The 114,014-nt window shown below is 69.4% G+C and carries 102 protein-coding genes, 3 tRNA genes, 3 pseudogenes and 1 riboswitch (2 of these 109 running past the window's edge); of the genes and pseudogenes, 66 read left to right on the top strand and 42 right to left on the bottom strand.

Going from position 1 to position 114,014, the window contains the following annotated elements; translation table 11 throughout:
• Positions 1–210 carry the start of a GntR family transcriptional regulator gene (locus ACYVL2_RS02705; protein ID WP_460539933.1) on the bottom strand. It extends 489 nt beyond the left edge of the window, so the window shows 210 of its 699 coding nt (coding positions 1–210); its start codon is at positions 208–210; the stop codon falls past the left edge of the window.
• Positions 211–300: 90 nt separating this feature from the next.
• On the opposite strand from ACYVL2_RS02705, the gene ACYVL2_RS02710 reads away from it, so the two are divergent.
• Together ACYVL2_RS02710 and ACYVL2_RS02715 are read left to right on the top strand one after the other, a co-directional pair.
• On the top strand, positions 301–1,290 hold the full coding sequence (locus ACYVL2_RS02710; RefSeq protein ID WP_460539936.1) for an aldo/keto reductase: 990 nt from the start codon (positions 301–303) through the stop codon (positions 1,288–1,290).
• On the top strand, positions 1,287–2,138 hold the full coding sequence (locus tag ACYVL2_RS02715) for an amidohydrolase family protein (protein WP_460539938.1): 852 nt from the start codon (positions 1,287–1,289) through the stop codon (positions 2,136–2,138). The genes ACYVL2_RS02710 and ACYVL2_RS02715 overlap by 4 nt, the downstream gene beginning before the upstream one ends.
• 86 nt (positions 2,139–2,224) lie before the next feature.
• Here the strand turns inward: ACYVL2_RS02715 and ACYVL2_RS02720 are convergent.
• A pseudogene (locus ACYVL2_RS02720) lies at positions 2,225–3,367 on the bottom strand (RNA-guided endonuclease InsQ/TnpB family protein).
• Between the two features lie 146 nt (positions 3,368–3,513).
• Between ACYVL2_RS02720 and ACYVL2_RS02725 the strand changes: the two are divergent.
• From ACYVL2_RS02725 to ACYVL2_RS02750, 6 genes are all read left to right on the top strand, one after another.
• Positions 3,514–4,344 carry a fumarylacetoacetate hydrolase family protein gene (locus ACYVL2_RS02725; RefSeq protein WP_460539941.1) on the top strand — a complete coding sequence of 277 codons (831 nt, stop codon included), beginning with the start codon at positions 3,514–3,516 and terminating at the stop codon, positions 4,342–4,344.
• Positions 4,341–5,621 carry an enolase-like domain-containing protein gene (locus ACYVL2_RS02730; RefSeq protein WP_460539943.1) on the top strand — a complete coding sequence of 427 codons (1,281 nt, stop codon included), beginning with the start codon at positions 4,341–4,343 and terminating at the stop codon, positions 5,619–5,621. Before ACYVL2_RS02725 ends, ACYVL2_RS02730 begins: the two co-directional genes overlap by 4 nt.
• Positions 5,618–6,376: an SDR family NAD(P)-dependent oxidoreductase gene (locus ACYVL2_RS02735; RefSeq protein ID WP_460539945.1), complete on the top strand. Its 759-nt coding sequence runs from the start codon at positions 5,618–5,620 to the stop codon at positions 6,374–6,376. Before ACYVL2_RS02730 ends, ACYVL2_RS02735 begins: the two co-directional genes overlap by 4 nt.
• Before the next feature lie 122 nt (positions 6,377–6,498).
• Positions 6,499–8,007: an Hsp70 family protein gene (locus tag ACYVL2_RS02740; RefSeq protein WP_460539948.1), complete on the top strand. Its 1,509-nt coding sequence runs from the start codon at positions 6,499–6,501 to the stop codon at positions 8,005–8,007.
• 89 nt (positions 8,008–8,096) lie between these two features.
• On the top strand, positions 8,097–9,344 hold the full coding sequence (locus ACYVL2_RS02745; RefSeq protein WP_460539950.1) for an Hsp70 family protein: 1,248 nt from the start codon (positions 8,097–8,099) through the stop codon (positions 9,342–9,344).
• 267 nt (positions 9,345–9,611) lie between these two features.
• On the top strand, positions 9,612–10,592 hold the full coding sequence (locus ACYVL2_RS02750; RefSeq protein WP_460539952.1) for a phosphatase PAP2 family protein: 981 nt from the start codon (positions 9,612–9,614) through the stop codon (positions 10,590–10,592).
• Here ACYVL2_RS02750 and purM read toward each other — a convergent pair.
• From purM to ACYVL2_RS02765, 3 genes are all read right to left on the bottom strand, one after another.
• Positions 10,564–11,706 carry a phosphoribosylformylglycinamidine cyclo-ligase gene (gene purM / locus ACYVL2_RS02755; RefSeq protein WP_460540201.1) on the bottom strand — a complete coding sequence of 381 codons (1,143 nt, stop codon included), beginning with the start codon at positions 11,704–11,706 and terminating at the stop codon, positions 10,564–10,566. The genes ACYVL2_RS02750 and purM overlap by 29 nt on opposite strands.
• Complete coding sequence (gene purF, locus ACYVL2_RS02760; RefSeq protein WP_460539954.1) at positions 11,640–13,145, bottom strand: amidophosphoribosyltransferase; 1,506 nt, start codon at positions 13,143–13,145, stop codon at positions 11,640–11,642. The genes purM and purF overlap by 67 nt, the downstream gene beginning before the upstream one ends.
• A gap of 248 nt (positions 13,146–13,393) precedes the next feature.
• Positions 13,394–15,355 carry a carboxypeptidase-like regulatory domain-containing protein gene (locus tag ACYVL2_RS02765; RefSeq protein WP_460539956.1) on the bottom strand — a complete coding sequence of 654 codons (1,962 nt, stop codon included), beginning with the start codon at positions 15,353–15,355 and terminating at the stop codon, positions 13,394–13,396.
• Positions 15,356–15,563: 208 nt separating this feature from the next.
• Between ACYVL2_RS02765 and ACYVL2_RS02770 the strand changes: the two genes are divergently transcribed.
• Positions 15,564–15,899 (top strand): sterol carrier family protein, encoded by a 336-nt coding sequence (locus ACYVL2_RS02770; RefSeq protein ID WP_460539958.1) that lies wholly within the window; start codon positions 15,564–15,566, stop codon positions 15,897–15,899.
• A gap of 101 nt (positions 15,900–16,000) precedes the next feature.
• Here ACYVL2_RS02770 and purL read toward each other — a convergent pair whose 3' ends face one another.
• The 4 genes from purL to purB all read right to left on the bottom strand — a co-directional run bounded on the left by purL (position 16,001) and on the right by purB (position 20,754).
• The gene (gene purL, locus ACYVL2_RS02775) at positions 16,001–18,286 is read right to left on the bottom strand and encodes a phosphoribosylformylglycinamidine synthase subunit PurL (RefSeq protein WP_460539960.1); all 2,286 of its coding nucleotides are present in this window, start codon (positions 18,284–18,286) and stop codon (positions 16,001–16,003) included.
• A complete protein-coding gene (gene purQ / locus ACYVL2_RS02780) occupies positions 18,283–18,966 on the bottom strand; it encodes a phosphoribosylformylglycinamidine synthase subunit PurQ (protein ID WP_460539963.1) in 684 nt (227 codons plus the stop codon). Before purQ ends, purL begins: the two co-directional genes overlap by 4 nt.
• Entirely contained in the window at positions 18,963–19,229 is a 267-nt protein-coding gene (gene purS, locus ACYVL2_RS02785) for a phosphoribosylformylglycinamidine synthase subunit PurS (RefSeq protein WP_460539965.1), read from the bottom strand. The genes purQ and purS overlap by 4 nt, the downstream gene beginning before the upstream one ends.
• Before the next feature lie 106 nt (positions 19,230–19,335).
• Entirely contained in the window at positions 19,336–20,754 is a 1,419-nt protein-coding gene (gene purB, locus ACYVL2_RS02790) for an adenylosuccinate lyase (RefSeq protein ID WP_460539967.1), read from the bottom strand.
• An 88-nt stretch (positions 20,755–20,842) separates the two neighbouring features.
• Between purB and purD the strand changes: the two genes are divergently transcribed.
• Positions 20,843–22,063 (top strand): phosphoribosylamine--glycine ligase, encoded by a 1,221-nt coding sequence (gene purD, locus ACYVL2_RS02795; RefSeq protein ID WP_460539969.1) that lies wholly within the window; start codon positions 20,843–20,845, stop codon positions 22,061–22,063.
• A gap of 45 nt (positions 22,064–22,108) precedes the next feature.
• On the opposite strand, the gene ACYVL2_RS02800 is transcribed toward purD, so the two are convergent.
• Entirely contained in the window at positions 22,109–23,314 is a 1,206-nt protein-coding gene (locus ACYVL2_RS02800) for an arginine deiminase (protein ID WP_460539971.1), read from the bottom strand.
• A 107-nt stretch (positions 23,315–23,421) separates the two neighbouring features.
• Here ACYVL2_RS02800 and ACYVL2_RS02805 point away from each other — a divergent pair, with 107 nt between their 5' ends.
• Positions 23,422–23,868: a PAS domain-containing protein gene (locus ACYVL2_RS02805; protein WP_460539973.1), complete on the top strand. Its 447-nt coding sequence runs from the start codon at positions 23,422–23,424 to the stop codon at positions 23,866–23,868.
• A gap of 3 nt (positions 23,869–23,871) precedes the next feature.
• Here ACYVL2_RS02805 and ACYVL2_RS02810 read toward each other — a convergent pair whose 3' ends face one another.
• Positions 23,872–25,884 carry a hypothetical protein gene (locus ACYVL2_RS02810; protein ID WP_460539975.1) on the bottom strand — a complete coding sequence of 671 codons (2,013 nt, stop codon included), beginning with the start codon at positions 25,882–25,884 and terminating at the stop codon, positions 23,872–23,874.
• A gap of 415 nt (positions 25,885–26,299) precedes the next feature.
• Between ACYVL2_RS02810 and ACYVL2_RS02815 the strand changes: the two genes are divergently transcribed.
• From ACYVL2_RS02815 to ACYVL2_RS02825, 3 genes are all read left to right on the top strand, one after another.
• Entirely contained in the window at positions 26,300–27,166 is an 867-nt protein-coding gene (locus ACYVL2_RS02815; protein ID WP_460539977.1) for a hypothetical protein, read from the top strand.
• Positions 27,167–27,502: 336 nt separating this feature from the next.
• Positions 27,503–28,468 carry a serine hydrolase gene (locus ACYVL2_RS02820; protein ID WP_460539979.1) on the top strand — a complete coding sequence of 322 codons (966 nt, stop codon included), beginning with the start codon at positions 27,503–27,505 and terminating at the stop codon, positions 28,466–28,468.
• A gap of 45 nt (positions 28,469–28,513) precedes the next feature.
• Positions 28,514–29,875: an FAD-binding oxidoreductase gene (locus ACYVL2_RS02825; protein ID WP_460539981.1), complete on the top strand. Its 1,362-nt coding sequence runs from the start codon at positions 28,514–28,516 to the stop codon at positions 29,873–29,875.
• A 304-nt stretch (positions 29,876–30,179) separates the two neighbouring features.
• On the opposite strand, the gene ACYVL2_RS02830 is transcribed toward ACYVL2_RS02825, so the two are convergent.
• Positions 30,180–31,034 (bottom strand): aminotransferase class IV, encoded by an 855-nt coding sequence (locus ACYVL2_RS02830; protein ID WP_460539983.1) that lies wholly within the window; start codon positions 31,032–31,034, stop codon positions 30,180–30,182.
• A 38-nt stretch (positions 31,035–31,072) separates the two neighbouring features.
• Here ACYVL2_RS02830 and ACYVL2_RS02835 point away from each other — a divergent pair, with 38 nt between their 5' ends.
• Positions 31,073–31,513: a Fur family transcriptional regulator gene (locus ACYVL2_RS02835; RefSeq protein WP_460539985.1), complete on the top strand. Its 441-nt coding sequence runs from the start codon at positions 31,073–31,075 to the stop codon at positions 31,511–31,513.
• On the top strand, positions 31,510–32,571 hold the full coding sequence (gene ygfZ, locus ACYVL2_RS02840; protein ID WP_460539987.1) for a YgfZ/GcvT domain-containing protein: 1,062 nt from the start codon (positions 31,510–31,512) through the stop codon (positions 32,569–32,571). The genes ACYVL2_RS02835 and ygfZ overlap by 4 nt, the downstream gene beginning before the upstream one ends.
• Before the next feature lie 72 nt (positions 32,572–32,643).
• On the opposite strand, the pseudogene ACYVL2_RS02845 reads toward ygfZ, so the two are convergent.
• Positions 32,644–32,991, bottom strand: a pseudogene (locus ACYVL2_RS02845) (DUF1877 family protein); the annotation flags it as partial.
• A 146-nt stretch (positions 32,992–33,137) separates the two neighbouring features.
• Here ACYVL2_RS02845 and ACYVL2_RS02850 point away from each other — a divergent pair.
• The 4 genes from ACYVL2_RS02850 (at position 33,138) to ACYVL2_RS02865 (ending at position 35,946) form a co-directional block, all read left to right on the top strand.
• Positions 33,138–34,115, top strand: a complete 978-nt coding sequence (locus ACYVL2_RS02850; protein ID WP_460539989.1) for an asparaginase — start codon at positions 33,138–33,140, stop codon at positions 34,113–34,115.
• Positions 34,116–34,203: 88 nt separating this feature from the next.
• Positions 34,204–34,286, top strand: a tRNA-Leu gene (locus ACYVL2_RS02855).
• Positions 34,287–34,483: 197 nt separating this feature from the next.
• Complete coding sequence (locus tag ACYVL2_RS02860) at positions 34,484–35,110, top strand: bacterial proteasome activator family protein (protein WP_460539991.1); 627 nt, start codon at positions 34,484–34,486, stop codon at positions 35,108–35,110.
• 119 nt (positions 35,111–35,229) lie between these two features.
• Positions 35,230–35,946, top strand: coding sequence for a lysophospholipid acyltransferase family protein (locus tag ACYVL2_RS02865; RefSeq protein ID WP_460539992.1), 717 nt, complete (start codon positions 35,230–35,232; stop codon positions 35,944–35,946).
• Here the strand turns inward: ACYVL2_RS02865 and ACYVL2_RS02870 are convergent.
• The 4 genes from ACYVL2_RS02870 to ACYVL2_RS02885 all read right to left on the bottom strand — a co-directional run bounded on the left by ACYVL2_RS02870 (position 35,943) and on the right by ACYVL2_RS02885 (position 39,968).
• A complete protein-coding gene (locus tag ACYVL2_RS02870; protein WP_460539994.1) occupies positions 35,943–36,860 on the bottom strand; it encodes a peptidylprolyl isomerase in 918 nt (305 codons plus the stop codon). The genes ACYVL2_RS02865 and ACYVL2_RS02870 overlap by 4 nt on opposite strands.
• The gene (locus ACYVL2_RS02875) at positions 36,815–38,164 is read right to left on the bottom strand and encodes an MFS transporter (RefSeq protein WP_460539996.1); all 1,350 of its coding nucleotides are present in this window, start codon (positions 38,162–38,164) and stop codon (positions 36,815–36,817) included. The genes ACYVL2_RS02870 and ACYVL2_RS02875 overlap by 46 nt, the downstream gene beginning before the upstream one ends.
• 84 nt (positions 38,165–38,248) lie before the next feature.
• Positions 38,249–39,319, bottom strand: a complete 1,071-nt coding sequence (locus ACYVL2_RS02880) for an inositol-3-phosphate synthase (protein WP_460539998.1) — start codon at positions 39,317–39,319, stop codon at positions 38,249–38,251.
• Positions 39,312–39,968, bottom strand: coding sequence for a PadR family transcriptional regulator (locus ACYVL2_RS02885; RefSeq protein WP_460540000.1), 657 nt, complete (start codon positions 39,966–39,968; stop codon positions 39,312–39,314). Before ACYVL2_RS02885 ends, ACYVL2_RS02880 begins: the two co-directional genes overlap by 8 nt.
• A gap of 404 nt (positions 39,969–40,372) precedes the next feature.
• On the opposite strand from ACYVL2_RS02885, the gene ACYVL2_RS02890 reads away from it, so the two are divergent.
• The gene (locus ACYVL2_RS02890) at positions 40,373–43,651 is read left to right on the top strand and encodes a transglycosylase domain-containing protein (RefSeq protein ID WP_460540002.1); all 3,279 of its coding nucleotides are present in this window, start codon (positions 40,373–40,375) and stop codon (positions 43,649–43,651) included.
• A 112-nt stretch (positions 43,652–43,763) separates the two neighbouring features.
• Complete coding sequence (locus ACYVL2_RS02895) at positions 43,764–45,197, top strand: glycosyltransferase family 87 protein (RefSeq protein ID WP_460540004.1); 1,434 nt, start codon at positions 43,764–43,766, stop codon at positions 45,195–45,197.
• On the opposite strand, the gene ACYVL2_RS02900 is transcribed toward ACYVL2_RS02895, so the two are convergent.
• Positions 45,088–46,512, bottom strand: coding sequence for a CCA tRNA nucleotidyltransferase (locus ACYVL2_RS02900; protein WP_460540006.1), 1,425 nt, complete (start codon positions 46,510–46,512; stop codon positions 45,088–45,090). The two genes, ACYVL2_RS02895 and ACYVL2_RS02900, sit on opposite strands and share 110 nt — an antisense overlap.
• Positions 46,513–46,542: 30 nt before the next feature.
• On the opposite strand from ACYVL2_RS02900, the gene murJ reads away from it, so the two are divergent.
• From murJ to trxA, 6 genes are all read left to right on the top strand, one after another.
• Complete coding sequence (murJ, locus tag ACYVL2_RS02905; protein WP_460540008.1) at positions 46,543–48,351, top strand: murein biosynthesis integral membrane protein MurJ; 1,809 nt, start codon at positions 46,543–46,545, stop codon at positions 48,349–48,351.
• A gap of 115 nt (positions 48,352–48,466) precedes the next feature.
• Complete coding sequence (locus tag ACYVL2_RS02910) at positions 48,467–49,945, top strand: protein kinase family protein (protein ID WP_460540010.1); 1,479 nt, start codon at positions 48,467–48,469, stop codon at positions 49,943–49,945.
• Positions 49,946–49,950: 5 nt separating this feature from the next.
• Positions 49,951–50,646: an RNA polymerase sigma factor SigM gene (sigM, locus tag ACYVL2_RS02915; RefSeq protein ID WP_460540012.1), complete on the top strand. Its 696-nt coding sequence runs from the start codon at positions 49,951–49,953 to the stop codon at positions 50,644–50,646.
• Entirely contained in the window at positions 50,643–51,395 is a 753-nt protein-coding gene (locus ACYVL2_RS02920; protein ID WP_460540014.1) for a hypothetical protein, read from the top strand. The genes sigM and ACYVL2_RS02920 overlap by 4 nt, the downstream gene beginning before the upstream one ends.
• Before the next feature lie 194 nt (positions 51,396–51,589).
• The gene (gene trxB, locus ACYVL2_RS02925) at positions 51,590–52,522 is read left to right on the top strand and encodes an NAD(P)/FAD-dependent oxidoreductase (protein ID WP_460540016.1); all 933 of its coding nucleotides are present in this window, start codon (positions 51,590–51,592) and stop codon (positions 52,520–52,522) included.
• A gap of 42 nt (positions 52,523–52,564) precedes the next feature.
• A complete protein-coding gene (trxA, locus tag ACYVL2_RS02930) occupies positions 52,565–52,879 on the top strand; it encodes a thioredoxin family protein (RefSeq protein ID WP_460540018.1) in 315 nt (104 codons plus the stop codon).
• Between the two features lie 58 nt (positions 52,880–52,937).
• Here trxA and ACYVL2_RS02935 read toward each other — a convergent pair whose 3' ends face one another.
• The gene (locus ACYVL2_RS02935) at positions 52,938–53,642 is read right to left on the bottom strand and encodes a GNAT family N-acetyltransferase (protein WP_460540020.1); all 705 of its coding nucleotides are present in this window, start codon (positions 53,640–53,642) and stop codon (positions 52,938–52,940) included.
• A 272-nt stretch (positions 53,643–53,914) separates the two neighbouring features.
• Between ACYVL2_RS02935 and ACYVL2_RS02940 the strand changes: the two genes are divergently transcribed.
• Together ACYVL2_RS02940 and ACYVL2_RS02945 are read left to right on the top strand one after the other, a co-directional pair.
• The gene (locus ACYVL2_RS02940) at positions 53,915–55,171 is read left to right on the top strand and encodes an aminotransferase-like domain-containing protein (protein ID WP_460540022.1); all 1,257 of its coding nucleotides are present in this window, start codon (positions 53,915–53,917) and stop codon (positions 55,169–55,171) included.
• Entirely contained in the window at positions 55,168–56,172 is a 1,005-nt protein-coding gene (locus ACYVL2_RS02945; RefSeq protein WP_460540024.1) for a D-alanine--D-alanine ligase family protein, read from the top strand. The genes ACYVL2_RS02940 and ACYVL2_RS02945 overlap by 4 nt, the downstream gene beginning before the upstream one ends.
• A 22-nt stretch (positions 56,173–56,194) precedes the next feature.
• Here the strand turns inward: ACYVL2_RS02945 and ACYVL2_RS02950 are convergent, their stop codons facing one another.
• Positions 56,195–56,668, bottom strand: a complete 474-nt coding sequence (locus ACYVL2_RS02950; protein ID WP_460540026.1) for a hypothetical protein — start codon at positions 56,666–56,668, stop codon at positions 56,195–56,197.
• 405 nt (positions 56,669–57,073) lie between these two features.
• On the opposite strand from ACYVL2_RS02950, the gene ACYVL2_RS02955 reads away from it, so the two are divergent.
• Positions 57,074–57,604, top strand: a complete 531-nt coding sequence (locus tag ACYVL2_RS02955; RefSeq protein WP_460540028.1) for a GNAT family N-acetyltransferase — start codon at positions 57,074–57,076, stop codon at positions 57,602–57,604.
• A gap of 113 nt (positions 57,605–57,717) precedes the next feature.
• On the opposite strand, the gene ACYVL2_RS02960 is transcribed toward ACYVL2_RS02955, so the two are convergent.
• The 8 genes from ACYVL2_RS02960 to rpmH form a co-directional block, all read right to left on the bottom strand.
• The gene (locus tag ACYVL2_RS02960; RefSeq protein WP_460540030.1) at positions 57,718–58,833 is read right to left on the bottom strand and encodes a ParB/RepB/Spo0J family partition protein; all 1,116 of its coding nucleotides are present in this window, start codon (positions 58,831–58,833) and stop codon (positions 57,718–57,720) included.
• Between the two features lie 3 nt (positions 58,834–58,836).
• Entirely contained in the window at positions 58,837–59,967 is a 1,131-nt protein-coding gene (locus ACYVL2_RS02965; RefSeq protein WP_460540203.1) for a ParA family protein, read from the bottom strand.
• 548 nt (positions 59,968–60,515) lie between these two features.
• Positions 60,516–61,199, bottom strand: a complete 684-nt coding sequence (rsmG, locus tag ACYVL2_RS02970) for a 16S rRNA (guanine(527)-N(7))-methyltransferase RsmG (RefSeq protein WP_460540032.1) — start codon at positions 61,197–61,199, stop codon at positions 60,516–60,518.
• 45 nt (positions 61,200–61,244) lie between these two features.
• Positions 61,245–61,739 carry a Jag family protein gene (locus ACYVL2_RS02975; protein WP_460540034.1) on the bottom strand — a complete coding sequence of 165 codons (495 nt, stop codon included), beginning with the start codon at positions 61,737–61,739 and terminating at the stop codon, positions 61,245–61,247.
• 68 nt (positions 61,740–61,807) lie between these two features.
• Positions 61,808–62,935 (bottom strand): membrane protein insertase YidC, encoded by a 1,128-nt coding sequence (yidC, locus tag ACYVL2_RS02980; protein ID WP_460540036.1) that lies wholly within the window; start codon positions 62,933–62,935, stop codon positions 61,808–61,810.
• Positions 62,932–63,234 (bottom strand): membrane protein insertion efficiency factor YidD, encoded by a 303-nt coding sequence (gene yidD, locus ACYVL2_RS02985; RefSeq protein ID WP_460540038.1) that lies wholly within the window; start codon positions 63,232–63,234, stop codon positions 62,932–62,934. The genes yidC and yidD overlap by 4 nt, the downstream gene beginning before the upstream one ends.
• The gene (gene rnpA / locus ACYVL2_RS02990) at positions 63,231–63,671 is read right to left on the bottom strand and encodes a ribonuclease P protein component (protein WP_460540205.1); all 441 of its coding nucleotides are present in this window, start codon (positions 63,669–63,671) and stop codon (positions 63,231–63,233) included. Before rnpA ends, yidD begins: the two co-directional genes overlap by 4 nt.
• Positions 63,672–63,745: 74 nt before the next feature.
• A complete protein-coding gene (gene rpmH / locus ACYVL2_RS02995; protein ID WP_100445192.1) occupies positions 63,746–63,883 on the bottom strand; it encodes a 50S ribosomal protein L34 in 138 nt (45 codons plus the stop codon).
• A 593-nt stretch (positions 63,884–64,476) separates the two neighbouring features.
• On the opposite strand from rpmH, the gene dnaA reads away from it, so the two are divergent.
• From dnaA to ACYVL2_RS03040, 9 genes and pseudogenes are all read left to right on the top strand, one after another.
• The gene (dnaA, locus tag ACYVL2_RS03000) at positions 64,477–66,249 is read left to right on the top strand and encodes a chromosomal replication initiator protein DnaA (protein ID WP_460540041.1); all 1,773 of its coding nucleotides are present in this window, start codon (positions 64,477–64,479) and stop codon (positions 66,247–66,249) included.
• 398 nt (positions 66,250–66,647) lie between these two features.
• Positions 66,648–67,796, top strand: coding sequence for a DNA polymerase III subunit beta (dnaN, locus tag ACYVL2_RS03005; RefSeq protein ID WP_460540042.1), 1,149 nt, complete (start codon positions 66,648–66,650; stop codon positions 67,794–67,796).
• A gap of 97 nt (positions 67,797–67,893) precedes the next feature.
• On the top strand, positions 67,894–68,769 hold the full coding sequence (gene gnd / locus ACYVL2_RS03010; protein WP_460540044.1) for an NADP(+)-dependent, decarboxylating phosphogluconate dehydrogenase: 876 nt from the start codon (positions 67,894–67,896) through the stop codon (positions 68,767–68,769).
• A gap of 78 nt (positions 68,770–68,847) precedes the next feature.
• Positions 68,848–69,984 (top strand): DNA replication/repair protein RecF, encoded by a 1,137-nt coding sequence (gene recF, locus ACYVL2_RS03015; protein ID WP_460540046.1) that lies wholly within the window; start codon positions 68,848–68,850, stop codon positions 69,982–69,984.
• Positions 69,974–70,414, top strand: a complete 441-nt coding sequence (locus ACYVL2_RS03020) for a DciA family protein (protein ID WP_460540048.1) — start codon at positions 69,974–69,976, stop codon at positions 70,412–70,414. Before recF ends, ACYVL2_RS03020 begins: the two co-directional genes overlap by 11 nt.
• A gap of 312 nt (positions 70,415–70,726) precedes the next feature.
• Positions 70,727–72,685, top strand: a complete 1,959-nt coding sequence (gene gyrB / locus ACYVL2_RS03025) for a DNA topoisomerase subunit B (protein ID WP_460540050.1) — start codon at positions 70,727–70,729, stop codon at positions 72,683–72,685.
• A 141-nt stretch (positions 72,686–72,826) separates the two neighbouring features.
• On the top strand, positions 72,827–75,247 hold the full coding sequence (gene gyrA, locus ACYVL2_RS03030; RefSeq protein WP_460540207.1) for a DNA gyrase subunit A: 2,421 nt from the start codon (positions 72,827–72,829) through the stop codon (positions 75,245–75,247).
• 216 nt (positions 75,248–75,463) lie between these two features.
• A pseudogene (locus ACYVL2_RS03035) lies at positions 75,464–75,934 on the top strand (DUF3566 domain-containing protein); the annotation flags it as partial.
• Between the two features lie 217 nt (positions 75,935–76,151).
• Positions 76,152–76,228 (top strand) — tRNA-Ile (locus tag ACYVL2_RS03040).
• 72 nt (positions 76,229–76,300) lie between these two features.
• On the opposite strand, the gene ACYVL2_RS03045 is transcribed toward ACYVL2_RS03040, so the two are convergent.
• Positions 76,301–76,990: an HAD family hydrolase gene (locus ACYVL2_RS03045; protein WP_460540209.1), complete on the bottom strand. Its 690-nt coding sequence runs from the start codon at positions 76,988–76,990 to the stop codon at positions 76,301–76,303.
• 82 nt (positions 76,991–77,072) lie between these two features.
• Between ACYVL2_RS03045 and ACYVL2_RS03050 the strand changes: the two genes are divergently transcribed.
• From ACYVL2_RS03050 to ACYVL2_RS03060, 3 genes are all read left to right on the top strand, one after another.
• Positions 77,073–77,669 (top strand): CGNR zinc finger domain-containing protein, encoded by a 597-nt coding sequence (locus ACYVL2_RS03050; RefSeq protein ID WP_460540052.1) that lies wholly within the window; start codon positions 77,073–77,075, stop codon positions 77,667–77,669.
• A 168-nt stretch (positions 77,670–77,837) separates the two neighbouring features.
• Complete coding sequence (locus tag ACYVL2_RS03055; protein ID WP_460540054.1) at positions 77,838–77,969, top strand: DLW-39 family protein; 132 nt, start codon at positions 77,838–77,840, stop codon at positions 77,967–77,969.
• Positions 77,970–78,070: 101 nt separating this feature from the next.
• A tRNA-Ala gene (locus ACYVL2_RS03060) sits at positions 78,071–78,143 on the top strand.
• A gap of 19 nt (positions 78,144–78,162) precedes the next feature.
• Here ACYVL2_RS03060 and ACYVL2_RS03065 read toward each other — a convergent pair.
• Entirely contained in the window at positions 78,163–80,451 is a 2,289-nt protein-coding gene (locus ACYVL2_RS03065) for an ATP-binding cassette domain-containing protein (RefSeq protein ID WP_460540056.1), read from the bottom strand.
• Between the two features lie 62 nt (positions 80,452–80,513).
• On the opposite strand from ACYVL2_RS03065, the gene ACYVL2_RS03070 reads away from it, so the two are divergent.
• Positions 80,514–81,467 carry a helix-turn-helix transcriptional regulator gene (locus tag ACYVL2_RS03070; protein ID WP_460540058.1) on the top strand — a complete coding sequence of 318 codons (954 nt, stop codon included), beginning with the start codon at positions 80,514–80,516 and terminating at the stop codon, positions 81,465–81,467.
• 87 nt (positions 81,468–81,554) lie between these two features.
• Here the strand turns inward: ACYVL2_RS03070 and ACYVL2_RS03075 are convergent, their stop codons facing one another.
• The 4 genes from ACYVL2_RS03075 to ACYVL2_RS03090 are packed head-to-tail and all read right to left on the bottom strand — an operon-like array spanning position 81,555 to position 84,653.
• Entirely contained in the window at positions 81,555–82,457 is a 903-nt protein-coding gene (locus ACYVL2_RS03075) for an ABC transporter substrate-binding protein (protein ID WP_460540060.1), read from the bottom strand.
• Positions 82,454–83,179 carry an ABC transporter permease gene (locus ACYVL2_RS03080; RefSeq protein ID WP_460540062.1) on the bottom strand — a complete coding sequence of 242 codons (726 nt, stop codon included), beginning with the start codon at positions 83,177–83,179 and terminating at the stop codon, positions 82,454–82,456. Before ACYVL2_RS03080 ends, ACYVL2_RS03075 begins: the two co-directional genes overlap by 4 nt.
• Positions 83,176–83,844 carry an ABC transporter permease gene (locus ACYVL2_RS03085; RefSeq protein ID WP_460540064.1) on the bottom strand — a complete coding sequence of 223 codons (669 nt, stop codon included), beginning with the start codon at positions 83,842–83,844 and terminating at the stop codon, positions 83,176–83,178. The genes ACYVL2_RS03080 and ACYVL2_RS03085 overlap by 4 nt, the downstream gene beginning before the upstream one ends.
• Positions 83,841–84,653: an ABC transporter ATP-binding protein gene (locus ACYVL2_RS03090; RefSeq protein WP_460540066.1), complete on the bottom strand. Its 813-nt coding sequence runs from the start codon at positions 84,651–84,653 to the stop codon at positions 83,841–83,843. Before ACYVL2_RS03090 ends, ACYVL2_RS03085 begins: the two co-directional genes overlap by 4 nt.
• A 699-nt stretch (positions 84,654–85,352) precedes the next feature.
• On the opposite strand from ACYVL2_RS03090, the gene ACYVL2_RS03095 reads away from it, so the two are divergent.
• The 3 genes from ACYVL2_RS03095 (at position 85,353) to ACYVL2_RS03105 (ending at position 88,715) form a co-directional block, all read left to right on the top strand.
• The gene (locus ACYVL2_RS03095; RefSeq protein WP_460540068.1) at positions 85,353–85,808 is read left to right on the top strand and encodes a fluoride efflux transporter FluC; all 456 of its coding nucleotides are present in this window, start codon (positions 85,353–85,355) and stop codon (positions 85,806–85,808) included.
• On the top strand, positions 85,805–86,167 hold the full coding sequence (locus ACYVL2_RS03100; protein ID WP_460540070.1) for a fluoride efflux transporter FluC: 363 nt from the start codon (positions 85,805–85,807) through the stop codon (positions 86,165–86,167). Before ACYVL2_RS03095 ends, ACYVL2_RS03100 begins: the two co-directional genes overlap by 4 nt.
• 97 nt (positions 86,168–86,264) lie before the next feature.
• Positions 86,265–88,715: a S8/S53 family peptidase gene (locus ACYVL2_RS03105; RefSeq protein WP_460540072.1), complete on the top strand. Its 2,451-nt coding sequence runs from the start codon at positions 86,265–86,267 to the stop codon at positions 88,713–88,715.
• A gap of 6 nt (positions 88,716–88,721) precedes the next feature.
• Here the strand turns inward: ACYVL2_RS03105 and ACYVL2_RS03110 are convergent, their stop codons facing one another.
• Positions 88,722–89,462, bottom strand: a complete 741-nt coding sequence (locus tag ACYVL2_RS03110; protein WP_460540074.1) for a Rossmann-fold NAD(P)-binding domain-containing protein — start codon at positions 89,460–89,462, stop codon at positions 88,722–88,724.
• A gap of 118 nt (positions 89,463–89,580) precedes the next feature.
• Positions 89,581–89,821, top strand: a riboswitch (cobalamin riboswitch).
• Positions 89,822–89,862: 41 nt separating this feature from the next.
• On the opposite strand from ACYVL2_RS03110, the gene metE reads away from it, so the two are divergent.
• From metE to ACYVL2_RS03160, 10 genes are all read left to right on the top strand, one after another.
• Entirely contained in the window at positions 89,863–92,103 is a 2,241-nt protein-coding gene (gene metE / locus ACYVL2_RS03115; RefSeq protein ID WP_460540076.1) for a 5-methyltetrahydropteroyltriglutamate--homocysteine S-methyltransferase, read from the top strand.
• A 74-nt stretch (positions 92,104–92,177) separates the two neighbouring features.
• Positions 92,178–93,350, top strand: a complete 1,173-nt coding sequence (gene alr / locus ACYVL2_RS03120) for an alanine racemase (RefSeq protein WP_460540078.1) — start codon at positions 92,178–92,180, stop codon at positions 93,348–93,350.
• A complete protein-coding gene (locus tag ACYVL2_RS03125) occupies positions 93,347–94,549 on the top strand; it encodes an alpha/beta fold hydrolase (protein WP_460540080.1) in 1,203 nt (400 codons plus the stop codon). The genes alr and ACYVL2_RS03125 overlap by 4 nt, the downstream gene beginning before the upstream one ends.
• Positions 94,483–95,022 (top strand): tRNA (adenosine(37)-N6)-threonylcarbamoyltransferase complex ATPase subunit type 1 TsaE, encoded by a 540-nt coding sequence (tsaE, locus tag ACYVL2_RS03130; RefSeq protein ID WP_460540082.1) that lies wholly within the window; start codon positions 94,483–94,485, stop codon positions 95,020–95,022. Before ACYVL2_RS03125 ends, tsaE begins: the two co-directional genes overlap by 67 nt.
• Positions 95,019–95,654: a tRNA threonylcarbamoyladenosine biosynthesis protein TsaB gene (tsaB, locus tag ACYVL2_RS03135; protein WP_460540084.1), complete on the top strand. Its 636-nt coding sequence runs from the start codon at positions 95,019–95,021 to the stop codon at positions 95,652–95,654. The genes tsaE and tsaB overlap by 4 nt, the downstream gene beginning before the upstream one ends.
• Before the next feature lie 19 nt (positions 95,655–95,673).
• Entirely contained in the window at positions 95,674–96,120 is a 447-nt protein-coding gene (gene rimI / locus ACYVL2_RS03140; RefSeq protein WP_460540086.1) for a GNAT family protein, read from the top strand.
• The gene (tsaD, locus tag ACYVL2_RS03145; RefSeq protein WP_460540088.1) at positions 96,121–97,179 is read left to right on the top strand and encodes a tRNA (adenosine(37)-N6)-threonylcarbamoyltransferase complex transferase subunit TsaD; all 1,059 of its coding nucleotides are present in this window, start codon (positions 96,121–96,123) and stop codon (positions 97,177–97,179) included.
• A 97-nt stretch (positions 97,180–97,276) separates the two neighbouring features.
• Complete coding sequence (locus ACYVL2_RS03150) at positions 97,277–97,813, top strand: NUDIX hydrolase (protein WP_460540090.1); 537 nt, start codon at positions 97,277–97,279, stop codon at positions 97,811–97,813.
• 41 nt (positions 97,814–97,854) lie between these two features.
• Entirely contained in the window at positions 97,855–98,427 is a 573-nt protein-coding gene (locus ACYVL2_RS03155) for an NUDIX hydrolase (RefSeq protein ID WP_460540092.1), read from the top strand.
• Entirely contained in the window at positions 98,424–98,936 is a 513-nt protein-coding gene (locus tag ACYVL2_RS03160) for an NUDIX hydrolase (RefSeq protein ID WP_460540094.1), read from the top strand. The genes ACYVL2_RS03155 and ACYVL2_RS03160 overlap by 4 nt, the downstream gene beginning before the upstream one ends.
• Before the next feature lies 1 nt (position 98,937).
• Here ACYVL2_RS03160 and ACYVL2_RS03165 read toward each other — a convergent pair whose 3' ends face one another.
• The 3 genes from ACYVL2_RS03165 to gndA form a co-directional block, all read right to left on the bottom strand.
• Positions 98,938–99,594, bottom strand: coding sequence for a TetR/AcrR family transcriptional regulator (locus ACYVL2_RS03165; protein WP_460540096.1), 657 nt, complete (start codon positions 99,592–99,594; stop codon positions 98,938–98,940).
• A gap of 77 nt (positions 99,595–99,671) precedes the next feature.
• Positions 99,672–100,448 carry an alpha/beta fold hydrolase gene (locus ACYVL2_RS03170; protein ID WP_460540098.1) on the bottom strand — a complete coding sequence of 259 codons (777 nt, stop codon included), beginning with the start codon at positions 100,446–100,448 and terminating at the stop codon, positions 99,672–99,674.
• Positions 100,449–100,609: 161 nt separating this feature from the next.
• On the bottom strand, positions 100,610–102,040 hold the full coding sequence (gene gndA, locus ACYVL2_RS03175; RefSeq protein ID WP_460540100.1) for an NADP(+)-dependent, decarboxylating phosphogluconate dehydrogenase: 1,431 nt from the start codon (positions 102,038–102,040) through the stop codon (positions 100,610–100,612).
• 175 nt (positions 102,041–102,215) lie between these two features.
• Between gndA and ACYVL2_RS03180 the strand changes: the two genes are divergently transcribed.
• The 4 genes from ACYVL2_RS03180 to ACYVL2_RS03195 all read left to right on the top strand — a co-directional run bounded on the left by ACYVL2_RS03180 (position 102,216) and on the right by ACYVL2_RS03195 (position 105,706).
• Positions 102,216–103,583, top strand: coding sequence for a cystathionine beta-synthase (locus ACYVL2_RS03180; RefSeq protein ID WP_460540102.1), 1,368 nt, complete (start codon positions 102,216–102,218; stop codon positions 103,581–103,583).
• A gap of 163 nt (positions 103,584–103,746) precedes the next feature.
• Positions 103,747–105,003 (top strand): glycosyl hydrolase family 18 protein, encoded by a 1,257-nt coding sequence (locus ACYVL2_RS03185; protein WP_460540104.1) that lies wholly within the window; start codon positions 103,747–103,749, stop codon positions 105,001–105,003.
• A gap of 320 nt (positions 105,004–105,323) precedes the next feature.
• Entirely contained in the window at positions 105,324–105,575 is a 252-nt protein-coding gene (locus tag ACYVL2_RS03190; RefSeq protein WP_460540106.1) for a hypothetical protein, read from the top strand.
• Positions 105,572–105,706: a hypothetical protein gene (locus ACYVL2_RS03195; protein WP_460540107.1), complete on the top strand. Its 135-nt coding sequence runs from the start codon at positions 105,572–105,574 to the stop codon at positions 105,704–105,706. The genes ACYVL2_RS03190 and ACYVL2_RS03195 overlap by 4 nt, the downstream gene beginning before the upstream one ends.
• A gap of 21 nt (positions 105,707–105,727) precedes the next feature.
• On the opposite strand, the gene ACYVL2_RS03200 is transcribed toward ACYVL2_RS03195, so the two are convergent.
• On the bottom strand, positions 105,728–107,392 hold the full coding sequence (locus tag ACYVL2_RS03200) for a fumarate hydratase (RefSeq protein ID WP_460540109.1): 1,665 nt from the start codon (positions 107,390–107,392) through the stop codon (positions 105,728–105,730).
• 254 nt (positions 107,393–107,646) lie between these two features.
• Here ACYVL2_RS03200 and rpsF point away from each other — a divergent pair, with 254 nt between their 5' ends.
• From rpsF to rplI, 4 genes are read left to right on the top strand one after another with little or no spacing between them, the layout of a single operon-like run.
• On the top strand, positions 107,647–107,937 hold the full coding sequence (gene rpsF / locus ACYVL2_RS03205) for a 30S ribosomal protein S6 (RefSeq protein WP_460540111.1): 291 nt from the start codon (positions 107,647–107,649) through the stop codon (positions 107,935–107,937).
• Positions 107,938–107,976: 39 nt separating this feature from the next.
• Positions 107,977–108,474 carry a single-stranded DNA-binding protein gene (locus tag ACYVL2_RS03210; protein ID WP_460540113.1) on the top strand — a complete coding sequence of 166 codons (498 nt, stop codon included), beginning with the start codon at positions 107,977–107,979 and terminating at the stop codon, positions 108,472–108,474.
• 45 nt (positions 108,475–108,519) lie between these two features.
• Positions 108,520–108,765 (top strand): small ribosomal subunit protein bS18, encoded by a 246-nt coding sequence (gene rpsR / locus ACYVL2_RS03215; protein WP_460540115.1) that lies wholly within the window; start codon positions 108,520–108,522, stop codon positions 108,763–108,765.
• A 13-nt stretch (positions 108,766–108,778) separates the two neighbouring features.
• Positions 108,779–109,240: a bL9 family ribosomal protein gene (gene rplI / locus ACYVL2_RS03220; protein ID WP_460540117.1), complete on the top strand. Its 462-nt coding sequence runs from the start codon at positions 108,779–108,781 to the stop codon at positions 109,238–109,240.
• Positions 109,241–109,327: 87 nt separating this feature from the next.
• Here rplI and ACYVL2_RS03225 read toward each other — a convergent pair whose 3' ends face one another.
• Positions 109,328–109,717, bottom strand: a complete 390-nt coding sequence (locus ACYVL2_RS03225) for a hypothetical protein (RefSeq protein ID WP_460540119.1) — start codon at positions 109,715–109,717, stop codon at positions 109,328–109,330.
• 314 nt (positions 109,718–110,031) lie between these two features.
• Here ACYVL2_RS03225 and dnaB point away from each other — a divergent pair, with 314 nt between their 5' ends.
• Entirely contained in the window at positions 110,032–111,468 is a 1,437-nt protein-coding gene (gene dnaB / locus ACYVL2_RS03230) for a replicative DNA helicase (RefSeq protein WP_460540121.1), read from the top strand.
• Between the two features lie 970 nt (positions 111,469–112,438).
• Here dnaB and ACYVL2_RS03235 read toward each other — a convergent pair.
• On the bottom strand, positions 112,439–112,726 hold the full coding sequence (locus ACYVL2_RS03235) for a TFIIB-type zinc ribbon-containing protein (RefSeq protein WP_460540123.1): 288 nt from the start codon (positions 112,724–112,726) through the stop codon (positions 112,439–112,441).
• An 86-nt stretch (positions 112,727–112,812) separates the two neighbouring features.
• Positions 112,813–114,014 carry the 3' portion of a glycosyltransferase 87 family protein gene (locus ACYVL2_RS03240; protein ID WP_460540125.1) on the bottom strand. It continues 82 nt past the right edge of the window, so only the last 1,202 of its 1,284 coding nucleotides appear in the window; its start codon lies off the right edge, out of view; it ends in the stop codon at positions 112,813–112,815.

Genomic DNA, 114,014 nt, shown 5'->3' on the forward strand with positions numbered 1-114,014 from the left:
CAGCGCCCTGCGCTCGACCAGGCCCTCGCTCTCCAAGCGCGCCAATGCCTCGCGGATCGGCGTCTGCGAGATCTCCAGTCGTTTGGCCAGCGCGTCGATGCTGAGCTTGACCCCGGGCTCGAGGACGCTCTGCAGAATGCGCGACTTCAATTCGGTGTACGCCTCGTCGGCGAGCGTCTGTCGTTCGGGCCACACCAGTGCTTCTCCCATAGGATATATCCTATAGGATATTGTCGACCCTGCCTCGACGCACACGCCGAGCTCCCGCGAACCGCCCGCACGTCCGCATTGGAGACCCCCGTGGCCACCACCAGCCCCGCCCTCGAGCGGCGCCGCCTCGGCGACACCGACGTCACGGTCACCGCGGTCGGACTCGGATGCGCGGCCATCGGCGGCCTGTTCAGCCCCGTCGAACCCGCCGTCGCCGCCGCGACCGTCGAAGCCGCCTGGAACGGCGGCATCCGGTACTTCGACACCGCCCCGCACTACGGCGCCGGCCTGTCCGAAACGCGCCTCGGGAGCGCTCTCAACGGCTTGCCGCGCGAAGAGTCGACCGTCTCGACCAAGATGGGACGCGTCCTGGTCGACCACGACGGCCCCTGGGACCTGTGGGCCGAACCCAACGGCAAGGCCTCGGCGTTCGACTTCTCGTACGAGGCGGCCTTCGAGACCCATGCCGGCAGCCTCGAGCGACTCGCCCTCGACCGCGTCGACATCGCCCTCGTCCACGACGCCGACGACCACCCCGACCAGGCCATGGCCGGCACCTACCGGGCGCTGGCCGAACTGCGGGAGTCCGGGCGCGTCGGCGCGATCGGCATCGGCATGAACTCCACCGACGCCGCCGCCGACATGGTCGAACGCGGCGACTTCGACCTCGCCCTCATCGCCGGCCGCTACACGCTGCTCGACCAGTCGGCCCTCCAGCGGCTCTACCCGCTGTGCCGCAGCCGCGGCGTCTCCGTCATCGCCGCCGGGGTCTTCAACTCCGGCATCCTCGCCGACCCGCGCCCCGGCGCGACGTTCAACTACACCGCCGCCGAACCACATCTGGTCGATCGCGCTCAAGCGATCGCCGACATCTGCTCGCGGCACGAGGTGCCCCTGCGCGCCGCCGCCCTGCAGTTCCCCGCCTTTCACCCCGCGGTCGCGTCGATCCTCGTCGGCGCCCGCAATCCGGCAGAGGTCGACGACGCCCTCGCGATGTTCGCCCACCCCATTCCCGCCGCTTTGTGGCAGGACCTGAAGCGGAACGGGCTGCTGGCCGAGGAGGCACCCACACCGTCATGAACACCCAACTCGTCATAGACGCCCACCACCACGTCTGGACCGCCGACTACCCCTGGCTGGCCTCCAAGCCGGAGTTCGCCAAGATCAAGCGCGACTACGGCATCGCCGAGCTGCGCGCCAACCTCGCCGAGGCGGGCGTCGACCGCACGGTGCTGGTCGAGGCGGGATGGGGCCACCCGTCCGAGACCGTCGAGTTCCTGCACCTGGCCGGCTCCGTCAAGGAGATCGCCGGCGTCGTCGGCCACATCGACCTGCTCGACCCCGACCTCCGCGGCATCCTGGCCCGCTACCAGGCCCACCCGCGCTCCCGCTTCCTGGTCGGCCTGCGCGACCAGGTCCAGAACCGCCCGGACGCCGACTTCCTCGCGCGCGGCGAAGTCATCGCCGCGCTGGGGGCCGTCGCGAAAGCGGTCCCCACCTTCGACCTCGTCGTCAGGGTCGACCAGCTTCCGGCCGCCGCGAAGGCCGCCCAGGCCGTCCCCGAGCTGACGTTCGTGCTCGACCACCTCGGCAAGCCGCAGATCCGCCACGGCTCCGACGGGCTGTGGGCATGGCGCGAGGCCGTCGCCCCGTTCGCCGGGCAGCCCAACGTCACCGCCAAGCTGTCCGGCCTGGTCACCGAGGCCGACTGGAAGACATGGACCCCCGAGGACCTGCGACCGTTCGTCCAGTCCGCCCTCGAACTGTTCGGCCCCGACCGGCTCATGTTCGGATCCGACTGGCCCGTCTGCGAACTGGCCGCCGGCTACACCCGCGTCAAGGACGCGCTCACCGAGATTCTCGGCCGCGAGGACCCCGACGTCTTCGCCGGCACGGCCGCCCGGACTTACAAGCTAGGAGTCCTTTGACTTCTTCTTCCCCATCAGGGGATTCCGGCCGGTCGCCCGGCCGGGTTTCCTGTTTCATCGACCGTCGCGCCAACGCCCATGGGGTGTCAGTGTCTTACACCGTCTCCGCAGGCTGCAACGGCCAGCCCGGCCGCCAGTATGTTCTTGGCCGCGTTGATGTCGCGGTCTTCGGTGTGCCCGCACGCGGTCTCGGGGCAGCGGAACGTCCGCTGCGGCAGCGGCATGCGCTCGACCAGCGTCCCGCAGGCCGAGCAGGTCTTCGACGACGGCAGGAACCGGTCGACCACGACCACGGTATGTCCGTACCATTCGGCCTTGTATTCGAGCATGCGGCGGAACTCGGCCCAGGCCGCGTCCGCGATCGCACGCGACAGGCGATGGTTCGCGAGCATCCCGCGCGCGCCCAGATCCTCCACGGCGATCACTTGGTTCTCGTTGACCAGCCGGGTGGTGAGCTTGTGCAGGAAGTCGCGACGCCGGTCGGCGATCCGGGCGTGGGCCCGGGCGAGCTTGACCTGGGCCTTGACCCAGTTCTTGGAGCCTTTGGTCTTGCGGGACAGCTCCTTCTGGCACCGTCTGGCGCGGTCGCGGTCGTTGCGTTCGTGGCGCGGGTTGGCGATCCGCTCACCCGTGGACAGGGTGAACAGGGCCGTCAGCCCGGCGTCGACGCCGATCGCCTCGGTCTGCTTCGGCAGGGCTGGAATGTCCTGCTCAACGAGCAGGGACACGAACCAGCGGCCCGCGCTGTCGCGGGAGACGGTCACCGTCGAGGGGACCGCACCGTGTGGGAGCTCGCGCGACCAGCGGATCTTGAGTGGCTCGGACTGCTTGGCGAGTGTGAGCTTTCCGGCGTCCCATTTGAACGCCGAGCGGGTGTACTCGGCCGAGCCGGCCACGGCCCGCTTCTTCTTGAATCGCGGGTAGGTGCAGTGGCCCTTCCAGAAGTTCGCATAGCCCTGCTGCAGGTGCCGGAGGGCCTGCTGGAGCGGGACACTGGAGACCTCGTTCAAGAACGCGTACCGGTCGGTTCGCTTCCAGCGGGTGAGCATGGCCGAGCTTTGGTTGTAGGTGACCTATTCCCTGCGGCGGGCGTAGGCCTTGTGTCGGTACTCGAGTGTCTTGTTGTAGACCAGGCGCACGCACCCGAACGTGCGGGCCAGCTGCTCGGCCTGCTCGCTGTTCGGGTAACACCGGAACCGGTGGGCCCGGTGATGTGTCTGGACACTCACGTCTCACAATATACGTGTATGTCTGGTAGGTCCGGCTCTGGGGCGGGCAGGCGACGAAGGCGACGCCTTCACCGATCCCTGACCTGCTCGACAGGAGTTCGTTTCCTCCGGGGCCTGAAGGCCCGGGTTTTCTCGAAGGAGATTTGATGAGGTACATGCGCATCGGCGCCCCCGGTCTCGAGACGCCCGTGGTCCGCCACGACGGCGAGCACTACGACCTCTCGGGACACTTCGGCGACATCGACGGCGACTTCCTCGCCCGCGGCGGCGTGTCCAGTGTGGCCGGATTCCCGAAGATCGACATCGCCGGCGAGCGGATCGCCGCCCCGATCGCCAAGCCCGGCGCCATCGTCTGCATCGGCATGAACTACGCCGCGCACTGCGCCGAATCCGGCGCCGAGCCCCCCAGCGAACCGGTGGTGTTCTTCAAGCACCCCAACACCGTCGTCGGGCCGAACGACGAAGTCGAGATCCCGCGCGGCTCGACCAAGACCGACTGGGAGGTCGAACTCGGGGTCGTCTTCGGCAAGCGCGCCTCGTACCTCGCCTCACCGGAGGCCGCGTTCGAGTGCATCGCCGGCTTCGTCGTCGCCAACGATCTGTCCGAGCGAGAGTTCCAGATCGAGCGCTCCGGCGGCCAGTTCTCCAAAGGCAAGGCCTGCCCGACGTTCTCGCCGCTGGGCCCCGCCCTCGTCTCTCCCGACGAGATCGTGGACGTGCAGCGACTGCGCATGTGGTCCAAGGTCAACGGCGCGATCCGCCAGGACTCCAGCACCGCCGACATGATCTTCCCGGTGGCCGAGACCGTCTGCCACATGTCGCAGTTCATGGCCTTCGACCCCGGCGACCTGCTGCTCACCGGCACGCCCGAAGGCGTCGCCCTGTCGGGCCGGTTCCCGTACCTCAAGGCCGACGACACCGTCGAGGTCGGCATCGACGGCCTCGGCGCGACGAAGAACCCGGTAGTGCAGGGATGATCACCTCGGTGGACGTCACCGACGTCCGGTTCCCGACCTCCATGAGCCTCGACGGCTCCGACGCGATGAACCCCGACCCGGACTACTCGGCCGCCTACGTCGTCCTCCGCGCCGACGACGGCCACGAGGGCCACGGGTTCACCTTCACCATCGGCCGCGGCAACGACATCTGCTGCGCCGCCATCGAAACGCTCGCCGAATACGTCGTCGGACGCGAGGCCGACGACCTCGGCGAGTTCTACCGCAGGCTCACCCACGACTCCCAGATCCGCTGGCTCGGGCCCGAGAAGGGCGTCATGCACCTCGCCGCGGCCGCACTGGTCAACGCCGCCTGGGACCTGGCCGCCCGCCGGGCCGGAATGCCGCTCTGGAAGTACCTTTCGAGCCTGACCCCCGAGCAGATCGTCGACTGCGTCGACTGGCGGTACCTCAGCGACGCGCTCACCCCCGAAGAGGCGCTCGAGCTCCTGCGCGCGGCCGAACCCGGCAAGGCCGGGCGCATCGCCGAGGTCGAACGCGACGGCTATCCGGCCTACACCACTTCGCCGGGCTGGCTCGGCTACTCCGACGAGAAGGTCGTGCGGCTCGCCAAGCAGGCCGTCGCCGACGGATACGGGCAGATCAAGCTCAAGGTCGGCGCCGACCCGGCCGACGACCGGCGGCGCCTGGCCGCCGCGCGCGCGGCCGTGGGCCCGGACGTGCGGATCGCGGTGGACGCCAACCAGCGCTGGGACGTGGACCGCGCGGTCGAGTGGATGCGCGAACTGGCCGAATTCGATCCATGGTGGATCGAGGAGCCGACCTGCCCCGACGACGTGCTCGGCCACGCGGCGATCCGCAGGCGCGTGGCGCCCATCAAGGTCGCGACCGGCGAGCACTGCCACAACCGCGTGATGTTCAAGCAGCTGCTGCAGGCCCAGGCCGTCGACTTCCTCCAGCTCGACGCCGCGCGCGTGGCCGGGGTCAACGAGAACCTCGCCATCCTGCTGCTGGCGGCCAAGTTCGGCGTCCCCGTCTGCCCGCACGCCGGCGGCGTCGGGCTGTGCGAGCTGGTCTGCCACCTGTCGATGTTCGACTACACCTCGGTGAGCGCGTCGATGGAGGACCGGGTGATCGAATACGTCGACCACCTGCACGAGCACTTCGTCGAGCCGACCGTGATCGACGACGGCCGCTACCGGGCTCCCCGGATGCCGGGCTTCTCCGCCGAGATGAAACCCGAGAGCCTGCGTCACTACGCCTTCCCAGATGGTCCAGAATGGAGAGATCGCCGATGAACGCTCCGCACAGCGCGACGACCGGATTCGAGGGCCTCACCGTCGTCATCTCCGGCGGTTCGTCGGGGATCGGCGCGGCCTGCGCCGACGCCTTCGCCGATCGCGGCGCGAATCCGGCCGTGCTCGACCTCGACGAGAGCGAGCGGCACTGGTCCACCCGCTGCGACGTCGCCGACGACCACCAGGTGCGCCAGGCCGTCGCGGCCGTCGTCGAACGCTTCGGCCGCATCGACGTGCTGGTCAACAACGCCGGCATCGGCGCGGTCGGCACGGTAGAGGAGAACTCCGACAAGCAGTGGATCCGGGTGCTCGACGTCAACCTGCTGGGCATGGTCCGGCTCGCCCGCGCCTGCCTGCCGCACCTGCGCGAGTCCGAGGCCCCCGCGATCGTGAACACCTCGTCGATCGCCGCCACCGCCGGCCTGGTCAAGCGGGCGCTGTACTCGGCCTCCAAAGGCGCCGTGCACTCCCTGACCATGGCCATGGCCGCCGACCATGTCGCCGAGGGCATCCGCGTCAACTGCGTCGCCCCGGGCACCGCCGACACCCCCTGGGTGGCGCGGCTGCTCGAACAGGCCGACGACCCCGAGGCCGAACGGGCCCGGCTCGAAGCCCGTCAGCCGACCGGCCGTCTCGTCGGCGCCGACGAGGTCGCCTCCGCCGTGGTCTACCTCGCCGACCCGGCCAACCGGGCACTGACCGGCACGAGCCTGGCCGTCGACGGCGGCATGTCCGGACTCCGCCTCGTGCGCTGAACCCCGATTGGCCGATTCCGTGCCGGAGGGAGCGGTCCCGAATCGAATCTCTTCTGCCCCATCGACCACGGTAGAGTGCATCAATTCGGGCCATAAGGACGGAATCGCATAGACTCACGTCTATGCAAACCGTCTCTGGGTCCGCAGCGGTCGGAATCGACCTCGGCACGACGACCGCCACGGTCATGGTCCGCCGCGGCGACGACCGACCGCACCTGCGACTGGTCGACGCCGGCACCGACCACATCGAGACCGACGGCACGGCGCCGACCGCGCTGGTCGTGCCGGCGTCCTGGGACGCCGCCCGCAGGCAGGCGCACCTCGAGGCCGCCGCTCACGCGGGTTTCGCGCAGGCCGAGCTCGTGCCCGAACCCGAGGCGGCCGCCCGCTACTACACCGAAGTCGCCGGTCGCGAGCTGGAACCGGGCACCTGGCTCGTCGTCTACAGTCTGGGCGCCGCCTCCTGCAACGTCGGCATCGTCGGCCGCGACGGCGACCGCTTCACCGTCCACGCCGCCGCCGACACCGACGCGGTCGGCGGACGCCGTTTCGACCGGGCCCTGCTGGACCACCTCTCGGCCAAGCAGCGCGCGACCGACCGCGGATTCTGGAACCGCGTCGACGACCCCGACGAGGTCGTGCTGCGGACCAGGGTGCTCGATCTGGTCCGGCGCGCCCGCGAGCAGCTTACCGACCGTCCTGCCGCGACGGTCTCCGAGTGCGGGATCGAACTGACGGTGACCCGCCTGGAGCTCGACCGGGTGCTCGCCGAGCTGATCGCCCGGACGATATCCCTGGTGGAGCAGACGCTCGACGCGGCGGGCGTCGGCCCGCGCGAACCGCTCGCGCTGCTCCTCATCGGCGGCGCGAGCCGTACCCCGCCGGTGGCCGCCATGCTGCGTGAGCGACTCGGCGTCGAGCCGCTGCTGCCGGACATGCCCGAGCTGGCCGCGGCCGAAGGCGCCGCCCTCGTCGCCGCCGAAGCACCGGGCCCGGCGGCGCCGCCCGGGGGCGGGTCCGATCTCAGGCCGGGCTCGCTGCGGCCGTTCGGACTCCTGGCGGCGATACTGGCGCTGCTGTTCGGGATCGCCACGGTGGTGACCGTCCAGCTGCTCTCGGAGGCCCCGTCCGGCATCGACGACGTCGGCGGCAACTCCACCGAGCTGCGCGAACTCGGTCCGCTCCCCGAAGCGACCTCCGAGGCCGAGGCCACCGTCGAAGCGACCGAATCGAGCCCGGCCGAGTCGGCCGCACCCGACGACGCCGCGGAGCCCGCGACTCCCGACGGCGCCGAGACGGCGACGACCGATCCACCGGCCCCCGAATCGGTCCCGAGCCCTTCCGGCGACAGCACGCCGACCGCGAGCACCCCGGACGAAGAACCCGAGGAGTCCTCCCCGACCGCCGCCGCCGTTCCCGACGTCACCGGCGAGCAGCTCGCGGACGCCGAGCGGATCCTCGCCGACGCCGGATTCATCAACGTCATCGAGCAGGGCTACCGGCGGACGACCGAGGGACCCGCCAGCGAGCACTGCGAGGTCACCGAGCAGGATCCGGCCGGCGGCGCGAGGGCCTCCCACAACGAACGGATCACCATCACCTACTCCTACATCGGCAACGACACCTGCTGAATCCCATGTTCCGTCCAGACTGGCCTGAACGGTCGAAACCTCACAAGGCGGGTCGAAGCATCCGGTCAGTGGTCAATAGACTCAGGCGCATGCGATCCGACCCCCACCCCCGCGCGGCCGGGATCGACCCCGAGGCCGCCGGCGCCCGCTACGCCGAGGCGGGCGGAAGCTCGCTTCCGCCCGGGGCGGCCCTCGTGGTCTACCGCCTCGGCGCCGGCTCGTGCGACATCACCGTCATCCGGTCGGAAGGCGGACGGCACGTCGTCGCGGCCGCCGGCGGCACCGACGCGGTCGGCGGCCTGGAATTCGACGAACTCCTCCTCGCCTACCTGTCCGGCCGCCACCGCGACGCCGACCCGGAGTTCTGGAGACGCGTCGACCGGCCCGCCGATCTGACCGACGTCGAATTGCGTGCGGCCTCCCTCCACGAGATCAAGCGCGTCCGCGAGTACCTCTCGAGCGAATCCCATGCCCGGCTCACCCTGCCGCACACCGAGATCGAATTGCTGCTCACGCGCGAGGAACTCCAGGAGCGCATAGCCGAGCCGGTCGAGCGGACCGTTGAGCTGCTCACCACGGTGCTGGACGATGCCGAAGCGGCCCCCGCCGACGTGGCCGGTGTCCTGCTGACCGGCGGCGCGAGCCGCACGCCGCTCATCTCCGCCGTGCTGCGCGAGCGGCTCGGCGTCGAGCCGATGCGCCTTGACTCTCCCGCGGCGGGCGGCGATCCGCGGCCGGTGTCCTCGGCCCCCGCCGGCGACTCGAATCCCGGCGACAGGCGCGTGCTCCGCAGGATCGGGCTCATCGCAGCGGCCTCGATACTGGCCGTCGTCGTCGCCACGGTCCTGAGCACCCGCCTCGGGAACCTCTATCCACCGGACACCGAAGCGGTGAGGGCCGAGGAGACCCCGACCGGCACCGACCGGGCCGAGTCGCCGACGCCGTCCGATCCGGCGACCGACGAGCCAGAGACCGGTAGCGGTGGCGACGGAGCGGTGCGAGGGGCCCCGTCGCCGGTGGTCACCGAGAACCGCGACTCCGAGCCCGAAGCGCCGACTCCCGGCGACGACGCCGAGCCGACACCGGAGAACGGAACGGCGGCGACGATGCCGGAGGTGACCGGACTCTCGACCGCCGAAGCGCGGGAAGCGCTCGCCGAGGCCGGATTCTCCAATGTGGCGATGGAAGGCGAACCCAGGGGCCTGTTCGACTGGACGCATTCGGACTGCGAGGTGATAGAGCAGGAGCCGGCGGCGGGCGCCCGCGGCGCTCCGGACGACCACGTCCTCATCACCTTCGTCTACACCGGAGGTGACACCGACGAATGCGAGAGTTGACCAATGATGCGGGCGTTGCGCAAGCGCAATGATCACATGAGAGCGACGCATGAGCGGTGTGAGCCGTCGAGCAGTGCCGCAACAGGTCGAAGCTCCCTATGTGATGCGTCGCAAACCACACCATATATACCGACCTGATAACAAATTCGGCCCAGTTCGGCTGTGAACACAACAGAATTCATCTTCACAAGCGAATATCCAGGTATGCCATCCGAATCGAACCGTACCGCGACCGTGCGGCGGAGCGCCCGAGTCAAAGACCGCGGGGTGACCGTCAGCGATGACGCCGTCGTCAAGCAGCTCGTCACCCCGCTGCGGCGCTACATCCCCGTCGGCTGGTTCGATTGGGAGCCCTACGGAGAGCGACCCAAGAGCTGGTGGCCGGACCTGACGCTGTTCGCCGTCTTCCTGGCCATGACCGCGCTGTTGACCTTCCCCTCGCCGCTGGTCACGCTCGACTTCGAGGTGCGGACCTGGGTCATCGACCACAAGGTCCAGTGGCTTTGGGACGCCGGCCGCACGGCGGCGCTGCTCGGGCAGGCCAAGTTCGTCGCACCCGTCACGCTCGCCTTCGCGGTCTGGTGCGCGCTCCGCTCCCGGAGCATCCGCCCGCTGCTGATGTACGTGCTCTCGTTCATCACGCTGGCGATCATCCTGGGCATGAAGCACCTGCTGGGCCGGCCGCTGTCGCAGCACCCCTACCGGCTCGCGGAGGTCTCCCCCGAAGGCGCGATGCTGTTCACCTATCACCCCGAAGGCGGCGGGGCCATCACCGACGCCACGGCGTACCCCTCGGGGCACGCGGTCAACACGGTGCTGCTGTTCGGCCTGATCGTGATGCTCGTCGGCGGGATCATGCCGCGGTGGCTGCGGCTGACGCTGCTGTTCGCGCCCCCGATCCTCGTCGCCACCGGCCAAGTCTATTCAGGACAGCACTGGTTGCTGGACGAGCCGGCCGGATTCATCCTCGGCATCATCATCGTCCGCGCCGCCAAACGCGTCGCCTGGCACGACATACCGTTGGGGCCGCTGCGCGTCTTCGACCCGGCTCGGCGCAAGACCATCCTGATCTCCACGCTCCTGATCGTCGGAGTGATGATCACGCCGACCCTGCCGCTGGTCCCGGCCCTGATCTCGGCCGCGGCCCTGCCGCTGATCGGCCTGATCTGGCTGCTGCTGAGCATCCGGGCCGCCAAACGGCTCGAGGCGGTGCCGCTGCCTACTCAGCCTTCCGATAGTTCCCGGTGAGCTTGACGCCGTCCTCGCCTTCGGCGACCTCGCCGATCGTCCAGGCCTCGACGTGGCGGGCGGTGAGCACGGCCAGCGAACGGTCGACCTGGTCGGGGGAGACGACGGCGACCATGCCGATCCCCATGTTGAAGGTCCGCTCCATCTCCTCGTCGCCGATCTCGCCGGTGCGCTGGACGACGTCGAACACGGGGTTCGGCGTCCAGGTGGAGCGGTCGACCGTCACCGTCATGCCTTCGGGGATCGAGCGGACGAGGTTCCCGGCGATGCCGCCGCCGGTGATGTGGGCGAAGGCGTGCACGTCGCACTCCTTGGCCAGCTCCAGGCAGTCCTTGGCGTAGATGTGCGTCGGAGTCAGCAGCTCCTCGCCGAGGGTGCGCTGCCGGCCGAACTCGGGCACCTCGGTGCCCAGATCCATCTTGCCGACGCCGAAGAGCGCCTCGCGCACCAGCGAGAAGCCGTTGGAGTGGAGCCCCGAGGCGCGCATCGCGATCGCGACGTCACCGGGCTTGACCCGCTCGGGGCCCAGCAGGGCGTCGGCCTCCACGACGCCCACGCCGGTGGCCGAGATGTCGTAGTCGTCGGCCTTCATCACGCCGGGGTGCTCGGCGATCTCACCGCCGATGAGCGAGCAGCCGGCGTAGCGGCAGCCGTCGGCGATGCCCGCACCGATGTCGGCGATCTTCTCGGGCACGACCTGCCCGGTGGCGATGTAGTCCAGCAGGAACAGCGGCTCGGCCCCGCACACGACCAGGTCGTCGACGACCATCGCGACCAGGTCGATGCCGACCGTGTCGTGGATGCCGAGCTTCTGGGCGATGACGAGCTTGGTGCCCACGCCGTCGGTCGAAGAGGCCAGCAGCGGCTTGGTGTACTTCTCGACGTCGAGGGCGAACAGCCCGGCGAAGCCGCCGATCCCGCCGACGACCTCGGGTCGGGCGGTCTTGCGGATCGACGGCTTGAGGGCCTCGACGGCCCGGTCGCCGGCGTTGATGTCGACGCCCGAGGAGGCGTACGAGATGGTCTTTCGAGTGGTGGTGCCGCGGCTCACGCTGTGGTCCCTTCCCGCACTGAAGTGCTGGCTGACTCGGCTTTCTGGGGCGGTTCCGGCGATTCGAGGAGGTGTTTGCCGATCAGGTCGGCTCCGGGGAGTTCGATCGGATACTCCCCGTCGAAGCAGGCCTTGCAGAGCCTGGAGGCGGGCTGCTCGGAGGCGAGGGTGAGCCCCTCGAGCGAGACGTAGCCGAGGCTGTCGGCCCCGATCTGCGCGCGGATGCCGTCGACCTCGAGCGACCCGGCGACGAGCTCGGCGCGGGTGGCGAAGTCGATGCCGTAGAAGCACGGCCACTTGACCGGCGGCGCCGAGATCCGGATGTGGACCTCCACCGCGCCGGCCTCGCGCAGCATCCGCACGATCGCGCGCTGCGTGTTGCCCCGCACGATGGTGTCGTCGACGACGACCAGGCGTTTGCCGCGGATCTGGTCGACCAGCGGATTGAGCTTGAGACGGATGCCGAGCTGCCGCAGCGACTGCGAAGGCTGGATGAAGGTGCGCCCCACATAGGAGTTCTTGGTGAAGCCCTGGCCGTAGGGAATGCCGGAGGCCTCGGCGAAGCCGACCGCGGCGGGGATGCCGGACTCGGGTACGCCGATCACCAGGTCGGCGTCGACCGGATGCTCCCCGGCGAGGGTCCGGCCGACCTCCACGCGCGTGGCGTAGACGTTGCGGCCGGCCAGATTGCTGTCGGGGCGGGCGAGGTAGACGTACTCGAACAGGCAGTTCTTCGGCTCGGGGTTCGCAAAGCGCGTCGAGCGCAGCCCGTATTCGTCGATGGCGATCATCTCGCCGGGCTCGACCTCGCGCACGAAGGTGGCGCCGATGGTGTCGAGCGCGGCGGTCTCGGAGGCCACGGCCCAGCCGCGGGCGAGGCGGCCGATGACCAGCGGGTGGACGCCCTGCGCGTCGCGGGCGGCGTAGAGGGTGTTCTCGTCCATGAACACCAGGCAGAAGGCGCCGCGCAGCTGCGGCAGCACGCGCTCGGCGGCGGCCGTGACCGACTCGTCGGGGCGGGCGGTCAGCAGCGCGGTGATCAGGTGCGTGTCGGAGGTGGTGCCGCCCATGTCGATGCCGAGGCGGTCGACCTCCTCGAGCAGATCGGCGGTGTTGACGAGATTGCCGTTGTGCGCCAAGGCGATCGCGGTTCCGGCCGACGTGGATCGGATGGTCGGCTGGGCGTTCTCCCAGGTGGAGGCCCCGGTCGTCGAATAGCGGGCGTGGCCGATGGCCAGATGCCCTTGGAGCGGGGCGAGCGTGGACTCGTCGAAGACCTGCGCGACCAGGCCGAGGTCCTTGTAGACGACGGTGCGGGAGCCGTCCGAGACGGCGATTCCGGCGGCCTCCTGGCCGCGGTGCTGCAGCGCGTACAGCCCGAAGTAGGTGAGTTTCGAAACCTCTTCTCCCGGAGCCCAGACGCCGACGACGCCGCAGGCGTCGCGAGGGCCGGGCTGGTCGGGATCGAGTTCCGTGGTGAGACGACCGTCACCTCGGGTCACTGCAACTCCTCGGTTGGCTGGGGCGAGACCATGGCTCGCAAGCTTCGCCATGCCCGTACAAATCTATGGCTCGCACGATTCGCCGTCACCGGGCGAAAATATGGCTCGCAGGCTGCACCTCGGCAGATCCGGCGGGACCTGCCTAGTCACAGTCTATCCGACGGCACGGCCGCGGCCACCATCCCGATCGAGCGACAGGGGCCACTGCGCCCGCCGGACCGGCGGAGTCCGCGCAGGCAGCGGGCCTGTCACCACGAACGCGGCCGGTCGTCCCATTCGCCCCAGCCCTTGCGCTCCTCGTCGTCGCGCCGGTAATGCGAACCCTGCGGGCTCTCGCCCTCGGGCTGCTGCGGCTGGTCCGCCGCGTACGGCGACGGAGGCGGCCCGCTCTGCGGCTGGGAGCCGTACATCGGCTCCGAGACGTAGCCGCCTTGCGGCATCGCCTGGGTCGGCTGCGGGGTGTACGGCCCGGCCGGCGGCGCGCTCGGCTGCGCCGGGGGAGCGTACGGGTCCCGGCTCGGCGCCTGGCCCGGGTACGGGTCCGCGGCCGGGTTCGGCTGCGACTGGTGCACCGGAGGCGCGTACGGGTCACGCGAGACCGGCGGCTGCGAGCCGGGGGCCAGGTCGGGATTGTGCGGCTCGAACATCGACGAGCCGACCGGCGGCGGCGTCGGCGAGGGCGACGGGTGCGGCTGGGTGTGCGCCGGGCTCGGCGCCGCCGGCGCGCCGTAGTTCGGCTCGGCGTACGGGCTCTGCGGTGGACGCGGCGGCGGCGCGGCCGGGCCTCCGGCCTGCGGCATCACCTGGGTGGCGTCGCCGCCGGGGCCGTGCGGGGCGCTCGGCACGCCGGGAGCGCTCGACGGATTGTCCAGGCCCTTGACCGTCGAGAGGATCTGGGTGTCGTTGGGGCCGACGGCGGGCGGCGGCGGGGCCGCCGGGCCTCCGGCCTGCGGCATGACCTGCGTCGAGTCGTCGTTGCCGTAGGCGGGCCCGAACCCGCCGGCCGGAGCCCCGTAGGCGCCGACCTCCTGGTCCTGGACCAGCGGTCCGTTGTGGATCATGGTGGGCGCCTCGGCGCCGGGGGCCGGACCGGCCTGGTAGACGCCGGGGCTGCCGACCTGGGCCGCGGTCGGCTGATGCTCGGGCGGACCGTCGGCGAAGCTCTCCTTGGGGTCGTCATCGTCGTCGTCCTTGCCGCCGCGCAGCAGGAAGACGATGCCGACGATGCCGCCGAGGACCAGCAGCGCGCCGATGATGATCAGCGTCAGCAAGGTGCCTGAGATGCCGCCGTCGTCCTCGTTCGCCGCGGCCGAGGGCGACGGCGCCGCGCTGGAGGGCTCCTCGCTGGCGGCCTCGGTGGTCTCCTCGGGCTCGCTCTCCACCTGGGCCAAGGTGACGTTCTGCTGGTAGCTGGTGCCCTCGATGACCTGGAACTCCTGCACGAGCTCCTCGAAGCCGTCCTTGGTCACGGTCAGCTTCATGTCGCCGGGAGCGATGTACTTGTCCTGGTCGTTGCCCTGGAAGACGTAGGCGCCGTCCCCGCCGGTCGTGGTCTCGTGGGTGGTGCCCTCGCCGTCGGTGAGGACGACCTTGGCGTCGGCGACCGGTTCGGCGTTGGAGGTGACGGTGCCGTTGATCTGCGTGACCGACTTGGGACCGGCCTGGTGGTGGCCGGCGACGGTGATCGTGGTCTTCTCGTTGCCCTTGGCGTCGCCGCCGTAATCGAGCTTGAGCTCGCCCTGCTTGGTCTCCCCTTCGGGGATGTCGGACTCGGTGGCCGGCGAGAGCGCGAACTGCACGTTCCGCTGGCCCTCGTTCGCGGTGATCGTCTCACAGGTGACGTGGTCGGGGCCGGTGCGAGTGCAGTCGCCGCCGTCGGTGTCGAGCATGACGTAGCCGTCGAGGCCCGAGAGCGAGGCTTTGATGGTGGCGTGCTTGGGGCCCTGGCCGGGCTGGAAGTTCGGCTGGACCGTGACCGTGACGACGGCGGGGGCGCCGCCGATGTCGATGTACGAGTTGTGGCCGGCGGAAATCCACGCCGACACGGCGTCCTGAGCCTGCGCCGTGGAGGGTAGGGCGAAGGCGCCGAGCAGCACGCCGAAGAGCGCTGCGAGCCCGGCGAGGCGCGCGCGCAGGCGACCCTGGGACCTCCGCTGGGACCCCGAGACGTTAGTCTTGGTCCAGCTCGGATCGGCCTCTGCGGCAGTCATCTACATCCCCTCCTGGGCATGCCTTCCAGCACTTACGTTCGGCTCGCGAGCTCACCTCGGCAAGGCACGACTCACCCACGGTCGCGGGTCGTCGACGCCACTATGCCTGGTCTCAATTCGATTACGGGACGCGGGTTCGAGCACAGCGGCGCGCGCCGATAGGCACGGCGCCGCCCTGCGAAGTCTAACCCGCCTGGAAGGGAACCCTATGGACGCTGTGGCAGACGCCATTGCCGCGCTCGACAACGACGAGCGGCCCGACCGCGAGACGCTGAAGGCGGCGGTCCGCGAACTGCTGCGGCGGCTGGCGGAGCGATCACCTGGGCATTCGGTCGAGGTACGGGTGCCGCCGTACGGGGCGGTGCAGTGCGTCGAGGGCCCCCGGCACCGCCGCGGCACTCCGCCGAACGTCGTGGAATGCGACCCGGTCGCCTTCCTCGAACTGGCCGCCGGGAGGAGGTCCTTCGCCGAAGCGGTGGCGAACGGCCAGGTCTCGGCTTCGGGCGTGCGGGCCGACCTGTCGGACCACCTGCCGTTGCTCTGATGCCTTATTAATAGAAGGTGAACGGCGGAAAAGTGAACGGCCCCGCCTCGAACGAGACGGGGCCGCAGTCCCTATAGGATATATCCTATATCATATAGGATTCACGCTTCGCCGAGCTTGGTGCCGATGCGGCCCTTCCAGGCCGCCTCGAGCTCGTCGCGCCCGATGTCGAAGTGGTCCCGCAGGTGCAGGCCGTCGGTGTTCGCGTCGGCCACGCCCAGCGGAGTGATCGGCAGGCCCCGCTGCTCGCAGGCGCCGCGCACCGCCAGCTCCTGACCGCGCGGGATCACGACCATGACGCGCCCCGACGATTCGCTGAACAAGTAGGTGAACGGGTCGGTCCCCTCCGGCAGGAGGATCTGCGCGCCCATCCCCGAGTGCACGATCGCCTCGACCAGCGCCTGCGCCAGCCCGCCCTCGGACAGGTCGTGCGCGGCCGACAGCTGCTCGGTGGACGCCAGCCGCACCAGCAGGTCCGCGAGCTTCATCTCGTGGTCCAAGTCGACCTCCGGCGGAACGCCGCCGAGGTGGCGGTGCGTCGCCCAGGCCCACTCCGAACCCGACAGCTCCTCGGCGGTGGTGCCGATGAGCGCGATCGTGTCACCGGTGCCGCCCAGCCCCAGCGGAATACGCCGCGAGACATCGTCGATCACGCCGAGCACGCCGACCACCGGCGTCGGGTGGATCGCCTCGCGGCCGGTCTGGTTGTAGAATGACACGTTGCCGCCGGTCACCGGAATCCCCAGGAACTGGCAGGCGTCGGCCAGCCCCGTCACGGCCCGCTCGAACTGCCACATCACGTGCGGGTCCTCCGGGGAGCCGAAGTTCAAGCAGTCGGTGACCGCGATCGGCGTCGCCCCGGTGACCGCGACGTTCCGGTAGGCCTCGGCCAGCGCCAGCTGCGCCCCCGTGTACGGGTCGAGCCGCGCGTAACGGCCGTTGCCGTCCAGGGAGATCGCGATGCCGGTGCCGGTGTTCTCGTCCAGCCGCAGCACGCCCGCGTCGTGCGGAGTCGCCAGGACCGTGTTGCCGAACACCGACGAGTCGTACTGCTCGGTGATCCAGGTGCGGTCGCACAGGTTCGGGCTGGCCGCCATGTCGAGGACGGTCTGGCGGATCTCCTCGTCGGTGCTCGGACGCGGCAGCGTCTCCGCCCGGTCGACCGCGATGAGCGCCAAGTCGTTCGGCTCGGCGACGGGCCGCTCGTACACCGGGCCCTCGTCGGCCAGGCTCGCCGGCGGCACGTCGACCACCGTCTTGCCGTGGTAGTCGATCACCAGCCGACCCGAGTCGGTGACCTCGCCGATCGCCGTGGCCAGCAGGCCCCAGCGCCGCGCGCGGGCCAGCACCGCCTCGGCCTCGGCCGGGTCGACGATGAGCAGCATGCGCTCCTGCGACTCCGAGGCGAGGATGTCGTGCGGCTCCATGCCCTCGGCGCGCAGCGGGACCAGTTCGAGGTCGACGTGCATGCCGCCGTCGCCGGCCGCCGCCGTCTCCGACAGCGCGCAGGTCAGGCCCGCCCCGCCGAGGTCCTGGATGCCGACCACCAGGCCGGCGTCGAACAGCTCCAGGCAGCACTCGATGAGCAGCTTCTCGGTGAAGGGGTCGCCGACCTGGACGCTGGGCCTCGAGTCGGAGTCGTCCTCCTCCTCGAAGGTGGCGCTGGCCAGCACCGAGACGCCGCCGATGCCGTCGCGTCCGGTCTTGGCGCCCAAGAGGATCACCACGTTGCCGACCCCGCTGGCCTGCATCGACTGCAGCCGCGAGCGCGGCATCACGCCGACGCTCAGCGCGTTCACCAGCGGGTTGCCCTGGTAGCTGGGGTCGAAGACGGTCTCGCCGCCGATGTTCGGCAGGCCCACGCAGTTGCCGTAGTGGCCCACGCCGTCGACCACGCCGGGCAGGACCCGCGCGGTGTCGGGGTGGTCGGCGTCGCCGAAGCGCAGGGAGTCCATGACCGCGATCGGCCTGGCGCCCATGGCGAGGATGTCGCGGATGATGCCGCCGACGCCGGTGGCCGCGCCCTGCTTCGGCTCGACGTAGGACGGGTGGTTGTGCGACTCGACCTTGAACGTCACCGCGATGTTCTCGTCGATCGCGACCACGCCGGCGTTCTCGCCGATCCCGGCCAGCAGGCGCGCGGTCTTCGGGTTCTTCTGCGCGAACTGGCGCAGGTGGACCCTGCTGGACTTGTACGAGCAGTGCTCGGACCACATGATCGAGTACATCGCCAGTTCCGACTGGGTGGGCCTGCGGCCCAACACTTCGCGGATGCGGTCGTACTCGTCGTCCTTGAGGCCGAGCTCGTGGTACGGCTGCTTCTCGTCGGGGGTCGCGGCGGCCACGCCGACCGTGTCGACGACGGCGTTGAGCAGATGTCTTGTCATCGGTCGGCTCCCTCGCTCAGACTGGCCAGCACCGAGGCGATCACGCCGAGCCCGTCGGTGGACGGGCCGGTGAGCGCCTCGACGGCGTGCTCGGGGTGCGGCATGAGGCCGACGACGTTCCCCGCCTCGTTCGACACCCCGGCGATGTCCCGCATCGATCCGTTCGGGTTGTCGAGGTACCGGAAGACGACGCGGCCGGCGGACTCGAGCTCGTCGAGCGTCGCCTCGTCGGCCACGAAGCGGCCCTCGCCGTGCTTGGCCGGGAAGACCACCTCGGCGCCGTCGTCGAACTCGGCGGTCCAGGCGGTCTTGTTCGTCTCGATCCGCAGCCGCGCGGGCCGGTTGCGGTAGCGCAGGTGGGCGTTGCGCACCAGCGCGCCGGGAAGCAGGTGCGATTCGCACAGCACCTGGAAGCCGTTGCAGGTGCCCAGCACCGGCATGCCGCCCTTGGCGGCGTCGGCGACCAGGCCCATGACCTCGCTGAAGCGGGCGATCGCGCCGCAGCGGAGGGCGTCACCGTAGGAGAACCCGCCCGGCAGGATCACCGCGTCGACGTTCTTGAGGACGGCCTCGTCGTGCCACAGCGACACCGGCTCGGCCCCGCCCAGGCGCACGGACCTGGCCGCGTCGCGGTCGTCGAGCGAGCCGGGGAAGGTCACGATGCCGATGCGGGCGCTCATGCGGCCTCTCCGGCGGGCGTCTGGTCTTCGACGGCGATGTGGAAGTTCTCGATCACCGGGTTCGCCAGAAGCTGGTCGGCGATCACCTGCGACTGCTCCTCGATATTGGTCGCGTCATCGGCGAACTCGATCTCGACGCGCTTGCCGATCCGAACCGATGCCACTTTGTCGACACCGAGGCGGGGCAGCGCCCCGAGCACGGCCTCGCCCTGGGGGTCGAGGATTTCGGGTTTCAGCATCACGTCGACCACTACACGGGCCACGGTCGCACTCCTGTCGGTCACATGGACGGGACACGACCAAGAATATTCACGGTGTCTGACCAGGGCCAGCGACGCGCTCAGAGCGTCGGTGCCACGTCACAGCTAATCATAGGATGTTTCCGGGCCGGTAGGCCGCGGCCTCAGGGTGGGCCTTCGCCGCGACCGCCACTCTTTCGGTGACACGTTCGACCTGATCCGCCGCTGCGCCAACGAATTCGCTCGTATCGGCCACCAGGGAGTCCAGCGCCGCCCGGTCCATCGGCAGCCGCTGGTCGGCGGCGAGCCGATCGAAAAGGTCGTTCTCACGGAGGCCCTCCTCACGCATGGCCCGCGCCACCGCGACGGCGTGCTCCTTGATCGCCTCGTGCGCGTCCTCGCGCCCGGCACCGCGCTTGACGGCCTCCATGAGGACCTTTGTCGAGGTCAGGAAGGGCAGGTACCGGTCGAGCTCGGCGCCGATGACAGCCGGGTAGGCGCCGAAGTTGTCCAGAACGGTGAGAAAAGTCTCATAAAGACCGTCGACGGCGTAGCAGAGGTCCGGCAGCGCGACCCGGCGCACCACCGAGCACGACACGTCGCCCTCGTTCCACTGGTCGCCGGCCAGCTCGCCGAGCATCGCCGCGTACCCGCGGGCCACCACCGCCAGACCGCCGACGCGCTCGGAGGAGCGGGTGTTCATCTTGTGCGGCATGGCCGAAGAGCCCACCTGACCCGCCACGAAACCCTCCGTCGCCAACTCGGCGCCGGCCATGAGGCGGATCGTCAGCGCCGCGCCGGCGGGCCCGGCGACGGCCTGGACGAGGGCCGAACCGACCTCGTAGTCGAGCGAGCGCGGGTAGACCTGGCCGACCGAGTCCATGACCCGCTCGAATCCGAGATGGTTCGCGACGCGCCGCTCCAGGTCGGCGAGCTTGGACGCGTCCCCGCCGAACAGGTCGAGCATGTCCTGGGAAGTGCCGACCGGGCCCTTGACGCCCCGCAGCGGATAGCGGCGAAGCAGGTCCTCGACCCGCTCGTAGGCGGCCAGCAGCTCCTCGGCCCACGAGGCGAAACGCTTCCCGAGCGTGGTGGCCTGGGCCGGAACATTGTGGCTGCGCCCGGCCATGACCAGGTCCCGGTGCTGCTCGGCGCGGGCGGCCAGGCGCACCAGCGCCGCGACCATGCGGTCGCGCACGACTTCGAGGGACCGGCGCACCTGCATCTGCTCGACGTTCTCGGTCAGGTCGCGGCTGGTCATGCCCTTGTGCACGTGCTGGTGGCCGGCGAGGTCGCTGAACTCCTCGATGCGGGCCTTGACGTCGTGCTTGGTGACGCGCTCGCGTCCGGTGATCGAGTCCAGGTCGACCTGGTCGACCACTCGCTCGTAGTCGGCGATCACCCCCTCGGGGACGGTCACGCCCAGCTCGTGCTGCGCTTTCAGCACCGCCAGCCACAGGCGGCGCTCGGCCTTGATCTTGCCGACCGGGTCCCAGATGTCGCGCATCTGCTGCGAGGCGTACCGCTCGGCGAGCACATTCGGAGTCACGCGGCCATCATGACATCGTGCGCGCGCGAGCGCCCGCTGTGTCGGCGCGCCTGTTAACCAGCACGTGGCGACCCCGTAAACTGTGCGTGTGCGAGTACTCCTGATCGGTTCCGGCGGCCGCGAGCACGCCTTGGCGGTGGCCCTGGCCGCCGACGAATCCGTAGACACCCTCATCTTCGCCCCCGGGAACCCGGGCCTGGCCTCGCTCGGCGAGTGCGTGCGGCTGAACATCGGCGACCCCGCCGCGGTCGCCTCCCTCGCGGTGACCACCGCCGCGGACCTCGTGATCGTCGGCCCGGAGGCCCCGCTGGTGGCCGGTGTCGCCGACGCGGTGCGCGCCAAAGGCATCCCCGTCTACGGGCCCGGCCGCGAAGCGGCCCGCATCGAGGGCTCCAAGGCCTTCGCGAAGGAGATCATGGCCGCCGCCGGCGTGCCGACCGCCGAGGCGCGGACGTGCACGACCCGCCAGGAGGCCGAGGCCGCGCTCGACGAGTTCGGCGCCCCCTACGTGGTCAAGGACGACGGACTGGCCGCCGGCAAGGGCGTCATCGTCACCGAGGACCGCGAGACCGCTCTGGCCCACGCCCTCGAATGCGAACGGGTCGTCATCGAGGAGTACCTCGACGGCCCGGAGGTGTCGCTGTTCGTCGTCACCGACGGCAAGACGGCACGCCCGATGCTTCCGGCGCAGGACTACAAGCGCGTCGGCGACGGCGGGACCGGGCCCAACACCGGCGGCATGGGCGCCTACACGCCGCTGCCGTGGGCGCCCGACGACCTGGTCACCGAGGTCATGTCCAAGGTCGCCGAGCCGACCCTCGACGAACTCGCCCGCCGCGGCACCCCGTTCGTCGGCACCCTCTACTGCGGACTCGCGCTGACCGCGGGGGGCCTCAAGGTCGTGGAGTTCAACGCCCGCTTCGGCGACCCGGAGATCCAGGCGGTGCTCGCGCTCCTGGAGTCACCGCTCGGCGAACTCCTCCACGCCGCCGCGACCGGCAGGCTCGACGACTTCGGGCCGCTGTGGTGGCGCGAAGGCGCCGCGGTGTGCCTGGTGGTCGCCAACGAGGGCTACCCGGAGCAGACCGTCACCGGCAGGCCGGTCTACGGCGCCGACGAGGACGGCGTGCTCCACGCGGGAACGGCCCTCGACTCCTCAGGGCAGCTGATCGCCACCGGCGGTCGCGTCGTCAACTGCGTGGGCACGGGCGCCTCGGTCGCGCAGGCCCGCACCGCGGCCTACTCCCTGGCCGACGGCGTCAAACTCGAAGGCGCCCACTACCGCACCGACATCGCCTCCGGCATCTGACCGGCTCGGTCGCTCCATCGGCGGTCACGCCCTATCGGTCACCCGCTACACCCGGTCGCGCCCTATCGGGCACGACATGCACCTGGGGCCGCCGCGGCCGCTGCCGAGTTCCGAACCGGGGATCGTCATCGTCTTGATGCCGGCGCGTTCCAAGCGGGCGTTGGTGACCGCGTTGCGCTCGTAGGCGACCGCGATCCCGGGAGCCAGCGCCAGGGTGTTGTTGCCGTCGTCCCACTGCTCGCGTTCGGCGGTGACCACGTCGCGCTCTCCGGTGTGGATGATCTCGATGCCCTCGACGCCTATCGCGTCGGCCGCCGCGTCGATGAAGCGGCGCGGACCCTCGATCGACACCTCCTCGCCGTCGGGCCGCAGCGTGTACGCCTCCAGTCGCCGCTCCGCCGGGGCGTACATGACCATGCGGTCCACATCGACCATCGTGCAGACCGTGTCCAGGTGCATGGTCGCCCGCCGCTGCGCGATCGGCACCGCGAGCACGGTGTGGACGGTGCCGCGCTCGAAGACCCGTCCGGCCAGCCGCTCGACCCCGGCCGGGGTGGTCCGCTCGCCGACGCCGACCGCCAGCACCCCCGGCGCCAGCACCAGGACGTCGCCGCCCTCGAGATGCTCGAGCGACGGGTCGTAGATCTTCGGCACCTCGGCGAAGCGCTGGTGGTGGCGGTAGATGACGCCCGTCAGAGCCGTCTCCCGCCGCCGGGCCGGCATCGCCAGACTCGTGACGGCGACCGCGTCGCCGATCCACACTGACGAGTCCCTGGTGAACATCATGTTCGGCAGCGGATCGACCACGAAGTCGGTGCCCCGCATCAGCCGGTGGCGCAGACTGTGCGACGAGCCGAACTCCTCCTTGGTCAGACCCTCGATCAAGACCGCGGCGAGCCGCTCGGGGTCGAGGTCGGCGAGGTACGCCTGCAGCTCGCGCCCGAGGATCTGCCCCAGACGCGGATCGGACGCGACCGAGGAGATCACCTCCTCGCGGGCCCGGGGCAGGTAGAGGCACTCGGTGAGCAGCGCCCCCACGTAGAGGACCTCGACACCGTGGTCCAGCAGCGTGCGCGCGAACCGGTCGTGCTCGGCCTGCGCGCGCTCGACCCACGGGATGCCGTCGAACAGGAGCGCGCCGTTGTTGCGAGGGGTCAGACGGCGAAGCTCGCCGCCGGGCCGATGCAGGATCACGCTCCGCAGACGACCCACCTCAGAATCGACGCCGAACGATCGTTCAGTCGAACTCATGATCCAGACAATAGAGGCACTGCCACCAAAGATCAACTTTTCTCTGTTAACGTGAATCGACTGAGCGTGACGACTAGCCCTCGGGATACCCATTGACACCACTCGAATTGGTCATCCCACTCCGCGCCACCGCACCCGGCACCGATGGCGGACACCTCCATCCCGGTCTCGTGCCATGGCGCGCCGCGGTGTGCGCGAGTACCGACGCGTGCCTGCTGCTGGCCGCCGACACCAGGATCATGGCGGTCTCCCCGGCCGGCCGGGAACTGCTCGGACTCCCCGACGACGTCCACGCCAGGCAGCCGCGGTTCCTCACCTGCGGGGTCAGGTTCCTCGACTTCACCGCCGGAGCCGAGCCCCTCAACGACGCCGAACTGGCGCGGCTGGCGCCGGTGCAGGCGCTGCAGACCGACGCGCTCGAGCGGAGCCTCATGCGCATCGAAATCGGCGGCGTCCACCGCACCTTCGACGTCGTCGCCTCGCCGCTGCACTCACCGCCCGGACTCGACGCCGTCGGGGCACTCGCCTTCGTCACCCCGGTCGGCCCCGCCTGACGGTCAGGACCTGGAGTCCCCGCCCAAGTGGTAGACGACCGCGTCGTCCTCGCGCTCCACGTCCACACCGAACGGATCGGTCTCGTAATCGAGCCCGTCCCACTCGCTGCCCGGCAGCCACGACGGGACCACCACCACCGTCTCGATGCCCGCCTCCTGCAGCGACCCGATCGACTCGGCGCTCGGGAAGTCCTTCGACAACTCCTTGATCGCGGCCTGCTCGTCCGGAGTAAACGCCGAGACGCCGTTGGCCATGTCCACGAACCCGTCGACGCTCCAGTACTGGACCCTGGTGTCCCGCCCGTCCGACGGCAGGAACAGCACCGGCCCGTCGAGCTGCGACATCGCCACCGGCGCCTCCGGCGGCACATGGCGCTCGGCGACCGTCAAGCCCTCGGCCAGGACCAGAGCGATCGGCAGGAACAGCAGGGCGTGCACCCGGCGCGGCGCCCGCACCACCAGGCGCTTGTCGACCCGCGCCTCGTGCGCCACCGCGTCCGCGGCATCGGCGATGCGCGTCAGCGTCCCCGCTGCCAGAATCGCCAGCAGCAGCGTCATGTAGATGACCAGCCGGCCCGGCGTCCGGATCGCGTCGAACCCGGGAACGTAGTCGTACAGCAGCGCCCACGCCCACGCGCCGTCGTCGAGGAAGTTCGGGCCCATGCCGAGCGCCACCGTGACGCCCACGCCCAGCGCCAGCCAGAACCGCTGCCACCGGCTCCAGGCCGACCACACCATCCCCGCCAGCGCCAGCGACAGCAGCGTGAAACCGACCAGCAGCGCCTGCTCCGGCGGCCAGGTCAGGTCCTCCCGCGCCGCCGCGTGCGCCGCGCCCCACAGGCGCGACTCCGGCGGGGCGATGACGAAGCTCTGCCAGGTCGGACTGAACCATCCGATGTAGTCGAGGTCGCGGATCGCCTCGGGGTGGGCGCGCGCGACCACGGCGTGCTTGTCGGCGATCCACAGCACGCCCAGGCTGAACACGACGCCGCCGAAGCCGTCGGCCGCCAGTGTCCGCCAGCGCAGTTTCGGACGCTTCGCCAGCCAGAAGAAGCCGGTGACCACGCCGATGCCGAGCAGGAGGTAGACGAACGGGATGCCCAGCCCCGCGCCGATGCTGAACTGCCAGAGGGCGACCAGCCATCCGGCGACGATCCAGCCGGGGCGCTGGCGTTCGGGCCTGAGGCCGCCGCGCAGCGACCACCCGTGGCCGCGGGCCAGCATCGCCAAAGCCAGGGCGATGCCGCCGCAGGAGAGCACCTGGAGGTGCCCGGCCTGGCCGAGTTTCCAGGGGGCGTAAGCGAAGGCGGCCGCGCCGACGGCCGAACCGGCGATGCGGGCGCCGAGCTGGCGCAGCAGCGCGTAGGCGCCGAGGAACGCCAGCGCGAACGTCCCCATGTAGAGGACGTTGTAGACGATGAGCGCGCTGGTGGTGTCGGTGGCGAACAGTGCGGCCGGCGCGTATCCGAGCAGCGTGTCGGTGAAGAGGTAGGAGTCGCGTGACGGCCAGAAGCCGTTGGCGTCCCAGATCCCGCCGGGGTCTTCGCGGAGGGAGTGGCCGACCCAGCCGAGGGTGTAGGTCAGCAGCAGCGGGTCGCCGAGGTCGTGGGGGATGACCTTGTTGACGTCGCGGGCCAGCGGCCAGGTCATGGCCACCGACAGGAGCGCGCTGAAGAGCGCGGCGGCGGTCCATTCGCCGGTGGCGGCCCGGAAGGCGAGACGGGCGAGGCGGCGGAGCGGCCCTGGGCGGTGCGGACCGGTCGCCGGTGCGGTGTCGACGAGGGTGTCGCCGCCGGCGGCGAATCGCCGCCACCGGTCGGTGTCGGGCTCGGTGTGCGGCTCGGTCCGGTCTTCGGTCTCGGCCGTTTCGGCGTGCCCGAGGTCGGCCGGCGCGGCGTGTTCGGGCGCTTGGGCCACGGCAGGGTCCGCTGCCGGTTCGGGAGGCTCGTCGAGACCGGTCCCGGACTCGGGCTCGGATCCGTCACCTGGTGCGGGTGCTTTGTCGGTGATCGCCATGAGAGAGGAATCTCGCCGTCTCGAGGTGGTCGTGTCACGCACATCCTACGGACAGAGCAAAGTCGCGGCTCGGAAGCATCGCCGAGCGTCGCGGGTCCGGTGCGGGGGGACGATTCGGGATTCGCCGGGGTCGGTTCGCGCCGCCGTCCGGTCCCGTCGGCTCGCGAATCGGCGGCCGAGGGGGCCGTCACTTTTCGATCCTCCGCTCGTTGAACGAGGTTGAGACGTGAAACCCGCAATCGAGCAGACCGGTTCGCGCACGGACCGCGGTTGGAGAGTCGCAGGCATGGGAAGACACGCCATGAAGTTCGGGGAGTCGGCCACGGCGAAGCTTGAGAGTCGCAGGCAGGCTCGACGGGCTGAGTCGCGCCCGCCGCTGCCCTACCCGGTGAACGACGGGCGGGTGGCTCCGCCGGTGCGAGAGGCTCGGGAGCGCCGTGCGCAGCGGCGCAAGTCGCGGTTGGCGGCGCTGTCGGCCGCCTCCATGCTCGCCGTCGGAGGCGCGGCCGGCATGAGCATCGCCTTCGCCGACGAGCCCGAGGCCGGCGGTTCGGGCTCGATCGCCTTCAGCGGCGGCTGCGGCACGCTCGGCGTGCTCGCGCCCAGTTCCGATCCGGACGCCGACGAGGTGACGGTGGCCGAGGGGTCGCGGGTGAGCTTCACGAACAATCTCGGCACCGACGCCGATCTGCATGTCGGCGGGGACGTCTACGACGTCTCCGAAGGCTCGACGCAGGTCCTCGCGATGAACGAGTCGGCCGAGGTCGCCATGGTCCCGAACTGCCGGGGCCTGTTCGCCGACTACAGCTCCGCGCAGGTCATCGTGGTCGACGCTCCCGATACGGACGACGATTCCGACGATGCGAGCGTCGATCCGAGTCCGTCGGCGGCCGAGCTGCCGAGCACCGGTTCGTCCTCAAGCGACGATTCCGGTTCCGAGGCCGGTTCGAGCGGCGGCGGTTCGGACGAGGGCGACGCCGCCGGGGCGGACTCGAATCCCGACTTCCAGGGAACGCGGTCGGACGACTCGGAGAACGGCACGGAGATCGACCGGGAGGCCGAAGTCTCCGATGAGGAGACGGTGAGCTCCTTCGGCTCGTCCGACGACGGGGCCGCCGGAGGCACCGAGTTCGCCCCGGCCGGCGAGGAGGTCGCCGCGGTCGACCCGAAGGCGGTCTCCGACGGCGCGAGCGGCCTCTTGGCCCTGGTCGCGATCGTCTGCCTGGTGGGAGTCAGCGCCGCGGTGATGCGCACCATCCTGCGGCAGCGGGCGACCGCATGAGCGACCGCGAGACACGATGTGAGCGCCGTCGCCGTTCCGGCGGCATCGCTCCCTGGACCGGGGACCGGCCCGGGCCCTGCATGATGGAGTCTCCGTGAGGCACTGAGCTCGGTAATCGCAGTGGTCATTTCCTCCCCAGGTCCCACAACGAGCGCCTTGTCCAGTGCCTCACGGCCCATCATGCCGTGTATGCGAGCGTTCCGGGGTTCGCAGCGTTACTCAAGTGTTACCCATCTCGCCTTCTACCCGGCTTGTCGCGACTTGGGCGCCTGCTTTAGCGTGGGCCGAAGTCCTATTGTCAACGCTCCCCCAGCCTTAGAGTCAGGTACCCCAGCTGTGACCTCAAAGTCAAAAAACTCACGGCGGCTCTGGCCCTACCTAGCCGTTCCGGCGGTCGCCGTCATCGCCGCCACGATCTTCCACTTGGGCGACTTCGCCTCGGAAGCGGGCGGCTCCGGCGGTTCCGCCGACGCGCGGCTGCCCGGATCGCAGGTCGACCAATCGGAATTGGCCGACGCCAGCGTGCGTCCCGATCCGGCCGAACTGCACGCCGCCGCCGAGGAGCAGCTGCAGGACCAACTCGAGACGGCCGTCGAGGACTACCTGGCCGACATCGACGACGAGAACCTCTACGTGTCGATCGCCGTGGCCGACGAGGAGTTCAGTCTGGACTACAACGGCGCGGAGCTGCACGACACCGCTTCGATCGTCAAGGTCGAGATCCTCATCATGCTGCTGCTGGAGTACGAGACGGTCGAGGACATCCCCGGCTGGGTCATCGGCGATGCGGAGCGGATGATCAAGGAATCCGACAACGACGCGACCAACAGCATCCTGTTCGGACTGCTCGACGGGCATGCGACGATGCGCGAGGCGCACGAGTTGCTGGCGCTGGAGCACACCGTCCCGCACGAGACCGAGCGCTGGGGCCTGACGCAGACCAGCGCGATCGACCAGCTCGCGATCCTCGACCACGCCCTCGACAAGGGCGTGCTCACCGAGGAGAAGGCCGCGCTGGCGCGCGAGCTCATGGGCGACCTGGCGGACTTCCAGTACTGGGGCGTCGCCGCGGCGGCCGAGGAGGGCGAGACGGTCTGGATGAAGAACGGCTGGGACACGCGCGACCGGCTCGGCGGCGATTGGGTGGTCAACTCCATCGGCGTCATCGGCGGCGACACCGACTCGCCGATCGGCATCGCGATCCTCACCGGCGGCTCGTACTCCCAAGCGGCCGGGGTCACGCTGGCCGAGGACCTCGCCAAGATCGCCCGAGAGGTCATCGACACCGACCCGTACGCCTGAGCGCGAAGCCTATACTATATATCCTATAGGATATAGGATGGCCGTATGAGAGATCTGTTCTCCGCTTTGGACGACGCGGGCCTCACCGCCATCACCGACGCCGATGTGATCGCCTCCCATTCGGTCGACCATGCGACGCTCGTCAAGCCCGGGCGGGCCGTCGCGCTGGTGCGGGTCCGTTCGACCGAGGAAGTCGCCGCGGTCATGGGCGTCGCCAGCGAGCTGTCGGTCCCGGTGGTCGCTCAAGGGGCGCGAACCGGACTGGCCGGCTCGGCCACCGCCGTCGACGGAGCGATCCTGCTCGACGTCTCCTCGATGGACACGATCCTCTCGCTCGACCCGGTCAACCGGATCGCCGTGTGTCAGCCGGGCGTCCGCAACGCCGACATCTCCAAGGCCGCCGCCGATCACGGGCTGCGCTACGCACCCGATCCCGGTTCGTGGCAGATTTCGACCATCGGCGGCAACATCGCCACCGCCGCCGGCGGCATGTGCTGCGTCAAATACGGCGTCACCGCCGAATACGTGCTCGGCCTCGAGGTCGTCCTGTCCTCAGGGGAGGTCATGCGCTGCGGGCGGCAGACCGCCAAAGGCGTGGCCGGGTACGACCTGGTGCGGCTGTTCTGCGGCTCGGAGGGCACCCTCGGGATCATCACCGAGGCGACCGTCAAGCTCAGTCCCGTCCCCGCGGACCGGTTGACCTTGGCGGCCGTCTTCGACACCACCGCCGCCGCGGGGCGGGCGGTCACCTCGATCATGGCCGCGGGCACGCAGCCGAGCCTGCTCGAACTGATCGACAACGTGCACCTGCGGGCGCTGGAGGACCTGCGGCCGATGGGCCTGCCGACCGACGCCGCGGCACTGCTGCTGGTGGCGGCCGACACCGATCCCGTCGCCGAGCTGGCCGAGATCGAGCGGCTGTGCGAGGGCGCCGGCGCGACCGAGGTCTACCGGGCCACCGACGCCGCCGAGGCTGACGCGCTCCTGGAGTCGCGGCGCGCCGCCTACCACGCGATGGAGCGGCTGGGAACGGTCCTGGTCGACGACGTGGCCGTGCCGCGGTCGCGTCTGGCCGAGGCACTCGACGGCGTCCAGGCCGCCGCGGAGCGGCACGGCGTCGTCATCGGGGTGATCGCGCACGCCGGTGACGGAAATCTCCACCCCAACATCGTCGTCGATCCGGCCGATGAGCGGTCGATGGCGGCCGGCGGTGCGGCCTTCGACGAGATCCTCGAAATGGCGCTGAAGATGGGCGGGACCATCACCGGCGAGCACGGCGTGGGCATGCTCAAACGCGATTGGCTTGCGCGCGAATTGGATCCGGTGAACCTCGCCGTGCAGCGCCGCATCAAGGACGCCCTCGATCCACAGGGGATCCTCAATCCCGGGAAGGTGCTGGCCCGGTAGCGGTCGCCCGCTCGTATACGGATTCGTGTCCGTTCCGCGACAGAGTAATGGGGCCGCAGCGCTTGCCCATTCGCTGCGGCCCCGATAAAGTGGAGGAGCTCCACTTTTCATTGGCACCGGTCGAGCTGTGCCCGATTGCCCTGACCGGTTATGTGCCCCCGGATTGTTCCGTGCCTCCCAGAAGACTGCCCATGTCCCTCTGTTCGGCGTGTCGGCGTGACCGGAACGATTCTTACTATGAGGGGCGTCTCTGAGCGCGGCCTGTGGCAAGGCTGGGAAAAGCCTGTGAATCGATGCTAAACCGTTACGAAGGAACCTCAAATCCGGCGAGTTTGTGCAGCTCAGCGGTGACATCCGAGCGTTGAGCAACTTGTACTCCATCGATTTGTGTGATAAAGGCCACACCTCGGACCGAGGATGACAGCCAGACCGCGGCCATCCCCTTGAGCGCCTCCGCCGACACCAGCCGCTCGGCCGTCTTCAGCCCCGCCTTCGGGGCCTTCTCCAGCAGGAACGCGCTCGTGGTCCCCGGCAGGATCCCGGTCGAGACCGGCGTCGTGCACAGTGTCTCGCCGTCGAGCCAGAGCAGCGACGAGGTCGGCCCCTCCAGCGCGTAGCCGTCGGCAGAGACCCACAGCGCGTCGTCGGCGCCCTGGGCCTTCGCCCAGCGCGTCACCGCCATCTGCGTCGCGTACGACAGCGCCTTGACCCCTCCTAGAAGCCACGGGGCTTCCCCCCGCGCATCGGCATTCACCCCCAGCGAAGCCGTCGCCACCTTCAACCCGTCCCGCCGCGGCAGGATCCGCTCCCGCGGCACCGGGTCGATCGTGGCGAACACCGTCGGGGGACCGCCGTGCTCGCGGCCGCGCGTGGCGATCAAGCGGAGCGCGCCCTCGCCGGCGCCGGTCGCCCGCCACGCCTCCAAGGCCTGCTCGGCCAGACCGGCCATCGCCTCGGCCGGCGGCAGATCGAACTCCATGCGCCGCGCCGAGTTCGCCATCCGCGCCAGGTGCTCGTCGAGCAGGAACGCCTTGCCGTCACGGACGTTGATGGTCTCGAACACGCCGTCGCCGCGGAGCACGCCCAGATCGTCGGCGCACAGGATCGGCTCGTCGGAGTCGACGACTCCTCGGTGCAGTACTGCTGTAACTGTTGCCATGAAGTCATTCTCCTCCTGATGGGAAGTACGATTCAGGCATGCCCACCGAAGCCGAGTCAGACACGGAACTGTCGGCGGTGCTGCGCTCCAAAGGCATGCGCATGACCGCGCAGCGGCAACTCGTGCACGAAGCGGTGCACGCCCTCGGGCACGCCACGCCAGAGCAGATCCACGAACGCATCCGTGACCAGGTCGACGGGGTGAACATCACCACCGTCTACCGCACGCTGGACCTGCTCGAAGAGCTCCAGCTCGTCTCGCACACCCACCTCTCGCACGGCGCCCCCACCTACCATCCGGCCGGCGACCGGGGGCACGCCCACCTGGTGTGCCACCGTTGCGGACGGATCACCGAAGTCGAACCAGCGGTGTTCTCGGACGCGCGCAGAGCAGTGGCCGACAGGACGGGATTCGTCCTCGACGTCGGCCACGTCGCCGTGTTCGGGACCTGCGCCGAATGCTTGGAGAAGCGCCAATGACCGAGACCACGCCGTCCCCGCTGCTCAATCTCCCCGGCGCCGTCGCCAATGAGGCCGGCCGCATCGCCTGGCACTACGGCAGCCCGCTCGTCGAACAGCGCAAAGCCGCCGAGACCGGGGCGATCTTCGACCGCTCCGACCGGGAGATCATCGCCGTCAGCGGCGAACCGCGACTCGAATGGCTGCACTCGCTCTCCACGCAGCACCTCACCAGCCTGCGGCCGCACCAGGGCACCGAGACGCTGTTCCTGTCGCCGACCGGCCGGATCGAACACCACGCGAACGTCTACGACGACGGCGAGACCGCCTGGCTCGACACCGAGCCCGGCCGCGGCGAGGCCCTGCTGAAATTCCTCGAACTCATGAAGTTCCGCACTGAAGTCGACGTCCGCGAGGTCAGCGCCGAATGGGCGATGCTCACCCTGATCCTGGGGTCGGGCGACGACACCCGCCCCGCGCCCACGCATCAACCGGTGCCGGTCGCGAAGTTCGCCGCCAAGGATCTCCAAGCGGTGCCCACCGCGGTCAACCCCGGCGAGGCGCTTCCGGACGCGGGATGGGTCCGCCGCACCGACGCGCTCGGGGACCACACCGTCGACTGGCTGGTCCCGCGCGACGACTCGCTCCCGGACATGGTCGAGCAAATGGAGCAGACCCCGGCCGGCTCCTGGGCCTTCGACGCATTGCGCGTGGCCGCCGGACATCCCCGCTTCGGCGTCGACACCGACGAGCGCACCGTCCCGCACGAGGTCCCGGCCTGGCTGGCCGGCGCCGTCCACCTCGACAAGGGCTGCTACCGCGGACAGGAGACCGTCGCCAAGGTCCACCACCTCGGGCAGCCGCCCCGCAGGCTCACGCGCCTGCACCTCGACGGCAGCGACGAGCACCCGCCCGCACCGCGAACGCCGGTCACCTTGAACGGCAAGGAAGTCGGATTCGTCGGCACGGCCGTGCAGCACTACGAGGAGGGACAGATCGCCTTGGCGATGCTCCGGCGTGGCGCGGCCGCCGATCCCGACGCCCGATTCGACGTGGCCGGGCAGGCGGCGGCGCAATAACACGGCATACATCATGATCGCCGCCGACTTGGACGCCGCCGCATCTTCGAAGAACGCCACTAGCCTGCCGTAGTACTCCCGCACATACCGCTTCTTGCCGTAGTCCGCGTCGAGATGCGACTCCAGGCGCTCGAACGGCATCGAGCGGAGCCGCTCGGCGGTCGAAGCGACCAGCTGCTGCGACCACGAGAAGAAGACGGCTTCCTCACCCATGATGTCGCCGTCCTCGCGCAGGTCCACCTCCAAACCGGCGACTTCGAAGAGCGGCTGAAGGTACCTACCGGCCTTGTCGAGATTGCCGCTGACCTCACCGTCCTCGTCCTTCGACCAGAGGAACTCATCGATCGCGTCGTCGTCCAGCTGCTGGGCCCAGGCGAGCTCCTCGGGCGTCACCTTGGTGAAAGAAATGGTCGTGACCACCGGATCGTTCCTACTTTCTCTTCGACCGCCGCAGTCCCGCAACCGAAGCTAATGCATCGATGCGACGGTTCGCCCGATTCCGAGCCGGGTCTCATCGCGGGCCGTCAGGAGATGAACGAGGCAGCGGCGGCGATAGTCTCCGCAGTATGAATACCGCCTACCGCGGCGGCGAACCCGTCGCCGAGCTCGTCCGATCCGGCTTCACCGAGAGCCTCCACCGGGGCAGCGTCGCCGTGACCGACCCGTCCGGGAACCTCATCGGCTCCGTCGGCGACGTGACCTCGCCCGTCTTCCCCCGCTCGTCCAACAAACCGATGCAGGCCCTGGCGATGCTCCGCGCCGGCTGGAAACCCGAGAGTGAAGCCGACCTCGCGATCGGCGCGGCCAGCCACCGCGGCGAACCGGTGCACATCGATCGCGTCGATTCGGTGCTCTCCCACGCCGGCCTCGACGAGGACGACCTCCAGTGCCCGCCGGACCTGCCCGGCGACCCGACCGCGCGCCGCCGGGCCCTGGCCGACGGCGCCGAACCGCGGCGGGTGTACATGAACTGCTCCGGCAAGCACGCGGCCATGCTGGCGACCTGCGTCGCGGGCGGCTGGGACGTCGCGGCCTACCGCGATCCGGACCACCCCCTCCAGCAGCGGATCATCGCCGCCGTCGAGGAGCGCTGCGAAGAGCCGGTGTCGGCCGTCGGTGTCGACGGATGCGGCGCGCCGGTCCTGGCCGTGTCCCTGACCGGGCTCGCCCGCGCCTACGCCAAGTTCGTCGAGAGCCCCGAGCGGACACCGGAGCGCCGGGTGGCCGACGCGATGCGCGCCCACCCGCGCCTGATCGACGGCACCGAAGGCTCCGACCACCGGTCGATGTCGGCCGTGCCGGGACTCTTGGCCAAGGGCGGCGCCGAAGGCGTGCACGCGGTCGCGGTGCCCGGAGTCGGAGCCGTGGCGGTGAAGATCGACGACGGCGCCGGGCGTGCCTCGATGCCGGTGGCGCTGCGGGCGCTGGCGACCATGGCGGGATTCGAGTTCTCCGAGGACTCCAAGCCGGTGGTCGAGGCCTTGACCTGGCCGGAGGTGTACGGCGGCGGACAGCCGGTCGGCAGGCTCCGCACGCTGCTGTAGTGGCGTAGGGCTCAAACCGCGCACTACCCAGTGGCCTCCTGAAGACCCGACAGGGTACTATCATCGCGTTGCGTTTTCAGCACCGCTCGCGCGAGTGGCGGAATGGCAGACGCGCTGGCTTCAGGTGCCAGTGTCCGAAAGGACGTGTGGGTTCAACTCCCACCTCGCGCACAGCTGAGACCCGGTGGTTCTGCCACCGGGTCTTCTGTCGTCTTCAGGGGAACAGTGCTCGGGATTTTTCATATGTTCGTCCCCTCCGTTGCGGATTTGTCGGTCGCGGCTGGAACGATGCCTCCTTCGATCCGCGTTAGGCTCGGTGTTGAGGGAGCAGAAGTACCACCGAGAAGACTTTGGGGACACGTCAGACGATGAGCGAAGACAACGCCAAGCGGGACCGAGACGAGCGCGACGAACACGAGTCCGACGACGAGTTGCTCATCGTCGACGCCGAGGGCAATCCGATTTCCGCCGCCGAGGCCCGAAAGCAGCTCGAGGCCGCCGCCGAGGAAGGGACCGAGTCGGACCCGTCGAAACTGGTCGCGGAGCCGGCCAAGGTCATGCGCGTCGGCTCCATGATCAAGCAGCTGCTGGAGGAAGTCCGCGCCGCCGATCTCGACGACAAGGGCCGCCAGCGTCTGCGCGACATCCACGCTCGTTCCATCGCCGAGCTCGAGTCCGGTCTGGCGCCTGAGCTGCGCGACGAGCTCGAGCGCCTCTCGCTGCCGTTCGGGCAGGACGAGGTGCCGTCGGAGGCCGAGCTTCGGATAGCGCAGGCTCAGCTCGTCGGCTGGCTCGAGGGGCTCTTCCACGGAATCCAGGCCGCGCTGGTGGCCCAGCAGATGGCCGCGCGGCTGCAGTTGGACCAGATGCGACAGGGCGACATGCGCGCGCTGCCGGCCGGTGGAAAGGATCTCCCGCCGCAGCTGAGGGCGATCATGGCCGAGCGGGCCGCGCGCGGTGACGACGGCGACCACCATCCCGGTCAATACCTGTAGTCACCGCAGATGCCATAGACTCGGCCTGCCTCACTCGGCGGAGTCACGGTCCGGCTCGCGAGCTTCACCGAGTGGGGGCCGCGAGCCATAGATTGGCCCCGACCCTTCCCGCCGCCGGGGTGAGAACCACTGGAGAGCTGAACACGGTGCTGTACAAGACGCTGCAATGGACGGCCGCCCCGACGATCAAACTCATCTGGCGGCCGTGGATCGACGGCAAGGAGAACATCCCCGAGACCGGTCCCGTCATCCTGGCGTCGAACCACCTGTCGGTCGCCGACCACTACTTCCTCGGGCTCACCACCAAGCGGCACATCGCGACCATGGCGAAGATCGAATACTTCACCGGCGCGGGAGTCAAGGGCAAGCTGATCTCCAAGACGGTCAAGGCTCTCGGCCAGGTGGCCGTGGACCGGTCCGGCGGTCGCCGGAGCGCGGCCTCGCTGGAGCCTTCGATGAAGGTGTTGGAGGACGGCCGGGTGTTCGCGATCTTCCCCGAGGGCACCCGTTCGCCCGACGGCCGCCTGTACCGGGGCAAGCCCGGGGTGGCGCGGTTGGCGCTGACGTCCGGGGCTCCGGTGGTGCCGGTCGGGATGATCGGCACCGAGAAGGTCCTGCCCATCGGCGAGTCGCGGCCGCGAGTCGCTCCGGTCGGAGTGCGGATCGGCAAGCCGCTGGACTTCACCCGCTACGCGGGTCTCGAGAACGACCGGGTGATCATCCGCGCCGTGACCGACGAGATCATGGACGCGATCCGGCAGCTGACCGGCCAGGAGTACGTCGACAAGTACGCGAAGCGGCAGTCCTCCGGCAAGGACGAGGCCGACTCCGATTAGCGCCCGCCCGGAGACGGCGTGGTCGTCTCCTCGGTCGACGGCGCGGTGGTCTCCTCGATAGCGGGCGTGGTCTCGTCCTCCCCTGGCCGGTCCGGGTCGTGTGGCGGACCGTTGTCACCGCCGTCGACCTCGAATTCGTCGATGACGGTGATGCTGTAGACGGTCACCGGCTGCGGCGGTTCGCCGTCGTACTCGACCGAGTCGGGCAGCACCGCGATCGCGTCGAGCACTTCGAAGCCGTCGACGATGCCGCCGATGATGCTGACGCCCTCGGTCGGGACGGCTTCGCCGCGGATGAGGGTGAAGGCGCCGCCGGCGTTGCCCTTGTCGTCGGTGACCAGGGCGAGGACGTCGGCGACGTCGACGCCGGCCATGCCGACTTCGGTCTGGTAGCGCCATCCCGGGCCGAACGACTCGGTCGCCTCGGGGTCGAATCCGGGTCTGCCGCAGTGGAGGATCGCGTAAGGGCTGGCCTGCTGGGTGGTGAGCCGGTCGCAGTCGTGGGTGTCGTAGAACCCGCTCTCGGCCAAGTGCAGGAACGCTTCGACGCCGCACGGGGCCAGGTCGCCCCAGAGCATGACTTCGAGCGTGCCGTGGCTGGTCTCGATGGTGACGACGGTGCGGTCGGCGGCGGTGCCGAGACGGGGGGCCGGCACGGTCGGTTCGGCGTCGGCGGCTTCGGTGACGCGGCACCGCTCGTAGATGATTTCGCCTGCGGCCGGCTCGGCGGCGCCGTCGTCGCGGAAGGCCAGCCAGGAGACGCCGACGATCGCTCCCGCGGTGAGGACGAGAGCGCCGAGGCCGGCGAGGGTCTGCTTCCAGTTGCCGCGTCGCTGCCACGGCGGGGTGCCGCCGTAGGGATTGGCGGCTACTGGCTCGTGCTCGGTCTCGGCTGGGGTGCCGCTGGGCTCCATGCCTGTGAATCGTACGGGGCGTCATCTCGCGCCAGGTACGCATATCCGACACATATCAGACCGTAAGCGACCGCCACACCGACGAGGGTCTTGGGCGAGTAGCCGTCGGGCGGGACGAGCATGGCCGCGGTGAACAGTCCGGCGAGGTACCCGACGTTGTAGACGGTGTCGTTGAGGCTGAAGACCCGGCCGCGGTAGTCGTCCTCGATGCCGCGCTGGATGCTGGTGTCCACGGTGATCTTCATGCCCTGGGAGGCGATGTTCACCAGCAGCACGCCGATGGCGAACATCGCCGGGATCATCGTGCCGGCCAGGGCCGCGACCACGACCGCGCACAGGGCCATGAGGACCACGGCCCAGTTCTTCGGGCCCCACACGCGCGTCGCGCGCGGGGTGAAGACGGCCGCGGCGAGGACGCCGATGTTCCCGAGGATCGCGAGGGTCAGCAGCCAGCTGATCGTGGTCGTCCGGCTCGGATCGGATTCTACGTCCCAGAAGAAGCCCATGAACAGCGCGATCGCGACGATGAAGACGATCCCGTACAGGAACCGGTGGCAGCCCTGGAGCGCGAGGATGAGGGCCGGCCCGCGGCGGCGGGTCAGGTGGCCGAGGCCCTCGACCATGCCGGCGGTGGTCGAGACGATGCCTTTCCACAGGCCCGGAGGCTGGGTGAACTCATGGTCGGGCCCCAGGTCGGCGGGCTGGAACACGGCCGAGGCGATGGCGGCCGAGACGAGGTAGCCGATGCCGGCGGCCAGGGCCAGCATCGAATAGGAGACGCCGGAGTTGACGAGTTCGGACACGCCGGTGGTGGCCAGGCCGAGGCCGTAGGCCATGGCGCCGAGTGTCGAGGCCAGCGAGTTGGCGGTGACCAGTTGGGGCGGCTCGACCACGTGCGGGTGGGAGGCGCCGAGGCCGGCGAGGACGAACCGGTTGGCGGCCAGGACGACCATCGCGCAGAAGACCCACGTCCAGTCCAGGCCGGTCTGGATGGTGATCGCGATGATGAAGACGAGCGCGGCGCGCAGCAGGTTGGCCGCGCCGATGAGGTTGCGGCGGCTGAACCGGTCGAGGACCACGCCGACGTACGGTCCCAGCAGCGAATAGGGGCCGAGCAGGATGGCGACGGCGGCGGCGTAGCGGAACGGGTCGGAGTCCTCGTTGAGCGCGGGGTTGAAGAACACGCTCAGTGCCAGGGAAGCCTGGAACATGCCGTCGGCCGCCTGGGAGGTGAGCCTGACGGCCAGCAGCTTCCGGAATCTGCCGCTCGTGGCGAGCGTCCGAACGTGTCCTGCCGTGCGCATTGTCCGAGGGTAGCTCCCGATACGTCGTCGGGAGGCCTACTCGTTCGCGTGCAGGCCTCCCCTTGATCCGTTCGTGTGCGCGGATCAGGATCCGGCGATGAAGTCCTCGACCGAGACGCGGGCCTCCTCGTCGGAGTACTGCTCCGGCGGGGACTTCATGAAGTAGCTGGAGGCGCTCAGCACGGGGCCGCCGTGCCCGCGGTCCTTGGCGATCTTCGCCGCGCGGACCGCGTCGATGATGACGCCGGCCGAGTTCGGCGAGTCCCATACCTCGAGCTTGAGCTCGGCGTTGAGCGGCACGTCGCCGAAGGTGGTGCCCTCCATGCGGATGTAGGCCCACTTGCGGTCGGTCAGCCACGGCACGTGGTCCGAGGGCCCGATGTGGACGTCGGCTCCTTGCATCTCGTGCGGAATCTGCGAGGTCACCGACTGGGTCTTCGAGATCTTCTTGGAGACCAGCCGGTTGCGCTCGAGCATGTTCATGAAGTCCATGTTGCCGCCGAAGTTCAGCTGGTAGGTGCGGTCCAGGCGCACCCCGCGGTCTTCGAACAGCTTGGCGAGGACTCGGTGGACGATCGTGGCGCCGACCTGGGACTTGATGTCGTCGCCGACGATCGGGAGACCGGCGTCGACGAACTTCTGGGCCCACTCGGGGTCGGAGGCGATGAAGACGGGCAGAGCGTTGACGAAGGCGCAGCCGGCGTCGATGGCGGCCTGGGCGTAGAACTTCGCGGCGTCCTCGGAACCGACCGGCAGGTAGCAGACGACGACGTCGGCACGGGCCTCGCGCAGCGCGGCGGCCACGTCGACCGGCTCCTCGGACGACTCGGTCACCATCTCGTCGTAGTACTGTCCCAGGCCGTCCAGGGTCGGGCCGCGGAGGACCGACACGCTCGTCGGCGGCACCTCGGCGAACTGGATCGTGTTGTTCTCCGAGGCGTTGATCGCGCTGGAGAGGTCCTGGCCAACCTTCTTGGCGTCGACGTCGAACGCGGCTACGAACTCGATGTCGCGGATGTGGTAGTCGCCGAACTGCACATGCATGAGTCCGGGGACGCGGTCGTCGACAGCGGCGTCGCGGTAGTACTCGACGCCCTGCACGAGCGACGAGGCGCAGTTGCCCACGCCGACAATGGCCACGCGTAGCTTACCCATCGCGCATGCCTCCTTTGTCTTGTTTACTTGGTTCTTCATCATCCGCGGCGGCCCTCGTCGGCCGCTGCGGGCCGGCGATCCGGTCGCCGAAGTCGCTTCGCCCGGGGACGTGTCCCTGCTCGGTGGCGATGAGCTCGTTGAGCCATCGCACCTCCCGCTCGGCCGTCTCCAGTCCGTGCCGCTGAAGCTCGAGGCCGTAGGCGTCGAGCCGCTCAGCGGTGCGGGCGAGTGCCTCGCGGATGCGTTCACGGCGCTCTTCGACCCTGCGGCGGCGGGCCTCGAGGATGCGAAGCCTGGTCGCCGGGTCGGTGCGGGAGAAGAACGCGAAGTGCACCCCGAAGAGGGCCTCGTCCGCGGTCTCAGGACCGGCGTCGGCCATGAGCTGGGCGAACTGCTCCTTGCCCTCCGGCGTCAGCCGGTAGACCTTGCGAGCGCGACGACCGGTGAGCAGCGGCTTCTCGGCGTTCCCCTCGCCCGGCACCTCTTCGGCGATGAGTCCGCGCTGACGCATCCGCTTGAGGGTCGGGTACAGGGAGCCGTAGCTGAAGGCGGCCCTGACCGCCCCCAGCAGGGACAGCAGGCGTTTCCGCAGCTCGTAACCATGCATGGGGGACTCATGCAGGAGTCCCAGAATGGCCAGCTCGAGCATGTGGATCCCCCTCTCCGCCCGTCGTCGTGACGACGCCGCTGGCGCTGTGCCCTGGCATCGCGGTCCGATCTGACGTCTCGATGTATCGGTTCGATACATCAGCGACTACCATATCCGGCGGGTGCAGATCACGTCAAGCCGGACCCGGATGCCCTGGTCAGGCTGGCCGGTATCCGATAGGCTCGGCAGGATTAAGCGATCTGGCAGCCTTCTCCCAGATTCAATGTGCGAGACTGCGGAACGACCTAGGTCGCCGTCGCACGGCGACTGCCGATCGACAAATGCCGCCGCGTTCGGGCACCCCCACTCCGGGCCCGGACCTGGGGCGAAGCCGATCCGTGACACCGAAGCGCCAATCCGGGCGCACGGCCGCGGGCCGGCGGATATCACGTGGATGGTTGAGCATGAGCGACTACGGTTATCGTCCGACTCCACCCCCAGAGGACGGACGGTCCTATGGTGGCGCCGAGCACCGGGGCGGCTCCTACGGGAGCGGCTCGGGCCGCGGCGACGCCGCCTGGGGCGATTCCTCGAACCAGTCACCGAACCACGGCCGTCAAGGCTGGGGCTCCCAGCAAGGATCCCCGAATCCGGGCAACGGCTCCTACAGCGGCAGCGCCCGACCCGGGTCGTACCGGGGCTCCACCTCCGGCAGCGCCCCGGTGGGCAGAGGCAGCGCTTCGGTGGGCAGCGCCTCGGTCGGCGGCAACACCGGCCGCTCCGGGCGCGCCTCAGTCGGCAGCGCATCCGTCGGCAGCGCCTCGGTCGGCTCGGCCTCCGTAGGCGGCAGCCGGCCGATCGACCTCGACGCCGCCGACGACCGACCGGTCAGCCCCGCCGGCCGCGCGGGAGTCCCCGGCAGGCGCCGCGCCGGCGGCAGAACCGGTCCACCGACCGCCGGAGACCTCGAAGAGAACAAGAAGGCCAAGAAGAAGCGGCGCCGCCGCAAGATCTACGCCGGACTGATCGCCGTGGGCGTCGTCTTCGTCGGCGCGATCACCGTGGTCGGCACTTGGTTCTTCGAGACCGTTCCTCCGCTCACCGACCTGCGCCGCGACGGCGAGCCCTCCACCTTCTACTACGTCGACGGCGAGACCGAGGCCGCCGCCTACGGCGAGGCCTACCGCAAGCAGATCTCCGACCCGGCCAAGGTGCCCCCGACCGTGAAGGAAGCGCTCACCGCGCTGGAGGACCGCAACTTCTACGATCACGGCGGCGTCGACTACAAGGGCACCGCCCGCGCGCTGATCAACAACGTCACCGGCGGCGACACCCAGGGCGCCTCCACCATCACCCAGCAGCTCGCCGGCATGGTCGAAGACATCCGCGACGAGATCTCCTACGGCCGCAAGGCCAAGGAGGCGGTCATGGCGATGAAGCTGGAGCAGGACTACTCCAAAGACGAGATCATCACCTACTACCTGGACATGGCCTACTTCGGTCGCGGCGCCTACGGCGTCGCCGCCGCCTCCGAGCTGTACTTCGACAAGCCCGTCGAAGAGCTCGACCACGCGGAGGCCGCCTACATCGTCATGCAGGTGAAGTCGCCCAACGGCGTCTACGACCCGCAGTACCCGGACGTCTACGACGCGGGGGCCGCCGAAGGTCGCTGGAAGCACGCCATGGACTCGATGGTCGAGGTCGGCCACCTCACGCAGTCCGAGCGCGACGAGTTCGCGGAGATGCCCCAGCCGATCGAAGAGTTCGAGAGCCGCGGTTCCTGGGGCGGCGACACCCCGGTCGGCTTCCTCACCAACGAGGTCGACGGCTACGTCTACGACGAGCTCGAGGACCGCTACGGCCTCACGAAGGAGAAGCTGTACGGCGCCGAGGAAGGCACCGGCGGCTACAAGATCGTCCTGACCCTGGACAAGGACATCCAGAAGTCGCTGGAGCGGACCGCCTACCGCGGCGAACTCGTGGTCAAGAAGGACGACGAGGGCAACTACATCAGCCCGGAAGGCGAAGTCGTCGACTCCGCCGACAAAGCCGAGAAGGTCCTCACCGAGGACGGCTATTGGCAGTTCGCCAATTCGAACGAAGAGGCCGCACTGGCCGAATACGACGAGTCGATGATGACCGCGATGGTCGCGGTCGAACCGGGCACCGGACGCGTGCTCGGCTACTACGGCGGCCACGACGGCTTCGGCATCGACAAGGCGGGCAACGAGTCCCCGCACCCGCCCTCGTCGACGTTCAAGATAATCACCGCCGCGACCGCCATCGAGGAGGGCGCCTCCATCGAATCCTGGTGGGACGCCAGTTCCCCGCGGCAGTTCGACTCCCTCACGCTCGACAGCAGCGAGTCCTGCATCGGTTCGGGCACCTATCCGGACTGCACGCTGCGCAACGGCAGCCAGAACGAGAAGATGTACCTGACGCTCACCGACGCGGTGCGACAGTCCAAGAACACCCCGATGTACGCGATCGCCGAGGACTACGGGGTCGACACGATCCTCAAGAACGCCGTGGAGATGGGTCTGACCCAGATGACCCAGACCGTGCAGCTCTACGACGAGAACGGCGACCCGCACAGCGTGCCGGTCACCTACCGGCTCTATGACGACTTCACCTACTCGGTGCACGGCGAGACCGTCGGCGCCGACGGCGAGTGGATCGTCGACGAGGCGACCGGCGGCATCGACAGGGACGCTCCCGCCGCCGTCGACGGGAACACCCCGAAGGTCAACAGCGACGGCGCCCTGATCGCCGACGAGGACGGCGAACCCGACCGCCTCCCGATCGGCGGCGAGGGCGAGACCGACCCGTTCTACTACCACATGTCCTTCGGCCAGTACCCGACCAGCGTTCGCGACATGGCCGCGATGTACGCGACCATCGCCAACGACGGCGTGGCCGTCGAGACCCACTACGTCGAGAAGGTCATCGGGCCCGACGGCGAAGAGGTGCTGCCGAAGCGAGAGCTCGCCAGCGGCGAGGCGATGGACTCCGGCGTCGCCCGCGACCTGCAGTGGGTCGGCTCCGAGATCGACGGCGGTTCGAGCGCGCCCAGTCTCGACCGGGACTTCTTCGGCAAGACCGGAACGTGGGAGGCCTCCGGCAAGGACAAGGACGGGAACGACTACCCGTCCTCGTACAACGCACACGCCTGGTACGTCGGCGCCATTCCGCAGATCTCGATCGCCGCGTGGGTCGGCAACGTGACCTCCGAGTCGGCTCCCATCTCCGATCCGTACGGCAACTACGACAGCGTCTACGGCGGCAACACCAGTTATCCGGTCTGGTACAACGCGATCAACAAGGTCCTGGAGACCAAGGACGGCAGCGAGGGCTGGGAGCCGCGCGAGTGGAAGGAGAAGGTCGTCGTCGGCGCCCCCATCACCACCGACATCGAGACCGTCGACAACCAGTACTGCGGCAAGAACCCCGAGGACCCACGCTGCAAGGAGCTCGAGGAAGAGGAAGAAGACGAGGGCGACACCTGCGAAGGGCCGGGCAACGGCAACAACCAGGAGTGCGACGGCGAAGGCGGCGGTGAGGACGGCGGCGGTGACGGCGGCGGCGACACCACCGACCCGATCGATCCCGGCGACGGCGACGAGGAATGCGGCGGATGGCTGCAACCGCCGTGCACCGAGGAACCGCCCGACGAGGAGACCAGTCCCTCCGATCCGACGACCAGTCCAACCGGCGACACGACGCCACCCGGTCAGAGAGACTAGCCGCGACCGACCGTAACGATCGCTGACGACGGCATGGGACATACTGTGTCCCATGCCGTCGTCGCGTTCTCAAGACTCAGCGCCAGCAGCGCCCTCCCACCAGGATCGCCTCGTGCGCTTCACCTCGGGGTTCATCGGCGGACCGCTCGGCGGACACGCCGTCAACCCGCCGCGCCGGCGGTTCTGGAGCCCGCTGCGGGTCATCCTCTTCACCGGCCTGGTCTTCTTCGCCATCTCCTGGCTGCAGAAGTACCCTTGCGCCGGCGGCGGCTGGACGGACTGGACCCAGTACACGAACGCCTGCTACACCGACATCCGCGCGCTGTGGGGCGCCGAACGCCTCCACGAAGGGGCGATCCCCTACCGCGACCACCCGGTCGAATACCCGGTGCTCACCGGCTGGTTCATGGGAGTGCTCGGCCAGATCGCCTACCGCGTCGGCAACATCACCGGCGCCGACGGCGGCACGATCTTCTACCACCTCAACGCGGTCACCCTCTTCGCCTGCGGCATCGCCGCCATCGCCGTGCTGTACGCGATCCGCGACAAGGGCACCCGCACCGACCTGCGCGGCCTCGACCCGGCCCTCGCCGAATCCGCCTCCACGCGACCGCGACGGCCCTGGGACGCGATGATGCTCGCCGCCGCCCCGATCGTCCTGGTGACCGCGACGGTCAACTGGGACCTGTTCGCCGTCGCCCTGGCGATGCCGTTCTTCCTCTACTGGCAGCGGGACCGGCCGGTCATGGCCGGACTCTTCCTCGGCCTGGCCGTCGCCGCGAAGTTCTACGCCCTCCTGTTCGCCGGACCCCTGCTCGTCCTCGCCCTGCGTCAACGCCGATTGATGCCGGCCATCGCATCGGTCGCCACCGCCGCGGTCACCTGGGCGGTCATCAACGCGCCGGTCGCTGCGCTGTGGCCCCAGTCGTGGCTGCGGTTCTTCGAGCTCAACTCCGAGCGGCCCGTCGACTGGGGAACCGGCTGGTACGTCGTGCGCGGCCTCACCGGCTGGGACCGGCTCTGGGACCACGAATTCGTCAACGACGCCTACCTGGTGCTGTTCGCACTGTCCTGCGTGGGCATCGCCGCCGTCGGCTACTTCGCGCACCGGAACGCCCCCGAAGGCGAGGACGTGGTGCCGCGGCTGGCGCAGCTGTGCTTCCTGGTGGTCGCGGCGTTCCTGCTGTTCGGGAAGGTCTGGTCGCAGCAGTACGTGCTGTGGCTGGTGCCGCTGGCGGTCCTCGCCCGCCCCAAGTGGGGCATGTTCCTCGTCTGGCAGATCGCCGAGATCGGCTACTTCCTCGCGTTCTACGGGAAGATGCTGCAGGTCTCGGCCGAAGACGGGCGCGGCATTCCCGAATGGCTGTTCCTCACCGCCGCGTCCGCACGGTGGCTCGCCGTCGCGGGCATGTGCGCGCTGGTCGTCTTCGAGATCTTCAATCCCCGTCAGGACGTGGTGAGATCCCTTCGGAGCGCGCCCACGCCAACAGTTCGACCTCGGCCTCCTCACGAGACAGCGGACCCCGCTCCAGCCTCAGCTCCTTGAGGTGCTTCCAGGCCCGCCCGACCTCGGGGCCCGGCGGCAGACCGAGCAGCTCCATGATCGCGTTGCCGTCCAAGTCCGGTCGGACCGCCCGCAGGTCCTCCTCGGCCCGAATGCGGGCGATGCGGGACTCGAACTCGTCGTAGTCGCGCTGCAGCCGCTCGGCCTTGCGACGGTTGCGGGTCGTGCAGTCGCTGCGGACGAGCTTGTGGAGGCGCTCGAGCTCGGGCCCGGCATCGGTGACGTAGCGGCGCACCGCCGAATCGGTCCAGCCCGCGTCGCCGTAGCCGTAGAAGCGCAGATGCAGTGAGATCAGCAGCGAGACCGCCTGCACGTCGGTCTTGGCGAACCGCAGCCGCCGCATGCGCTGACGCGCGAGCCGGGCGCCGACCACGTCGTGGTGATGGAAGGTCACGTTGCCGGTGTCGGTGACGCCCTTGGTCTCGGGCTTGCCGATGTCGTGCAGCAGCGCCGCCAGGCGGAGGATCAGGTCAGGGCCGTCCTCCTCGTGCGAGATCGCATTGCGCAGCACCTGGAGCGAATGCTCATAGACGTCCTTGTGCTGGGCGTGCTCGTCGATCTCCATGCGCAGCGCCCCTACCTCCGGCAGGAACTGCTCTGCCAGGCCCGTGTCGACCAGTACCCGGATGCCGACGACCGGGTCCGGGGCGGCCATGAGCTTGACGAACTCGTCGCGGATCCGCTCGGCGGTGATCCGCGACAGCTCCGGGGCCATGTCCTTCATGGCCGCCAGCGCGCCGGGAGCGATCGCGAAGTCCAGCTGCGCGGCGAAGCGGGCGGCGCGGAGCATCCGCAGCGGGTCGTCGGCGAAGGACGACTCGGGGCTCGCCGGAGTCCGCACCGTCCGCTGTGCCAGGTCGCCTATGCCGCCGAACGGGTCGCAGAACTCGTGCCCCGGCAGGCTCACGGCCATCGCGTTGATGGTGAAGTCGCGGCGTTCGAGGTCGTCGACGAGATTGTCGCCGTAGCGAACGATGGGGTTGCGACTCACCCGGTCGTAGGCGTCGGCGCGGAAGGTCGTGACTTCGACCTGGACGCCCTTGAACATCCCGCCGATGGTCCCGAAGTCGGCCCCGGTGGTCCACACCGTCGAGCACACGCCGCGCAGCAGCCGCTCGGTGTCCTCCGGGCGCGCGTCGGTCGTGAAGTCGAGGTCGTTGGTCTGCCGGCGCAGGATCGCGTCCCGCACCGAACCGCCGACCAGATGCAGCTCGAAACCGGCGTCGGCGAAGACCCGACCCAAGTCGTCGGCTACGGGCGGGACTGTGATTTGGTTACCGCTACTGTTGTCTGACATCGCCGGGCAAGCTTAGCGGAGAGAGCAGGAATGGCCGAAAGTAGCGCGCGACCGGGTCGCGGTCCGCAGGCCTCGCCGTCCACCGGCAACGGCTTCGACCACAGCGGCCGGGCCTCCGATCACGGCACTGAATACGGTCAATCCTACGGGCCGCCCCCGGCGGCCCCGAACGGCACGAGACCCGGCGGCGCGAACCGCGGCGTGGCCCGCTCCAGCCTCCTCATGGCCACCGGCTCGCTCGTCAGCCGCGTCACCGGATTCGGCCGCACCGTCGTCATCAGCGCCGCCATCGGCGCGGGGCTGCTGGGCAACTCGTACACGACCGCGCAGTACTTCCCGCAGATGATCTACGAACTCGTCCTCGGCGGCGTGTTCGCGAGCATCATCCTGCCGCTGTTCGTCAAGGCCCACAAGAACGACCCCGACGGCGGCGACGCGTTCGCCCACCGGCTGCTCACCCTCGCGACGCTCGTCCTCGGCGGCGCCGCGCTCGTCGTCACCCTCGCCGCCCCGCTCATCGCCCGGGCGATGGCCGAACCGGTCCAGTACGACCTGGTCACGCAGCTGTCGTATCTGATGCTGCCGGCGCTGATGTTCTACGGACTGTTCGCGGTCCTGTCGGGAGTGCTCAATTCGCGGGAGCGGTTCGGCGCGCCGATGTGGGTGCCGATCATCAACAACCTGGTGGTCATCGGAGTCGGCGCGGCCTTCTACTTCGTCTACACCCGCGACGCCGCACCCGATGCCGACGGCCGGCTGTTCATGAACGCCGACCAGGTCACCACCGGGATGCTGCTGCTGCTCGGCGGCGGCACCACCGCCGGCGTGGTCATCCAGGTCGCTTCGCTCTGGCCGGCGCTGCGCCGGGCCGGGTTCGCCTGGCGGTTCCGCTTCGACTTCAAGGCACTGCCGCTGCGGGATATCCGCCGCATGGCCTCGTGGACGCTCCTGTTCGTCGCGGCCAACCAGATCGCGGTCATGGCCGTGATCAAGATCGCCAACGCCGCCTCCGGCAGGGCCCCCGACGGCGGACCGTTCGTTCCCGGCACGACCGTCTACAACAACGCCTACCTCATGATGATGATGGCGCACGGCATCGTGGCCGTCTCGGTCATCACCGCGCTCATGCCGCGCATGACGCGCGCCGCCGACGACAAGCGCTGGCCGGACCTGGCCGATCACCTCTCCGGAGGCATCCGCCTCGCTTCGTTCATGCTGGTGCCGATCGCGGCGGCTTTCATCGCCCTCCACGAGCCGTTCGCCCGCGCGATCTTCCAGTGGGGGGCCTACGAGCCCAGGCAGGCCTACGCCACCGGTACGGTCCTGGCCGTGGTCGGGCTCGTGCTGCTGCCGTTCTCGGTCAGCCAGCTGCAGATCTACGCGTTCTTCGCGCAGACCGACACCCGGTCGGTCGCTCTGCTGAACCTGCCGGTCATCGCGATCCGCATCGGCGGGTACCTGCTGGCCTTCGCGCTGCTTCCCTTGCAGTGGGTGGTGGTCGGGCTCTTCGCCGCCAACGGCGTCTCCTACCTGGTCAGTCTGCTGCTGTCGGTGGCGCTGCTGCGCAAGCGCGTCGGCCTGCTCGGCATGAAGAAGGTCGCCTTCGGCCTGATGCGCACCGCCGCGGCGGCCCTGATCGCCGGCGTGGTCGCCTGGCTCGGCTGGCAAGCATGGCCCGACGTCTCCGACGACGGCGGCGCGGCCAAGGCCGGGCAGCTCGCGGCCGCGGCGGTCCTGGGTACGGGCCTGATCGGCGTCTACATCGCCGTCTGCCTGGTCCTGCGAGTCGAGGAGATGCGATCCCTTCGGGAGACGGTGCGCGCAAAGCTGCGGCGGTGAGCCAAGTACCATCCATACGTGTGCCACCCGCCCTGGTCTTGAGCTCCGGCTCGTAGCATGGCGAGGCAATGATCGGCCCTGACCCGGTCGCATTAAGAGGGGAGGACCCCGCACCATGAGTTCTGTCGACGTGCCGTCCGTGGGAGACCTGCTCGCGGAACGGTACCGCCTCGAAGAGCACCTCGGAGGGGCGAACGGCCACCGCCAACTGTGGCGGGGAACCGACGTGCTGCTGCACCGCAGCGTCGCCGTGGTCCTGCGCTCCCCCGGCGGCGACGACGCCGCACCGACCATGACCGCCGCCGTGGCGGCCTCCCGGACGCAGTCCGACTCGATGGTCGACGTCTACGACGCGGTCGACGAAGGGCGCTTCGCCTACGTCGTCCGCGAGTGGGTCAGCGGCTCATCGCTCCGTCACGTGCTGGAACGCCAACCGCTGGCGTCCGCTCACGCCCTCGAACTGGTCGCCTCCGTCGCCGACGCCGTGGCCGCGCTGCACGAAGGCGGGGTCGCGCACGGCGACCTGCAGCCCGGGTCGGTGCTGCTGTCCGAGGACGACCGCGTCATGGTCACCGAACCGCGCAACGAGCCCGGTCAGACTCAGGTCGGCGACGTCCGCGCCCTGGGCGCGACGCTGTACGCGTGCCTCACCGGGACCTGGCCGCAGATCGTCCCGGCCGAGGACGTCGGCCTCCCGGCGGCGCGCGTCGACGACTGGGGCCGCCCCCTCGACGCCGGAGCGGTCGTCCACGGCGTCCCCGAGCCCATCAGCCGGCTCACCAGCGACCTGCTCGACGCCGACCAGACCCCGCCGTCGGCGGCCGAACTCGCCGTCGAACTGCGCCGTCTGGCCGCCACCGGCGGCGCCGTCTCGCTCGACAGCATCGGCGAAGGCTCCGCCGACCAGGCCGACGCGCCGCCTCTGGGCATGAAGCGGATGGCCGTGATCGCCGCCGTGGCCGCCCTCGTGGTGTTCACCGGCGTGGTCACCAGCGCCCTCGTCTGGGGCGGCGGCGACAGCTCCGAGGCGAGCGACGAGACGTCGCTGGGCCTCACCGGCGAGGACGGCGAGCCCGCCGAATCCGACACCACCGAGACCGACACCGAGGTCGCCGCTCCCACGGAGGTCGAGCTCGAACCCGGTGACGTGCGCGTGGTCGATCCCCCGCCCGGCGACCGGACCGAGCTCGAAGGCGTCGAGAACGTCATCGACGGCAACGCCTCGACCGGCTGGTCGACCAACACCTACTACAACCAGTCGAACTTCGGGAACCTCAAATCCGGTATGGGCATCCTCATCGACCTGGGCGAGGAGCAAGAGGTCGCCTCGGTGCGCGTGCAGATGACCAGCGCCGGAGCGACCGTCGGGCTGCTCGCCGGCGACGAGGACCCCGGTGACGGCAGCGACGGCGACGAGCGGATCGTCGAGGACTTCGCGACCCTCGCCGAGCCGGTCGAGGACGCCGACACCAACCTCGAGCTCCAGGCCGGCAACCAGGCCACTCGCTATGTGGTGGTATGGATCACTGAGCTGCCGCCGGTCTCGGACGGCTACAAGATCACCGTCAGCGACATCAAAGTGTTCGTACGGTAGGAACCATGCCCGCCCCGCGCCCGCCCGAACGCGGAACTCAGCCAGCGGCCCACACCGCCCCCGGTGACGGCCCCGCCCTCAGCGACGCCGAACTGCTGTCCCGGCACGTCGCCGGCGACCGCGACGCCTTCGGCGAACTCTTCCGACGCCACCGCGGCCGCCTGTGGGCCGTGGCGGTGCGGACCCTCGCCAATCCCGACGACGCGGCCGAAGCGCTGCAGGACGCCATGATCAAGGCATACCAGGCCGCCGGGTCCTTCAAGGGGAACGCTGCGGTCACCACCTGGCTGCACCGCATCGTCGTCAACGCCTGCCTGGACCGCATCCGCGCGGCCGGGCGGCGCCCCACCGTGCCGCTGCCCGAAGTCGACCGGACGATTTCCCGCGACGGCGACCCCGGCGACTCGGCGCTCAAGCTCAGCGTCAGGCGCGCGCTGGCCGACCTCCCGTTCGACCAGCGCGCCGTGCTGGTCTACGTCGACATGCTCGGCTACCCGGTCGGCGAGGTGGCCGCGATCCTGAAGGTCCGGCCCGGCACCGTCAAATCCCGCGCGTCGCGCGCCCGCAGGCGCCTGGCCGAGCGCCTGCCGGAGTTCGATCCGGCCAGGCCGACCGGTGGGAACCCGGTGAGGCAGCGCGGCGTCGAAGCCGATGGGACACGGGATTCAGGACAGGTGCGAGAGGAGGGGGGTCGCCCATGAGCATGCGACGTGACTTCGAGACCGAAGCCGCCAGGGCTCTGCGCGAGGCTTCGGCCGAATACGGCGACCTCCCGCTCGACGTGGCCGACCGGCTCGACCGCGTCCTCGAACAGCTCCCGACCGCCGACACCCTCCACGCCAGGGCCGAGACCGCGCCGAGCTGGGGCGAGCGGATCCGCAGCAAGCGCGTCAGGTACGCGCTCGTCAGCGCCGCCGCGGCGATCCTGGTGACCATCGGCGGCGTGGGCGTCGCCGTCCAGTACTTCGCCGCCACCGGCGCCGTCGACTCCGCGACGACGGCCCAAGACGGCGCGGGCGACGCGGGCGCGGGACTGGCCGATGACGAGGCCGGTGCGGCCCGGTCCGAGGAGATCCAGTCGACCGACGAGGAGCTTGCCGCGCCGGAGGGCGCCGAGGAGACCACCGGCGTCGAGACGTTCTCCACCGGCGGCGACTACGCGGACGAACCGGATCTGCTCGCGGCGCTGCGCGGGCTCGGCGACGCCAGCGCCGACGGCGAGGTGCCCGAGGAACTCCAGTTCCTCGCCCGCGGCGGTCCGGCGTGGGAGAACTGCCGCGAGGCCATCGCCGAACGCTACGACAGCCTGATGGTCGCGGTCGACTTCGCCTGGTACGACGACGAGCCGGCCGTGGTCGTGCTCCTGGTGTCGGATTCGGGAGAGATCGCCGTGGCGGTGACGGCCGAGTGCGCGCAGGGCCGGATCGTGGAGCTCACCTCCCAGCGCTGAGCCGACCCGAGCCGTGAGATCGGCCACGTCGCGCATCATCGCCTGTCACAAGGCCGCCACAGGCCGGTGGCGCGGAATTTCCTGTCAATAGGATGACGTTGAAGCTGTCAGCCTCGATACGGTCCGACCGCGGCGTCCGCCGCGCCGCGCGCGGCCGCGAGGACCGCCGCAACACCGCATAGGAGCACATTCCGGTGAGCGAAATACGCAACGTCATCATCATCGGCTCGGGTCCGGCCGGATACACGGCCGCGCTCTACACCGCTCGCGCCAACATGCGCCCACTGGTCTTCGAGGGCTCCCAGTTCGGCGGCGCGCTCATGCAGACCACCGATGTCGAGAACTACCCCGGTTTCCCCGACGGCATCATGGGCCCGGACCTCATGGACAACTGGCGCAAGCAGGCCGAGCGCTTCGGCGCCGAACTCGTCGCCGACGACGTCACCAAGGTCGAACTCACCGGCGAGGTCAAGAAGGTGTGGGTCGGCGACCAGGAGTACCGCGCCCGCGCGGTCATCCTCGCGATGGGATCGGCCTACCGCTCCCTGAACATCCCCGGCGAGACCGAGCTGATGGGCCGCGGCGTGTCCGCCTGCGCCACCTGCGACGGGTTCTTCTTCCGCGAGCAGCACATCGCCGTGGTCGGCGGCGGCGACTCCGCGATGGAAGAGGCCACCTTCCTCACCAAGTTCGCCTCGAAGGTCACCATCATCCACCGCCGCGACGCCTTCCGCGCCTCGAAGATCATGGCCGAGCGGGCCCTGAAGAACCCCAAGATCGAGGTCGAGTGGAACACGGTGGTCGACCGGATCGTCGGCACCGACGGGAAGGTCAGCGGCGTCGAGGTCTCCGACGCCGAGACCGGCGACAAGCGCCAGCTGCCGGTCACCGGCCTGTTCATCGCCATCGGCCACGACCCGCGCTCCGAACTGGTCAAGGGCCAGGTCGAACTCGACGACACCGGCTACGTGAAGGTGGCCGCCCCGACCACGCGGACGAGCCTCGAGGGCGTCTTCGCCGCCGGGGACCTCGTCGACCACACCTACCAGCAGGCCGTCACCGCCGCCGGAACCGGCTGCGCCGCCGCGCTCGACGCCGAGCGCTACGTGACCGGCCTGAGCGACTAGCGCTTCCGCACCACGCAACATCAGACAAACAGGAGGATGCCCATGGGCGCCATCAAAGCAGTCAGCGACGCCGACTTCCAGACCGAGGTGCTCGAGTCGGACAAGCCGGTCCTGGTCGACTTCTGGGCCGAATGGTGCGGTCCTTGCAAGAAGGTCGCCCCGGTCCTGGAGGAGATCGCCACCGAGTCCGACGCGGTCGAGATCCGCAAGCTCGACACCGACGCGAACCCGGAGACGACCCGCAAGTTCCAGGTGATGAGCGTTCCGACCATGATCCTGTTCAAGAACGGTCAACCGGCCGACCAGCTCATCGGCGCCCAGCCCAAGGCCGCCATCCGGAAGTTCCTGGAGAAGTAGCCCGCGAGGATACGAGCGAGGGGCCGAGCAGATGCTCGGCCCCTCGCTCATGTCCTGGCTAGTAGCGGCGGCGGACGCCGTGCCGCTCATCGGTCCGGGGCCGGACGATGCTGGGCTCGTCGAGCCCCGGCCCGTCCAGGAACTGCTCCAGCTCCAGGTCGTCGAGCCCGAACCACTCCACCGTCTCGGGCGGTTCGACCGACTCGGCCGACTCCGGCTCGCGCCGCGACGGCGCCCGCCGCTCGAGACGCAGCCGCGGGTAGCGCGGATCGGAGCGGACCGTCTTGAACCCGACCGACCGGTAGAAGTCCGCCGGCACCAGGCAGGCTCCCGGCTCGCCGCGGACGTCGCCGAACGCCTCGATGGCGTACACCCCGCGCCGCGTCACGTCGGAGGCGACCGCCTGCACCAACTGGCGGCCCAGTCCCGTCCCGGCGTACTGCGGCTTGACGAACACGGTCATCAGCAGGGCCGCGTCCGGGGACACCGGCCCGGACGGGAACTCCACCGAGCGCGGCACGAACTTGGGCGACGCGTACGTCACGTACCCGGCCACTATCTCGCCGTCGTAGGCGATGCGCCCGCACCCGCCCCACTCCAGGAGCGTCTGCGACAGCCAGGCCTCCTTCTCGAGTGCGGGGTCGCCGAGATCCCCGGCGGCCTCCGAGCACAGCGGGGACAGCTCCCAGAAGACGCAGGTGCGACACCGCCTCGGTAGAGCATCCAGGGTGTCGAGCGTGAGGTTGACCAGACGCCGATGCACCTCATCAGGTTACGTCGTGCGGGTGTTCAGATGATGGAAAACACGCATCAGGGGTGGTCAATGTGCTAGTAGGGTGGGCCGATGGGCGTCGCGCACCCGTAAGCTGGTGTCCGGTGCGCCGGCGACGCCGACAGCGGGCTCGCGGGCCCCACCGGACCGGGAGTGTCGGCACAGCGCCCGGCCCCCCGTACAACTCGATCCATGAGAAACTCAGGCTCCAAGCTCCGCGGCCTCTGACGCGAGCAGTGCAGACCCTTGAAGGAGGTCTCCGCGTGTCCGGTACAACACTCGACGATTACACCGGTCGGTACGCATCCCGGGTTCACGGGATGGCACAGTCGGAGATCCGGGCACTGTTCTCGGTCGCCTCGCGCCCCGAAGTCGTCTCCCTCGCCGGAGGCAATCCCTACACCGCCGCGCTCCCGATGGACGAGCTCGGCGAGATGTTCACCCGACTGCTCGCTCAATCCGGCGCCCAAGCGCTCGGCTACTGCCCCGGCCAGGGCAGCACCGCCCTGCGGGAGGCCCTGTGCGGCGTCATGGAGCTGTCGGGCATCACCGCCTCGGCCGACGACCTCGTCCTCACCAACGGCGCCCAGCAGGGACTCGACCTGCTCGCCCGCACCTTCCTCGATCCCGGCGACATCGTCCTGGCCGAAGGACCCACCTATGTCGGCGCGCTCGGCGTCTTCCAGGCCGCCCAAGCCGACGTCCGCCACCTCCCCATGGACGACGACGGACTCGTGCCCGCCGGACTCGAGGAGTCCCTGGCCTCCCTCGAGCGCGAAGGCCGCAGCGCCAAGTTCCTCTACACCGTGCCGACCTACCAGAACCCGGCCGGCGTCACCCTCACCGACGAGCGCCGCGAGGAGATCCTGTCGATCGCCGAGCGGCACGGTCTGCTCATCATCGAGGACGACCCGTACAGCATGATCTCGTTCGAAGGGGCGCCGCCGGCGCCGCTGCGCTCGCGCGTGGAGCGCGGCGTCATCTATCTCGGCACGGTCTCCAAGATCTTCGCCGCCGGGCTCCGGCTCGGTTGGGTGCTCGCGCCGCCTGCCGTCCGCGACAAGCTGCTGCTGGCCGTTGAGGCCTCGATCCTGTGCCCCTCCTCGCTGATCCAGGAGGCCGCGCTGCGGTTCTTCACCGAGATGGAGTGGCGCCAGCAGGTCAAGGTCTTCGTGACCCTCTACCGCGACCGCCGTGACGCGCTCATGGCCGCGCTGACCGACTACATGCCCGACGACATGAGCTGGACTCGACCGGGCGGGGGCCTGTTCGTGTGGGCGACGCTGCCGGAGGGCCTCGACTCCAAGGCGATGCTGCCGCGCGCGCTCCAGGAGCGGGTCGCCTACGTGCCTGGCACCGGCTTCTACGCCGACGGCAACGGCAGGCGCCAGATGCGGTTGAACTTCTCGACCCAATCGTCGGAGACGATCCGCGAAGGGGTGCGGCGCCTCGGCGGCGTCGTCGCGGCCGATATCGAGCTGCGCGACACCTTCCGTCCGACGGGCGGTGGTGCAGCGTGAAGGAGAGTGCCGCAACCGCCGACGTCCGCGTGTTGATCCTGGCCGGAGGCATGTCCTACGAGCACGAGATCTCCCTGAAGTCCGGGCGCCGGGCCGCCGCGGCCCTGCAGCGGCAGGGCATGGTCTGCGAGATCCGCGATCTCGACGGCCGACTGCTGCCGAACCTCCAGGAGTTCCCGCCGGACGTCGTGCTGCCGCTGGTGCACGGCGCGCCCGGTGAGGACGGCTCGCTGCGCGGCGTCCTGGAGCTGGCGAACATTCCGTTCGTGGGCACCGACGCCGTGGGCGCCCGCCGCGCCTGGAACAAGGCCACGGCCAAGGACCTGCTGCGGTCGGCTGGCCTGCCCACCGCGGACTGGACCGTCATGCCCCGGCAGGCGTTCTCGGACTTCGGGGCCGGGAAGCTCCTCGACCGGATCGCCGCGAAGATGGGCCTGCCGCTGGTCGTCAAGCCCAACTCGGGAGGCTCCGGGCTGGGCGTGCACGCCGTCCGCAAGGAGGACGACTTCCCGTCGGCGATGATGGGCTGCTTCTCCTACAGCGACGAGGCGCTGGTCGAGACCTTCGTGGAGGGCCGCGACATCGCCGTGGGCGTCGTCGACCTCGGTGACGGTCCTCGGGCGCTGCCGCCGGTGGAGATCACGCCGCTGCACGGCGACTACGACTACGCCGCCCGCTACAACCCGGGGGCGACCCGCTGGACGGTGCCGGCCGATGTCGACGAGGTAACCGCCGAGCGCGTCTCCGAGATCGCGGTCGCCGTCCACGAGGCATTGGGGCTGCGCGACATGTCCCGCGTCGACCTGATGGTCGACGACGCCGGGAGCGTCCAGGTGCTCGAGGCGAACGTGGCGCCCGGGACCACCGAGACCTCGCTCATGCCGATGGCGATCGAGGCCGCCGGCATGGACTTCGGGGAGACGCTCGCCGACATGGTGCGCCTGGCGCTGCGGCGCTTATCCTCGCCCACGACGCACAGCGGCCGCCGATGTTTCACGTGAAACATCGGCGGCCGCGTCGCTTTCAGTCGTCGCCGAGCCAGGCGATGATGTACTCGAGGTTCATCTTCCACTCGTGCTCGTCGACGGGTGGGAGGATCTCGTCCCACATCGTCATGAACGGCCCGCGCAGCTGAAGGTAGCCGTGGGGCCTGGCGAGGAACCACATCTGCAGATGCGCGGTGCCGTCGCCCCAGCGGTTCACGTGAACCTGCGCCACCGTCTCCAGCGACCGGATCGCCCGCTCGAGCCGCACCGTGAGGACCCCGAGCTCGGCTGCGTGCATCGTCGACAGGTCGCCGAGATCGAGATGGGCGCGCGGCTCCAGGATCACCACCACCGGCAGCCCGCTCGGGGCCGGCGGACTCTTGAGCCGCCAACGCTCGTCGGTCCACAGATACGCGCTGTCGGGTGTATGGCAGGCCGTGCACTGCTCCTGGCGGTCGCCTCTTCGGGGCGGCTCGGTGGCCACCGGTTCTTGGACGGGCTTAAGGCGCATGGCGCCTTCGAACGGAAAGGCGGGCCAATTCACGAAGGCGGGCAGTGACGACCCCGCTCCACCGGCGCGCTGAGGTCTCGGCTGTCGATGCTGATTCGCTTGACTCGGATGGGGACTCTGGCCGGGGGTACTCGCTGATGCCACCCCCGAAAGGTACCGTATCGCCGCGAGCCTGGAAAGCACCGGAATCCACCTCTTTGAAGACGCTTGCGAAGCCTGCCCGGACCGCGAATCGCCCGCATAGTCGTCAAGCGGTGTGTTTGCTGCTCAGACCGGGCGATAGCCGTCCGATAGTGACGTGCGCCCATATGGCGGGAAGGCACTGTCGGAGCAAGGCGGTCATGGTGCAAGCTGGTAGGCGTGCATGCAACAGTGACTGACAATTCCCCGCCAGAGGCGTCGCCGGTGAACGGCGACCACATCTCGGTATTGGTGGATCCGCCGGTCACCGCCGCGCTCGTCGATGAACTCAGCCACCTCTGGGTACGGGTTACGAACGCCGGCGGTTCCGTCGGGTTCGTCCCGCCGGTCAACCTCAACGAGGTCCGTCCTCACACCGTTTCCATTCTCGCGCGAGTGATCGACCAGACTGACACGCTGGTCGCTCTAAAGGAAGGAGCCGCCATTGTCGCTTGGTGTGTTCTCACATCAAACGACAGCCCGCCGAGGCAGGGATGGCGCACCATCCGCCACGTCCAGGTCGATCCGGAACGCCAAGGCAGCGGCCTCGGCGGGAGGCTTCTCGCCGCGGTCGACCAAGTGGCACGCGAGGAGCTGAAGCTGGAAGCCCTGAGCCTCAAGGTCCGCTCGGGCACCGGCGCCGACGCCTTCTACCGCCGCCACGGCTTCACCGAAGTCGGGCGGCTGCCGCGCGCCGTGCGCGTGGCCGATGACGACTACCGCGACGACATCATCATGTGGCGCGAACTGTCATAGCGAGTCAGGCCAGACCGATACAGCGATCGGGGCGATGTTTCACGTGAAACATCGCCCCGATCGCTTTTCACTGCGTGAGGGGCGGGCCCGGTCGGCCGGGCCCGCCCCTGCGACTATTCGACGCCGATCTGCTCGACGATCCGGTCGAGGTCGGCCAGGGAGCCGAACTCGATGACGATCTTGCCCTTCTTCTTGCCCCACGAGACGTTCACTTTCGTCTCGAAGTGATCGGACAGGCGCTCCCGCAGCTCCTCGAGTCCGGGCGCCTTGATGCGGTCCTTGGTGGCCGTTCGCGACGGGCTCGCCTTCGGATCGTCGAGTTCGGGAGTCTCCTCCTGGCGGCAGGCGGAGACGAGCTCCTCGGTGCTGCGCACCGAGAGCCCTTCGCTGATGATCCGCTGAGCAATGTGCTCTTGCGTGTCGGCGTTGTCGAGACCCAGCAGCGCCCGCGCGTGGCCGGCCGTCAGCACTCCGGCGGCCACCTTCGTCTGCACAGTCGGCGGGAGGCTCAGCAGCCGCATCGTGTTCGAGATCTGCGGGCGGCTGCGACCGATCCGCTTGGCGAGCTCCTCCTGCGTCACGTTGAACTCCTCGAGAAGCTGCTGGTACGCCGCACCCTCCTCGAGCGGGTTCAACTCGACGCGGTGGATGTTCTCCAGCAGCGCTTCCCGGAGCAGCTCCTCATCGGAGGTCCGCCGGATGATCGCCGGCACGGACTCCCAGCCGAGTGCCATGGCCGCGCGCAGGCGTCGCTCGCCCATGACGAGTTCGTACCGCTTGCCGTCGGACTCCTCGCCGAGTTCGCCATCGGCCTTCTCGCGAACGGCGATCGGCTGCAGCATCCCGACTTCGGTGAGCGAGACCTGGAGTTCGCCGAGGTGCTCCTCGTCGAAGATGTGACGCGGCTGCTTCGGGTTGGTGGCGATCTCTGCCACGGGGATCAACCGGAAGCTCGCTCCGGGGACCGGCACCAGCTCCGGCAGCTCCGGTGCCTCGACGTCCGGTTCCTCAGGCGCGGCTGTTTCACGTGAAACATCGACCGGCGCCACCGCGACCGCCGTTTCACGTGAAACATCGCGATCGCTGGGCACCGCCTGGCGCGGGGCGCCGTTCGCCTTGGGCGTCTCGTCGTCGACTTCCTCGACTTCAGTGGTCGTGCTCTCGGCCAGACCGGTCGGGATCAACGCCCCGAGCCCGCGACCGAGCCCTCCACGTTTCGTCGCTGCCATCGACTAGTTCCCGCCCTTCTCGCTCTGGTGACTCTGCCGTTTCGAACTCGTCTTCGCGCCCCGCAAGGCGATCTCCTCGGCCGCCTCGAAGTAACTCGCCGCGCCGCGCGAACCGGGATCGTACGTCATGATCGACTGCCCGTAGCCGGGAGCCTCGGAGACGCGGACGCTGCGCGGCACCACCGCGTCGAGCACGATCTCGGCGAAGTGTCCGCGCACCTCCTGCTCCACCTGATCGGCGAGCTTGGTCCGCTTGTCGTACATCGTCAGCAGGATCGTGGAGACGCGCAGCCGAGAATTCAGGTGCGCCTTCACCAGCTCGATGTTCCGCAGCAGCTGGCCCAGTCCCTCGAGCGCGTAGTACTCGCACTGAATCGGGATCAGCACCTCCTCGGCGGCGACGAGCGCGTTCACGGTCAGCAGGCCGAGCGAGGGCGGGCAGTCGATGAGGATGTAGTCGAGCTCGTCCCCGTAGGCGGCGATGCTCTTCTCCAGCCGTGCTTCACGTGCAACGACATTGACCAGCTCGACCTCGGCCCCGGCGAGGTCGATGGTCGCCGGAATGCAGGAGAGCCCCGGAATGCCGTCGACGCGCTGTGCGATCTCCTCCAGCGGCATGCTGTCGACGAGCGCCTCGTAGACGCTCGGCGTGCCGGCGCCGTGCTCGACGCCGAGACCGGTCGAGGCGTTCCCCTGCGGGTCGAGGTCGACGACCATCACGCGATTGCCGTGCAGCGCGAGCGCGACCGCCAAGTTGACCGCGCTCGTGGTCTTGCCGACGCCGCCTTTCTGATTGGCCACCGCGATGACCCGCCGGCGCGGCGGCCGCGGCATCAAGACCGAGCCCGCGGGATTCAGAATCCGAACCGCGCGCTGCGCCTCTCGGGCCAGTGGTAGATCGTCCTCGATCGGATTCGTCTGCTGCGGGACCTCCCCGCGCTCGTCGAGCGCGGTGGACTCCTCGCCGCCGTCGTATCCGGCCGAAGCGGCACCAGGTTCCGCTGCGAACACGGGGGTTCCCGCCGCTTCGGCTACCGGGTCGGCGGCGGCCGAGCTCAGTCCCGCGCCGGAGGCGGCCGCCTCCGGCGCGGTGTGACGTCCGGACCTGCTTCGTTTCGATGTGGACCTGCGCATCCCGTCCCGTTCCCCGCCGTCGTTCGACAGATCGTTTTGGCTGCGGAAGACCGGATCGGTATCGCCGGTCTTCCTAGAGACCGATTCTGAACCAACTGTCCCGTACGGCAGGGCTTCGCCACCCGGCGACTGTGAAGTTTCTCGGTAGCGATACCGCCGGGGGGTCGCCTGCTCTTCGCTCACAGCGGCGTCGAGGACGTCCTTGATACGGCGCTCAGCCGGAGTGTCGCCGCCGAGAGAGGTCTGGTGTTCACGATCTTCTGGAGGAAGGGGGTCGCGCACATTCACCGCCACAGATTACGGGCCGGATGTTTCACGTGAAACATCGACCCCGTTCTTGGAGAAGCTTACGAGCCATACACTAGCCCAAGACACCGAACAACGTCGCCGTCACGATTCAGGATTCCGTTCGATACACATCGGCTTGCTTATGCCCCAAGGAAGTCGGTCGTTCAGACAGTTTGACACCGGCGACCGCACAGCGAGATGCCGTCCGCGCGTGGGGTGTTCTCGGGAGTGGGCAGCGTCCGTCGGATCGCGCGGCGAGGCTATCGGACTCGGGGAACGCGCACTACCGTTGTGGGGACGGTGAAGACCGGATCGGCGAGCTTCGAGGCGCCGCACACCTCGACCGTCGCGCCACCACCGCCTGCGGTCGCGATCTGCCGGTCGTCGCGCTCGATTTCCTCGGCGGCGCTCTGTCCCTTGATCGCCAGCATCAGCCCGCCGGGCCGCGCCAGCGGCAGGCACCATCGGGCCAGTTTCCCGAGCGGCGCAACGGCTCTCGAGACCACGGTGTCGGCGCGTCCCCGCGGCGACACCTCCTCGGCCCTGGCGCGCAGCACTTCGACGTTGTCGAGGCCGAGCGCATCGACGACCTCCTCGAGGAAGTGCACCCGGCGCTGCATCGGCTCGACGAGCGTCACCCACAGATCGGGTCTGGCCAGCGCCAACGGGATGCCTGGCAGGCCCGCACCCGAGCCGACGTCGACCACATCGGCGTCGGCGTCGATGAGCTCGCCGATCACCGCGCTGTTGAGCACGTGGCGGCCCCAGAGTCGCGGCACCTCCCGCGGTCCGATGAGACCGCGCTCGATGCCCACGGTCCGCAGCAGGCCGACGTAATCGCGGGCCTGCTGGATCCGGTCTGCGTCGTCACCGAAAACAGAGGCCAATGTTTCACGTGAAACATTGGCCTCCAGGTCTTCAGAGCTCAGTGGCTCCCGACTCATGCGCTTCCTCTTGGCGACGTCGGCGAGTCATCGATCTGCACGGCGCTACTCCGGCTTGACCACGACCCGACGGCGCGGCTCGGCGCCCTCGGACTCGCTCTCGACGCCGGCGGTGGCGTTGATGACGTCGTGGACGCACTTGCGTTCGAAGGCGCTCATCGGGTCGAGCTTGACCACTTCGCCGGTCTCGATGACCTTCTTCGCCGTACGCTCGGCCAGATCGGCCAGCTTCTTCCGGCGACCCGCGCGGTAACCGCCGATGTCGAGCATCAGCCGGGAATGGTCACCGGTCTTGCGGTACACCGCCAGTCGGCACAGCTCCTGCAGCGCCTCGAGGGTCTGCCCCTTCGCCCCCACCAGGTCGCCGAGGTCGGCCCCGACGATCTCGACCTGCGGGCGATCGCCGACCACGAGCTCGTCGATGTCACCATCGAGGTCGAGGATGTCCAACAGGCCTTCCATGTAGTCGGCCGCCACTTCGCTCTGCTCGAACAGTTCGTCTTCGGAGGCCACCTCGTCCTCCCGCACCGTTGCTCCCATAATCGTTAACTATGTCCCATCACTAGTTGCAAGCCTAGTTTGCCCCATCGCGGCTGGCCCGCACCCGCTTATGCGGCGCGCGAGCCGCCCCCCTTGCCTTTTTTCTTCTTCCCAGCCTGCTGAGCGCCGCTGACCTTCTTGGCCCTGGCGATGCGCTCGGAGCGGGAGAGGTTCTTGCCCGAACCGGGCCCGGTCGGCTTGCCGTTCGGTTTGCCCGAGTCACCGGTCTTGTTCTGCGGACCGTGGTTCGGCGACTTGGACTGCTTCGGCTTCTGCCCCGGCTTGGGAGCCAGGGACTTGCGGCGCTGTTCGGCCTCGCGCTCTTCCTGGAGCATCTTCTCGTGCGCCTTCGAGCCGGGCTTCGGCGGCTTGGTCGCGGAGTTCTGCTGCGGCGGCGGGTACTTGCGCAGCACGTACTGCTGCTGTCCCAGCGAGAAGAGGTTGTTCACGGTCCAGTAGATGACCACGCCGATGGAGAAGATGGCGCCCGAGAAGACGAGGATCGCCGGGATGCCGTACAGCATGACCTTCTGGATCATCCGCTGGTTCGGGTCCTCGGACCAACCGGTCTTGAGGATCATCTGACGCGTGGTCAGGAATGTGGTGACGATCATGGCGGCGATGAGCACGACCGCCACGATCCGCACGACGAGCGGATCGGCGCCGACCGCTTCGATCTCGCTGCCGGAGGTGCCCAGCGACGACCAGAAGGGCGCGCCGAACAGCTTCGCCTCGATGTAGGTGTTCCAGTGCGAGTCCGGACCATCGTTGTAGCCGGACCAGCCGTAGAGGTCGGTGTTGAGCGTCTGCTCAGGATCGGGACGGCGCAGCACCCAGAACAGTCCCAGGAAGACCGGAGCCTGGAGCAGGATCGGAAGGCAGCCCATGAGCGGGTTGGCCTTCTCCTTGCGGTAGAGCTCCATCATCTCCCGCTGGAGCGTCTCCCGGTCGCCCTTGTAGCGCTCCTGCAGCGCCTTGATCTCGGGAGCCAGTTTCTGCATCGCCCGTTGGGACCGGATCTGCTTCACGAACAGCGGGAACATCACCACGCGGAGCGTGATGACCAGGCACACGATCGCCAGGACCCACGCCCAGTCGGTGGCCAGCGCCTCGGCGCCGTTGAACAGGCTGCTCCAAAGGTCGTGCCACCGCAGCAGCAGCCACGATACGCCGATGTAGATCCAGTGCAAGCTCACTGACGGACTCCAGTCGTCTCAATACCAACAGGCGGCTCGTCCGCGGGTCGCGGGCTTCGCCGCGGAGGAGGCACCGGGTCGTAGCCTCCCGGGTGGAAGGGGTGGCACCGTCCCAGTCGCCGCAGGCTCAACCATATGCCACGGACCGGGCCGTGACGGGACAGCGCCTCAAGGGTATATGCGCTGCAACTGGGGTAGAAGCGGCACCGGTTGGGTATCGCCGGGCTTACCCACCGACGGTACGCGACAATCGGCAGACTCAGCGCTCGGGTGGTGATGCCCGAGGCCCGGGCGATCATGATCCGCCCCGGTGGGAACCGGTATCGGGCGCCTTCGCGCCGGAGCCTCGGCTCCGCTTCGCCTTGCCCCGCCGGGCCGATGACACCGCGTCGGCCAGATCGGCGTTCAGTTGCGAGAAGTCGCGCTCGGCGGCCTTCGGCGTGGCCCGCACCACCACGTCCGTTCCCGGCGGCCAAGAGCGCATCTGGTCGGCGACCGCGTGTCGCAGCCGACGCTTCACCCGGTTGCGGACCACGGCGTTGCCGACGGCCTTGGAGACGACAAAACCCGCCCGTGCCGAGGATGGTTCGGCATCGGACGGTGTCGTCTGCTCCGCGTCGGCGTCCGGGCCGGGGGCCCAGTGGACGACGACGCCGCCTCGGGCGGCTCGGCGGCCCCGCCTCAGCACCGTGCTGAAGTCCCGGCTGCGGCGAATGCGCGCCTCGGCTGGCAGCAACTGGATCACGTCACTTTCGGCGAAGCTAGCCGTGGACCTGCCGAGCGTCGAGCGCTCGGCGAGCGCTCGACCGCTCAGACCGTCAGGCTCTTGCGGCCCTTGCGGCGGCGGGCGTTGATGATGGCGCGCCCGGCACGGGTGCGCATGCGCAGCCGGAAGCCGTGGGTGCGCTTGCGCCGGCGGTTGTTCGGCTGGTAGGTGCGCTTGCTCACGTCGGAACACTCCCAATACGTCTCTGATTGCGATTGCGTCGCCACCGCGCTGGACGCGGGCCACGCGATTCGCGGCATCCGGGACGCAACGTTCAGCCTAGCAGGGCTTTCACGTGACGCCGCGGTCGCGGACAGCGGGTGTGGCACGCCCCTCTGCTCAGGAGGGCAACTCGATCATGTTACTCGCGGCCGGGCGGGTCGCTCCGGCGGATGGCCTCGAGGTGACCGGGCCTGTGCACAGGCACTTTCCACAGCCGTGAACAGCTCGATCACCAGCCTGTGGATAACTTCCCCCGATCGGTGGACGCGATCGGCGCTCCCGCAATGCGATCACTCGTCAGAGCATGCAAAACAGCAGCTCAAAGCCATGTTCGAAGCGGGTTCGTCACACGCGGCCGACATGCACAGGCCAGGTGCGTGCCTGTGGATAACCTGTGGAAAACTGCTAAGACGCACTGCGGGTGACCGCGTGAACGAAGTGTGGATCGACGGCCTCGTGGACACCGGGTTCGGGCCGATTGAGTTCAGAAGTCTATCGCACGTCGCGTCGACGCATGCGGGGACGACGACGAGCAGAGTGAGGGATCGCGAAGGTGACCGACCAAGATCTGTCGGCAGTCTGGTCGGCGGTGACGGCCGAGCTGACGGAGGCGTCGGTGCTGACCCGCCAGCAGCAGGCGTGGATGCGGCTGACGTTGCCGGTGGTGGCGGTGAACGGCACGTTCATCATCGCCGCGCCGAACAAGTTCGCACGGGCCGCCTACGAGTCCAAGCTCCGCGACCCCATCAGCGAGTCGCTCTCCCGCCGACTCGGCCAGCCGACGCAGATCGCCGTCACGATGCAGGACAACAGCGGGGACGCGCCGTCCGAGCCCGAGCCGGAGCCGACCCGCCCGCAGCCGTCCGACGACACGCTCATCTTCCACATGCCGAAGACCGACCCGGTCGCCCAGCCGGGCCACGGAGACGAGGGCGACGGGCCCGGCCCGCCGAGCCTGTTCGACACCGACGCCTTCCGCGCCGGGGAGCACACGCCGCAGCAGCGGCGGCGCCCCGCGGAAGCACCGGCCGACGCCGAGTCGCCGACCGAGCGCCGCGAAACGGCCCCGCGCCCTCGCGCCGAGGAGACCTCCGGGAACGAGACGCCGTCCATTCCGCAGCAGCAGCCGCACCACGAGGAGACCGAGGCTCACGCGCAGGCCCGGGCGGCCGAGTCGAACACCGCCGGACCGCCGGTGGCCCCGCCGCCCAACGCCGATCCCGACCCCGAGCGCCGCGGCGGCGTATCGAAGACCTCGAAGGCCGCCCCGTCGGCCGATCCGGTGGACGGCATCGGCCGGCTCAATCCGCGCTACAACTTCGACACCTTCGTGATCGGCTCCTCCAACCGGTTCGCGCACGCGGCCGCCTTCGCCGTGGCCGAGGCGCCCGCGAAGGCCTACAACCCGCTGTTCATCTACGGCGGCTCCGGGCTGGGCAAGACCCACCTGCTCCACGCGGTCGGCCACTACGCGCACGACTTGGGCACCGCCTCCTCGGTGCGCTACGTGACCACCGAGGAGTTCACCAACGACTTCATCAACTCGCTGTCGGACCGTCGCCAGCAGGCCTTCCAACGCCGGTACCGGGACGTCGACATCCTGCTCATCGACGACATCCAGTTCCTGATGGACCGCGAACGCACGCAGGAGGAGTTCTTCCACACCTTCAACGCGCTGCACAACGCCAACAAGCAGCTGGTGATCTCCTCGGACCGCTCGCCCAAGCAGCTCCAGACCCTCGAGGACCGGCTGCGCACCCGCTTCGAGTGGGGACTGCTGGCCGACATCCAGCCGCCGGACCTCGAGACGCGCATCGCGATCCTCCGCAAGAAGGCCGTTCAGGACGGGCTCAACGTGCCCACCGACGCGGTGGAGTTCATCGCCTCGCAGATCCACCACTCGATCCGCGAGCTCGAGGGCGCGCTGATCCGGGTGACCGCCTACGCGAGCCTCAACCGCAAGCCGGTCGACCTCGGGCTGGCCGAGGAGGTCCTGCACGATTTCATCCCCGAGGGCGGCCAGACCCCGGAGGTCACCGTCGACCAGATCATGCAGGCCACCGCGGACTACTTCGGCGTCCAGGCGGCCGACCTCAAGGGCAACTCGCGCTCGCGGGTGCTCGTCAACGCCCGGCAGGTCGCGATGTACCTGTGCCGGGAGCTGACCGACCTGTCGCTGCCGCGGATCGGGCAGGCATTCGGCGGCCGGGACCACACCACGGTGATGCACGCCAATAAGAAGATCCGCAAGCAGATGGCCGAGCGCAGGGCCCTCTACAACCAGATCGCCGAATTGACCAATCGTTTGAAACACACCGACGAATGAACGCCCCTGTGGACAAAGTTGTGGAAAAGCTGTGGAAAAACTCGATTTTCTGTGGACAAGCTGTGGACGACATGTGGAAAGCGCCGCGTAATGCAAAATGAGCTCGCGTTTTCCCTGTGTACAACCCTGTGGAGAACCTGTGGAAAAGCTGTGGAAACGGCTGTGGACGAGATGTGGAAAACTCCCCGGTTCTCCGAACCTGTGGATAAACTGCCGATTCGTCCACAGGTTCTCCACAGCTCGTCCACAGGCCCATATCGATGTCTAGCAGGGAAAAGCCGGGTTTTCCACAGTATCCACAGCACCGACGACTACGACGACAGTTATATCTATAGAGAGTTCATTAGTAATAGCGCTGTGAACAACCAGGCATCAGCCAGATGAGGAGCGAGATCGCCATGAAGTTCCAAGTTGATCGAGACACCTTCGCCGACGCGGTCTCCTGGACCGCCAAGAGCCTCCCGGCCCGGCCGTCCGTCCCCGTGCTCGCCGGCGCCCGTCTGTCGGTCGACGATGGCAAGCTGACCATCTCCGGTTTCGACTACGAGATCTCCACCCGCGTCAGCGTCGAGGTCACCGGAGAGTCCCCCGGCACCGCCCTGGTCTCGGGCAAGCTCCTCGCCGAGATCGTCAAAGCCTTGCCGCACAAGCCGGTCGACTTCACCGTCGACGGCCCCCACGCCGAACTCACCTGCGGCTCGGCGCGATTCACGCTGCCGACCATGCCGCTGGAGGACTACCCGAGCCTGCCGCAGATGCCCGAGGCCATCGGCACCATCGACGCCGAGCAGTTCGCCCGGGCCGTCTCGCAGACCGCCATCGCCGCGGGCAAGGACGAGACCCTCCCGACCATGACCGGCGTCCAGATCGAGATGACCGGCGGCGGCATCGGCTTCCTCGCCACCGACCGCTACCGCATGGCGATCCGCGACTCCGCCTGGGAGCCGGGCCGAACCGACCTCGACGTCACCGTCCTGGTCCCGGCCAAGGCCCTCGCCGACACCGCCCGCACCTTCGGTTCCATGTCGGGACCGGTCACCATCGCGGTCCCGACGGGAACCGACGGCGCGCCCGGCATGGTCGGCTTCACCGCCGGAGGCCGCCACACCACCTCCCGCGTCCTCGACGGCCAACTGCCGCCTCTGCGCAGCCTCCTGGCGACCTCGTACACCACCACGCTGCGGGTCAAGACCTCCGACCTGATCGAGGTCGCCCGCCGCGTCGCACTCGTCGGCGACCGCAACTCCCCGATCCGGCTCTCGTTCGACGAGGACGGCCTCATCGTCGAAGCCGGCGGCGCCGAGGACGCCAAGGCCAGCGAGGCGATGGACTGCACCTTCACCGGCGAGTCCGGCAAGATCGCCTTCAACCCCGCCTACCTGCTCGACGGGCTCTCGGTCGTCGACGCGCCCTACACGGCGTTCAAGATGAACGAACTCGGCAAGCCGGTCGTGATGACCGGGGAGCCCGCGCCCGAAGATGAGGAATCTGACACAAACTACGACGGTTACCTCTACATGCTGCAACCATTGCGTTGGGACGCCTAAGGGGCACAGCACCGAAGCGGAGCCGCGGGCTCCGCCGAGGACGACGCGCTCCAATGTGGCGCTCTGACGACGCTGAGCATGTGGAAGGGGGCACGACGTGCAACTGGGCATGATCGGGCTCGGCAGGATGGGCGGCAACATGAAGTCGCGGCTCGAAGAAGTCGGGCACCAGGTCGTCGGCTACGACCGCGACCCCGGCAAAACCGACGTCGGCTCGCCGGCCGAACTCGTCGAGGCGCTCGACGCGCCCCGTGCGATCTGGGTCATGGTCCCCGCCGGCGAGCCCACCCGCTCCACCATCGCCGAACTCGCCGGACTGCTCACCAGCGGCGACGTCGTCGTCGACGGCGGCAACTCCCGGTTCACCGACGACGCCGAGCACGCCCGGCTCCTCTCCGAGCACGGCATCGGCTACGTCGACGTCGGCGTCTCCGGCGGCGTCTGGGGCTTCACCGAGGGCTACGCCCTCATGGTCGGCGGATCCAAAGCCGACGTCCAGCACCTGACGCCGATCTTCGAAGCGCTCAAACCCGAAGGCGAGTACGGCCTCGTCCACGCCGGCGGCGTCGGCGCCGGCCACTACGCCAAGATGGTCCACAACGGCATCGAGTACGCGATGATGGAGGCCTACGCCGAGGGCTACGAACTGCTCGAGGCCTCCGAACACGTCGACGACGTGCCAGCCGTGATCAAATCCTGGCGCTCGGGCACCGTCATCCGCTCCTGGCTGCTCGACCTGCTCGACCGCGCCCTCGACGAGGACCCCGAGCTCGCCGACATCCGCGGCTGGGTCGAGGACTCCGGCGAAGGACGCTGGACGGTCGAAGAGGCCATCCGCCTCCGGGTGCCGCTCCCGGCCATCGCCGACTCCCTGTTCGCCCGCTACGCCTCCCGGCAGGACGACTCCCCGGCCATGAAGGCCGTCGCGGCCCTCCGCAACCAGTTCGGCGGCCACGCCGTCCGGCCCGAATAGCGACCCGCGAACGTGCGGAGCCCGACCGAGTCGAGGCCACCGCGACCGTGCGAGGCGGCGAGGCGGCACAATAGGGGCGTGCGTGTACGACAGCTGCAACTCAACGACTTCAGGTCCTACGCGCACGCCCAGATCGCGCTCGACGAGGGCCCATCGATCCTGGTGGGCCCCAACGGCCACGGCAAGACCAACCTCGTCGAGGCCCTGATCTACCTCGCCAACCTCCGCTCGCACCGCGTCTCCAGCGACGCCCCGCTGGTGCGCTCCGGCGCCGAGCAGGCCGTCATCCGCGCCGAGATCGTCGCCGACTCCCGCCGACTGGTCGCCGAACTGGCGATCGTGCCCGGCAGATCCAACCGGGCGCGGCTCAACAAGAGCCCGCTGACCCGGCCGCGCGACCTCATCGGCGCCCTCAAGGCCGTCGCCTTCGCCCCCGAGGACCTCGCGCTCGTGCGCGGCGAACCGTCGGTGCGGCGGCGGTACCTCGACGAGCTGCTGTGCTCCCGCTACCCGCGATTCGCCGGCGTCCGCGCCGACTACGAGCGCGTCCTCAAACAGCGCAACACCCTCCTGCGCACCGCCTACCTCGCCAAGAAGACCGGAGGCCGCGGACCCGGCTCGGCCGAACTGGCGACCCTCGACGCCTGGGACGCGCACCTGTCCGAACACGGCGCCGAACTCCTGGCCGGACGGCTCGCGCTGCTGGCCGACCTCGTCGAACCGGTCGCCAAGGCCCATACCCGCATCGCCGACGGCCGCTCCGAAGTCACACTCGAATACACCTCCGAGCTCGGCGACGACCTCACCGCCGACCGGGAGGTCCTCACCGCGCGGCTCTCGGCCGCGCTGGCCGGGGCCCGGGCCAAGGAGGTCGAGCGGGGCACCACCCTCGTCGGCCCGCACCGCGACGACATCGAGTTGACCCTCGGGTCCCTGCCGGTCAAGGGCTACGCCTCGCACGGCGAGACCTGGTCGGTGGCGCTGGCGATGCGCCTGGGCGCGTTCGAGCTCCTGCGGGGCGACGGCGCGGCGCCCATCCTGATCCTCGACGACGTGTTCGCCGAACTCGACACCACCCGCCGCGAACGCCTGGCCGAGTACGCCGAGGCCGCCGAGCAGACCGTCATCACCTGCGCGGTCGCCGACGACGTTCCCGAACGCCTCACCGGCGCGCGCTTCGACGTGTGGGAAGGGGAGATCCGACGTGTCCTTTGACTCAAGGCCCAGGCCCCGCAGGGGCCGCTCCGACAACCCCCGGTTTCGCAAGGAGTGGTCGGGGCCGGGACCGGACAAGCGCGACCCCGAGTCGATCGGCGCGCTCCTCGGGCAGGTCGTCCGCAAGCGTGGCTGGACCGGGAAGGTGTCGAACGCCTCGGTGTTCGGCCGCTGGAGCGAGATCGTCGGTCCCGACATCGCCGCCCACTGCCGTCCCGAGCAGCTGGTCGACGGGGAGCTGCTGGTGGTGGCCGAATCGACCGCCTGGGCCACGCAGCTGCGCCTGCTCTCGCGGCAGATCTACGGCAAGATCACCGCCGCGCTCGGTCCGGGCGTGGTCAAGCGCTTGAAGATCGTAGGGCCCAAACAGCCGACTCGTTCCTATGGACCCAGGCGAGTACGGTTTAATGGCTCCCGTGACACGTTCTGAAGCCGGACGCCCCTAGGTCCGTAGGGGGGTTCATGTCCTCGCCTCTCGATGCGACTGTGACGACATCACGCCGCAGAGGAGGCGGTTTCGGGGCCCGGGCGCAGTAGACTTGACGGGTGATGCCAGGCCCGTTCACGAGCTGTGCGGGCCTCGATGCGGGCGGTCGGTGCGGACAGTGCGCGCGGGCCGCCCCCTTGGTGAGAACGGGCCGGAACGCACGCACAGGGTCATAGAACGGCCATACGGCTGAAAGTGTCACACCCGTGGACTACCTTTCTCACCGACCGTGAACGACGACAGAAGGAGTTGCCGGTGGCGGCGAAGAAGAAGGACGAGTACAGCGCCAGTTCGCTGACAGTCCTCGAAGGCCTCGAGGCGGTCAGGAAGCGCCCGGGCATGTACATCGGCTCGACCGGTGAGCGGGGCCTGCACCACCTCCTGCAAGAGGTCGTCGACAACTCCGTCGATGAAGCGCTCGCCGGGTACTGCACCGACATCGACGTCACCCTCCTCTCCGACGGCGGGATCCGCGTCACCGACAACGGCCGCGGCTTCCCGGTCGACCTTCACCCGAAGCTCAAGAAGCCGGGCGTCGAGGTCGCGCTGACCGTCCTCCACGCCGGCGGCAAGTTCGACTCCCAGACCTACGCCGTCTCCGGCGGTCTCCACGGCGTCGGCGTCTCGGTGGTCAACGCCCTCTCCACTCGTCTCTCGGTCGAGATCCGCCGCGACGGCCACGTGTGGCGCCAGGAGTACAAGAACGCGCAGCCGGGGCCGCTGGAGAAGGGAGAGCCGACCGACGCGACCGGGACCATCGTCTGCTTCTGGCCCGACGGCGACATCTTCGAGACCCTCGAGTTCGACTACAAGACGATCTACCGTCGCCTCCAGGAGATGGCCTTCCTCAACAAGGGCCTGGCGATCACCTTCCGCGACGAGCGCCCCGACCACACCGACGAAGAGGGCCGGATCAAGGAGGTCCGCTTCAAGTACGACGAGGGCATCGCCGACTTCGTGCGGCACCTGAACGTCTCGAAGAACGCGATCCACCCGACCGTCGTGTCCTTCTCCGCCGAGGAGGACCAGCAGTCCCTCGAAGTGGCCATGCAGTGGAACGAGTCGTACGGCGAATCGGTCTACACCTTCGCCAACACGATCAACACCCACGAGGGCGGCACCCACGAGGAGGGCTTCCGGGCGGCGCTGACGAACGCGGTCAACAAGTACGGCCTGGAGAAGAAGATCCTCAAGAGCGAGAAGGACCGGCTCTCCGGCGACGACATCCGCGAAGGACTGGCCGCGATCATCTCGGTCAAGCTCCGCGAGCCGCAGTTCGAGGGCCAGACCAAGACCAAACTCGGCAACACCGAGATCCGCGGCTTCGTGCAGCGGATCTGCAACGAGTGGCTTCCCGACTGGCTCGACCGCCACCCCAAGGAGGCCAAGCAGATCGTCCAGAAGGCCTCCAGCGCGGCCCAGGCTCGCAAGGCCGCCGCGCAGGCCCGCAAGCTCGCGCGGCGCAAGAGCCTGCTGGAGACCTCCTCGATGCCCGGCAAACTGGCCGACTGCCAGTCGACCAACCCCGAAGAGTGCGAGATGTTCGTCGTCGAGGGCGACTCGGCCGGCGGCTCGGCCAAGCAGGGACGCAACCCGCGCACCCAGGCGATCATGCCCATCCGCGGCAAGATCCTCAACGTGGAGAAGGCCCGCCTCGACAAGATCCTCAAGAACAACGAGGTCCAGGGCATGATCACCGCGCTGGGCACCGGCATCCACGAGGAGTTCGACATCGAGCGGCTCAGGTACCACAAGATCATCCTGATGTCCGACGCCGACGTCGACGGCCACCACATCAACACGCTGCTGCTGACGCTCCTGTTCCGCTTCATGCGCCCGCTCATCGAGCTCGGCCACGTCTACATGAGCCAGCCGCCGCTGTACAAGATCAAGTGGAACAAGAAGGGCGACCTGGTCTCCTACGCCTACTCCGACGCCGAACGCAACCGGATCATCGAAGAGGGCGTCGCCCAGGGCAAGCCCGATCCGCGCCGGTCCGACGGCGTGCAGCGCTACAAGGGTCTGGGCGAGATGAACTACACCGAGCTGTGGGAGACGACGATGGACCCCGTCCGCCGCAACCTGCTGCAGGTTCAGCTCGACGACGCGGCAACCGCGGACGAGCTGTTCAGCGTCCTGATGGGTGAGGACGTGGAGAGTCGCCGCCGCTTCATCCAGGAGAACGCCAAGGACGTCCGCTTCTTGGACATCTAGCCGTGGGGCCCGACATCAGCGGGCGGAGCCCGCACACGATCCGTCTTACAGAGCGAGGAAGCACTGGTGCCTGAGAACAACCAAGACCTGGAGCAACTGGAGAGCCACGGCCGCATCGACCCGGTCGGCATCGAGGTGGAGATGCAGCGCTCCTACCTCGACTACGCCATGAGCGTCATCGTGGGCCGGGCGCTGCCGGACGTGCGCGACGGCCTCAAGCCCGTCCACCGCAAGATCCTCTACGGGATGTACGACGGCGGGTACCGGGCCGACCGGGGCTACGTCAAGTGCTCCCGCGTCATCGGCGACGTCATGGGCCAGTACCACCCCCACGGCGACTCGGCGATCTACGACTCGCTGGTCCGCATGGCCCAGCACTGGAGCCTGCGGTACCCGCTCATCGACGGCCAGGGCAACTTCGGCTCCCCGGGCAACGACCCGGCCGCCGCGATGCGGTACACCGAGTGCCGGCTCGATCCGCTCGCGATGGAGATGCTGCGCGACATCGACGAGGAGTCGGTGGACTTCGAGCCGAACTACGACGGCAAGACCACCGAGCCGACGATCCTGCCCTCCCGCATCCCGAACCTCCTCATCAACGGCTCCGAGGGCATCGCGGTCGGCATGGCCACCAAGATCCCGCCGCACAACCTGCGCGAGGTCGCCGAGGCCGTCAACTGGTGCCTGGACCACCCGGAGTCGACCGAGGAGGAGGCTCTGGAGGCGCTGCTCGGCATCGTCACCGGCCCGGACTTCCCGACCGGCGCCACGATCCTGGGCCGCGCGGCCATCGAGGACGCCTACCGGACCGGGCGCGGTTCGATCAAGATGCGCGCCGTCGTCGAGGTCGAGGAGGACAACAAGGGGCGCGCCTGCCTGGTCGTCACCGAGATGCCGTACCAGGTCAACCCCGACAACCTGGCCGAGAGGATCGCGGAGCTGGTCAAGGACGGCAAGCTCGTCGGCATCGCCGACATCCGCGACGAGTCCTCGGGCCGCACCGGCATGCGACTGGTCATCATCCTCAAGCGCGACGCGGTCCCGAAGGTCGTGCTCAACAACCTGTACAAGCACACGCAGCTGCAGGAGACCTTCGGCGCGAACATGCTGGCCCTGGTCGACGGGGTGCCGCGCACGCTGAACCTGGCGCAGATGGTGCGCTACTACGTGGCCCACCAGATCGACGTCATCGTCCGCCGCACCCAGTACCGGCTGCGCAAGGCCGAGGAGCGGGCCCACATCCTGCGCGGTCTGGCCAAGGCGCTCGACCTGCTCGACGAGACGATCGCGCTCATCCGCCGCTCGCCGTCGGCCGAGGAGTCGAAGGCGGGCCTGATGGACCTGCTCGACGTCGACGAGATCCAGGCGACGGCGATCCTCGACATGCAGCTGCGGCGCCTGGCCGCCCTGGAGCGGCAGCGCATCGTCGACGAACTCGGTGAGATCGAGACGAAGATCGCCGACTTCAACGACATCCTGGCCCGGCCCGAGCGGCAGCGCTCGATCGTCAGGGACGAGCTGTCCGCGGTGGTGCAGCGCTGGGGCGACGAGCGGCGCACGCAGATCCTCCCCGACGCCGGCGAGGTGTCGATGGAAGACCTCATCGCCCGCGAAGACATTGTGGTGACCATCACACACGGTGGCTACGTCAAGCGCACCAAGACCGACTCCTTCCGCTCGCAGAAGCGCGGCGGCAAGGGCGTCCAGGGCGCGCAGCTCAAGCAGGACGACATCGTCAGCCACTTCTTCGTGTGCACCACGCACGACTGGATCCTGTTCTTCACCAACAAGGGCCGCGTCTACCGGGCCAAGGCGTACGAGCTGCCCGAGGCCAGCCGCACCGCGCGCGGCCAGCACGTGGCGAACGTCCTGGCCTTCCAGCCCGACGAGACCATCGCCCAGGTCATCCAGCTCCAGTCCTACGAGCAGACCCCGTACCTCGTGCTCGCCACGCGGGACGGCCTGGTCAAGAAGAGCCGCCTCTCCGACTTCGACTCCCCGCGCACCGGCGGCATCGTCGGCATCAACCTGCGCGACGGCGACGAACTGGTCGGCGCGGCGCTCATCGACTCCAGCGACGACCTGCTGCTCGTCTCGCGCAAGGCGCAGTCGATCCGCTTCATCGCCTCCGACGAATCCCTGCGACCCATGGGCCGCGCCACCAGCGGTGTTATAGGGATGCGATTCGTTGGTGATGACGAATTGCTCACCATGATCGTGCTGCGCGATAATATGGACATCCTCGTGGCGACCAGCCGCGGATACGCGAAGAGGACTCCGGTCGAGGCGTACCCGCAGCAGGGCCGCGGTGGAAAGGGCGTTTTGACAGCGAAGATCACGGAACGACGCGGCGATCTGGTAGGTGCGCTGTCGGTGACGCCGGACGACGAGCTGTTCGCGATCACCTCGGAAGGAGGCGTCATCAGGACACCGGCGAAGCCGGTCCGCCGAACCACGGACCGGAACACCATGGGAGTCAAACTGATCGACCTGCCGGACGAGGTCTCGCTGCTCGCAATCACCAAGAGCGCCGAAGAACCCGATGATGGGCAGGACGAGTAGATGACGGAAGCGAAGGCCACCGCTGCGGAGACCGAACGCGAGGACGTCGAGGAGACGCCCGATCCGGTCGAGCAGTCGAAGACGGACGACGGCGACGACGCCGTCGAGGCGTCTTCGGACTCGTCCGCGGCCGACGAGGACAAAACGCTGACCATCCGACGCCCGCCGGGAATGCTGCCGCCGCCGGTGACACCCGACGAGGTCCCCGAAGTCGATCCGCCGCCCGCGCCGGCCGCGAACGTCACCAGTTCCACGCGCGTCGCCGACGCGGTCCGAGCGGCCAGGGCCGCCGTGTCGCAGGCCGCCTCCCGCGGCCCGCGCCGCGCCCGGCTCCGACTCAAGCGCATCGACCCGTGGTCGGTCATGAAGTTCTCCTTCGCCGTCTCCATCGTGCTGTTCATCGTCATGGTCGTGGCCACCACGGTCCTCTACATCGCGCTCGACGCGATGGGCGTGTTCGACACGGTCAACGACATGCTCGCCATGCTCATGGGCACCAACGGCGAAAGCGGCGTCGCCGCCGAGAACATCCGCATCACCGCCAAGGGCGTCATAGGAGCGGCCGCGCTCCTGGGCGTGGTGAACATGGTCCTGTTCACGGCGCTGGCGACGCTCGGCTCCTTCATCTACAACGTGTGCGCCGACCTCGTCGGCGGCATCGAGGTGACCCTCTCCGAACGCGACTAGGCCCAGCGGGCGACGGCCCGGGGAGCCCTTCGAAGGGGCCCCCGGGCCGTCGCCGTTCCGAAGGGGAGCCGCCGATGCGCGTCTCCGTGACGGCCGTCGCTGCGAGGGGGCCGGGTTCGCCTCCGCTCCCCTGGTGGGGTAACCTTTCTCAGCGTTGCCGATGAGGCGGCGCCGATCGCAGGAGAGTCGAGACTCCCCGCAGCATCCTGAAAAACCCGGGGCTATAGCTCAGGTGGTTAGAGCGCAGAGCTGATAACTCTGAGGTCGATGGTTCGAGTCCATCTAGCCCCACCACACGAATCCCAGTCCAGGCCTGGTGCCGGACTGGGTTTCTTTCATTCGGGGCCGAACGCGGCCGGATCGAGGCTAGGCCCCCAGCGCGTCCGCCAAATCATCCAGTCCTTCAAACCGCAGGTCGAAGCGGTCGGTGCTCGTCGGCGGATCCCCGGCGGGCCGCCGGACGTAAGCCGTCCGCATGCCGCACGCCCGAGCTCCGCGGAGGTCCCAGGCGTGGGCGGCCACCATCAGGATCCGCTCGGGCGGGCGACCGGCGGTGTCGACGGCGTACCGGTAGATCTCCGGCGCCGGCTTGTAGGCCGTGACGGTCTCACCCGACAGGGCTCGATGCCAGCGGAGCCCGGCGTGCGCGCCCAGTCCATGCAAAGCGGTACGGCCGGCGTTGGAGAGCCCGAACACGGTGAACCGTTGTGCGAGCCGCTCGAGAGCGCCGGCGGAGTCGGCCCATGGCGGCAGTCGCTGCGCCGCCGTGGCGAGCCTGGTGATGGCCGCGGAGTCGGTCAGTCCGGCACGGTCGGCGACCCGATCGGCGGCCTCGCCGTCGAGGACCTCGGTACTGACGTAGGCGCGCCGCCCCACCCCGATGCGACGCTGCTCGAGCTCCACATGCCGTTGCCACAGGGCGAGCAGCTCCTCGATCGCCGCGTCGCCAGCCGCCGGTACCGCTTCGCGGATCGCCTCCCGGAGGCCGCGGGGTTCGTCGACCAGGGTGCCGAGGACGTCGAAGACGATCACCTCGACGTCGCCGATCTCGGCCATGTGCGCACCCGCCCGTTCGCTCGTCACTGGTTGAAACGGTGACGATCTTGCCATAGAGAGCGTCACCTGTCAAGATGGTGACGTGGCATTCGCGTTCGTGAGCGGCAACTCGGCGCTCGATCTGACCGGCACCGTCGAGTCCCGGCGGGACGAACCGGTCGACCTCTTGACCGGCCCGGCGGACCTCGAGCGGTGGATCGACGCCTGCGACGAACTCCCCGACCGCGTCTTCGTCGACGCCGCCGGCTTCGCGTCCGCGTTGGCCCTGCGGGAGGCGACCTATCGGCTCGCGCTCGATCGGCTGCTCGACAGGCCCTTCGATCCGCGCGGCCTCGAGGTGATCAACGACGCGGCCGCCGGGCCGGTGCCGAGGATCGAACTCGGTGACGCGGGCCTGCGCGTGTCGGGAGACCTCCCTGCGGTGCTCGCCCAGATGGCCAGGAGCGGCATCGCGGTGCTCGCCGACCCCCGAGCCCGACTCAAAGAGTGCGGTCGCCCCGGCTGCACTCGCCTCTATCTCGACCGCTCCCGCGGCGCACGCCGTACCTGGTGCGGAATGGACGCGTGCGGGAACCGCGTCAAGGCCGCGACCTACCGGGCGCGCAAGCGAGCCGCGAACCCCCACGGGCCGGGCGGCGCGCCTGAAGAAAGCACCGGAACCGCGACCGAACCTGCGTAGGAACCCCGGTGCTGCCGGCGGTCTCCTCGTACACGTGGCGACTGCCGAGTCGGACACGCCTGCCGGACGGTCGGACAGGAGCCGGTTCGCTATGCTGTGTCGCATCGTGCAATGTCGAACCGGACGTTGCTCTACGCGGCTAGCTCTGGTATTAGGGGGCCTGGGTTCATGTGGAAGAAAGTGTTGATCGTCGCCGGCGTCGCGACCGTCGCCGTGGTGGTCGCCAAGAAGGTCAAGTCCATCAACGACGAGCGCACCCTGTGGCACGAGGCCACCACCTCCGCCGAGGACGTGCGCTGAGGCGAGGCGTTAGCCAACTCACTGCGGTCCGGGTATCCTCGCTGGAGCGATGAGCTCGGCGGGGATACTCGAACGGATCGCAGGACCCCCGAGGGGGGTACGGGGCTATAGCTCAATTGGCAGAGCACCTGCTTTGCAAGCAGGAGGTTAGGGGTTCGATTCCCCTTGGCTCCACAGACGGACATTGAGAACATTAGCGGTCATCGTTTCGATGGCCGCTCATGCTGTTCTCGACATGCCGATGCTCCGACTCCGGACCCGCCAGGAGCGCTTCGGCAGTGACAGTGCCGCTCATCTGCGCGACCGGCCCTTCGTAGAGGACCCGGCCGCCGTGCCTGCCCGGCCCCGGGCCGAGGTCGACGATCCAGTCCGCTCGTCGGATCACGTCGAGGTTGTGCTCGATGACCATGACGGTGTGCCCGCGATCGACCAGCTGATCGAGGACCTGGACCAGGGTGTCGATGTCGCGCAGGTGCAGCCCGGTGGTGGGCTCGTCGAGGACGTAGAGGGTCGGTTCGGCGGCCTCGCGCAGCGCCTTGGCGATCTTGACGCGCTGGCATTCCCCGCCCGAGAGCGTCGTGAGCGGCTGGCCGAGGCGGAGATAGCCGAGCCCGACCCGCTCCAGGTGGTGCAGTGACTCGCGGATCGCCTTGTCCGGCAACAGGTCCATGGCATCGGCGACGGTGAGGTCGTCGACGTCGGCGATAGACAGGCCGTTGACGCGATGGCGGAGCATCTCACTGGTGAAGCGCCTCCCGCCGCAGGTCTCGCAGACGGATTCGTGACCGTCCATGAAGGCCAGGTCGGTATAGATGACGCCGAGGCCCTTGCACATGGGGCAACCGCCGTCGGAGTTGGCGCTGAAGCGTTCGGCGGGCAGCCCGGTCCGCCTGGCGAAGAGCCTGCGGATGGCGGCGGCGATGCCGGTGTAGGTGATCGGCGTGGATCGGCGGTTGGTGCCGACGGGCTTCTGGTCGATGACGACCGCGTCGTGCTGGTCGACCAGTTCCCCGGCGAGGCTGGACTTGCCCGAGCCCGCGACGCCGGTGAGGACGGTGAGGACTCCAGTGGGGATGTCGACGGTCAGGTTCTGAAGATTGTTGCGGGAAGCCTCTTTCACCGTGATCGTGCCCGACGGCGCTCTCGGTTCGGTCGTGAGCGGCGCCCGCTCGGCAAGCGCCGTCGACGTCAGGGTGTGCGCCGTCCGCAGTGCTTCGAAGGTGCCTTGGAAGACCAGTCTCCCTCCGTCGGCCCCGGCATCGGGGCCGATCTCGACGATCTGGTCGGCGATGGCCATGACGGCGGGGTCGTGCTCTACAACGAGGACGGTGTTGCCCTTGTCGCGCAGTTTCCGCAGCAGCGTGGTCATGGCGTCGATGTCGTGCCGGTGGAGGCCGACGGTGGGCTCGTCGAAGATGTACAGCATCTCGACCATGCTGCTGCCGAGGTGTCTGACGGTCTTGATCCGCTGCGACTCACCGCCGGAGAGGCTGGTGGTGGCGCGTCCGAGATGCAGGTAGCCGAGTCCGATCGTGATCATGGCCCGAAGCCGGTCCACGAGTGCGTCCGTGACAGGTGCGACAGTCGGGTCGTTCAGGCGCGACACGAATTCGGCCAGCTCGGTCGCCTCCATGAGGGCCATTTCCCCGATCGTCCGACCGAGGACGGTGGCGCTGCGAGCCTTCTCGTTGAGGCGGTCGCCGCGACAGTCGGGGCAGGTCTCAGAGCGGGTGAACCGGGCGATGGTCTCCCGCTTGCGGTCGGACAGGTTGTCGGCGGTGCGCAGGTAGATCCGCTCGAACCGCTCCACCACGCCCTCGTAATCCTCCGGTGGCCTGGTCCCGAGGCGGGCGGCGTGCTCGCCACCGTAGAGCAGGGCGCGCCGCTCGCTCTCGGTCCACTCGCGGAGCGGAGTGTCGGCCTCGAAGCCGCCGATGTCGGCGTACCGGGAATACCAGTAGCCGCCGCTGCCGAAGCCCGGCACCAGGATGGCGCCTTGGGAGAGTGACCGGTCCAGGTCCAGGACGCGGTCGACGGCGGTCGTCACGATGTCGCCGAGTCCGGAGCAGGTCGGACACATGCCTTCGGGGTCGTTGAACGAGAATCGGTTCGACTCGCCCACATGGGGTGTGCCGATCCGCGAGAACAGCAGCCGCAGGTAGGTCCAGGTATCGGTGATCGTGCCGACCGTGGACCGGGCGTTCCCGCCGATCCGGCGCTGATCGATCAGCACCACCGGGGACAGCCCCTCGATCTCGTCGGCTTCGGGCCGCTTCCATTTGGGGAGCCGGTTGCGAGCGAACGGCGGGAACGTCTCGTTCAGCTGATGGCCGGCCTCGGCGGCGATCGTGTCGAACACGAGCGACGACTTGCCCGAGCCCGACACGCCGACGAACACGACCAGGCTGCCGCGCGGGATGTCCACGTCCACGGACTTCAAGTTGTTGGTCCGAGCGCCTCGGACACGGATTCGCTTCGTCATGACATCGACGCTACGACCAGATGTGGCCGGTACCTGTCCGCAATTTGCGCGATCATGATGGCATGGCCGACGTCACTCAGCGCACACTCGCCCTGCTGACCACGCTCCAGACCGGGCGGTCGTTCAGCGGCGAGGAGCTCGCCGCACGACTCGGTGTCAGCCCGCGAACGGTGCGGCGCGACGTTGATCGTCTCCGCGGTTACGGATACCCGGTGGCGACCCGGCCCGGTCCGGGCGGCCACTACCGGCTCACCGCTGGAGCCGTCCTGCCGCCGCTCATGCTCGGCGACGACGAGGCGATCGCGACCCTCCTCGGCCTGGCCGCCCTCGCCGCCACCGGCAGCGCGGCCGAAGGCAGTCTGGACGACGCGGCCACCCGGGCCTACGGCAAGATCGAGCAGTATCTGCCGAAGCGCTCGCGATATCAGGCGGCGCGGCTGCGGGCGAGCTTGGAGACCGTCCCAGCCCCGGCCCCGAGCGCCACCGCAGGGGTCCTGGGCGACCTGGCCGACGCGATCGAGCATCGGCAGGTCGTCGGTTTCCGCTACGAACGCAAGGACGGCGAGGTCACTTCACGGCGCGTCGAACCGTACCGGCAGATGCACCTCAACCTGCGCTGGTACCTGCTCGCCTGGGACCGCGACAGGCGCGACTGGAGGGTCTATCGCATCGACCGGATCACCGCCCTGCGAACCTCGACGGACGTCTTCGCGCCGAGGCCGCTGCCCGCCGGCACCGCGATCGACTACCTCAAGGAAGGGCTCCATCAGCGCCGCGAGCGCGTCGTCCTCACGGTGGAGGCGCCGGTGGCCGCCGTGGCCGACGCATTCCGATACCAGGAGGCCGAGCTCGAGTCCTTGGGCGAACGACGGACCAAGGCGGTGCTGTGGCTCGACACCTGGGAGTGGCTCCTGCTGAGCCTGGCCTTCCTCGACGTCGACTTCACCGTCGACGAACCGCCCGCCTTCCGGGCCGCCCTGGCGGATTTCGGGGCGCGCCTGCGCAGCTGCGGATGAGAGCGCTCGGAGGCGAAAGGAGCACAACGGCCGGGCAAAAGCCCGGCCGTTGCACATTCAATGCACACGTCTTGAGCCGGCCGGGACCTAGCTCGAGTGTTCGGCGAGCCAGTCGGCGGCGATGACCGATGCCGGCAGCTCTTCTTCGACACTGCGGACGTTCAAGGCGACGAGGTCCTCGGTGTCCATGCTCGCGCTGATGTCGTTGACGATCGCCGCGGCTTCCTCGTCGACGTTGTCGCTGGCGAGCGGCACCACGTTCGAGGCGAGGAAGAGCCCTTCGGTGTCCTCGAGCGTCACCAGATCGCCGGTGGTGAGCGACGGTGAGGCGGTGTAGATCACGGCCAGCTGGATGTCGCCGTCCTGGAGGGCCTTCACGGTGAGCGGTCCGCCGCCGTCTTCGATCGGCGTGAAACCGATTTCGATGCCGTAGGTCTCCATCATGCCCTCGGGACCGAACGCGCGGTTCTCGGCCTCGGAGTTCGCGCCGAGCACCAGGGGCACGGTGACATCGGCGAGGTCGCCGATCTCGGTGAGGTCCCATTCCTCGGCGAACTCCCGCGTGACCGTGTAGGAGTCCTGGTCGTTCGCCGCGGACTGGTCGAGCACCCGCAAACCGTCCGGAACCGTCTCGGACAGTTCGGCGTACACCTCGTCGGCCTTGGTCGCCTCGGTGTCGGGGTTCCAGTACTGGAGCAGCGGGCCGGTGTACTCGGGGAACAGGTCGATCCGGCCCTCCTCGATCTCCGGCAGGTACGCCTCGCGCTGCCCGATGCGGAACTGGCGGTCCACGGTGTATCCCGCCTCTTCGAGGGCCTGGGCGTATATCTCGGCGATGATCTCGTTGGAGTAGTAGTCCTGGGAGCCGATGACGATGGTCTCGCCGTCGCCCCCGTCGGATCCCGAGGAGAGCGGATCGTCGCTGGAGCAGGCGGCGAGCGCGGACGTTCCGGCGAATGCGAGCACCGCGGCGAATACGCGTCGTTTCATGAGGTCGGGCCTTTCTGGACTGACTGGTCGTGGTCGGATTCGGAGGTGGCGACCGAGCGGGCGGGGTCCGCCAACCGGGTCGCGGCGTAGCGTTGCGCGGCGGCGAATGCGATCTCCAGCAGCAGGGCCAGGCCCGCGACGAGAAGGGCTCCTGCCAGCATCTGCGGGTAGTCCCGGGACTTCAGGCCGGTGAACAGGTATCGGCCCAGGCCGTAGTCGGCGATGTAGGCGGCCAGCGTCGCGGTGGCGACCACTTGGAGGGTCGCCGCTCGGACGCCGCCGAGGATGACCGGCGAGGCGAGCGGGAGCTCCACTCGGAGGATCACCTGGTGCGGTCGCATCCCGACGGCCTTGGCCGCCGACACCGTGGCGGGGTCGACGGTCTGGACGCCGGCGTAGGCGCCGGCCAGCACCGATGGGACGGCCAGGATGACGAGCGCGGCCAGCGACGCCTGCAGTCCGATGCCGTAGGCCAGCGCGAACAGGGTCAGCAGCCCGAGTGTCGGGATGGCGCGGGCCGCGCCGGTCAGGGCCCCGATGAGTCCCGCGCCGCGCCTGCCGTGTCCGATGAGGACGCCGGTGGGGAGCGCGACGGCCACGGCGGCGCCGACGGCGCCGGCGGTGATCGCCAGGTGCTGCAGGGTCCGGGTCGGTATGCCGTTGTCGCCCGACCAGTTCGCCGGGTCGCCCAGCCATGCCGCGGCGTCCATGAGCAGGCTCATCGTTCGCCTCCCGCGATCCGCGGACGCCGGCGGTGCGAGCGGGTCCACGGAGTGAGGGTCCGACCGGCCGCCAGCAGCAGACCGTCGAGCGCCAAGGCCACGACGATCGTCGCGATGACGCCGACGGCGACCTCTTCGGTGATGCCGCGCTGGAACCCGTCGGTGAGCAGCGATCCGAGGCCGGGCACGCCGATGAGCGCGCCGATCGTCACCAGGCTCACCGTGCTGACGGCGACCACGCGCGCTCCGGAGAGCAGCACCGGGACCGCCAGCGGCAGGTCGACGCGCCAGAACACGCTGCGGGGCGAGTGGCCGACGGCGAGCGCGGCGGAGCGTACCTCGGCGTCGACCGACGCGAAGGCGTCGGCGGCGGTGCGGACCAGCAGCGCGGTCCCGTACACCGTGAGCGCGGTGATGACGGTGGCCGCCGAGCGCAGGGGGAAGCCGAAGATCGCCGGGATGATGATGAGCAGCGGCAGCGCCGGGATCGCGTACATGAGGCTCGCTGCGCCGAGCACGAGCCCGCCGACGGCCGGCCGCCGGTTGGCGAGCCGTCCGATGGGGACGGCGATGACGACGCTCAGGACGATCGCGGGGACGCTCAAGAAGAGGTGGTCCCCGGTCAACTCGATCACGTACGGCCAACTGTGCGTCAACCACGTCATGGCCGCAGCACCCCGACCGGTCGGCCCGTGCCGTCGACGGCGACGTCGCGGCCGTCGATCCGTTCGACGGTGAGTCGCCGCTCGGCCCGGTCGGCGCCGATGAAGTCGCGCACGAAGTCGTCGGCGGGGGCGGCGAGGATCTCTGCGGGCGCGCCGCGTTGGGCGATCACGCCGCCGCGGCGCAGGACCACGACCTCGTCGCCGAGCCGCAGGGCCTCCTCGACGTCGTGGGTGACGAACACGATCGTCTTGCCCAGGTCGGCCTGGAGTCGCACGAGCTCGTCTTGGAGTTCGCGGCGCACGATGGGGTCGACCGCGCCGAACGGTTCGTCCATGAGCAGGATGTTCGGGTCGGCCGCGAGCGCGCGGGCGACGCCGACGCGCTGCTGCTGGCCGCCGGAGAGCTGCGAGGGGTATCGCGAGCCGAGCGAGGCGTCGAGGCCGACCCGCTCGAGCAGTTCGGCCGCTTGGGTTCGGGCGCGTCGGCGGGGCGTCCGGTTGAGGACCGGGACGGTGGCGATGTTGTCGAGGACGGTCCGATGCGGCATGAGGCCGCCGTGTTGGAGGACGTAGCCGATGGATCGGCGCAACGCGACCTGGTCGCGGCCGGCGACGTCCTCGCCGTCGATGGCGACGCGCCCGGAGGTCGGCTCGACCATCCGGTTCACCATCTGCAGGAGGGTCGTCTTGCCCGATCCGGAGGACCCGACCAGTACGACGGTGCGGTGGGAGGGCACCACGAGCGAGAAATCCCGGACGGAGACGGTGCCGCCCGGGTAGGTCTTCGAGACCGATTCGAACTCGATCATGTCCGCTCCCGTTCGCGCTCGGGACTGCTCCGATCCCGAACTCTACCGCCCGGGCCCGATGCCGAAACATCGTCGTGTCGATGGGTCCCCCATCCCGGCGCAGCGCTTCGAGCGCATGGGAATCATGCTCCCGCAGACGAATCGCTCAGGTGAGGCGAGAGAACCCGGTCAGGAGGAGGGACGGTCGTCGTTGACCGCCGACCGATCGTAGCCGAGGGCACCGACGACCCGGGCTCGTCGGCGGTGAGCGGTAGCCTCTCGGCGCCGCCGACGGGCCGAGCGGACCGTGTGAGCGCGGGGAACCGACGCCGGTAGCGGTGTCCTCGCGGACGTAGTGTGGGAAGCTCCGATATTCGGGCTTCCGGGAGGCCGATATGCCGCAGGTCGAGGTGCGCCGGACCGTGGAGGCGCCGATCGATGTCTCTTCGGCGGCGGGTGGCGCTTCACCGAAGCCGGCCCCGGCCGCACCGAGGCGACGTGGAAGTACACCTTCTCCTGCCGCCCGGGACTCCTGCGGCCGCTCACCGAACCGATCGGGCATCTGATGCTGCGCCGGGACATCGAGCGCCGGATCGACGCCTTCGCCACGGCGTGCTCCGATCCGCAGATCACCGCCGCGGCTCTCGAGGAGTGAACCGCGACGACCGATGCCGCACCGGCCCCGGCGCCGAACCGGCCGCTTCCCAGTACATTCGAGTCGTGCCACGAACCACCGCCGGAGATTCGCGCCGCATGCTCGGCGCGATCTCCGGCACCGCGCTGCTGGCCGTCTCCGCCGGCGGCGCCATCGGAGCGGTCGCCCGCTACGGCCTGACCGTCGCCTTCCCCGCGCCCCCGGGTTCGTTCGGCATCGCCACGTTCGCCGCCAACACCATCGGCGGATGCCTCATCGGCGTCCTCATGGTGCTCGTCACCGAGGTCGCGCCAGGCACCAGACTCGTGCGCCCGTTCCTCGGCGTCGGCGTCCTCGGCGGCTTCACCACCTTCTCGGCCTACATCCTCGACATCGGACGCGCCGCCAACGCCGGAGCGGCCCTGGTCGCGGTCACCTTCGCCTTCGCCACCATGGCCGCCGCGCTCCTCGCCGCGGCCGCCGGCATGTACGCCGCCCGCCGACTGCTCGTCCACCGCCGCCGAACCGAGGGCGAGCGGTGACCCTCCTGCTCGTGGCCGCCGGCGCCGCCGTCGGCGCGCCCCTGCGCTTCGCCACCGACCTCCTCCTCGCCCACTACGCGGGCCGCCGACTGCCGTGGGGCACCCTGGTCGTCAACGTGACCGGCTCGGGCCTGGCCGTGTTCTTCGCCCTCACCGTCGCCGGCCCCGACTGGACCGCGCTGCTCACCATCGGCTTCTGCGGAGCGCTCACCACCTATTCGACCCTGTCCTACGAGACGCTCCGCCTCGTCGAAGACGGACGCTGGCCCCACGCGCTCGCCAACGTCCTCGCCAACCTCGGCGGCGGCCTGGCCGCGGGGACGGCCGCGTTCGGTCTCGCGCACCTGTGGTTCCTCTGAGCGCGACACGCGGCAACGCTCCGGCTCCAATCCGCCGATCGGCCCCGGCCGTGACCGAAGATCGGGTTCCTGTCACTCGCTTCGAGAGGAACCCTCGATGCCGGGCCACCGCGCCATCCCGATCGCCGCCGTACTGCTGCTGCCGCTGCTCGCCGCCGAACCCGCGCGAGCCGACGCGCCCGACCAGGTCTGGCTCGTCGAACTCGAGCCCGGAGCCGACGCCGCGGCGTTCGCATCGGCCGCCGCCGACCACGACATCGACCTTCGCCACGACTTCGAGCGGATCTGGAACGGCGTCTCGGTCGGCGCCGACGCCGCCACCGCCGAACAGCTCGAATCCCTCGACCCCGTCGAACGCGTCTGGGCCGACGCCGAATTCACCGGCCCCGGCCGTCCCGACCGCCAAGCCGAACTCGCGCTGGCCGTCGAGACCACCGGCGCCGTCGACGCGCACCGACGCGGCATCGACGGCGCCGGCGTCAGAGTCGGCGTCATCGACACCGGCATCGACTACACCCACCCCGACCTCGGCGGCTGCTTCGGTCCCGGTTGCCGCGTCGAGGTGGGCACCGACTTCGTCGGCGACGAATACGACTCCTCGGACCCCGAGCGCGAAACCCCCGACCCGGACGACGATCCCGACGACTGCGCCGGACACGGCACCCACGTCGCCGGCATCGTCGGCGCCGACGGCGACGTCACCGGCGCCGCGCCCGGCGTCGAGTTCGGCGCCTACAAGGTCTTCGGCTGCGAGGGATCCACCAGCGCCGAAGTGATCCTGCAGGCCCTCGAAAGGGCGCTGGCCGACGGCATGGACGTGGTCAACCTGTCCATCGGGCAGCCGTTCCAATGGCCCGAATACCCCACCGCCGAAGCCGCCGACGCGCTCGTCGACGAAGGCGTCGTGGTCATCGCCTCGATCGGCAACAGCGGCGAGGCCGGCGTCTTCTCGGCCTCGGCCCCCGGAGTCGGCGTCGACGTCATCGGCGTCGCCTCCACCGACAATCCCGCCCGGCGCATGAACGCCGCCCGCGTCGAAGCCCTCGACCGGAGCGTCGGCTACACCACCGTCGAAGCCACCGCCGCGCCCGAGCCCGGCGAGGAGACCGACCCGCTGGTGTGGCTCGGACGCGCCTGCTCGGGCGACGAATCCGAAGGCGACGTCGCAGGCCGCGCCGCGCTCGTCCTCCGCGGCGGGTGCACCTTCGAAGAGAAGTACGACCGGGCCGTCGACGAGGGCGCCACGAGCGTGGTCGTCTACAACGACCGGCCCGGGCCTTTCAGCGGCGCCGGCGTCGAGGACCGGGGCGCGCCGATGATCGCCGTCACCGGCGCCGACGGCGACGACCTCCGCGATCTGGCCCGGATCGGCGCCCGGCCGACCGTCGAGTTCGAGTCCGGCACCGTCCTGGTCGACCTGCCGCGCGGCGGACTCGCCTCCGAATTCACCTCCTTCGGACCGGCCCCCGACCTGACGCTCAAACCCGACCTCGCCGCTCCCGGCGGCGGCATCTGGTCGACCTGGCCGGTCGACGACGGCGCGCACCGGTCCCTGTCGGGCACGTCGATGTCCGCCCCGCACGTGGTCGGCGCCGCCGCGCTCCTCCTCCAGACCGACCCGAGCCTCGTCCCGGCCTCGGTTCGCAGCCGACTGGTCAACACCGCCCGGCCCGTCCCCTGGGGTGAGAACCCCGGACTCGGCCGGCTCGAGCCGATCCACCGGCAAGGCACCGGCGTCCTCGACATCCCGGCCGCGCTCGAGGCCGGAGGATCCCTGTCCCCCAGCGGCGTCGACACCGGACACGGCACCGGCCCGCGCACCTTCGAGATCCACCTGACCTCGCGAGAACTGCACCCGCGGACCTACCGGCTCGAACACCGTCCGGCGATCGCGACCACCGGCGACATCCGCGACCCCGGATTCCACGTGGCCGAACCGGCAGTGACCGTCGAACCGGCCCAGGTCCGCCTGCGGCGCGGCCAGAGCGCCACCGTCACCGTGACCGTCGAGGCCGGCCCCGACCTGCCGCACGGCAGCGTCTTCGGCGGCCTCGTCGTGGCCGAACCCGACGGCGGCGGCACCGAACTGGCCGCCTCGTACGCCGGTTACCACGGCGACTACCTCGCCATCCCCGTCCTCGAGCACCCCGATTACCCGAAACTCGCCGTCGCGATCGACCAGGACCAGGACACCGGCGAAGCCGACTATCGTGATCTGCGCGAAGGCGAGACCTTCAGCATCGGGGACGACACGCTGCCGACCGCGCTGGTCTACCTCCACCACATGCCGCGGGCCATGGAGGTCGTGGTCGAGAACACCGACACCGGCGAGACCTTCACCTGGGACCGCGAGGAGTTCCTGCCCCGCTCGGCCGGTCCCGACGACACCGCCGCGATCGGCCTCGCCGCGTTCGACGAGGACCGGCCCGGAGTCCTGGAGCCCGGGAGCTGGCGCATGGAGGTCCGAGTCCTCAAAGCCCTCGGCGACGAGACCGACCCCGACCACTGGGAGCAGTGGCGATCTCCGACGATCCGACTCGCCGAATGAGCCGCCTCAGCCCTCCGTGCGGTGCACGATCTGCGCGGCGGCCTGATCGCGCGGCATGATCGACAGCCGGTCGATGTTGACGTGCGCCGGCCGCTTCGCCACCCACGCGATCGACTCGGCGACGTCGGCGGCCGTCAGCGGCGTCATGCCGCGGTAGACCGCCTCGGCCCGCTCCCGGTCGCCTTCGAAGCGGACGAGACTGAACTCGGTCTCGACCATGCCCGGATCGATCTCGCACACGCGCACCGGCTCCCCGAGCAGCTCCAGCCGCAGCACGCGGGTGAGCGCGGCCTCGGCGTGCTTGGCGGCGTTGTAGCCGGCCCCGCCCTTGTACGGCTCGCGGGCGGCGATCGACCCGATCGTGATGACCTGCCCGTCGCCGGAGGCGACCAGTAGCGGCAGCAGCGCCTTGGTCACGCGCACCGTGCCGAGCACGTTCACGTCGTACATCCGCTGCCAGTCGTCCAGATCCGCCTCGGCCACCGAATCGAGCCCGAACGCGCCCCCGGCGTTGTTGACCAGCAGATCGCAGCGGTCGATCCCGGCGGCGAACGACGCCACCGAGGCGTCGTCGGTCACGTCCAGGGCCAGCGCCCGACCGCCGCACTCGGCGGCGACCTCGGCGAGCCGGTCCGTGCGCCGAGCGCCGAGCACCACCGCGAAACCGGCCTCGGCCAAGGCCTTCGCCGAAGCGGCGCCGATACCGCTGCTGGCCCCGGTGATGACGGCCACGGGTCGGTCAGTCATGAATCCTCCCTGGAGGTGCGGGTTCCGACCGCGACGATACCGATCCCGCCCGGGCCGAACCGTGGCGCGGGCCCACATCGGCCTCGGTCGAATGCGGGGGCGGCGATGGCACGCCCGTACCATCGGAGGCGACGCCGGTTCCGAGGCGGCGCCCGCTGTCTCGGCTAAGAGGGAACCTGGTGGGAGTCCAGGACTGCCCCGCAGCGGTGAGCGGGAACGAAAACCGTCACAAGCACTTGGCCGAGGTCCGCGCTCGAAGCGAGCGAGGATGGAAGCCTGGGAAGCGACGGCCGGTAGGCGCCGAGTCCGCACTCGGCGAGCCCGCGAGTCCGAATACCTGCCGACGTACCGCGGGCGCCAGCGCGCGGTCCACGCTGTCCGAGTTCGAGGGAACTGACACATGACCACTGCAAAGAAGACCGTGCACGCCACCGTGCTCGGCTACCCCCGCATCGGCGCGCGACGCGAACTCAAACGCGCCGTCGAAGCCCACTGGTCCGGGAGGATCGACCAGGCCGCGCTCGACGCGGCCGCCGCCGAGATCCGCTCCCAGATGCTCGACGATCTCGCCTCCGCCGGACTCGACTCCGTCCCGACCGGGATCTTCTCGCTCTACGACCACGTACTCGACACGATCGTCGCCGTCGACGCGATCGCCCCCAGGCACCGGCGCGACAGCGAGACGGCCACCTACTTCGCCGCCGCGCGCGGCGACGCCGACGCCGTGCCGCTCGAGATGACCAAGTGGTTCGACACCAACTACCACTACCTGGTCCCCGAGATCGGACCCGACACCGACTTCCGCGCCCGCCCCGAGCAGGCGCTCGGCGAGTTCCTCGAGGCGCGCGAACGCCAACTCCGGGCCCGGCCGGTGCTGCTCGGCCCGGTCACGTTCCTGCTGCTGGCCAAGGCCGCCGACGGCGCCCCGGACGGATTCGAGCCGTTGAGCAAACTCGACGAGCTCGTCGACGTCTACACCGAGATCCTCACCGCGCTGGCCGACGCCGGCGCCGAGCGGATCCAGATCGACGAGCCGGCGCTGTGCGCCGACCGCACCGGCGCCGAACTCGAGGCCGTCCGCTCGGCGTACCAGCGGCTCGCCCCGATCACGGAGCTGCTGGTGACCGGCGGCTACGGTCCCTTCGGCGAGGCGCTGCCGGTGCTGCTCGAAGCCGGCGTCGGCGGCATCGCCCTCGACCTGGTCCGCGGCCGGGACGATGTGGACGTCCTCGAGTCGCTCGACGTTTCACGTGAAACATTCGTGCTCGCCGGGGCGGTCGACGGCCGCAACATCTGGCGCACCGACCTGCTGGCGGCCGCGGCCGAGCTCGAACGGCTCCACCGAGTCACCGACCGGCTCGGCGTCTCGTCCTCCTGCTCGCTGCTGCACGTCCCGGTCGACCTCGAGGCCGAGCACGGACTGCCGAAGTCGCTGATGGAGCGACTGGCGTTCGCCCGCCAGAAGCTCCGCGAAATCGTCAGCCTCGCCAGGCCCGACGCCCCGCGCCTCCAGCGCCCGCCGGCTCCTGCCGAATGGCGCAAGGAGACCGTCCGCTCCCGACTGGCCGCGCTCGGCGAAGACGCCGACCGCCGCGTCCCCTACGACGAGCGCGTCGCCGCCCAGGAGCCTTCGGCGCAACTGCCGCTCCTGCCGACGACCACCATCGGCTCCTTCCCGCAGACCGCCGAGCTGCGCCGCGCCCGCGCCGCCCACCGCCAAGGCCTGATGATCGACGCCGACTACCGCGCCCGCATGAAGGCCGAAGTCGCCGCCGTCGTCGACGAGCAGATCAAACTCGGCCTCGACGTCCTGGTCCACGGCGAGCCCGAGCGCAACGACATGGTGCAGTACTTCGCCGAGCAGCTGACCGGATTCGCCACCACCGCCGCCGGCTGGGTCCAGTCCTACGGCTCCCGGTGCGTGCGCCCGCCGATCCTGTACGCCGACGTCGCCCGGCCCGAACCGATGACCGTCGAGTGGATCTCCTACGCCCAGTCGCTCACCGACAAGCCGGTCAAGGGCATGCTCACCGGTCCGGTGACGATCCTGGCCTGGTCGTTCGTGCGCGACGACCAACCGCTGGCCGAGACCGCCGAACAGGTGGCGCTGGCGCTGCGCGACGAGGTCGCCGACCTCGAGGCCGCCGGGACCTCGATCATCCAGGTCGACGAGCCGGCCCTGCGCGAGTTGCTGCCGCTGCGCCGGTCGGGCCGGGCGGCCTACCGCGAGTGGGCCACGCGCGCGTTCCGCATCGCCACCTCCGCGGTGCGTCCGAGCACGCAGATCCACACCCACCTGTGCTACTCGGAGTTCGGCGACGTCATCGACGCGATCGCCGACCTGGACGCCGACGTGACCTCGATCGAGGCCTCCCGCTCGAAGATGGAGGTCCTCGAGGACCTCAACCGGGCCGAGTACCGGCGCGGCGTCGGCCCCGGGGTGTGGGACATCCACTCCCCGAGGGTGCCGTCGGTCGAGGAGATGGCCGCTTCGCTGCGGCTGGCCGTGCGCGCCGTCGAGCCCGAACGGGTCTGGGTCAACCCCGACTGCGGGCTGAAGACGCGCCGATACGAAGAGGTGCGGCCGTCGCTGGCGAACCTCGTCGAAGCCGCCCGGATCGTCCGCGCCGAGCTCGAGTAGGCCTCGTTCGCCCGGTCGGCGGCGTCCGCGCAGCGGTGCGTCGCCGCCGCCGATCGGGCACGTAATCTTGAGGCGTGGCGATTGACAACTACCGCATCGTGTCTGAGCCCGTTTCGGGGGACATGTCGGGTCTGGCCAGGGCTTACATGGATTGGCGGCGCCTGGCGCACAACGTTGAGGCGCTGGCCGCGCTCACCGAGGCGCCGCAGATGGCGATGGTGAAGGCCGACGCCTACGGGCACGGCACGGTCCCGGCTTCGCGCGTGGCCGTCGAGGCCGGGGTCGCGCGATTGGGGGTGGCGACGCTCCGGGAGGCGTGGCGGCTGCGGCGCCTTCCCGACCTGGCCGACGTGCCGGTGCTGGCGTTCCTGTACGGCCCCGAGCAGCCGGGCCTGGCCGAGACGATCGAGGCCGGCGCCGAGATCGGGATCTCGTCGCTGCCGCAGCTCGACGCGGTCGCCGCGGCCGCCGAACGGGTCGGCCGGACCGCGCGCGTCCACCTCAAGGGCGACACCGGGATCTCGCGCGGCGGGGTCGCCGAGTCGGAGTGGGAGGCGTACTGCGAGTCGGCCGCCAAGCACCAGGCCGCCGGGGCGATCGCGGTCGTCGGCGCCTGGAGCCATCTGGCGTGCGCCGACGAGGTCGACCATCCCTCCAACGGGATGCAGAAGGCCGCTTTCGAGCGGTTCCTCGCGGCCGTGGCCGCGGCCGGCATCGAGCCGGAGGTGCGGCACCTGGCCAACTCGGCGGCGCTCATCGCCGATCCCGAGACGCACTACGACCTGGTCCGGCCGGGCATCGCGCTCTACGGCTACAACCCGGTGCCGCACCTCGAGGTCGACCTGCGGCCGGTGATGGAGCTGCGCAGCCAGGTCATGACCGTCAAGCGGCTGCCGGCCGGGACGGGGATCTCGTACGGGCACACCCACCGCCTCGAGCGGGACTCGAACGTGGCGCTGGTGCCGCTGGGCTACGCCGACGGCGTCCCGCGCCGCGCCTCGGGCCGCGCCGAGGTGTACCTCGCCGGGCGCCGGAGACCGGTCCTCGGAAGGATCTGCATGGACCAGTTCGTGGTCGACCTCGGCGACGACGTCGTGAGCCCGGGCGAGCCGGTCGTCCTCATCGGCGCCGGAGCACACCATCCCGACGCCGACGACTGGTCGGGGTGGGCCGAGACCATCCCCAACGAGATCCTCACCGGCATCGGCGCCCGCGTGCCGCGGTTCTGGAACAGGGGGACCGCATGAGCAGCCGGGCCGCCCTGCGCCGCTGGGCCTTCGCCGGCGGCGTCGTCGCCGGGGCGGCGGTCGCGGTGGGCATGCCGCGGTACCTGGCCCGCCGCGCCCGCGCCCGCGCCTCGGCGGCCGACCCCTACGCCTCCGAACCGTTCGAGCTGCCGCCGACCGACGCGGTGCGCACCGTCATCAGCCACGACAAGGTGCCGGTGCACGTGGAGACGGTCGGGCCTGAGGACGCGGACCTGACGGTGGTGTTCGCCCACGGCTACCTGCACGACTCGACCACGTTCTACTTCCAGCGCAAGGCGATCGCCGAGGCGCAGACCGAGGGGTACACGCTGCGGGCGGTGTTCTACGACCAGCCGGGCCACGGGCGTTCGGGTCCGCTGCCGCGCACCGAGTACTCGATCGACGACCTCGCCGCGACGATGCACGACGTCATCGCCGCCACGGCTCCCCGGGGGCCGCTGGTGCTGGTGGGGCACTCCCTGGGCGGCATGACGATCCAGGCGTTCGCCCGGCACTACCCCGACCTGTTCGACCGGCGCGTGCAAGGGGTCGCGTTCCTGTCGACCAGTCCGGCCGGGCTCGACACCGTCGAGACCAAGCCGATGCGGGCGCTGCGCCGGATGCGCCGCACCGTCCTGCCGATGCTGCAGCAGATGACCGGCTGGACGCCGCAGTTGATCGACCGGGCCCGGCTGCTGTCGGGCGACATCGGGTGGCTGGTCGCGCGCCGCTCGGCCTTCGCCAGGAGCGACCCGCCGGATTCGCTGGTGAGCCTCATCGAACGAATGAACCGTCACACCCCTTTGCAGACCGTGGTCGGGTATGTGCGCGCTATCCTCGAGCACGACGAGACGGTCGGGCTCAGCCGGTTCGACGGGATTCCGGTGCTGGTGACGGTCGGGGACAGCGACATTCTGACGCCGCCGCAGCATTCGCGGCGGCTGGCCGACGCGATCAAGGGGTCCCGTTTCGTGCTCATAGCCGAGGCGGCGCACTCGCCGCACCTTGAGTATGCTGGTGAGATCTCACAACTATTGTTGGAGATGATCGACAAAGTCGCGGTCGGGATCGACACGGGCGCCACCGCCACGGCGGATGGAGACACCGCCGGCGCCACGCCGCGGCCCGGTCGATGGTCACCGTTCTCGCGCCCGGAGGGGCGCGAGACTCAGACGCGAACAGAGGGAGTGACATCGTGAGGCTGACTCTGCCGACAGCCGTCGACACGCACGAATTCGGGAAACGCCTCGCCGCGGTGCTGCGCGAGGGCGACCTCGTGATCCTGACCGGACCGCTCGGCGCCGGCAAGACCGCGCTCACCCAGGGCATCGGGGCGGGCCTCGACGTCGGCGGGCGCATCACCAGCCCCACCTTCGTCATCGCCCGCACCCACCGCGCCGGCAAGGCGGGCCTGCCGCTGGTGCACGTCGACGCCTACCGGCTCGAAAGCCTCGACGAGCTCGACGACCTCGACCTCGACACCGACGTGGCCCACTCGGTCACCGTCGTCGAATGGGGCGCCGGCCTCGCCGAGCGCCTGGCCGAGTCCCATCTGGAGATCGCCATCGAGCGCGAGGCCGACGAGACCCGCAGGGTGAGTCTCCACGGCCGCGGCGGCGACTGGGACGAGCGGCTCGAGCAGCTCGAAGCCCCGGTGGGCGCGGCCGCATGATCCTGGTCGTCGACACCTCCACCAGCGCCGTCCAGGCCGCGCTCGTGCAGCTCGACGGCGGGGAGCTGTTCCTCGAGGCCTTCCGCCGCGAGATCGACAGCCGCGGCCACGTCGAGCGGATCGCGCCGTTCATCGACGCGTGCCTGAACGAGACCGGCCGCGACCGCACCGCCGTCGAGGCCGTGGTCGCCGGCACCGGTCCCGGCCCGTACACCGGGCTGCGAGTCGGCATGGTCACCGCCGCGGCCTTCGCCGACGGACTCGGCATCCCCGTCTACGGGGTGTGCTCGCTCGACGGCATCGGCGGCAACGCGCGCGGACGGGCCCTGGTGGCGACCGACGCGCGCCGCAAGGAGATCTACTGGGCCGTCTACGAGAACGGGGCGCGGATGGGCGAGCCGCAGGTCGGCAAGCCCGCCGAACTGCCGGACCTCGACGCGGACTACGCGATCGGGGAGGGCGCGGCCAAGTACGCCGACCAGCTGCCGATCCCGGCCGAGGAGCGGGCGGTCTACCCGGACCCGGTGAAGCTCGCCGAGCTGGCCGTGCCGAGGATCCGCTCGGGCGCGCCGTCGGAGCAGCTGACGCCGCTGTACCTTCGTCGGCCGGACGCGAAGCCGGTCGGCGCGTGAGGCTCGTAGAGTCGTAGCCGTGGACGGGCATTTGCACTTGGGGCGGCTGCGCTGGTGGCATCTGCCGGCGGTCGCCCGGATGGAAGCGGAGATCTTCGGCCCGGAGGCCTGGAGTCAGGGTCTGCTGTGGACCGAACTGGCCGCCGGCCACGACTACCGCGCCGTGTTCGCCGGCGACCGCGTCGTCGGCTACGCGGGCATGGCCCTGGCCGGCAACGAGGCCTGGATCAACAACATCGCCGTGGACCCCGCCGAGCGGCGCCGCGGCATCGCGACGATGCTGATGGACGACCTCGTCGCCCGGTCGCGCGCCGCCGGCGCGAAGGCGATGTTCCTGGAGGTCGCGGTCGACAACGCCCCGGCGCAACTGCTGTACGAGCGCTACGGTTTCTACGGCATCGGCGTGCGCAAGAACTACTACCAGTACACCGGTACCGACGCCGCGGTAATGAGGATGGATCTGTAAATGAGCGAACCTTTGGTGATGGGCATCGAGACCTCGTGTGACGAGACGGGGGTCGGCATCGTCCGCGGCACGGAGCTGCTGGCCGACGCCATAGCCTCGTCGGTCGATGAGCAGGCCCGGTTCGGCGGCGTCGTGCCCGAGGTCGCTTCGCGGGCGCACCTGGAGGCCATGGTTCCCACCGTCCAGCGCGCCCTCGACGACGCCGGCGTGACCCTGGCCGACCTCGACGGCATCGCCGTCACCGCGGGACCGGGTCTCGCGGGGGCCCTCATGGTCGGCGTCGGCGCGGCCAAGGCGTATTCGCTGGCCACCGGCGTGCCGCTCTACGGTGTCAACCACCTCAGCGCGCACATCGCCGTCGACACCCTCGAGAACGGACCGATCCCCGAGCCGGCGATCGGACTGCTGGTCTCCGGCGGCCACTCGACGATCATGATGGTCGAGGACCTGGCCGGGAAGGTGGGCCAGCTCGGTGCGAGCATCGACGACGCCGCCGGCGAGGCATTCGACAAGGTCGCGCGGCTGCTCGGCCTGCCGTTCCCGGGCGGGCCGTACATCGACAAGGCCGCCCGCGAGGGCGACCGGGCGTTCGTGGAGTTCCCGCGCGGGCTCACCGCCGCCAAGGACATGGAGCGGCACCGCTACGACTTCTCCTTCTCAGGGCTGAAGACCGCGGTGGCCCGCTGGATCGAGGCGCAACAGGCCGAAGGCCGGGACATCCCGGTGAACGACGTGGCGGCGGCCTTCCAGGAGGCGGTCTGCGACGTGCTGACCCGCAAGGCGATCCTGGCGGCCAAGGAACACGGCGTGGAGACCCTGCTGCTGGGCGGCGGCGTCGCCGCGAACTCGCGGCTGCGCGCCATGGCGACCGAGCGGGCCGAACAGGCCGGCCTGACGCTGCGGTATCCGAGGCCGAAACTGTGCACCGACAACGGCGCCATGGTCGCGGCCCTCGGATCGCACCTGGTCGCGGCCAAGGTCGCCCCGTCCGAGATGAACTTCCCGGCGAACTCCTCGATGGACGTGACGATCGTCAGCCTCGCCGACCGGCTCTCCTGAACGCCGTCGTGCGCCGCGGCTGAAGACCCGGCAAATCGTATATTATATAGGATATATCCTATATGGTTCCTTTTTCGACACCGATAAGCTGGCGGGCATGGAACGAACCCCCGACGGCCCCATTTATCGCCGGTCCGCCCGAGTGCTCATCGTCGATCAGGAGGACAGGGCCCTGCTGTTCTTCGGGGGCGGGCTGGTCCGCCAGGACGCCGACTACTACTTCACCGTCGGCGGCGAGGTCGACGAGGGCGAGACCCTCGCCGAGGCCGCCGTCCGCGAAGTCCGCGAGGAGACCGGCCTGCGGGTGGCCGCCGGCGACCTCGGCCCGCCGGTGGCCCACACCGAAGGAGTCTGGACCACCTCCGACGGGGTCCGCTACTACTCCGACGACAACTTCTTCTTCCTGCGCGTCCCGCACTTCGAGGTCAGCCTCGACGGCCTGGACGACGGCGAGGACAAGGAGATCAGCCACTTCGAGTGGCTCTCCCTCGACGACCTGAGGACCACCGACGCGATCGTCCTCCCCATCGGCCTCGCGGGAGTCTTCAAACGCCTCCTCGACGGCGAGACCGTCACCGCCCCGATCGAACTGCCGTGGATCGACCTCAGCGCGGGCGAACCCGCCGTGGAATAACGGCGGTGGCGCTGCCGTTCCACCATGTGGATACTCGAACGGTGAACGCTCCAACCGAGCCCGCCCTCGTCCGGCGGCGCTGCGCTCGAATACTCGTGGTCGACGAGCGGGACCGACTCCTGCTCTTCTACAGCCGCGACTTCGTCGCACCCGGCGTCGAGTACTACGTGACCGTCGGCGGCGGCATCGAGCCCGGCGAGTCGCCGGCCGAAGCCGCCGGCCGCGAGCTGTTCGAAGAGACCGGTCTGCGCGTCGCTCCGGCCGATCTCGGTCCGATGGTGGCCCGGGCCGAAGGCCGGTGGTCCGACGGACCGGACGTCGTCGTCCACTCCGAAGACCACTACTTCTTCTACCGCGCGCCGCACTTCGACGCCGTCCGCGACGGCCTCGAACCGGTCGAGCTCGAGGAGTTCACCGAGTCGCGTTGGCTGACGGTCGCCGAAGTCGAGGCCGTCGATCCGATCGTGTTCCCCGCGCGCGTCGCGACCCTGCTCAAAGGACTCATCGCCGGTGCCACTCCCCAAGCGCCGGTGCGACTTCAATGGAGTGCATGGTGTTGGGACACGGAAAGAGACTGGACTGCCACGGAGCGTCCCACGATACTTGAACGGTGAACGCATTGGACGATACAGCCCAAATTGACAGGCGCGGTGCCCGCGCCATCGTCGTCGATGAGCACGACCATGTCCTGTTCATCGGCCGCCCCGCATCCGCCGAGCGACCCGCCGGCTGGATCCTCCCCGGCGGCGGCATCAACGACGGCGAGACCATGCTCGAGGCCGCCCTGCGCGAACTCCACGAGGAGACCGGGCTGCGCGTCCCGGCCAGCGCCCTCATCGGCCCGGTCGCCCGCCAGAACTACCAACGGCGCAGGAACGACGGCGGCCCCTTCATCCAGCAGAACCACTTCTTCTACGTCCGCGTCGAGCGCTTCGAACCGCGCGTGTGCGGCGGTGAGGCCTACGAGCAGGACCTCCAGTTCAAATGGCTCGCGGTCGACGACTTCACCTCGACCGAGGGCGTCCACCGCATCGAGCCCGTCCTCGGGCTGGTCAAGCGGCTCCTCGGCGGCGACATCCCCACCGAACCGGTCCAGCTGGAGCCGACCGGCCGTCCGTACTGAACTACGAGCGCCGCTCCTGCTCGCCGCGGCCATAGAGCCGCAGGAACAGGCGCACGCCCTCCGTGACCGTCTCGGCGGTCTCGGCATGGTCGACGGGCAGTGCCCCGAAGAACGTTCGCTCGGCTATCGGCGTGAAAGTCAAGAGCGTGAAATGCCCCGCGGCCTTGTCGGCGTCGTCGAAGACGAGCAGGCCCCGATCGGCCATCGCCCGGAAATGCTCGGCGATGTCGCGCTGCGAGCGCAGCGGGCCGGCGTCGAGCCAGGCGTCCACGACTTCCTTCGGCAGGTGCGTCACCTCGGCCCGGATGGTCCTGGCGATCGCGGCGTGCTCATCGGGCGCGGCCAGCACGGCCTTGGCACGGTCGACGCCGAAGTCGGCGAGGTCGGTCTCCAAGTCCAAGATCTTGCGCAGATGCCGGTCGGCCAGGTCGGTGAGCGTGTCCGATAGCTCCCGAGTCGACTCCAGTGCGGCCGTGAGGAACAGCGACTCCTTCCCCTCGAAGTGGTTGTAGATGGTCTTCTTCGAGACTCCGGCCTCGCGGGCGATGGCGTCGACCGTCGCCCGCGAGTACCCGTCCCGACCGAACACTCGGTTCGCCGCGCGCACGATGGCATGCCGCTTGTCAGGCCTGCCGGTCCAGACGATGTCGGTCCCCATCCCGCCCCTCCGTTGGGTTCATGCGGACCACAGTCTATTGGCAGGTGGCGCTGGGCCGGCTCTGCCGGTCGGTGACCTCAGCCGAGGAACGACCGGACTTCGTCGAGGAACCGGGCGGGCTGCTCGGCGAAACTGATGTGACCGCTGTCGAACTCGACGTACTTGCTTCGCGGGATGCGGTCGGCGAGTTCGGAGGTCAGCTCGACCGGCACGGTCCCGTCCTTGCTGTTGCCGATCACCAGAGTCGGCGCGGCGACGTGCGCCAACTGATCGCGGATGTCGAGGCGCAGATCCAGGTCGATGTGGCGCAGGGTGCCCTCGTCGGGGACCATCCCGCTGTTCATGGCCGCCAAGGTCGCCTCGTCGAGGCCGCCGAGGAACTCGGAGCTGAACGCGGACAAGGTGGCATACGTGCCGAAGCGCTCCGGGTCGTGGGCGAGCGAGCGCCAGAGTTCGAAGCCCTGCCGCAGCGCCGGGTGGTCGGCGTGGGCGAATCCGGCGATGCTGACGACGCGGCCGACCAGGTCGGGACGGCGAGCGGCCGCGGCCGCGACCAGTGTGCCGCCCAGCGAGAAGCCGACCAGATCGGCCGGACCGCCTCCGGAGTCCTCGATGACGGCGAGGATCTGATCGGCGAGCCGTTCCACGGTGAGCTCGCCGCCCTCGTCGGTGGTGTTGACCGTGCCGGACAGGTCGGGAAGGACGACCGTGCGGTCCCGGGAGAACTGTTCGAGCAGTTCTCCCCAGACGAACCGTCCGCCGCCCGAACCGGTTCCGTGGACGAGCACGGTCTTCGGTCCGGTCCCGCTTACTTCGTAGTGGACCTTGGCGTTGTCGATGGTGACGGTGGGCATGAGCTTCTCCGTTCCTAGAGGAAACCGTTCGGTTTCCTCTACGGTACACTCATCGGTTCCCAGGAGAAACCGAGTAGTGTAAATGCGGCGAGCGTCACCATGCGAAACGGCGGGACCGCCTGGATCCCCAGGCGGCCCCGCCGTTCGGTGTGCGGCCAGGCTTACAGCTCGGTCTCGCTGCGGTCGGCCGACCACTCGGTGTGGAAGACGCCGTCGCGATCGACCCGCTTGTAGGTGTGCGCGCCGAAGAAGTCGCGCTGGCCCTGGATCAGGGCCGCCGGGAGGCGCTTGGAGCGCAGCCCGTCGTAGTAGGCCAGCGCCGAGGAGAACCCGGGCGTCGGGATGCCGGCCTGCACCGCGGTGGCGACGACGCGCCGCCATGCCTCCTGGGCGTCGGTGACGATCTTGGTGAACTCCGGGGCGGCCAGCAGCGTCGGCAGGCCCGGGTTCTCGCGCCAGGCGGCGGTGATCTTGTCGAGGAACCGGGCCCGGATGATGCAGCCGGCGCGCCACAGCGCCGCGCAGGAGCCGAGGTCGATGTCCCATTCGTATTCGGCGCTGGCGGCGGTGATCTGGTCGAAGCCCTGGGCGTAGGCGACGATCTTCGAGGCGTACAGGGCCTGGCGGACGTCCTCGACGAAGGTCTCGGGCAGCTCGGGATCCCCGTCGGGGCCGGCCAGGACGCCGACGGCGCCTTCGCGCTGCCGAGTGCCGCTCGACAGGGCGCGCGCGAACGTGGCCTCGGCGATGCCGGTGACCGGGACGCCCAGGTCGAGGGCGTTCTGGACGGTCCAGCGGCCGGTGCCCTTCTGGCCGGCCTGGTCGAGGATGACGTCGACGAACGGCTTGCCGGTGGCCGCGTCGGTGTGGCCGAGGACTTCGGCGGTGATCTCGATCAGGTAGGAGTCGAGGTCGCCGGCGTTCCATTCGGAGAAGATCTTGGCCAGCTCGGACGGCTCGATGCCGGCGCCGCGGCGCAGCAGGTCGTAGGCCTCGCCGATGAGCTGCATGTCGGAGTACTCGATGCCGTTGTGCACCATCTTGACGAAGTGGCCGGCGCCGTCGGGGCCGAGGCGGGTGCAGCACGGGGTGCCGTCGGGGGCCTTGGCGGCGATGGCCTCGAGGATCGGGCCGAGGCTCTCGTAGGACTCCTCGGATCCGCCGGGCATGATGGCCGGTCCGTTGAGCGCGCCCTCTTCGCCGCCTGAGACGCCGGTGCCGACGAAGTGGATGCCCTGCTCGCGCAGGGCCGCTTCGCGCCGGCGGGTGTTCTCGAAGTGGGCGTTGCCCCCGTCGATGATCATGTCGCCGGGTTCCATCAGCTCGGCGAGTTGATTGATGACCGCGTCGGTGGCGTTCCCGGCCTGCACCATGATCATGGCCTTTCGGGGGCGCTTCAGGGAGGCCACGAAGTCCGCGAGCTCCTGGGAGGCGACGAAGTCGCCGTCGGCGCCGTGGTCGGCGATGAGCTCCTCGGTCTTGGCGTAGGTGCGGTTGTAGACCGCGACGGTGAAGCCGTGGCGGGCGAAGTTCCGGGCCAGGTTCGAGCCCATGACGGCCAGCCCGACCACTCCGATGTCGGCGGTGCTCATAAACCAGTCTCCCTGCTGTCTCGGGTGAGTAGCGTGTGTGTGCGATTCTCGCGGATTCGCCTCGCGGCGAGGTCACCACGGGCAATCGTATCCACGCTGCGGGATCGTCCGGCCACGCCGGTGACACGGGTCGGGACTGCTTCGCTTGCACGTCAAGGCGGCATAGGCTGTGAGGGTGCAGTATTACGAGTCGGTTCTCGAGCTCATCGGAGACACCCCGCTGGTGAAGCTCAACTCGGTCACCGACGGGGTGGCCGCCACGGTGCTCGCCAAGATCGAGTACTTCAATCCGGGCGGTTCGGTCAAGGACCGCATCGCCAAGCGCATGATCGACGAGGCCGAGGACTCCGGCGCGCTGCGCCCGGGCGGGACGATCGTGGAGCCCACCAGCGGCAACACCGGCGTCGGTCTGGCGATGGTGGCCCAGCAGCGCGGCTACAAGTGCGTGTTCGTGTGCCCCGACAAGGTCTCCGAGGACAAGCGCAACGTGCTCAAGGCATACGGGGCCGAGGTCGTGGTGTGCCCCACGGCGGTCGACCCGGAGGACCCGCGCTCCTACTACAAGGTCTCCGACCGCCTGCTGACCGAGATCGAGGGCTCCTGGAAGCCCGACCAGTACTCGAATCCGGCGAATCCGGCCTCGCATTACGCCCAGACCGGTCCGGAGCTGTGGGAGCAGACCGGTGGGAAGCTCACCCATTTCGTGGCCGGGATCGGCACCGGCGGCACGATCACCGGCACCGGAAAGTACCTCAAGGAGGTCTCCGGCGGCCGGGTCAGGATCGTGGGCGCCGACCCGGAGGGCTCGGTCTATTCGGGAGGCTCGGGGAGGCCGTACCTGGTCGAAGGCGTCGGCGAGGACTTCTGGCCGGAGAACTATGACGCGGGCCTGCCCGACGAGATCGTGGAGGTCACCGACGCCGAGTCGTTCGAGATGACCCGCCGCCTGGCGCGGGAGGAGGGCCTGCTCGTCGGCGGCTCGTCCGGCATGGCGGTCGTCGGCGCGTTGGAGGTGGCGCGCGCGGCCGGCCCCGAGGACGTGGTCGTGGTGCTGCTGCCCGACGGCGGGCGCGGCTATCTCTCCAAGCTGTTCAACGACGGGTGGATGACCGAGTTCGGGTTCATGGCCGCCGGAACCGGGGACACGACGGTCGCCGAGGTCCTGTCCGGCAAGGGCGGCGAGCTGCCGGAGCTGGTCCACGTGCACCCCAACGACACCGTGCGCGAGGCGATCGACATCATGCGCCAGTACGGGGTGAGCCAGATGCCGGTGCTGAAGGCCGAGCCGCCGGTGATGAGCGGCGAGGTCGCCGGCGCGGTGGCCGAGCGGGACCTGATGGACGCGCTGTTCAAGGGGAAGGCGACGCTGCACGACCCGATCGAGCGGCACATCGGCGAGGGGCTGCCGACGATCGGCTCGGGCGAGCTCGTCGAGCGGGCGGTGGAGGCCCTGGAGGACCGCGACGCGCTCATGGTGTTCACCGAGGGCAAGCCGATCGGGGTGCTCACCAGGCAGGACCTGCTCAGCTACGTGGAGCGATGACAGCGGTTGACACGCGGTGCCGACCGCGCCCGCCCCGCGTGGGAGCGATAGGCAAATCGGACGAGCGGCACTTTTCCGCGCTCTAGGTATTGACAGGCGCTTGTGTATCGACAACCATGATTGTAATTTCTGTTAGGAATATTTACTTATCATGGAGGGCTCCTTGAGACGCACCCGAGCAGCGGCGCTGATCGCCGCCTCCACTCTGATGGCGGGAGCCGCGGCGGCCGTGCCGATCGCCTTCGCCGCCACCGCTTCGGCGGCCGAATGCGCCGCGCCGCAGTGGGACCCGAACGCCGTCTACTGGGGCGACGACCGCGTCAGCCACGACGACGACGAATACCGCGCCAAGTGGTGGACCCGCGGCCAGGAACCCGGCACCACCGGCGAATGGGGCGTGTGGGAGCACCTCGGTCCCTGCGACGGCGCCGGCGAAGACCCCACCGACGACCCGACCAGCGATGAACCCACGGACGACCCCACCAGCGACGAGCCGACCGACGACCCCACCACCGATCCGCCCGTCGGCGACGGCGACGCCACCCTCACCGGCTACTGGCACAACTTCGACAACGGCTCCACCGTCCTGCGGCTGTCGGAAGTGCCCGACGAGTACGACATCGTCGCCGTGGCCTTCGCCGAAGCCGTCGCCGGCACGACCGGCGCGGTCGACTTCGCCCTCGACTCCAGCCTCACCGGAACCGGCTACACCGAAGCCCAGTTCAAGGCCGACATCGCCGCGATCCAGGCCGAAGGCCGGGAGGTCATCGTCTCCGTCGGCGGAGAGAAGGGCAACGTCACCATCAACGACGACGCCAGCGCGACCGCCTTCGCCGACTCCGTCCTGGCCCTGATGGACGAGTACGGCTTCGACGGCGTCGACATCGACCTCGAGCACGGCATCGACGCCGGGGCGATCGAGACGGCCATGCGCCGCATCCACGCCTCCGCCGGATCGGACCTGGTCTACACGATGGCCCCGCAGACGATCGACTTCCAGTACGAGAGCGCCGGCTACTACCAGCTGGCGGTCAACACCAAGGACATCCTGACCATCGTCAACATGCAGTACTACAACTCCGGGTCCATGCTCGGCTGCGACGACCAGGTCTACTCGCAGGGCGATGTCGACTTCCTGACCGCGCAGGCCTGCATCCAGCTCGAGGCGGGGCTCGCGCCGAGCCAGGTGGGACTGGGCCTGCCGGCCGTCCCGAGTGCCGCCGGGAGCGGCTACGTGGACCCGTCGATGGTGAACGACGCCCTCGACTGCCTCACCCGCCTGGTCAACTGCGGCGACTTCACGCCCAGCCGCGCCTACCCGGGCATCGGCGGCGCGATGACGTGGTCGGTCAACTGGGACGCGACCAACGGCTACCGCTTCGCGAACACGGTGGACGGTCACTTCGCCACCCTGCCGTAAGCCCTGATCCGCTTCGCGTCCGCAGGCGCGAAGCACCAAGGCGGGCCCGGCGCCGCTCACAAGGCGGCAGGGCCCGCCTTCTGCCGTTCTGCCGCTCGCCCCGCCGGCCCGTTGCACCGTGCCGGTGCTCAGAAACCGAGATTTACGCCACAATACGACACACGGGCGGAAATACGAGAGCTCGTGCTTTATTCCGCTTGATCTCGCGTCATGCCGAAATCGCCTCATGAGGCCTTGCACCATCTCTTCCGTGACGATCCGGACCTGTTCCGCCGAGCCTGAAGGAGTGCCTGGGCGAGGATTTTCCCGTCTTCCGCGACGTGGCGGTCATCGACTCGGACTTGACCGAGATCATGCCCGTCGTCAGCGAGGTCGACACGGCCTTGAAGATCGAGACCGACGCCGGCGCCGAGATCCTCATCATCGAACCGCAGTCGAAGCCGCCGACGCGGGCGAAGCGACGGGCTTGGCACTGGTATCTGTCCTATTTCGAGGCGCAGTTCGACATCCCCGCGACGCTGACCATCCTCACGGCCGATCGGTCACCGCGGCCGCCTGCCGAAGGCCCGTGACACTCGCGCTGACCTCCGAGGAGCGCGACCGCGTGCTCGGCTGCGACGACGAGCGGGCGTTCCTCGAATGGCTGCAGCGGGCGGCCACGGCCGACACCGCCGCCGACGTGTTCGAACCGGCCGACGACTGAGCCGCCCGGCGCCGGTCCGGGTCAGCCGCCGACGGTGATCTTCGGTTTGCGGCCGACCGACAGGACCGGCTTGCGGGTGTCCTCGAAGAAGTCGTTGCCCTTGTCGTCGACGACGATGAAGGCGGGGAAGTCCTCGACCTCGATCTTCCAGACCGCCTCCATGCCCAGCTCGGGGTACTCCAGGACCTCCATCGACTTGATGTTCTCCTCGGCGAGCTTGGCGGCCGGGCCGCCGATCGAGCCGAGGTAGAAGCCGCCGTGCCGCCTGCAGGCGTCGGTGACCTTCTGCGAACGGTTCCCCTTGGCGAGCATGACGTACGACCCGCCCGCCTCCTGGAATCGGTCCACGTAGGAGTCCATGCGGCCGGCGGTGGTCGGTCCGAACGATCCCGAGGCGTATCCCTCAGGGGTCTTGGCCGGGCCGGCGTAGTAGACCGCGTGGTCCTTCATGTAGTCGGGCATCGGCTCGCCGGCGTCGAGTCGCTCCTTGATCTTGGCGTGGGCGATGTCGCGCGCCACCACCAAGGGCCCGGTCAGCGACAGGCGGGTCTTGACCGGGTACTTCGAGAGCTCCTCGCGGATCTCGGACATCGGGCGGTTGAGGTCGATGCGCACCACTTCGCCGTCGAGGTCGTCCTCGGTGGTGTCCGGCGTGTACTTCGACGGGTCGGTCTCCAGCTGCTCGAGGAACACGCCCTCGGCGGTGATCTTCGCCTTCGCCTGCCGGTCGGCCGAGCAGGAGACGGCCAGCGCCACCGGCAGCGAGGCGCCGTGGCGGGGCAGCCGGATCACGCGCACGTCGTGGCAGAAGTACTTGCCGCCGAACTGCGCGCCGATGCCGAAGTCGCGGGTCAGCTCCAGCACCTGCTGCTCGAGTTCGACGTCGCGGAATCCGTGGCCGCTCGGCGAGCCCTCGTCTGGCATGGCGTCGAGGTACTTCGCGGAGGCGTACTTCGCGGTCTTGAGCGCGTACTCGGCGCTGGTGCCGCCGATGACGATCGCCAGGTGGTACGGCGGGCACGCGGCGGTGCCGATCTGGCAAAGCTTCTCGTCGAGGAAGGCCATCATCGCGTCGGGGTTGAGGATGGCCTTGGTCTCCTGGAACAGGAACGACTTGTTGGCGCTGCCGCCGCCCTTGGCCATGAACAGGAGCTTGTACTCGTCCTCGCCCTCGGCGTACAGCTCGATCTGCGCCGGGAGGTTGGAGCCGGTGTTGCGTTCGTCCCACATCGTCAGCGGCGCCATCTGGCTGTAGCGCAGGTTCAGGTCGCGGTAGGCCCGCCAGACGCCGTGCGAGAGGTGTTCGGCGTCGCGGGCGTCGGTGAGGACGTTCTGGCCGCGCTTGCCCATGACGATCGCGGTGCCGGTGTCCTGGCACATCGGCAGGACCCCGCCGGAGGCGATGTTGGCGTTCTTGAGCAGGTCCATCGCGACGAAGCGGTCGTTGCCGCTGGCCTCGGGGTCGTCGAGGATCGAGCGGAGCTGCGCGAGGTGCGCCGGCCGCAGGTAGTGGGAGATGTCGTGGATCGCCTCGGCGGCCAGGTCGGCCAGCACGTGGGGTTCGACGGTGAGGAACCGCCTGCCGGCGGCTTCGACCGTGTTCACCCCGTCCTTGGTGAGCAACCGGTACTCGGTCGTGTCGGGTCCGGTGGGGAGCAGGTCGGTGTATTGGAACTCAGCCGTCACGGTTCCAACTTAGCGCGGGAGCGCCTGGACGAATGGACCGGTTGGCGTCGGTTCGCGCACATCGCCGCGCCGGGCGGCTCGGCCGTGCGTGTCGGTGGCGATTGGTAGCGTCACACGGGCGCGGTGCGGTCGATCCGGACCGCGTATACGCAGGTACGATTGCCAGGTTGCCCGCCGGAGCGCGGGCGACGAGCAAGTCATCCTCCTGCCACGGAAGGACCGTGGCCGCTGAGACCAGAGGAGGTGGAGCGATCTTGCGGCATTACGAACTCATGGTGATCTTCGAACCGAATCTCGAAGAGAACCAGGTCAGCCCGACGCTGGAGAAGTTCCTCAAAGGCGTCAAGGACGCCGGGGGCTCGATCGACAAGATCGATGTCTGGGGACGGCGTCGTCTCGCCTATGAGATCGAGAAGAACAGCGAAGGCATCTACGCCGTCGTGGACCTGCAGTCCGAGCCCGCTCCCGTGGCGGAGTTGGACCGGCAGTTGCGGCTCAGCGAGTCGGTGCTGCGGACCAAGGTGCTGCGGCCGGAGCTTCGGTAACCCGACATTGCAACTGCGAGACCTTAGGGAGAAGAGGTCATGGCAGGAGAGACAGTCATCACGGTTATCGGCAACCTCGTCGACGACCCGGAACTGCGTTACACGCCGTCCGGTGCAGCCGTCGCGAAGTTCCGGATCGCCTCCACCCCGCGCACCTTCGACCGGGAGTCCGGTCAGTGGCGCGACGGTGAGGCGTTGTTCCTGAGCTGCAACGTGTGGCGTCAGTACGCCGAGAACGTGGCCGAGTCCCTGTCCCGGGGCACCCGCGTGATCGTGCAGGGCAGGCTCAAGCAGCGCAGCTACGAGACCCGTGAGGGCGAGAAGCGCACGGTGTACGAGCTGGAGGTCGACGAAGTCGGCCCGGCTCTGCGGTTCGCCACGGCGAAGATCAACAAGACCGGCGGCGGAGGCGGAGGCGGTCGTTCCCAGTTCGGGGGCGGCGGCGGAGGCACCGCGCCGGAAGACCCTTGGGCATCCGCGGCCCCCGCCTCCAGTCCCGCTGGCGGCCAGGGCTTCGACGAAGACCCGCCGTTCTAACCGGGCCCGACCCGGATCGATCTCGAGTAAGGCAAGAAGAAGGACATGGCCAACCCGAAGTCGGCTCCCCTGCGGAAGCCGAAGAAGAAACCGAACCCTCTGGAGAAGGAGGGTGTCGCCTACGTCGACTACAAGGACACGGCGCTGCTGCGGAAGTTCATTTCCGACCGCGGCAAGATCCGTGCCCGTCGCGTCACCGGGGTGACTTCCCAGCAGCAGCGACAGATCGCCGCGGCCGTGAAGAACGCCCGCGAGATGGCGCTGCTCCCGTACACCAGCCAGACCCGTTAGGAAGGAGTGACTTATGAAGATCATCCTGACTCATGAGGTCCCCAACCTCGGGTCGGCCGGCGACGTCGTCGAGGTCAAGCCCGGCTACGGCCGCAACTACCTGCTGCCGCAGGGCCTGGCGATCGCCTGGACCAAGGGCGGTCAGAAAGAGGTCGACGCGATCCAGCGCGCCCGCAAGTCGCGCGAGATCGGCGACCTCGAGCAGGCCCGCGCCTACGCCGAGCGGTTGAAGCAGACCGACGCCCACATCGTCGCCCGGGTGGGCGACGCCGGGCGCCTGTTCGGCTCCATCACCGCCGCCGACGTGGTGAAGGCCGTCGACGAGGCCGGAGGTCCGAAGATCGACCGCCGCCGCGTCGAGCTGCCGGGGACGATCAAGTCGATCGGCACCTACGACATCCAGGTGAAGCTGCACCCGGAGGTGACCGCGAAGTTCAAGCTTCAGGTCACCCCGGCGAAGCGTCGCAAGAAGTAGCGTCGCCCGAGGCGGGGTCGTCCCCGCCGAGGACACCGCGGCAGGGCCCGCGACCGGAGACGGTCGCGGGCCCTGCTTCGTGCCGCCCTAGTTCGTCCAGCCGGCGGTGCGGAGGATGACCGTCACCAGGCCCGAGCCGAGGATCGCCGCCGCCGTCCCCGCCACCCCGGCCCTCCAACCGGCCCGCGGCAGCCGCAGCAGCACCGCCACCAGCAGGCTCGCGGTCAGCGAGGAGGCGAGCCAGGCCCAGCCGCCCTGGATCGTCGTCGATATCCGGGCGGCGGCCGAGCATCCGGTGTCGGCGCAGTTGGCCTCCACCGCCGGCTGCGAGGCCACCCACACCAGGTACACCAGCGCCGGCACCACGTACCAGGCGAGCGTGACGAGCAACGTCGGGGTGAACGCCCGCTCTCCGGGCCGGTCGTCGCCGTCGGGGTCCAGGCGCGGTCGGCGCTCGGGGCGCTGGTTCGACGTCATCGCGAGCCTTCCTCGACAAGGGGCGCATCAGGTGCGTGACTCACCCTACCGTGAAGGTTGGCACGAAGAAATTCTCGTCCACAGCCGGTGGACAACGTCCTAGCAGGTCAGAGCCCGAAAGTGAGGACGATTCCTGTCTTTGTCCACAGGTCGTCCACAGGCCGGTCCCCAGTTATCCACAGGTTGTCCACAGGCTTGTCCACAGGGGCGTTTGCGTCTTGACCGCTGACCGCATAGCGTCGTTGGGGCCGTCCGGCGTCGTACCCGGACGGTAGATTCTCTGTGAACGCACGGTGACCGAGGGGGTGGGCGTGATGACCGACGTGTCCACGGAAGGGGCCTACTCGCGCGGCCAGAACGGCGCCCGCGGCCCCTCCTATTTCGACGCACCCGCGCACGAGGACCCCTACGGCGGCGGCGCCCGGACCTTCGAGCGCACCCCGCCGCAGGACCTGGCGGCCGAGCAGTCGGTGCTCGGCGGCATGCTCATGAGCAAGGACGCCATCGCCGACGTCGTCGAGACGCTGAAGTCGAGCGACTTCTACCGGCCCAGCCACGGCATCATCTTCGACGTCGTGTGCGACAAGTTCGCCAACGGGGAGCCGGCCGACGCGGTCACCGTCGCCGCCGCGCTCGCCGACTCCGGGGACCTCGCCAAGGTCGGCGGCGGCCCCTATCTCCACGACCTGCTCGACGCCGTCCCCACCGCCGCCAACGCCGGCTACTACGCCCGGATCGTCAAGGACAAGGCGATCCTGCGCCGCCTCATCGAGGCCGGCACCAAGGTCGTCCAGCTCGGATACGGCTCCGGCCAAGGCGGTCGCGACATCGACGACCTGGTCGACCTCGCACAGCAGGCGGTCTACGACGTCACCGAGAAACGCCAGAGCGAAGACTTCTCGATCCTGTCCGACCTGCTGCAGCCGGCGATGGACGAGATCGAGGCGATCGGCGCCAACCAGGGCGTGCTCACCGGCGTGCCGACCGGATTCGCCGACCTCGACCGGCTCCTGTCGGGACTGCAGCCCGGCCAGCTCATCATCGTCGCCGGCCGTCCCGGCCTCGGCAAGTCGACCGCCGCCATGGACTTCATGAGGCACGCCTCGCTCCATCACCGGCACCCGGCGGCGCTGTTCAGCCTCGAGATGAGCAAACTCGAGATCGTCATGCGACTGCTCAGCGCCGAGACGCGCGTCCCCATGCACGTCCTGCGCTCGGGCGACCTGTCCGACGACGACTGGACGCGCCTGGCCAAGCGCATGGGCGACATCTCCGAGGCGCCGCTGTTCGTCGACGACACCGCGTCGATGACGATGATGGAGATCCGCGCCAAGGCCCGCCGCCTCAAGCAGCGCCACGACCTCAAGCTCATGGTCGTCGACTACCTGCAGCTGATGACCTCGCCGAAGAAGACCGAGTCGCGCCAGCAGGAGGTCTCCGAGATCAGCCGCGGTCTCAAACTGCTGGCCAAGGAGATCGAGTGCCCGGTCATCGCGGTCGCGCAGCTCAACCGCGGCCCCGAGCAGCGCACCGACAAGCGCCCGCAGCTGAGCGACCTGCGCGAGTCCGGCTCGCTCGAACAGGACGCCGACGTGGTCATCCTGCTGCACCGCGACGACTACTACGACAAGGAGTCGCCGCGTGCCGGCGAGGCCGACTTCATCGTCGCCAAGCACCGCAACGGCGCCACCGACACCATCACCGTCGCGGCCCAGCTCCACCTGTCCCGCTTCGTCGACATGGCCGTCTGACCTCCGGCCGATGTCGGCGCCGGCCGCCGAGCCGGTGGGAGAGGGATTCGACACCTTCGGCGACTTCATCGACGACGTATTGTGGCGATTGCGACCGATATATCCGGTACTTCGGTGACCTGCGCATCATAGTGAGCGTGATCACATTAACGTTCGGTCGGTTCGAACTGTCCGAGCGGATGATGCGGCGCTCGTTGCTCGGGCGGACGGACTGGGCGTCATGCGGCGGACGAAGCGGACGAGCCGGACCACTGGTCGATATAGCGTCGCTGCCGGGCAGTTGGGAAAGGCGGTGCGAGCATGAGACGAAGCGCTCCCATGGCAAGGGCTACCGCTCAGTAATCAGCCTTGACCTGCATCTATTCTCCTCTAGAGTGGTCTTGTGCAGCGTTGCGAGTACTACGGGAGCGCGTCCACCTCCGGGCACGGTCCCCGAGTCCGGCGCCGCGCGGCACAGGCGAGAGCGTCGGCCAACGCCCTGCGGGAGCGGCCGTTGCTCGACCCATGTCGCAGAGCAACGACATCACTGACGGAACGTAGCGGAAAACGAGCGCGACCCGTGCGCTCAGGCAAAGTGGAAAATGATCCAGCCAACGAAGGGCGACTTCTCTTTCCGTTGTGGCAGAACCGGTATCGGGGATGAAGGCCAGTGGGGACACAGCAACGGTAAGGCCGGATCTCAATAATACAAAACAGGGGTGCGAAATGATGCCCTTGCAACGCAAGGACATCGGAGAGCACGCAATCGCGGATGACGCAGCCGCGCCCTCAAGGCGACGCTACCGGCCGACTGGGTAGCGGTGGTGTGGCAGGTTCGCACAGGCGGGTTCAATTCCCGCCCACGCCACAGGCCAACCGGTTCCACCGGCAACGGGAACAGGTGCGCCACCAGTCCGAATATGCCGTCTGCGCCGATACAGGGCCCCCTCGGAAGCCCGGCGAAGGGCCCCGCCTGCGGCGGGGCCTCGAGTCAGTCGTCGAAGAGCTCCGAGAACAGGGAGCGCTTCTTCTTTTTCTTGTAGTACCGATCGTCGCCCCGGCGGCGGTCGTCATAGTGCCGCTGCTCGTAGCGGCGCTCCTCGCGGTACTGGGGCGGCGGGGGAGCCGCCTGGTTGAACTGCGCGTCCGCCTCAATCAGGTGCTCCAGCTCACCGCGATCGAGGAAGATCCCGCGGCACTCGGTGCACTGGTCGACGGTGACGCCGTTGCGTTCGTACTGGCGCATCATCGCGCCGCATTTCGGACAGGTGAGACCCATGCCCTCACGGTACTCGCAATCACCGACGGTCCCCACCTCCGGTGCGGAGGCGTCCAATCGAAGCCCAACCGCGCCAAGGCGTTCGCTCAACGCCACCACTCGACCAGAAGCGACGGCCCCGGGCTCGGGCTCTCGATCTCGCCGAGACGCTCGGGGGCGGTCGCCGCGGCGTCGCGCAGCGGCAGCCACCACCCCAGGAGGATCACCGGGTAGAGGACGTAGCCGAAACGGGTCGAAGGCATCAACAGGAACGCCGCCGACAGTCCCGCGGCCGACCACATGGCCGCCGATGCGGCCGTGACCGGCGGCCGATGCCACAGCAGCCCGGCGATCACCAACGCCGCCAGCCCGAGCAGCGCCGGCGCGAGGAGGTCCCCGCCTGGCAGGTGGCGCGCCACCAGGAAGCCCGGCAGCGGCGACTGCGCGGGTGACTCCACCGCACCGTGGCCCAGACCGAAGGCGATCACATTGTCGGCGAAGCCGCGGAAGTCCACCACCAGCACCGGGAGCATCGTCACCGCGACCGGTGCGGCGAACCCGATCCCATAGCGGCGCAAGGCGGCCCGAGCCGAAGCGGGCGAGGCCCCCGAGGCCGCGCAACGCCAGGCGAGGAATCCCAGCACCACCGCGATCGGCCAGGCGAACAGCTTCAACGCCCCGGCCGCCCCGATCGCGAGCCCGGCCTCGAGCCAGCGTTCCCGCGCCGACAGCGCCAGCGCCAGCACCGCCAGGGCCACCACCGGCATGTCGTCGCCGCCGGTGACGAACGTCAAGGCGCACACCGGGAACAGGAAGCTCGCCTGGAAGGCCCGCAGCAGCGTGCCCTTGCCGGCCCGGTCCCGCAGCAGCCGGAACGCCGCCGCCAGGCAGACCGCGGCCGCCAGCAGGAAATAGATCCGCGCATCGGTCCACCAATGCTCGCCCGCCAGCGCCGACGGCACGCCGAACAGCGCCATGCCCGGCTGGTACGGGTTGTAGCCCAGCAGCGGATCGGGAAGGGCCGCGATCGCTTCGGCGTGCAGGTAGGGGCTGCCGGTGTCCAGCAGGCGCTGCGCGGAGGCCTCGACGACCAGGACCTCTTCCTGGGCCCGGTCGGCCGCGCCGGCGGCGCGTTCGGCCGTCTGCACCGCCAGCGGGATCGCGACGACCGCGATCGCGGTCGCGCCGGCCACCAGTGCCCGCTTGGTCCAGGTCAGACCCGGCTGCATGAGCAGGAAGCCCATCACCAGCGCCGCCGGGGCGTAACCGCCGATCGCGATCGCGCCCCAGGAGGCGTGCGGCGGCAACG

It is taken from the genome of Glycomyces halotolerans, assembly GCF_054779575.1.

Excerpts from the sequence above, each read along its gene's own strand:
- purL (WP_460539960.1), bottom strand. The coding sequence starts at position 18,286 with ATGACAAGACATCTGCTCAACGCCGTCGTCGACACGGTCGGCGTGGCC.
- gyrA (WP_460540207.1), top strand. The coding sequence starts at position 72,827 with ATGCAGCGCTCCTACCTCGACTACGCCATGAGCGTCATCGTGGGCCGG.
- ACYVL2_RS02735 (WP_460539945.1), top strand. The coding sequence starts at position 5,618 with ATGAACGCTCCGCACAGCGCGACGACCGGATTCGAGGGCCTCACCGTC.
- ACYVL2_RS02860 (WP_460539991.1), top strand. The coding sequence starts at position 34,484 with ATGAGCGAAGACAACGCCAAGCGGGACCGAGACGAGCGCGACGAACAC.
- ACYVL2_RS03110 (WP_460540074.1), bottom strand. The coding sequence starts at position 89,462 with ATGACTGACCGACCCGTGGCCGTCATCACCGGGGCCAGCAGCGGTATC.
- ACYVL2_RS03165 (WP_460540096.1), bottom strand. The coding sequence starts at position 99,594 with ATGGGGACCGACATCGTCTGGACCGGCAGGCCTGACAAGCGGCATGCC.
- tsaD (WP_460540088.1), top strand. The coding sequence starts at position 96,121 with ATGAGCGAACCTTTGGTGATGGGCATCGAGACCTCGTGTGACGAGACG.
- ACYVL2_RS02770 (WP_460539958.1), top strand. The coding sequence starts at position 15,564 with ATGGACGCTGTGGCAGACGCCATTGCCGCGCTCGACAACGACGAGCGG.
- ACYVL2_RS02890 (WP_460540002.1), top strand. The coding sequence starts at position 40,373 with ATGAGCGACTACGGTTATCGTCCGACTCCACCCCCAGAGGACGGACGG.
- ACYVL2_RS03125 (WP_460540080.1), top strand. The coding sequence starts at position 93,347 with ATGAGCAGCCGGGCCGCCCTGCGCCGCTGGGCCTTCGCCGGCGGCGTC.
- rpsR (WP_460540115.1), top strand. The coding sequence starts at position 108,520 with ATGGCCAACCCGAAGTCGGCTCCCCTGCGGAAGCCGAAGAAGAAACCG.
- ACYVL2_RS02745 (WP_460539950.1), top strand. The coding sequence starts at position 8,097 with ATGCGATCCGACCCCCACCCCCGCGCGGCCGGGATCGACCCCGAGGCC.
- ACYVL2_RS03070 (WP_460540058.1), top strand. The coding sequence starts at position 80,514 with ATGGCCGACGTCACTCAGCGCACACTCGCCCTGCTGACCACGCTCCAG.
- ACYVL2_RS02725 (WP_460539941.1), top strand. The coding sequence starts at position 3,514 with ATGAGGTACATGCGCATCGGCGCCCCCGGTCTCGAGACGCCCGTGGTC.
- rplI (WP_460540117.1), top strand. The coding sequence starts at position 108,779 with ATGAAGATCATCCTGACTCATGAGGTCCCCAACCTCGGGTCGGCCGGC.
- ACYVL2_RS02850 (WP_460539989.1), top strand. The coding sequence starts at position 33,138 with ATGAATACCGCCTACCGCGGCGGCGAACCCGTCGCCGAGCTCGTCCGA.
- rsmG (WP_460540032.1), bottom strand. The coding sequence starts at position 61,199 with ATGAGTCGGGAGCCACTGAGCTCTGAAGACCTGGAGGCCAATGTTTCA.
- ACYVL2_RS02900 (WP_460540006.1), bottom strand. The coding sequence starts at position 46,512 with ATGTCAGACAACAGTAGCGGTAACCAAATCACAGTCCCGCCCGTAGCC.
- ACYVL2_RS02960 (WP_460540030.1), bottom strand. The coding sequence starts at position 58,833 with ATGGCAGCGACGAAACGTGGAGGGCTCGGTCGCGGGCTCGGGGCGTTG.
- tsaB (WP_460540084.1), top strand. The coding sequence starts at position 95,019 with ATGATCCTGGTCGTCGACACCTCCACCAGCGCCGTCCAGGCCGCGCTC.
- trxA (WP_460540018.1), top strand. The coding sequence starts at position 52,565 with ATGGGCGCCATCAAAGCAGTCAGCGACGCCGACTTCCAGACCGAGGTG.
- ACYVL2_RS02880 (WP_460539998.1), bottom strand. The coding sequence starts at position 39,319 with ATGGGTAAGCTACGCGTGGCCATTGTCGGCGTGGGCAACTGCGCCTCG.
- murJ (WP_460540008.1), top strand. The coding sequence starts at position 46,543 with ATGGCCGAAAGTAGCGCGCGACCGGGTCGCGGTCCGCAGGCCTCGCCG.
- ACYVL2_RS02825 (WP_460539981.1), top strand. The coding sequence starts at position 28,514 with ATGAGAGATCTGTTCTCCGCTTTGGACGACGCGGGCCTCACCGCCATC.
- ACYVL2_RS02920 (WP_460540014.1), top strand. The coding sequence starts at position 50,643 with ATGAGCATGCGACGTGACTTCGAGACCGAAGCCGCCAGGGCTCTGCGC.
- purQ (WP_460539963.1), bottom strand. The coding sequence starts at position 18,966 with ATGAGCGCCCGCATCGGCATCGTGACCTTCCCCGGCTCGCTCGACGAC.
- ACYVL2_RS03080 (WP_460540062.1), bottom strand. The coding sequence starts at position 83,179 with ATGAGCCTGCTCATGGACGCCGCGGCATGGCTGGGCGACCCGGCGAAC.
- ACYVL2_RS02910 (WP_460540010.1), top strand. The coding sequence starts at position 48,467 with ATGAGTTCTGTCGACGTGCCGTCCGTGGGAGACCTGCTCGCGGAACGG.
- tsaE (WP_460540082.1), top strand. The coding sequence starts at position 94,483 with ATGGTCACCGTTCTCGCGCCCGGAGGGGCGCGAGACTCAGACGCGAAC.
- ACYVL2_RS02800 (WP_460539971.1), bottom strand. The coding sequence starts at position 23,314 with ATGAGTTCGACTGAACGATCGTTCGGCGTCGATTCTGAGGTGGGTCGT.
- ACYVL2_RS03065 (WP_460540056.1), bottom strand. The coding sequence starts at position 80,451 with ATGACGAAGCGAATCCGTGTCCGAGGCGCTCGGACCAACAACTTGAAG.
- ACYVL2_RS02950 (WP_460540026.1), bottom strand. The coding sequence starts at position 56,668 with ATGCGCCTTAAGCCCGTCCAAGAACCGGTGGCCACCGAGCCGCCCCGA.
- ACYVL2_RS02975 (WP_460540034.1), bottom strand. The coding sequence starts at position 61,739 with ATGGGAGCAACGGTGCGGGAGGACGAGGTGGCCTCCGAAGACGAACTG.
- ACYVL2_RS03045 (WP_460540209.1), bottom strand. The coding sequence starts at position 76,990 with ATGGCCGAGATCGGCGACGTCGAGGTGATCGTCTTCGACGTCCTCGGC.
- ACYVL2_RS03235 (WP_460540123.1), bottom strand. The coding sequence starts at position 112,726 with ATGGGTCTCACCTGTCCGAAATGCGGCGCGATGATGCGCCAGTACGAA.
- ACYVL2_RS03075 (WP_460540060.1), bottom strand. The coding sequence starts at position 82,457 with ATGAAACGACGCGTATTCGCCGCGGTGCTCGCATTCGCCGGAACGTCC.
- ACYVL2_RS02730 (WP_460539943.1), top strand. The coding sequence starts at position 4,341 with ATGATCACCTCGGTGGACGTCACCGACGTCCGGTTCCCGACCTCCATG.
- ACYVL2_RS02765 (WP_460539956.1), bottom strand. The coding sequence starts at position 15,355 with ATGACTGCCGCAGAGGCCGATCCGAGCTGGACCAAGACTAACGTCTCG.
- dnaN (WP_460540042.1), top strand. The coding sequence starts at position 66,648 with ATGAAGTTCCAAGTTGATCGAGACACCTTCGCCGACGCGGTCTCCTGG.
- ACYVL2_RS03150 (WP_460540090.1), top strand. The coding sequence starts at position 97,277 with ATGGAACGAACCCCCGACGGCCCCATTTATCGCCGGTCCGCCCGAGTG.
- dnaB (WP_460540121.1), top strand. The coding sequence starts at position 110,032 with ATGACCGACGTGTCCACGGAAGGGGCCTACTCGCGCGGCCAGAACGGC.
- sigM (WP_460540012.1), top strand. The coding sequence starts at position 49,951 with ATGCCCGCCCCGCGCCCGCCCGAACGCGGAACTCAGCCAGCGGCCCAC.
- ACYVL2_RS02965 (WP_460540203.1), bottom strand. The coding sequence starts at position 59,967 with ATGCGCAGGTCCACATCGAAACGAAGCAGGTCCGGACGTCACACCGCG.
- metE (WP_460540076.1), top strand. The coding sequence starts at position 89,863 with ATGACCACTGCAAAGAAGACCGTGCACGCCACCGTGCTCGGCTACCCC.
- ACYVL2_RS03055 (WP_460540054.1), top strand. The coding sequence starts at position 77,838 with ATGTGGAAGAAAGTGTTGATCGTCGCCGGCGTCGCGACCGTCGCCGTG.
- yidD (WP_460540038.1), bottom strand. The coding sequence starts at position 63,234 with ATGATCGCCCGGGCCTCGGGCATCACCACCCGAGCGCTGAGTCTGCCG.
- ACYVL2_RS02875 (WP_460539996.1), bottom strand. The coding sequence starts at position 38,164 with ATGCGCACGGCAGGACACGTTCGGACGCTCGCCACGAGCGGCAGATTC.
- ACYVL2_RS02835 (WP_460539985.1), top strand. The coding sequence starts at position 31,073 with ATGCCCACCGAAGCCGAGTCAGACACGGAACTGTCGGCGGTGCTGCGC.
- gndA (WP_460540100.1), bottom strand. The coding sequence starts at position 102,040 with ATGAGCACCGCCGACATCGGAGTGGTCGGGCTGGCCGTCATGGGCTCG.
- ACYVL2_RS03170 (WP_460540098.1), bottom strand. The coding sequence starts at position 100,448 with ATGCCCACCGTCACCATCGACAACGCCAAGGTCCACTACGAAGTAAGC.
- ACYVL2_RS03210 (WP_460540113.1), top strand. The coding sequence starts at position 107,977 with ATGGCAGGAGAGACAGTCATCACGGTTATCGGCAACCTCGTCGACGAC.
- ACYVL2_RS03090 (WP_460540066.1), bottom strand. The coding sequence starts at position 84,653 with ATGATCGAGTTCGAATCGGTCTCGAAGACCTACCCGGGCGGCACCGTC.
- ACYVL2_RS03105 (WP_460540072.1), top strand. The coding sequence starts at position 86,265 with ATGCCGGGCCACCGCGCCATCCCGATCGCCGCCGTACTGCTGCTGCCG.
- ACYVL2_RS02715 (WP_460539938.1), top strand. The coding sequence starts at position 1,287 with ATGAACACCCAACTCGTCATAGACGCCCACCACCACGTCTGGACCGCC.
- ACYVL2_RS03225 (WP_460540119.1), bottom strand. The coding sequence starts at position 109,717 with ATGACGTCGAACCAGCGCCCCGAGCGCCGACCGCGCCTGGACCCCGAC.
- ACYVL2_RS02870 (WP_460539994.1), bottom strand. The coding sequence starts at position 36,860 with ATGGAGCCCAGCGGCACCCCAGCCGAGACCGAGCACGAGCCAGTAGCC.
- ACYVL2_RS03085 (WP_460540064.1), bottom strand. The coding sequence starts at position 83,844 with ATGACGTGGTTGACGCACAGTTGGCCGTACGTGATCGAGTTGACCGGG.
- ACYVL2_RS02885 (WP_460540000.1), bottom strand. The coding sequence starts at position 39,968 with ATGCTCGAGCTGGCCATTCTGGGACTCCTGCATGAGTCCCCCATGCAT.
- ACYVL2_RS02830 (WP_460539983.1), bottom strand. The coding sequence starts at position 31,034 with ATGGCAACAGTTACAGCAGTACTGCACCGAGGAGTCGTCGACTCCGAC.
- ACYVL2_RS02740 (WP_460539948.1), top strand. The coding sequence starts at position 6,499 with ATGCAAACCGTCTCTGGGTCCGCAGCGGTCGGAATCGACCTCGGCACG.
- ygfZ (WP_460539987.1), top strand. The coding sequence starts at position 31,510 with ATGACCGAGACCACGCCGTCCCCGCTGCTCAATCTCCCCGGCGCCGTC.
- ACYVL2_RS02810 (WP_460539975.1), bottom strand. The coding sequence starts at position 25,884 with ATGGCGATCACCGACAAAGCACCCGCACCAGGTGACGGATCCGAGCCC.